This window comes from Streptomyces sp. DF42 (assembly GCF_058267695.1).
This window is the reverse complement of sequence record NZ_CM177859.1, coordinates 1,538,825-1,654,167: the sequence shown is the minus strand read 5'-3', so window position 1 is coordinate 1,654,167 and position 115,343 is coordinate 1,538,825. Positions and strand designations below refer to the sequence as shown.

The 115,343-nt window shown below is 69.6% G+C and carries 89 protein-coding genes, 3 rRNA genes, 6 pseudogenes and 1 riboswitch (2 of these 99 running past the window's edge); of the genes and pseudogenes, 62 read left to right on the top strand and 36 right to left on the bottom strand.

Annotated features, from left to right (window positions below):
• Positions 1 to 1,801, bottom strand: the 5' portion of a protein-coding gene (locus ACYUED_RS07450; protein WP_491291497.1) for an AAA family ATPase. 65 nt of this gene lie to the left of the window's left edge; only the first 1,801 of its 1,866 coding nucleotides appear in the window; its start codon is at positions 1,799 to 1,801; its stop codon lies off the left edge, out of view.
• 426 nt (positions 1,802 to 2,227) lie between these two features.
• Entirely contained in the window at positions 2,228 to 2,878 is a 651-nt protein-coding gene (locus ACYUED_RS07445) for a uridine kinase family protein (protein WP_491291496.1), read from the bottom strand.
• Positions 2,879 to 3,134: 256 nt separating this feature from the next.
• Between ACYUED_RS07445 and ACYUED_RS07440 the strand changes: the two genes are divergently transcribed.
• The 5 genes from ACYUED_RS07440 to ACYUED_RS07420 all read left to right on the top strand — a co-directional run bounded on the left by ACYUED_RS07440 (position 3,135) and on the right by ACYUED_RS07420 (position 8,237).
• On the top strand, positions 3,135 to 4,085 hold the full coding sequence (locus ACYUED_RS07440) for a hypothetical protein (protein ID WP_491291495.1): 951 nt from the start codon (positions 3,135 to 3,137) through the stop codon (positions 4,083 to 4,085).
• A gap of 17 nt (positions 4,086 to 4,102) precedes the next feature.
• Entirely contained in the window at positions 4,103 to 5,614 is a 1,512-nt protein-coding gene (locus tag ACYUED_RS07435) for an amino acid permease (protein ID WP_491291494.1), read from the top strand.
• 213 nt (positions 5,615 to 5,827) lie between these two features.
• Entirely contained in the window at positions 5,828 to 7,171 is a 1,344-nt protein-coding gene (locus ACYUED_RS07430; protein WP_491291493.1) for a C39 family peptidase, read from the top strand.
• A gap of 143 nt (positions 7,172 to 7,314) precedes the next feature.
• Positions 7,315 to 7,455, top strand: a complete 141-nt coding sequence (locus tag ACYUED_RS07425) for an SCO1431 family membrane protein (RefSeq protein ID WP_491291492.1) — start codon at positions 7,315 to 7,317, stop codon at positions 7,453 to 7,455.
• Positions 7,456 to 7,577: 122 nt separating this feature from the next.
• Positions 7,578 to 8,237 carry a TetR/AcrR family transcriptional regulator gene (locus ACYUED_RS07420; protein WP_491291491.1) on the top strand — a complete coding sequence of 220 codons (660 nt, stop codon included), beginning with the start codon at positions 7,578 to 7,580 and terminating at the stop codon, positions 8,235 to 8,237.
• A 51-nt stretch (positions 8,238 to 8,288) separates the two neighbouring features.
• On the opposite strand, the pseudogene ACYUED_RS07415 reads toward ACYUED_RS07420, so the two are convergent.
• Positions 8,289 to 9,520, bottom strand: a pseudogene (locus tag ACYUED_RS07415) (glycoside hydrolase family 18 protein).
• Positions 9,521 to 9,867: 347 nt separating this feature from the next.
• On the opposite strand from ACYUED_RS07415, the gene ACYUED_RS07410 reads away from it, so the two are divergent.
• Positions 9,868 to 11,040: an acyl-CoA dehydrogenase gene (locus ACYUED_RS07410; protein WP_491291490.1), complete on the top strand. Its 1,173-nt coding sequence runs from the start codon at positions 9,868 to 9,870 to the stop codon at positions 11,038 to 11,040.
• Here ACYUED_RS07410 and ACYUED_RS07405 read toward each other — a convergent pair.
• Positions 11,003 to 11,248 carry a hypothetical protein gene (locus ACYUED_RS07405; protein WP_491291489.1) on the bottom strand — a complete coding sequence of 82 codons (246 nt, stop codon included), beginning with the start codon at positions 11,246 to 11,248 and terminating at the stop codon, positions 11,003 to 11,005. The two genes, ACYUED_RS07410 and ACYUED_RS07405, sit on opposite strands and share 38 nt — an antisense overlap.
• 139 nt (positions 11,249 to 11,387) lie before the next feature.
• Between ACYUED_RS07405 and ACYUED_RS07400 the strand changes: the two are divergent.
• Both ACYUED_RS07400 and ACYUED_RS07395 read left to right on the top strand, forming a co-directional pair.
• Positions 11,388 to 11,679 (top strand): annotated as a pseudogene (locus tag ACYUED_RS07400) (Rv3169 family protein); the annotation flags it as partial.
• A 4-nt stretch (positions 11,680 to 11,683) separates the two neighbouring features.
• Positions 11,684 to 12,199: pseudogene (locus ACYUED_RS07395) on the top strand (protein kinase family protein); the annotation flags it as partial.
• Positions 12,200 to 12,220: 21 nt separating this feature from the next.
• Here the strand turns inward: ACYUED_RS07395 and ACYUED_RS07390 are convergent.
• Positions 12,221 to 12,655, bottom strand: coding sequence for a hypothetical protein (locus ACYUED_RS07390; RefSeq protein WP_491291488.1), 435 nt, complete (start codon positions 12,653 to 12,655; stop codon positions 12,221 to 12,223).
• A gap of 268 nt (positions 12,656 to 12,923) precedes the next feature.
• Here ACYUED_RS07390 and ACYUED_RS07385 point away from each other — a divergent pair, with 268 nt between their 5' ends.
• From ACYUED_RS07385 to fxsA, 4 genes are all read left to right on the top strand, one after another.
• A complete protein-coding gene (locus tag ACYUED_RS07385) occupies positions 12,924 to 13,364 on the top strand; it encodes an Lrp/AsnC family transcriptional regulator (RefSeq protein WP_030677853.1) in 441 nt (146 codons plus the stop codon).
• Between the two features lie 47 nt (positions 13,365 to 13,411).
• The gene (locus ACYUED_RS07380) at positions 13,412 to 15,025 is read left to right on the top strand and encodes an amidohydrolase (RefSeq protein WP_491291487.1); all 1,614 of its coding nucleotides are present in this window, start codon (positions 13,412 to 13,414) and stop codon (positions 15,023 to 15,025) included.
• A gap of 536 nt (positions 15,026 to 15,561) precedes the next feature.
• Positions 15,562 to 16,356, top strand: a complete 795-nt coding sequence (locus ACYUED_RS07375; protein WP_491291486.1) for a polyprenol monophosphomannose synthase — start codon at positions 15,562 to 15,564, stop codon at positions 16,354 to 16,356.
• 101 nt (positions 16,357 to 16,457) lie between these two features.
• Complete coding sequence (fxsA, locus tag ACYUED_RS07370) at positions 16,458 to 17,015, top strand: FxsA family membrane protein (RefSeq protein ID WP_491291485.1); 558 nt, start codon at positions 16,458 to 16,460, stop codon at positions 17,013 to 17,015.
• Positions 17,016 to 17,212: 197 nt separating this feature from the next.
• Here fxsA and ACYUED_RS07365 read toward each other — a convergent pair whose 3' ends face one another.
• From ACYUED_RS07365 to yczE, 4 genes are all read right to left on the bottom strand, one after another.
• The gene (locus ACYUED_RS07365) at positions 17,213 to 17,587 is read right to left on the bottom strand and encodes an RNA polymerase-binding protein RbpA (protein ID WP_003977404.1); all 375 of its coding nucleotides are present in this window, start codon (positions 17,585 to 17,587) and stop codon (positions 17,213 to 17,215) included.
• A 267-nt stretch (positions 17,588 to 17,854) separates the two neighbouring features.
• Positions 17,855 to 19,189, bottom strand: coding sequence for an MFS transporter (locus ACYUED_RS07360; RefSeq protein WP_491291484.1), 1,335 nt, complete (start codon positions 19,187 to 19,189; stop codon positions 17,855 to 17,857).
• Positions 19,190 to 19,254: 65 nt separating this feature from the next.
• The gene (locus tag ACYUED_RS07355) at positions 19,255 to 20,022 is read right to left on the bottom strand and encodes a glycerophosphodiester phosphodiesterase family protein (protein WP_491291483.1); all 768 of its coding nucleotides are present in this window, start codon (positions 20,020 to 20,022) and stop codon (positions 19,255 to 19,257) included.
• Complete coding sequence (yczE, locus tag ACYUED_RS07350) at positions 20,019 to 20,672, bottom strand: membrane protein YczE (RefSeq protein ID WP_491291482.1); 654 nt, start codon at positions 20,670 to 20,672, stop codon at positions 20,019 to 20,021. Before yczE ends, ACYUED_RS07355 begins: the two co-directional genes overlap by 4 nt.
• Positions 20,673 to 20,771: 99 nt before the next feature.
• On the opposite strand from yczE, the gene ACYUED_RS07345 reads away from it, so the two are divergent.
• Positions 20,772 to 22,280, top strand: coding sequence for an SCO1417 family PLP biosynthesis transcription factor (locus ACYUED_RS07345; RefSeq protein ID WP_491291481.1), 1,509 nt, complete (start codon positions 20,772 to 20,774; stop codon positions 22,278 to 22,280).
• A gap of 117 nt (positions 22,281 to 22,397) precedes the next feature.
• Here the strand turns inward: ACYUED_RS07345 and ACYUED_RS07340 are convergent, their stop codons facing one another.
• Positions 22,398 to 24,050, bottom strand: coding sequence for an ATP-binding protein (locus ACYUED_RS07340; RefSeq protein ID WP_491291480.1), 1,653 nt, complete (start codon positions 24,048 to 24,050; stop codon positions 22,398 to 22,400).
• A gap of 40 nt (positions 24,051 to 24,090) precedes the next feature.
• Positions 24,091 to 24,285 (bottom strand): hypothetical protein, encoded by a 195-nt coding sequence (locus ACYUED_RS07335; protein WP_266677874.1) that lies wholly within the window; start codon positions 24,283 to 24,285, stop codon positions 24,091 to 24,093.
• Between the two features lie 259 nt (positions 24,286 to 24,544).
• Here ACYUED_RS07335 and ACYUED_RS07330 point away from each other — a divergent pair, with 259 nt between their 5' ends.
• The 5 genes from ACYUED_RS07330 (at position 24,545) to ACYUED_RS07310 (ending at position 29,996) form a co-directional block, all read left to right on the top strand.
• Positions 24,545 to 24,937: an ankyrin repeat domain-containing protein gene (locus ACYUED_RS07330; RefSeq protein ID WP_491291479.1), complete on the top strand. Its 393-nt coding sequence runs from the start codon at positions 24,545 to 24,547 to the stop codon at positions 24,935 to 24,937.
• 309 nt (positions 24,938 to 25,246) lie between these two features.
• Positions 25,247 to 26,665: a HEAT repeat domain-containing protein gene (locus tag ACYUED_RS07325; protein ID WP_491291478.1), complete on the top strand. Its 1,419-nt coding sequence runs from the start codon at positions 25,247 to 25,249 to the stop codon at positions 26,663 to 26,665.
• 186 nt (positions 26,666 to 26,851) lie between these two features.
• Positions 26,852 to 27,997 (top strand): glycosyltransferase family 4 protein, encoded by a 1,146-nt coding sequence (locus ACYUED_RS07320; RefSeq protein ID WP_491291477.1) that lies wholly within the window; start codon positions 26,852 to 26,854, stop codon positions 27,995 to 27,997.
• Positions 27,994 to 29,151 (top strand): glycosyltransferase, encoded by a 1,158-nt coding sequence (locus tag ACYUED_RS07315; RefSeq protein ID WP_491291476.1) that lies wholly within the window; start codon positions 27,994 to 27,996, stop codon positions 29,149 to 29,151. Before ACYUED_RS07320 ends, ACYUED_RS07315 begins: the two co-directional genes overlap by 4 nt.
• A complete protein-coding gene (locus ACYUED_RS07310; protein WP_491291475.1) occupies positions 29,148 to 29,996 on the top strand; it encodes an SGNH/GDSL hydrolase family protein in 849 nt (282 codons plus the stop codon). The genes ACYUED_RS07315 and ACYUED_RS07310 overlap by 4 nt, the downstream gene beginning before the upstream one ends.
• 156 nt (positions 29,997 to 30,152) lie before the next feature.
• Here the strand turns inward: ACYUED_RS07310 and ACYUED_RS07305 are convergent.
• The 3 genes and pseudogenes from ACYUED_RS07305 to ACYUED_RS07295 all read right to left on the bottom strand — a co-directional run.
• A pseudogene (locus ACYUED_RS07305) lies at positions 30,153 to 30,563 on the bottom strand (LamB/YcsF family protein); the annotation flags it as partial.
• An 18-nt stretch (positions 30,564 to 30,581) separates the two neighbouring features.
• Positions 30,582 to 31,403, bottom strand: coding sequence for a putative hydro-lyase (locus ACYUED_RS07300; protein WP_491291474.1), 822 nt, complete (start codon positions 31,401 to 31,403; stop codon positions 30,582 to 30,584).
• On the bottom strand, positions 31,400 to 32,695 hold the full coding sequence (locus ACYUED_RS07295) for an MFS transporter (RefSeq protein WP_491291473.1): 1,296 nt from the start codon (positions 32,693 to 32,695) through the stop codon (positions 31,400 to 31,402). The genes ACYUED_RS07300 and ACYUED_RS07295 overlap by 4 nt, the downstream gene beginning before the upstream one ends.
• A gap of 173 nt (positions 32,696 to 32,868) precedes the next feature.
• Between ACYUED_RS07295 and ACYUED_RS07290 the strand changes: the two genes are divergently transcribed.
• The 4 genes from ACYUED_RS07290 to ACYUED_RS07275 all read left to right on the top strand — a co-directional run bounded on the left by ACYUED_RS07290 (position 32,869) and on the right by ACYUED_RS07275 (position 40,908).
• A complete protein-coding gene (locus ACYUED_RS07290) occupies positions 32,869 to 33,570 on the top strand; it encodes a GntR family transcriptional regulator (RefSeq protein ID WP_491291472.1) in 702 nt (233 codons plus the stop codon).
• A 157-nt stretch (positions 33,571 to 33,727) separates the two neighbouring features.
• Positions 33,728 to 35,254, top strand: coding sequence for a hypothetical protein (locus ACYUED_RS07285; RefSeq protein ID WP_491291471.1), 1,527 nt, complete (start codon positions 33,728 to 33,730; stop codon positions 35,252 to 35,254).
• Between the two features lie 106 nt (positions 35,255 to 35,360).
• The gene (locus ACYUED_RS07280; protein WP_491291470.1) at positions 35,361 to 36,248 is read left to right on the top strand and encodes a hypothetical protein; all 888 of its coding nucleotides are present in this window, start codon (positions 35,361 to 35,363) and stop codon (positions 36,246 to 36,248) included.
• A gap of 37 nt (positions 36,249 to 36,285) precedes the next feature.
• Positions 36,286 to 40,908, top strand: coding sequence for a hypothetical protein (locus ACYUED_RS07275; RefSeq protein ID WP_491291469.1), 4,623 nt, complete (start codon positions 36,286 to 36,288; stop codon positions 40,906 to 40,908).
• 33 nt (positions 40,909 to 40,941) lie between these two features.
• Here ACYUED_RS07275 and ACYUED_RS07270 read toward each other — a convergent pair whose 3' ends face one another.
• On the bottom strand, positions 40,942 to 41,544 hold the full coding sequence (locus ACYUED_RS07270; protein WP_491291468.1) for a hypothetical protein: 603 nt from the start codon (positions 41,542 to 41,544) through the stop codon (positions 40,942 to 40,944).
• A 419-nt stretch (positions 41,545 to 41,963) separates the two neighbouring features.
• Between ACYUED_RS07270 and ACYUED_RS07265 the strand changes: the two genes are divergently transcribed.
• From ACYUED_RS07265 to ACYUED_RS07245, 5 genes are read left to right on the top strand one after another with little or no spacing between them, the layout of a single operon-like run.
• Positions 41,964 to 44,891, top strand: a complete 2,928-nt coding sequence (locus ACYUED_RS07265; RefSeq protein WP_491291467.1) for a nitrate- and nitrite sensing domain-containing protein — start codon at positions 41,964 to 41,966, stop codon at positions 44,889 to 44,891.
• Positions 44,888 to 45,325, top strand: coding sequence for a roadblock/LC7 domain-containing protein (locus ACYUED_RS07260; protein ID WP_491291466.1), 438 nt, complete (start codon positions 44,888 to 44,890; stop codon positions 45,323 to 45,325). Before ACYUED_RS07265 ends, ACYUED_RS07260 begins: the two co-directional genes overlap by 4 nt.
• A 9-nt stretch (positions 45,326 to 45,334) precedes the next feature.
• On the top strand, positions 45,335 to 45,730 hold the full coding sequence (locus ACYUED_RS07255) for a DUF742 domain-containing protein (protein ID WP_266530668.1): 396 nt from the start codon (positions 45,335 to 45,337) through the stop codon (positions 45,728 to 45,730).
• A 24-nt stretch (positions 45,731 to 45,754) separates the two neighbouring features.
• On the top strand, positions 45,755 to 49,378 hold the full coding sequence (locus tag ACYUED_RS07250; protein WP_491291465.1) for a hydantoinase B/oxoprolinase family protein: 3,624 nt from the start codon (positions 45,755 to 45,757) through the stop codon (positions 49,376 to 49,378).
• Positions 49,359 to 49,964 (top strand): GTP-binding protein, encoded by a 606-nt coding sequence (locus ACYUED_RS07245; protein WP_491291464.1) that lies wholly within the window; start codon positions 49,359 to 49,361, stop codon positions 49,962 to 49,964. The genes ACYUED_RS07250 and ACYUED_RS07245 overlap by 20 nt, the downstream gene beginning before the upstream one ends.
• Positions 49,965 to 50,041: 77 nt before the next feature.
• Here the strand turns inward: ACYUED_RS07245 and glpK are convergent, their stop codons facing one another.
• The 4 genes from glpK to ACYUED_RS07225 form a co-directional block, all read right to left on the bottom strand.
• Positions 50,042 to 51,553, bottom strand: a complete 1,512-nt coding sequence (gene glpK / locus ACYUED_RS07240) for a glycerol kinase GlpK (protein WP_491291463.1) — start codon at positions 51,551 to 51,553, stop codon at positions 50,042 to 50,044.
• Positions 51,554 to 52,124: 571 nt separating this feature from the next.
• Positions 52,125 to 53,777 carry an EAL domain-containing protein gene (locus ACYUED_RS07235; protein ID WP_491291462.1) on the bottom strand — a complete coding sequence of 551 codons (1,653 nt, stop codon included), beginning with the start codon at positions 53,775 to 53,777 and terminating at the stop codon, positions 52,125 to 52,127.
• Positions 53,778 to 53,921: 144 nt separating this feature from the next.
• A complete protein-coding gene (locus tag ACYUED_RS07230) occupies positions 53,922 to 55,112 on the bottom strand; it encodes a lipid-transfer protein (RefSeq protein WP_491291461.1) in 1,191 nt (396 codons plus the stop codon).
• Positions 55,109 to 55,534, bottom strand: a complete 426-nt coding sequence (locus tag ACYUED_RS07225; protein WP_491294176.1) for a Zn-ribbon domain-containing OB-fold protein — start codon at positions 55,532 to 55,534, stop codon at positions 55,109 to 55,111. The genes ACYUED_RS07230 and ACYUED_RS07225 overlap by 4 nt, the downstream gene beginning before the upstream one ends.
• Before the next feature lie 246 nt (positions 55,535 to 55,780).
• Between ACYUED_RS07225 and ACYUED_RS07220 the strand changes: the two genes are divergently transcribed.
• Both ACYUED_RS07220 and ACYUED_RS07215 read left to right on the top strand, forming a co-directional pair.
• On the top strand, positions 55,781 to 56,596 hold the full coding sequence (locus ACYUED_RS07220; protein WP_491291460.1) for a M15 family metallopeptidase: 816 nt from the start codon (positions 55,781 to 55,783) through the stop codon (positions 56,594 to 56,596).
• Positions 56,597 to 56,643: 47 nt separating this feature from the next.
• Positions 56,644 to 57,180, top strand: a complete 537-nt coding sequence (locus tag ACYUED_RS07215) for an NUDIX domain-containing protein (protein ID WP_491291459.1) — start codon at positions 56,644 to 56,646, stop codon at positions 57,178 to 57,180.
• Between the two features lie 10 nt (positions 57,181 to 57,190).
• On the opposite strand, the gene ACYUED_RS07210 is transcribed toward ACYUED_RS07215, so the two are convergent.
• Positions 57,191 to 59,548, bottom strand: a complete 2,358-nt coding sequence (locus ACYUED_RS07210) for a glycoside hydrolase family 31 protein (protein WP_491291458.1) — start codon at positions 59,546 to 59,548, stop codon at positions 57,191 to 57,193.
• Positions 59,549 to 59,761: 213 nt separating this feature from the next.
• On the opposite strand from ACYUED_RS07210, the gene ACYUED_RS07205 reads away from it, so the two are divergent.
• A complete protein-coding gene (locus tag ACYUED_RS07205) occupies positions 59,762 to 61,738 on the top strand; it encodes an acetoacetate--CoA ligase (protein WP_491291457.1) in 1,977 nt (658 codons plus the stop codon).
• A gap of 8 nt (positions 61,739 to 61,746) precedes the next feature.
• On the opposite strand, the gene ACYUED_RS07200 is transcribed toward ACYUED_RS07205, so the two are convergent.
• Positions 61,747 to 63,066 (bottom strand): aminotransferase class I/II-fold pyridoxal phosphate-dependent enzyme, encoded by a 1,320-nt coding sequence (locus tag ACYUED_RS07200; protein WP_491291456.1) that lies wholly within the window; start codon positions 63,064 to 63,066, stop codon positions 61,747 to 61,749.
• A gap of 112 nt (positions 63,067 to 63,178) precedes the next feature.
• Here ACYUED_RS07200 and ACYUED_RS07195 point away from each other — a divergent pair, with 112 nt between their 5' ends.
• Positions 63,179 to 64,393: an MFS transporter gene (locus ACYUED_RS07195; protein WP_491291455.1), complete on the top strand. Its 1,215-nt coding sequence runs from the start codon at positions 63,179 to 63,181 to the stop codon at positions 64,391 to 64,393.
• A 22-nt stretch (positions 64,394 to 64,415) separates the two neighbouring features.
• Positions 64,416 to 65,309, top strand: a complete 894-nt coding sequence (locus tag ACYUED_RS07190) for a DUF8829 domain-containing protein (protein ID WP_491291454.1) — start codon at positions 64,416 to 64,418, stop codon at positions 65,307 to 65,309.
• 81 nt (positions 65,310 to 65,390) lie between these two features.
• Here ACYUED_RS07190 and ptsP read toward each other — a convergent pair whose 3' ends face one another.
• Together ptsP and ACYUED_RS07180 are read right to left on the bottom strand one after the other, a co-directional pair.
• Positions 65,391 to 67,061 (bottom strand): phosphoenolpyruvate--protein phosphotransferase, encoded by a 1,671-nt coding sequence (gene ptsP, locus ACYUED_RS07185; protein WP_491291453.1) that lies wholly within the window; start codon positions 67,059 to 67,061, stop codon positions 65,391 to 65,393.
• A 78-nt stretch (positions 67,062 to 67,139) separates the two neighbouring features.
• Positions 67,140 to 67,589 (bottom strand): PTS sugar transporter subunit IIA, encoded by a 450-nt coding sequence (locus ACYUED_RS07180; protein ID WP_491291452.1) that lies wholly within the window; start codon positions 67,587 to 67,589, stop codon positions 67,140 to 67,142.
• Positions 67,590 to 68,148: 559 nt separating this feature from the next.
• Here ACYUED_RS07180 and ACYUED_RS07175 point away from each other — a divergent pair.
• The 13 genes from ACYUED_RS07175 (at position 68,149) to ACYUED_RS07115 (ending at position 83,449) form a co-directional block, all read left to right on the top strand.
• A 16S ribosomal RNA gene (locus ACYUED_RS07175) occupies positions 68,149 to 69,674 on the top strand.
• Between the two features lie 316 nt (positions 69,675 to 69,990).
• A 23S ribosomal RNA gene (locus ACYUED_RS07170) occupies positions 69,991 to 73,108 on the top strand.
• A 95-nt stretch (positions 73,109 to 73,203) separates the two neighbouring features.
• Positions 73,204 to 73,320, top strand: a 5S ribosomal RNA gene (gene rrf / locus ACYUED_RS07165).
• Together the 16S, 23S and 5S rRNA genes form the textbook arrangement of a ribosomal RNA operon.
• Positions 73,321 to 73,431: 111 nt before the next feature.
• Positions 73,432 to 74,040, top strand: coding sequence for a cardiolipin synthase ClsA (gene clsA / locus ACYUED_RS07160; protein ID WP_266586126.1), 609 nt, complete (start codon positions 73,432 to 73,434; stop codon positions 74,038 to 74,040).
• Between the two features lie 115 nt (positions 74,041 to 74,155).
• Complete coding sequence (locus ACYUED_RS07155; protein WP_491291451.1) at positions 74,156 to 76,651, top strand: sugar phosphate nucleotidyltransferase; 2,496 nt, start codon at positions 74,156 to 74,158, stop codon at positions 76,649 to 76,651.
• A gap of 107 nt (positions 76,652 to 76,758) precedes the next feature.
• Positions 76,759 to 77,664, top strand: a complete 906-nt coding sequence (locus ACYUED_RS07150) for a DUF881 domain-containing protein (RefSeq protein WP_491291450.1) — start codon at positions 76,759 to 76,761, stop codon at positions 77,662 to 77,664.
• The gene (locus tag ACYUED_RS07145; RefSeq protein ID WP_003988855.1) at positions 77,661 to 77,993 is read left to right on the top strand and encodes a small basic family protein; all 333 of its coding nucleotides are present in this window, start codon (positions 77,661 to 77,663) and stop codon (positions 77,991 to 77,993) included. The genes ACYUED_RS07150 and ACYUED_RS07145 overlap by 4 nt, the downstream gene beginning before the upstream one ends.
• Before the next feature lie 5 nt (positions 77,994 to 77,998).
• The gene (locus tag ACYUED_RS07140) at positions 77,999 to 78,865 is read left to right on the top strand and encodes a DUF881 domain-containing protein (RefSeq protein ID WP_491291449.1); all 867 of its coding nucleotides are present in this window, start codon (positions 77,999 to 78,001) and stop codon (positions 78,863 to 78,865) included.
• Between the two features lie 64 nt (positions 78,866 to 78,929).
• Entirely contained in the window at positions 78,930 to 79,835 is a 906-nt protein-coding gene (locus ACYUED_RS07135; protein WP_491291448.1) for a zinc-ribbon and FHA domain-containing protein, read from the top strand.
• A 21-nt stretch (positions 79,836 to 79,856) separates the two neighbouring features.
• Complete coding sequence (gene ftsR / locus ACYUED_RS07130) at positions 79,857 to 80,594, top strand: transcriptional regulator FtsR (protein WP_491291447.1); 738 nt, start codon at positions 79,857 to 79,859, stop codon at positions 80,592 to 80,594.
• Positions 80,595 to 80,679: 85 nt separating this feature from the next.
• On the top strand, positions 80,680 to 81,153 hold the full coding sequence (locus ACYUED_RS07125; RefSeq protein WP_026281837.1) for a bifunctional nuclease family protein: 474 nt from the start codon (positions 80,680 to 80,682) through the stop codon (positions 81,151 to 81,153).
• A 208-nt stretch (positions 81,154 to 81,361) separates the two neighbouring features.
• Positions 81,362 to 82,006, top strand: a complete 645-nt coding sequence (locus tag ACYUED_RS07120) for a MerR family transcriptional regulator (protein WP_491291446.1) — start codon at positions 81,362 to 81,364, stop codon at positions 82,004 to 82,006.
• Between the two features lie 78 nt (positions 82,007 to 82,084).
• Complete coding sequence (locus ACYUED_RS07115; protein WP_491291445.1) at positions 82,085 to 83,449, top strand: DNA polymerase IV; 1,365 nt, start codon at positions 82,085 to 82,087, stop codon at positions 83,447 to 83,449.
• An 8-nt stretch (positions 83,450 to 83,457) separates the two neighbouring features.
• Here the strand turns inward: ACYUED_RS07115 and ACYUED_RS07110 are convergent, their stop codons facing one another.
• Positions 83,458 to 83,844: a PRC-barrel domain-containing protein gene (locus ACYUED_RS07110; RefSeq protein ID WP_491291444.1), complete on the bottom strand. Its 387-nt coding sequence runs from the start codon at positions 83,842 to 83,844 to the stop codon at positions 83,458 to 83,460.
• Positions 83,845 to 83,957: 113 nt separating this feature from the next.
• Positions 83,958 to 84,053: riboswitch (glycine riboswitch) on the top strand.
• Between the two features lie 177 nt (positions 84,054 to 84,230).
• On the opposite strand from ACYUED_RS07110, the gene gcvP reads away from it, so the two are divergent.
• Positions 84,231 to 87,116: an aminomethyl-transferring glycine dehydrogenase gene (gcvP, locus tag ACYUED_RS07105; protein WP_491291443.1), complete on the top strand. Its 2,886-nt coding sequence runs from the start codon at positions 84,231 to 84,233 to the stop codon at positions 87,114 to 87,116.
• A 40-nt stretch (positions 87,117 to 87,156) separates the two neighbouring features.
• On the opposite strand, the gene ACYUED_RS07100 is transcribed toward gcvP, so the two are convergent.
• The 5 genes from ACYUED_RS07100 to ACYUED_RS07080 all read right to left on the bottom strand — a co-directional run bounded on the left by ACYUED_RS07100 (position 87,157) and on the right by ACYUED_RS07080 (position 91,081).
• Complete coding sequence (locus ACYUED_RS07100; RefSeq protein ID WP_491291442.1) at positions 87,157 to 87,576, bottom strand: TOBE domain-containing protein; 420 nt, start codon at positions 87,574 to 87,576, stop codon at positions 87,157 to 87,159.
• Positions 87,577 to 87,602: 26 nt separating this feature from the next.
• On the bottom strand, positions 87,603 to 88,793 hold the full coding sequence (locus ACYUED_RS07095; RefSeq protein WP_491291441.1) for an ABC transporter ATP-binding protein: 1,191 nt from the start codon (positions 88,791 to 88,793) through the stop codon (positions 87,603 to 87,605).
• Between the two features lie 25 nt (positions 88,794 to 88,818).
• Positions 88,819 to 89,676, bottom strand: coding sequence for a molybdate ABC transporter permease subunit (gene modB, locus ACYUED_RS07090; RefSeq protein ID WP_491291440.1), 858 nt, complete (start codon positions 89,674 to 89,676; stop codon positions 88,819 to 88,821).
• Positions 89,673 to 90,509, bottom strand: coding sequence for a molybdate ABC transporter substrate-binding protein (modA, locus tag ACYUED_RS07085; protein WP_491291439.1), 837 nt, complete (start codon positions 90,507 to 90,509; stop codon positions 89,673 to 89,675). The genes modB and modA overlap by 4 nt, the downstream gene beginning before the upstream one ends.
• A gap of 176 nt (positions 90,510 to 90,685) precedes the next feature.
• Positions 90,686 to 91,081: a TOBE domain-containing protein gene (locus ACYUED_RS07080; RefSeq protein WP_491291438.1), complete on the bottom strand. Its 396-nt coding sequence runs from the start codon at positions 91,079 to 91,081 to the stop codon at positions 90,686 to 90,688.
• Between the two features lie 103 nt (positions 91,082 to 91,184).
• Here ACYUED_RS07080 and ACYUED_RS07075 point away from each other — a divergent pair, with 103 nt between their 5' ends.
• A complete protein-coding gene (locus tag ACYUED_RS07075; protein ID WP_491294175.1) occupies positions 91,185 to 91,790 on the top strand; it encodes a DUF1707 SHOCT-like domain-containing protein in 606 nt (201 codons plus the stop codon).
• A gap of 710 nt (positions 91,791 to 92,500) precedes the next feature.
• Here ACYUED_RS07075 and ACYUED_RS07070 read toward each other — a convergent pair.
• Positions 92,501 to 94,471 carry an APC family permease gene (locus tag ACYUED_RS07070; RefSeq protein ID WP_491291437.1) on the bottom strand — a complete coding sequence of 657 codons (1,971 nt, stop codon included), beginning with the start codon at positions 94,469 to 94,471 and terminating at the stop codon, positions 92,501 to 92,503.
• Positions 94,472 to 94,917: 446 nt separating this feature from the next.
• Between ACYUED_RS07070 and ACYUED_RS07065 the strand changes: the two genes are divergently transcribed.
• From ACYUED_RS07065 to ACYUED_RS07040, 6 genes and pseudogenes are all read left to right on the top strand, one after another.
• Positions 94,918 to 95,124: a hypothetical protein gene (locus ACYUED_RS07065; RefSeq protein WP_491291436.1), complete on the top strand. Its 207-nt coding sequence runs from the start codon at positions 94,918 to 94,920 to the stop codon at positions 95,122 to 95,124.
• Positions 95,121 to 95,210, top strand: a complete 90-nt coding sequence (kdpF, locus tag ACYUED_RS07060) for a K(+)-transporting ATPase subunit F (RefSeq protein ID WP_016434100.1) — start codon at positions 95,121 to 95,123, stop codon at positions 95,208 to 95,210. The genes ACYUED_RS07065 and kdpF overlap by 4 nt, the downstream gene beginning before the upstream one ends.
• An 8-nt stretch (positions 95,211 to 95,218) precedes the next feature.
• Positions 95,219 to 96,898 (top strand): potassium-transporting ATPase subunit KdpA, encoded by a 1,680-nt coding sequence (gene kdpA, locus ACYUED_RS07055; protein ID WP_491291435.1) that lies wholly within the window; start codon positions 95,219 to 95,221, stop codon positions 96,896 to 96,898.
• 29 nt (positions 96,899 to 96,927) lie between these two features.
• Positions 96,928 to 99,027 carry a potassium-transporting ATPase subunit KdpB gene (gene kdpB / locus ACYUED_RS07050; RefSeq protein WP_491291434.1) on the top strand — a complete coding sequence of 700 codons (2,100 nt, stop codon included), beginning with the start codon at positions 96,928 to 96,930 and terminating at the stop codon, positions 99,025 to 99,027.
• A 5-nt stretch (positions 99,028 to 99,032) separates the two neighbouring features.
• Positions 99,033 to 99,665 (top strand): potassium-transporting ATPase subunit C, encoded by a 633-nt coding sequence (locus ACYUED_RS07045; protein WP_491291433.1) that lies wholly within the window; start codon positions 99,033 to 99,035, stop codon positions 99,663 to 99,665.
• A gap of 139 nt (positions 99,666 to 99,804) precedes the next feature.
• A pseudogene (locus tag ACYUED_RS07040) lies at positions 99,805 to 99,942 on the top strand (DNA-binding response regulator); the annotation flags it as partial.
• Between the two features lie 82 nt (positions 99,943 to 100,024).
• Here the strand turns inward: ACYUED_RS07040 and ACYUED_RS07035 are convergent.
• Positions 100,025 to 100,480, bottom strand: a pseudogene (locus ACYUED_RS07035) (AMP-binding enzyme); the annotation flags it as partial.
• A gap of 453 nt (positions 100,481 to 100,933) precedes the next feature.
• Between ACYUED_RS07035 and ACYUED_RS07030 the strand changes: the two are divergent.
• Genes ACYUED_RS07030 through ACYUED_RS07015 form a run of 4 tightly spaced genes read left to right on the top strand, consistent with a single transcriptional unit; the run spans position 100,934 to position 105,158 of the window.
• Positions 100,934 to 102,229, top strand: a complete 1,296-nt coding sequence (locus ACYUED_RS07030) for an extracellular solute-binding protein (protein ID WP_491294173.1) — start codon at positions 100,934 to 100,936, stop codon at positions 102,227 to 102,229.
• A 6-nt stretch (positions 102,230 to 102,235) separates the two neighbouring features.
• Positions 102,236 to 103,234: a carbohydrate ABC transporter permease gene (locus tag ACYUED_RS07025; RefSeq protein ID WP_491291432.1), complete on the top strand. Its 999-nt coding sequence runs from the start codon at positions 102,236 to 102,238 to the stop codon at positions 103,232 to 103,234.
• Positions 103,235 to 103,293: 59 nt separating this feature from the next.
• A complete protein-coding gene (locus tag ACYUED_RS07020) occupies positions 103,294 to 104,058 on the top strand; it encodes a carbohydrate ABC transporter permease (RefSeq protein ID WP_491294172.1) in 765 nt (254 codons plus the stop codon).
• A 53-nt stretch (positions 104,059 to 104,111) separates the two neighbouring features.
• Positions 104,112 to 105,158, top strand: coding sequence for an endo-1,4-beta-xylanase (locus ACYUED_RS07015; protein ID WP_491291431.1), 1,047 nt, complete (start codon positions 104,112 to 104,114; stop codon positions 105,156 to 105,158).
• A gap of 1 nt (position 105,159) precedes the next feature.
• On the opposite strand, the gene ACYUED_RS07010 is transcribed toward ACYUED_RS07015, so the two are convergent.
• The 3 genes from ACYUED_RS07010 to ACYUED_RS07000 form a co-directional block, all read right to left on the bottom strand.
• Positions 105,160 to 106,209, bottom strand: a complete 1,050-nt coding sequence (locus ACYUED_RS07010) for a LacI family DNA-binding transcriptional regulator (RefSeq protein WP_491294170.1) — start codon at positions 106,207 to 106,209, stop codon at positions 105,160 to 105,162.
• 171 nt (positions 106,210 to 106,380) lie between these two features.
• Positions 106,381 to 106,572 (bottom strand): DUF5999 family protein, encoded by a 192-nt coding sequence (locus ACYUED_RS07005; protein ID WP_323178073.1) that lies wholly within the window; start codon positions 106,570 to 106,572, stop codon positions 106,381 to 106,383.
• Positions 106,573 to 107,000: 428 nt separating this feature from the next.
• A complete protein-coding gene (locus tag ACYUED_RS07000) occupies positions 107,001 to 107,585 on the bottom strand; it encodes a hypothetical protein (protein WP_491291430.1) in 585 nt (194 codons plus the stop codon).
• A 563-nt stretch (positions 107,586 to 108,148) separates the two neighbouring features.
• Between ACYUED_RS07000 and ACYUED_RS06995 the strand changes: the two genes are divergently transcribed.
• The 3 genes from ACYUED_RS06995 to ACYUED_RS06985 all read left to right on the top strand — a co-directional run bounded on the left by ACYUED_RS06995 (position 108,149) and on the right by ACYUED_RS06985 (position 111,072).
• Entirely contained in the window at positions 108,149 to 109,666 is a 1,518-nt protein-coding gene (locus ACYUED_RS06995; RefSeq protein ID WP_491291429.1) for a glutamate-cysteine ligase family protein, read from the top strand.
• 138 nt (positions 109,667 to 109,804) lie between these two features.
• On the top strand, positions 109,805 to 110,077 hold the full coding sequence (locus ACYUED_RS06990) for a hypothetical protein (protein ID WP_491291428.1): 273 nt from the start codon (positions 109,805 to 109,807) through the stop codon (positions 110,075 to 110,077).
• A gap of 194 nt (positions 110,078 to 110,271) precedes the next feature.
• Entirely contained in the window at positions 110,272 to 111,072 is an 801-nt protein-coding gene (locus ACYUED_RS06985; protein ID WP_491291427.1) for a CPBP family intramembrane glutamic endopeptidase, read from the top strand.
• A 7-nt stretch (positions 111,073 to 111,079) separates the two neighbouring features.
• On the opposite strand, the gene ACYUED_RS06980 is transcribed toward ACYUED_RS06985, so the two are convergent.
• Positions 111,080 to 111,889, bottom strand: a complete 810-nt coding sequence (locus ACYUED_RS06980; protein ID WP_491291426.1) for a PhzF family phenazine biosynthesis protein — start codon at positions 111,887 to 111,889, stop codon at positions 111,080 to 111,082.
• A gap of 263 nt (positions 111,890 to 112,152) precedes the next feature.
• On the opposite strand from ACYUED_RS06980, the gene ACYUED_RS06975 reads away from it, so the two are divergent.
• Entirely contained in the window at positions 112,153 to 112,938 is a 786-nt protein-coding gene (locus tag ACYUED_RS06975) for a cyclase family protein (RefSeq protein WP_491291425.1), read from the top strand.
• A complete protein-coding gene (locus ACYUED_RS06970) occupies positions 112,935 to 114,575 on the top strand; it encodes a thiamine pyrophosphate-binding protein (RefSeq protein ID WP_491291424.1) in 1,641 nt (546 codons plus the stop codon). The genes ACYUED_RS06975 and ACYUED_RS06970 overlap by 4 nt, the downstream gene beginning before the upstream one ends.
• Positions 114,576 to 114,723: 148 nt before the next feature.
• Here the strand turns inward: ACYUED_RS06970 and ACYUED_RS06965 are convergent, their stop codons facing one another.
• Positions 114,724 to 115,343, bottom strand: partial view of an aminoglycoside phosphotransferase family protein gene (locus ACYUED_RS06965; protein WP_491291423.1) — the 3' portion only. 277 nt of this gene lie beyond the right edge of the window; only the last 620 of its 897 coding nucleotides appear in the window; its start codon lies beyond the right edge, outside the window; its stop codon occupies positions 114,724 to 114,726.

The window sequence follows — 115,343 nt, the reverse complement described above, 5'->3', positions numbered from 1 at the left end:
CGGGCAGCCGCAGTGTCGACAGGTCGTCCCGGGACAGCGACCCCGGATACATCGACAACCGCAGATCCCGGTAAGCGCAGCTCTTCTCGTACAGCGTGCGCAAGAACCGGCCGTTGCCGAGTTCGTCGATCCACGCCTGGTCCACCACGTGTCCGGCGATCGAGCGCAGCTCGTCCAGGGCCTCCTCGTCCCACACGTCGCCGTTCTCGGCGGCCAGGACCTCGCCGATCGAGGTGAGTTCGAGGGGCCGGTACGACGGGAAGTCGACGCGGGTCGTGAAGCGGGAGGAGAGGCCGGGATTGGCGGCCAGCAGACGATCCATGCCCTCCGGGTAGCCGGCCAGGATGACGACCAGGTGGTCGCGGTTGTCCTCGGCCCGCTTCAGCAGCACCTGCAAGGCCTCGTCGCCGTACGCGTCGCCCTTGCCGTAGCCGGAGTTGGAGAGCGAGTAGGCCTCGTCGACGAAGAGCACACCGCCGATCGCGGAGTCGATCAGTTCGTTGGCCTTCACGGCTGTCTGGCCCAGGTACTCGCCGACCAGGTCGGCCCGCTGGGCCTCCACGAGGTGGTCGCCGCCGAGCAGTCCGAGGGCGTAGAAGACACGGCCCAGGATGCGGGCCACCGTGGTCTTGCCGGTGCCCGAGGGGCCGGAGAAGACGAAGTGCCGCTTGGGCGGCTGCACCGGCAGTCCCTGACCCGTGCGCAGCCGCGCCATGTTCAACTGCGCGGACAGCGCCTTGACTTGGCGCTTCACCGGCTCCAGGCCCACCATGCGCTCCAGCTCGGCGAGCGCCTCTTCGAGGAGGGCGGGGTCGGTGGGGCCGGCGGGCAGCGCAGACCCGGCGGGGCCGACGGTCTTGTGGCGCACCGTAGGGTCGATCGCCGACGGCAGTGAGCCCACCGGCGGCAGGTCGGACTCGGAGAACCTCAGGTCCCGGCCCTCGGCGCCGAACAGCGGGTCCAGGGTGTCGGGGCCCTCCAGCGTGTCCTGGCCGCCGGAGAGAGTGATCGCCGCGAGGTCGGTGGACTCGTCGTACCCGTCGCCCTCGGCGATCGCCGCGAGTCGGGCCGAGGTGTCCATGAAGGCGGGGTCGACGCGGTGCACGGCGCGGTAGAGGGGGAGGGCGGCGGCCGAGCGGCCGGTGCCCTCGTGGGCCCGCGCGAGCCAGTAGCGCAGCTCCTTGCGTTGCGGCTGCTCGCTGCGGCAGCGCATCAGGGCTGTGGACAGAAGGGGCTCGGCCTGTCCGTACATCTCCAGGCGGACCCGGGCCATGCCGCCGAACAGGCCCGCCTCGATGCCGAGCAGGGCGTCGTCGATCAGTGGTTCGGTGTGGCGGACGAGCTGGTCCCAGTCCTTGACGAGATAGGAGCGGCAGGCGTGCAGAAAGCGGACCTGCGGGTCGGTGTCCACGGGCGGCAGGCCCGCGAGCGCCCGGTCCAGCTCGGGAACATGGCGGCCGTCCAGCCAGTGCGAGGCGTGCGCGAGCAGCAGATCGCGCGGGCTCTCCAGCACGGGTTGCACCCACCAGCCCAGCCAGTACCAGGAGTTGAGGGCCCTGCGGTGCCGGGCGCGCTGTTCCCCGAAGCGGTCCCGGTGCCGGAACATCCGTAACAGCGCGGTCGTCGTGTCGACGCGCAGCGCGTGCAGGCCGAGCCAGCCGTCGGCCATCCCGGGATCCATCCGGACCGCGGCCCGGAACTCCTCCTCCGCCTGTGGATAGGCGCCCATCGTGTAGGCATCCACACCTCGCAGCCAGGCGAGGTCGGCCGGGGCCTCGGGGCCCTGCATGCCGAAATCCATCACGTCCCCCACAAACCGTGCCCCCGTCGGTTGACCGCCGGACCGTCGCCGTCGGCCTCCTAGATCGAACCGCCGTACCGCGGACCGGAGTTGCGGTGCGCGCAGCCGTCCGAAGGTCGCACCGAGGGCATCGTACCTGCGCAGGTGTCACCCGCCGAAGGGTGCCGCACAGGCCGTTTGGTGAGGTGGGAGCAGACGGGGCGCACTTCGGACGGTGACCGTGGGTGAGCAAAACCCGCCGCGCGGCGTCCGGAAAAGTGGAGTGAGGGCAGAACGAAGCCCCCGATCACGGGGGAACAACCGGGGGCTTCGCGACTGCGGGCGGCTTCGAACGACCGCACATTCAGAACGTAAGTCCTGTACGGCCCGTCGGTCAAGCCGAGTTGAGGCACTCCGGGAAGTTCTCCGGAGGCGGTCTTCACAAGTTCAGCACACTGCCGTTGGTCCGTCACCGTGCGTGATTTTCTGGTTCGGCCCAACCGTCGTCGCAGGCCCCGGCAGCACCTCGTACCCCTTCTTCGACTGTCGCACCAGAAGGTCGGCGAACGGTCGCGAGGGATCCTCGGCGAAGTGCCGTCGTTCCGCCCTGACCCACCCGGCCCAGAACTCCCTCTGCTCTTCCCCGTCCCGCTGCTGTCCGCGCGCCCAGGACTCCTCGTGCGGCAACTCCATCCACAGGAGGGCCGCAAGATGCGGGCGCAGTGCGCGGCGGCCGGCGCCGACGCCCTCGACGAGGATCACCGGTGCGGGCGGCAGCGCGCGGGGCGGTCCGAAGCGGCGGGTGTGCCAGTCGTAGACGGAGTAGCGGGCACTCTCGCCGCGGCCCAGCGGTTCGATCACCTCGGTCAGCAGCCGCCCGCTCCACTCGAACAACTCGTCGTGGCTGGCGATGTCGTCGAGGTGCAGCACGGGTGCCCCGTCCAGCGCCCGGGCCAACTGCCCGGCGAACGTGGACTTTCCGGAGCCGGCGTGTCCGTCGACGCCGATCAGGCGGACCGGGCCGCAGGACGGCGGCAGGCGACGGAGCCGGGAGGCGAGGTTTCGAATGGTCGTTTCCTTGTGTGGCGCGGGTGGCATATTCGGCGGGAACATTCTAGCGGTGGGTGAAATCGGGGCGTATGGGGGTCGTGTTTCGGGGCCGTGTACGGGTTTCGCTCATGAGGCCCGGAAATTAGTGCCGCATTGAACTAGTCGTTGACTGGCCGCGAGCCAGTGTTATTCTCGCGCCGAAACCTCGACACGCCTTCTCGAAAACAGCGTTCCGGTAGCGCTCTTCGCTGAGTAGGGTGCCAGGTGCACAAGTGTGCGACGTCGTACGGGGAGACAGGAGCAGATGGCCGCGGGGTTATTCGAAGGGCAGTATGTTTGGCATCCGGCGGCCGACGACCGCTTGCTCGCGAGCGTATGCGTCGACATCCGTGCGGGCCGCTATCGGAGCGCACGCGAATCTCTCACCGAAACCCGCGACGACTTCGGGCTGCGCGCCCACCGCTCCCTGGTCCTCGCCTCGGAGGCCGCCGACTCCGATCTCGCCGAGCACTGGCTGGCCGAGGAGCCGACGCCCGAGGCCGCGCTGCTGTGGGCGCGGGTGGCGGTGCTGCGGGCGCTGGGCGCGGCCGACGCGCGCGACGGGCGGGCCGAGGCCCTGGAGCGGATCGCGCTCGCGGCCTGCGACCGGGCGGCCGCCGCGAACCCGGCCGATCCCACGCCCTGGGCGGCACGGCTGGCCATGGCCAGGCTGCACCGGCTCAGCGACCCTGCCCCACGGGGGCTGCTCACCGCGCCGCCCGGGCCATGGCGGCTGTTCGCGCACGTGCTGTCCCTCGACCCGTGGCACCGCGAGGCCCATCACCGCTTCCTGGCCTGTTTCTTCACCCGCTACGGCGGCTCCGTGAACGCCGCCTGGGACGTCGCCGCCTTCCTCGGCCAGCGTGCCCCCGCCGACTCCCCGCTGCGACTGCTGCCGCTCGTCTCCCTCGTCGAGAGCTACAACCCGACCCAACTGCTCGCCGACCGCGTCTGGGAGCAGCCGCAGTGGCGCTCCACCGCCCTCGCGATCTACCAGAACTGGCTGCCCACGGTGGCGGGCTACCGCTTCACGCCGGTGCTCGACCTGGCCTATCTCGCACACGCCCTGGTCATGGGTAAGCGCGAGTTCGAGGCGCGGGCGGTCTTCGCGGCGATGGGACCGTACGCCTCGCGCATGCCCTGGTCGGCCTTCGGGGAGCCGGCCGACCAGCTGTCCCGGGCCCGTCGCGCCTGCGGTCTCCCTGTCCCCCCATAGAGAGAAAGGCCCGGCAGATGTCAGAACGAACAGCAGAACCGAAGACGCTCGACGACGACGCCACCCTGCACGCGATGGGTTACCCGAGAAAACTCACGCGGCGCTTCAAAGCCTTCGACAATTTCGCCATCTCCTTCACCATCATCAACATCATCTCGGGTATTTTCTCCGGCTTCGGATTCGGCATGAATGCCGGCGGCCCCCGCATTCTGGTGTTCGGCTGGATAGGCGTTTCCGTCATGGTGCTCTTCGTCGGTCTCGCCATGGCGGAAGTCGCCTCCGCCTATCCCACGAGCGGCGCGCTCTATTTCTCCGCCGCCAAACTCGCCAAACGACACAAGGGAGCCTGGTCCTGGTACACGGGCTGGCTGAACTTCGTGGGCCAGATCGGCGGCACGGCCGCCACCGGCTACGCGGCGGCCACCTTCATCCAGGCCTTCATCGCCCTGCAGTGGTCCTCGTATGTGCCGACCGCCCACCAGACGGTGCTGATCACGGCGCTGCTGATCGTGCTGCAGGGGTTCGCCAACACCTACACCGTCCAGTTGGTCGCGCTCCTCAACCGGATCTCCGTGTGGTGGCTGCTGGTCGGGCTCGTGGTGATCGTGGGCGCCCTGACCGTCGGACCCGACCAGCATCAGTCGGCGTCCTTCGTCACGCATTTCGCGAACAACACCGGTTTCACCAACGGGCTTTACGGCGGGATGCTCGGCCTGCTCGTCACCAGCTGGACCTTCACCGGCTTCGACGGCAGCTTCCACATGTCCGAGGAAACGGTGCGGGCCACGGTGAACGCCCCGAAGGGGATCACACGCGCAATCGGCTGGTCGGCGATCACCGGACTGATCCTGATGCTCGCACTGGTCTACAGCATTCACGACTACGACCATGTGGCGAGCGCATCCGCTCCGCCCGTCCAGATTCTCATCGACGGACTCGGCCTGGGCACCGCCAAGGTGCTCCTGCTGATCGTGATCGGCGCGATGCTCTTCTGCGGTCTCGCCAATCTCACCAGCAACACCCGGCAGATCTTCGCCTTCTCCCGCGACGGTGCCATGCCCGGTTCCCGCCTGTGGCACTCGGTCTCGCCGCGCACCCGCACCCCCGTCAAGGCCGTCTGGCTGGCGGTCGGCTGCTCGCTGGCCCTCGTCCTGCCCGGCTGGTGGTCGCACACGGCGTTCACCGCCATCGTCAGCGTCAACGTCGTCGGACTCTTCCTCGCCTACGGCGTGCCGATCCTGCTCCGGCTGAGCCTGGGCGCGGAGTTCCAGCCGGGACCGTGGCACCTGGGCCGCTGGAGCCGGCCCGTCGGCGTGGTCGCGGTGGCCTGGATCCTGCTCAGCAGCGTCCTGTTCATGCTCCCGCAGGCCTCACCGATCACCGTCGACTCCTTCAACTACGCACCGATCGCCCTCGCCCTCGTGCTGGCCGTCGCCACGGTCTGGTGGTTCGCCACCGCCCGCCGCCGCTTCCAGGGGCCGGTCAGCTACGGCCGCCCCGACGAGGTCGCGGCGATGGACCTGATCTGAGTCCCGGGCCCGGCGCACCCCACCCTGCGCCGGGCCGGACGGCGCAGCAGGTCATGCCACTGGTGGAGACCAATATTCGTGGGCGTGGCATGGGCCGAAGTGCTGGCAGGACGTACCGCCTGCGGCCATAGTTGGCGCACGTGCGGCACCACCCGCAGCGCAGGAGTGCCGTTGCATCCGTCCCGACTCGGACACTTGGGGGTCGTTCCGCCCATGGGCAGAGCCGAACAGCCGTCCCGCAGAAACGTCCTGGCCGCCGCGGTCGCCGCGGCAGTGGTGGCCCCGATGGTCACGGCCGGCGTGGCCCATGCCGCGAGGCCTCCGGCAGGCCACGTCGACCACCACGCCTGGACCAGGGCCCCCGACTGGCGCGCCGGCACCGCGAGGGGCACCCGCACCGTCGTGGGCGCCCGGCCCGGCGTGGTGATCGCCACCCCCGCCGGCACGACCGACTACACCGACCCGCACACCGGCACGACGGCTGCCTGGGAGTACGCGACCTGGACGTCCCCCGTCCACCGGCTCCGCGTCCCCGCCACCGAGGTCATCGCCTCGTGGAACGCGCACACCCCGGCCGGCACCTGGCTCCAGATCGAGCTGCACGGCACCTACTCCGACGGCACGGAGACCCCCTGGTACGTGATGGGCCGCTGGGCGGCCGGCGACCAGGACATCAAGCGGACCTCGGTCGACGGACAGACCGACGGCAAGAGCACCATCTGGACCGACACCTTCGCCATCGACGACGCGACGACCGGCCTGCGCCTGGTCTCGTACCGTCTGCGCCTCACCCTCCACCGCAAGCCCGGCACCAAGCTCACCCCCACCGTGTGGCGCGTGGGCGCGATGGGTTCGGACGTCCCGGACCGCTTCACGGTCCCGGCCTCCACGCCCGGTCTCGCCAAGGAGCTGGCCGTCCCGCGCTACTCGCAGGAGATCCACAAGGGCCAGTACCCCGAGTACGACAACGGCGGCGAGGCCTGGTGCAGCCCCACCTCCTCGCAGATGATCATCGAGTACTGGGGCGGCCGGCTCAGTCCCGACCAACTGGCCTGGGTGGACCCGGCGTTCGCCGACCCGCAGGTGTGCCAGGCCGCCCGCTTCACCTTCGACTACCAGTACGAGGGCTGCGGCAACTGGCCGTTCAACGCCGCCTACGCGGCCACGTACAAGGGTCTGCAGGGCGTGGTCACCCGGCTCGGCTCGCTCACCGATCTGGAGATGCTGATCGCGGCCGGTATCCCGGCCATAACGTCCCAGTCGTTCCTCAAGGAGGAGCTGACGGGGGCGGGTTACGGGACTTCGGGGCATCTGATGACCGTCATAGGGTTCACCGCCGAGGGCGATGTGATCGCCAACGACCCGGCCTCGCAGGACGACTCCGCCGTGCGGCGCGTCTACAAGCGGCGCGAGTGGGAGAACATCTGGCTGCGCACCAAGCGCTACAACGCCACCGGCAAGGTCGTCTCCGGCACCGGAGGCGTCTGCTACCTGTACTTCCCGGCGCGTCCCACGGCGCACCAGCGCAGGGCGCTGGCGGCGGTCGGCGTGCGCTGACCCGTCCCGAAGCGTACGAAAGGCCCCGGGAAACCGGGGCCTTTCGCCTGTGAGCAACGTCTCTGCGGCAAAAGCCGTTCCAGGTGGCAAGGTGGACAAAGCCGTAGGGGAGTCCACCGCACGTCCGACCTCAGCGAGATGCCATGACCGCACACTCAGCGACCGCCGCCCGCACCCGCACCGGCGGCCCCAAGGGCGAGGGCCCGAAGATCCTCGAGCACGTCATGGGCTGGACCCTCGTCGTGCTCGTCGCGATGCTCGTCGTCCAGCTCGGCCTGCTGTGAGCTGACCCGTACCGGCCCGGCTCCCGCTGCACCCACCGCAGTCGATCAGAGTCGAACGAGTGGGCATGGTTGTTCTGACATACTGCGGATGTCCCGCCGCCCGCTGGAGACCAGGGTCGAAATTGAAGATCAGCCAACAGAGCGACACCAACCGCCCCCGGGCGCGCGGCACCGAGCGCTCGCTGGCGCGCCGCGCCGAACTCATCACCATCGGGCGGAAGTTGTTTGCCGACACCTCGTACGACGCGCTCTCGATGGATGACATCGCACGGCAGGCACGGGTCGCCAAGGGGCTGATCTACTACTACTTCCAGTCCAAGCGCGGCTACTACCTGGCGATCATCCACGACTCCGTCGCCGACCTGATCACCTACGCGGCCAGCGGTCTGGAACTGGGGCAGGTGGACCGGGTCCACCGCACCATGGACGGCTATCTGCGCTACGCCGAGCACAACCAGGCCGCCTTCCGTGCGATCGTCAGCGGTGGCGTCGGCTTCGACGCCGAGGTGCACGCCATCCGGGACGGGGTGCGCGAGGCGATCGTAGCGACCGTCGCCGAAGGGGCCTACGGCCGCACGGACATCGCCCCGCTCGCCCGCATGGGCCTGCTCTCCTGGGTGTGCAGCGTCGAGGGCGCCACCCTCGACTGGATCGACCGCCCCCAGCTCTCCCGCGACCAGCTGCGCGAGCTCCTGGTCAAGACGCTCGGCGGCACCATGCGGGCCATCGAGGAGATGGACCCGGCCTACCCCACTCCCGTCCCCGCCCGCCGGGGTGCATGAGCGAGGGGCGGAGGCTCCCGCGCCCCCGCCCCGACCACCGTACTCCCGAGGTCAGTTGATCGACTTGATCAGCTCACCGTTCGCGGTGTCCCCGCTCAGCTCCCAGAAGAACGTGCCGCCCAGACCCTGCTGGTTCTTGTACGTCATCTTCGTGCCGATGGTCGACGGCGTGTCGTAACTCCACCAGTTGCTCCCGCACTTGGCGTACGCGGTGCCGCCCACCGTGCCGGTCGCCGGGCACTTGGACCTGAGCACCTTGTAGTCGTCGATGCCCTGCTCGTACGTCCCCGCGGCCGGACCGGTCGCGGTGCCGCCGGGTGCGCCTGCGTGACACCGGTCCACCCGCGGCCGTAGAAGCCGATTCCGAGCAACAGCTTCGAGGCCGGGATGCCGAGGCCCTTGAGCCTGGCGATGGTCGCCGAGGTGTAGAAGTCGGCCTTCGGTAGGCCGGAGTAGGAGTTCAGCGGCGAGTGCGGGGCCGTCGGGCCGGTCGAGTCCCAGGCGCCGAAGTAGTCGTACGTCATCGGGTTGTACCAGTCGACGTACTGCGCCGCACCCGCGTAGTCCGCGGCGTCGATCCTGCCGCCGCTGGTGGCGTCCGCGGTGATCGCCGCGGTGACCTGGGCGCTGCTGCCGAACTTCGAACGCAGCGCCCCCATCAGGTTCTTGAAGGCCTCCTTGCCGCTGGTGTCGCAGGTGTTGCCGCAGGCGTTCGGGTACTCCCAGTCGATGTCGATGCCGTCGAAGACGCCGGCCCACTGGGAGTTCTTCACCAGGTCGTAGCAGGACTGGGCGAAGGCGGCCGGGTTCTTCGCGGCCTCGCCGAAGCCGCCCGACCAGGTCCAACCGCCGAAGGACCACAGGACCTTGAGTCCCGGGTGCTTCTTCTTGAGCTTCAGCAGCTGGTTGAAGTTGCCGCGCAGCGGCTGGTCCCAGCTGTCGGCGACCCCGTCCACCGACTCCGCCGCGCTGTAGGCGCGGTCGGTCGCGGCATAGGCGTCGCCCATCGCGCACTTGCCGCCGGTGACGTTGCCGAAGGCGTAGTTGATGTGCGTGAGCCTGGCCGCCGAGCCGGACGTCTCGACGTTCTTGACGTAGTACTTGCGGTCGTAGGTGCCCCATTCGGTGAAGTAGCCGACGACCTTGGACCCGGCGGCTTGCCGGGAGGACTGTTCGGCGGCGGCGGTGCCGGCGCCGGCCGGCAGCCCGGCGCCGAGGACCGCGCAGCACGCGGTGGAGACGAGCGCCCGGAACGAGGCGCGGGGGCGGTGCGGAATGTGCATCGGGTGTCTCCTCGTGGGGGAGAGGGGAACGCGCGCCGATTGGCATGAACGCGGTAAAGCGTTGGTCGGGAACAGTAGGAGGACTAGACCAGTGCGGTCAATGGTGCGTACCAATTTCGCGAGGATTCGCGGGGGCTTTCCGGCGGGGCGGGATATTCTTGAAGTGAGCGGTCGTTAACTGGTGACGTGATGCCTCCGATCGGGCATACTCACAGCGCACAGCCGCTGGTCAGCAGCTTCCGAGACCCGGGAGAGCGGGCATCGGCCAGGCCTCAGTACGACCCGGCGGAGCCGCCCCCACCCAGGGCGCATCGCCGATGTGCCCTAACAGGGAGGAGAGCGTCGCCATGCCCGACCGCGCCGCGCAGCCGGTGGACCGTCAACTGCCCACAGACGAGGCCCGGGATCTGATCTCGCTCGTCCGTGACATCGCCCAGCGGGAGATCGCGCCGAAGGCGGCCGAGGAGGAGGACGCAGGACGCTTCCCGCGCGAGGTCTTCACGCTGCTCTCGGAGGCCGGCCTGCTCGGCCTGCCGTACGACTGCGAGTACGGCGGTGGTGACCAGCCCTACGAGGTCTACCTCCAGGTCCTCGAAGAGCTCGCGGCAGCCCGCCTCACGGTGGGCCTCGGCGTCAGCGTGCATACCCTCGCCTCGTACGCGCTCGCCGCCTACGGATCCAAGCAGCAGCAGGTCGAGCACCTGCCCGCGATGCTCGGCGGCGGCCTGCTGGGCGCCTACTGCCTGTCCGAGCCGTCCTCCGGATCCGACGCCGCGTCCCTGCGGACGAAGGCTGTGCGCGAGGGTGAGGAGTGGGTGATCACCGGCACCAAGGCCTGGATCACGCACGGCGGCATCGCCGACTTCTACACGGTCATGGCCCGCACCGGCGAGGAGGGGCCCCGTGGCATCACCGCCTTCCTGGTCCCCGGCGACGCCGAGGGGCTGAGCGGGGCCGTGCCCGAGAAGAAGATGGGCATGAAGGGCTCACCGACCGCGCAGGTCCACTTCGACGGTGTGCGGGTGCCGGACGAGCGGCGCATCGGCGAGGAGGGGCAGGGCTTCGCGATCGCCCTGTCCGCGCTCGACTCCGGCCGGCTCGGCATCGCGGCCTGCGCGATCGGCCTCGCCCAGGCGGCACTCGACGAGGCGGTCGCGTACGCCACCGGGCGGCAGCAGTTCGGGCGGCCCATCGCCGACTTCCAGGGGCTGCGCTTCATGCTCGCCGACATGGCGACCCAGATCGAGGCGGGCCGGGCGCTGTATCTGGCGGCGGCGCGGCTGCGTGACGCGGGGCGGCCGTTCGCCAAGCAGGCGGCCATGGCCAAGCTGCACTGCACGGACACCGCGATGAAGGTGACCACTGACGCCGTCCAGGTCCTCGGCGGATACGGCTACACCGCGGACTTCCCGGTCGAGCGCCATATGCGCGAGGCCAAGGTCCTGCAGATCGTCGAGGGCACCAACCAGATTCAGCGGATGGTCATCGCCCGTCACCTCGCGGGTCCTGAAACACGCTGAACTGTCCCGGTGCGACCTGCGGGGCTGCCAGCCTGACCCACTCCGGGTCGTGGCGGCCCGGCAGGGTGCGGCCCCGGTCGGCCCAGATGCGCAGCAGATCGCGGTAGATCGGCGGGTCCTGGAGCTGCGGCGCAGGCGGAACCGTTGCTGCGGGCGGCGGGACGAACGCGAGGCGCTGACGCCCAAGCGCGGTGTAGGTGGGGGTCATACCAGGGCAACGCGGAGCCAGGCGGACAGGTCACCCACCCGTGAAATCGACCGTGAGTTCGCGGACGTCCGACTCCCTCCCCGGCTACCGCCAGCTGTCTGACGTACCGTCAGCCCAGCCGTCTCCAGGGAGGTTCGGCGTGGCCGACGACCGCCCCGTACCGCTCGACGAATACCCCGTGCACCAGGTCCCCCCTGTCCATGAAGCACCTGGCGACGGGGGACCGGAACGCCTACGACCGTTGCATCTTCCACGTCCTCGACCACGAGGGGCGCGCGCTGCTCATCTTTGGCCTCGGCGTCTATCCCGACGTCGGTGTGATCGACGCGTACGCGACCCTGCGGACCGGGGACACGCTGTACGCCGTACGAGCCTCCGACGCCCTCGGCGACGACCGCATGAGGCTCGCTGTCGGCCCGCTCAGGATCGAGCGACTGGGTCGTCGACGGACGCGCCCGCTCACCCTCATGGAGGCCGCCTTCGACCGGCTGGAGGAGCTCCGGCCGAACGACCCGGGCGCACCGGTCCTCGCCTGGGGCGACGCGCGCATCGGGGACGTCGTCCACGACGGCTTCGAACCCGCGGCCGTCCTCGACCGGGAGATGGCGGCCCAGGTCCCGCGCGAGGTCGACCTCGGCTGGACCGTGTATCTGCACCGCTTCTTCCACGACCTGACGGTCGCCTTCGGACAGCCCGGCCTCCCGGCCTTCCTGCGCCGGGACCGGGTCGAGGCCACGCTATGCCGAACTCACCGGCCACACACCGCGCGACATGGACTTCCACACCCTGTACGCCGCCCTGCGGCACGCGATCGTCATGCTGCGTATCGCCTACCGGCAGGTGCACTTCGGCGAGGCCGCCGTCCCGCCGGATCCGGACACACTGATCCTGCACCACGGCAGCCTGCGGGCCATGGTGCAGGGCAGGTACTGGGATCGGGCGATGCCTTGAAGCGAACCGAGTGAAGGCTGCTCAGGCGGCCTGGCGCCGTATGACGGGGACCCTGATCGGGCGCGAGGCCGGGCCGCCGACGTGCGAGAACGGCTGCGTCCGCCAGTCGAGCCCCTGAGGGAGCGTCAACAGCAGCGCGGCGTCCTGCTCCTGGGGCCCCGCCGACTCGTCCGCGGACCGGGCCTCGGCTGCCCTGCGGCCGGTACCGTCGCAGACCGTGAGGCCGAACGGGTTCCACGGCGAGGCACACAGCCCATGCTCCGGGAGGACCTCCTCGTCCGCGAGCAGGGCGATGGGCTGCACGCAGTCCGGGCAGATCACCCGGTACATCTCGAAGGTGTCGTACGCGTCGAATTCGTCCTCGAAGGCGTCGGGTTCGACGCCCTCCGGCTCGGGCTCGACAACTGCCTGGAGCCGCTTGGGCGCGGTACGACCAGGGCGCTTAAGACTCTGCATGGATTAACTCCCCCTCGGGCTGGGCCGTAAGGCACTGCGGCCTCGACCACAGCAAGCACTTCCCGCCCGATCACGGCGGTAATCACGAGACCATCACGGAGGCGTCTCGGCTGGTGTGGTGTTCGTCACATGCCGCCCGCAGATGCCGATGGTGGACGTTTTGTCCCCCGGACGGCGCACGGGCCGCTCCCGGCCACATCACAAACCGGGCATGACCTGGGCTGCTCAGGTATCCGAGGAGATCAGGAGCACTGTAGGTTCTTGCGCCATGGAGGAGCTGGACCGTCAAATCGTGCAGCTGCTCGTCAAGGACGGGCGGATGAGCTACACAGACCTGGGCAAGGCCACGGGCCTGTCCACGTCGGCCGTGCACCAGCGGGTGCGCCGGCTGGAACAGCGTGGCGTCATCCGCGGCTATGCCGCGGTGGTCGACCCCGAGGCCGTCGGTCTGCCCATGACCGCGTTCATCTCGGTCAAACCGTTCGACCCCAGCGCGCCCGACGACATCGCGGAGCGCCTGGCCGGGGTACCGGAGATCGAGGCCTGCCACAGCGTCGCGGGCGACGAGAACTACATCCTCAAGGTGCGGGTGGCGACCCCGCACGAACTGGAGGAGCTGCTGGCGAGGCTGCGCAGCCTGGCCGGCGTCTCCACCCGGACGACGGTGGTCCTGTCGACACCGTACGAGGCCCGGCCGCCACGGATCTGACACACCTGCGTGCAGGGCGGCCGCGGTGAGGCGCGAGACTGTTCCCCATGAGTGAGCGCACCCCCGGCCCGAAGACCGTCCTGCTCCGCCGCGGAGAGGTCCACAGCCCCGCCGACCCCTTCGCGACCGCGATGGTCGTGGAGCGCGGCCAGGTCGCCTGGGTCGGCTCCGAGGGCGCCGCCGACGCCTTCGCGGACGGCGTCGACGAGGTGGTCGACCTGGACGGCGCCCTCGTCACCCCCGCGTTCACCGACGCCCATGTACACGCCACCTCCACCGGCCTCGCGCTCACCGGACTCGACCTGTCCGACGCGCCCTCCCTGGAGGCGGCCCTCGCCCTGGTCCGGGACTTCGCCACGGCCCGCCCGCAGGACAAGGTGCTGCTCGGGCACGGCTGGGACGCCGCCCGCTGGCCCGGCGGCCACCCCCCGACGCGCGCGGAACTGGACGAGGCCGCCGGAGGCCGCCCGCTCTACCTCTCCCGCATCGACGTCCACTCGGCCGTCGTCACCACGGCCCTGCTCGACATGGCCCCCGCAATCGGCACGGGACCCGGCGCACCGGATGCCCCGCTGACCACCGGTGCCCATCACGCCGTACGCGCCGCCGCGTTCGCAGCAGTGACGCCGGCCCAGCGGGCCGAGGCCCAGCGCACCGCCCTCGCACACGCCGCCTCCCTCGGCGTCGGCTCGGTCCACGAGTGCGCCGGGCCGGACATCTCCTCGGAGGGCGACTTCACGGATCTCCTGCGCCTGGCCGCGGCGGGGCCGGGCCCTCGGGTCATCGGGTACTGGGCCGAGCAGGACGTGGACAAGGTGCGCGAACTGGGCGCGGCCGGCGCCGCCGGGGACCTCTTCGTCGACGGCGCGCTCGGCTCGCACACCGCGTGCCTGCACACGCCGTACAGCGACGCCGGTCACTCCGGCACCGCCTACCTCGATGCCGACGCCGTCGCCGCGCACGTCACGGCCTGCACCGAGGCGGGCCTCCAGGCGGGCTTCCACGCGATCGGCGACGCCGCCGTGACCGCGGTGGTCGAGGGCGTGCGCGCCGCCGCCGAGAAGGTCGGCCCGGCCCGTGTCCGCGCCGCCCGCCACCGTGTCGAACACGCCGAGATGCTCACCCCGGAGACGATCGCGGCCTTCGCGGAGCTGGGCCTGACGGCCTCCGTCCAGCCCGCCTTCGACGCGCTGTGGGGCGGCGAGGACGGGATGTACGCCCAGCGCCTGGGCGCCGACCGGGCCCGCACCCTGAACCCCTTCGCGGCCCTGCTCAGGGCCGGCGTCCCGCTCGCCTTCGGTTCCGACAGTCCGGTCACGCCCCTCGACCCGTGGGGCACGGTCCGCGCCGCAGCCTTTCACCGCACGCCCGAGCACCGTGTCTCCGTGCGTGCCGCGTTCACGGCCCATACGCGCGGGGGCTGGCGGGCGATCGGCCGCGACGACGCGGGTGTCCTCGTGCCGGGCGCACCCGCCGACTACGCGGTGTGGCGCACCGACGAACTCGTGGTCCAGGCTCCGGACGACCGGGTCGCCCGCTGGTCCACCGACCCCCGCTCCGGCACCCCCGGCCTGCCCGACCTCACCCCGGGCCGCGACCTCCCCGTATGCCTGCGCACCGTGGTGGGCGGGCGGACGGTGTACGTAGGGCCGGGCGAGTGATCTCCCGGGGTGGCGCGGCGCCGATCGCCGCCCGCCACTGCGTCGCGCGACCTGCGTATCCTCCGCCCTGACCAGGGCATTGTCGAAATAGTCGCAGCTCAAACGGCTGTTGACAGCCGATGGCAGGGGGCCGGTAGGTTCGGCCGAGTCCACCACCGGACGCCCGACCGGGGAACTTCCGCGCACTCGTCGCGGCGCCGCTGCGTCAGGACGGTGTGCCGCACCGGGGCACCGCCACTGGGAGCCAGGCTCAGCGCCCGCGCCACGACGAGGGAACGTTCCGGCCGGCCGGGGAGGTGTGACCCGGGTGGGGCCCGGGCGCTCAGTAGACAACGGCTTTCGGTCGATCCGCAGCCAGCGGATCCCAGGTCGGCCCGAAGGGTGCCGGGCCCCCATCCGTAGTTCGCCAAAGCGCCCGAAAACGCGCTCTTACCCCGCTCTTGTGGAATCGACACCACGATACGAACGTGCTGTCGCGTCATTGCAGGCCGTGGCCACTATGGTGGACGTCTGCGGACGGACATGAAGGGGCAGTAGTGAACGACGGCGACGGGACCCTCTCGGCAAAGGCCCAGGGGAGGCAGTTCGGCCCGCTCGGCACGGCCTTGGTGATCATTCCGACCTACAACGAGGCGGAGAACATCAAGTCCATCGTCGGCCGGGTACGCAAGGCCGTCCCCGAGGCGCACGTCCTCGTGGCCGACGACAACAGCCCCGACGGGACCGGCAAGCTCGCCGACGAACTCGCCGTCGAGGACGACCACGTCCAGGTCCTGCACCGCAAGGGCAAGGAGGGCCTCGGCGCCGCCTACCTCGCGGGCTTCCGCTGGGGCCTGGAAAAGGGCTACGGCGTGCTCGTCGAGATGGACGCGGACGGCTCCCACCAGCCCGAGGAACTGCCCCGGCTGCTCACCGCGCTCAAGGGCGCCGACCTGGTCCTGGGCTCCCGCTGGGTACCCGGCGGGCGGGTCGTGAACTGGCCCAGGAGCCGCGAGGTCATCTCCCGCGGCGGCAGCCTCTACTCCCGTCTCGCCCTCGACCTGCCCCTGAAGGACATCACCGGCGGCTACCGCGCCTTCCGGGCCGAGACCCTCGAAGGGCTCGGCCTGGACGAGGTCGCCTCCCAGGGCTACTGCTTCCAGGTCGACCTCGCCCGCCGCGCGGTCAAGGCCGGCTATCACGTCGTCGAGGTGCCCATCACCTTCGTCGAGCGCGAACTCGGCGACTCCAAGATGAGCCGCGACATCCTCGTGGAGGCCCTGTGGCGGGTCACGGCGTGGGGTGTGAGGGAGCGGCTCGGCAAGGTCACGGGCCGCGGCAAGAAGCCCTGACGGCCGTCTCGTCCGCCCGCACAGGCCTTGCGTACGGTTTCACAGGCGCCGTTGATCATTCACTTATCCCGCGCTGAGCCGGGCCCAGGCACACTGGACGCATGACGACTGGTGCTCCGACCCCCACCTACCCCGCCCGGCCCCGCCGCTCCCGGCTGCGGACGTTCCTGCCGCTCGGCGTCGCGGCCTGGGTGGTGCTGGAGATCTGGCTGCTGACCGTGGTCGCGGGTGCGTCGAGCGGGTTCATCGTGTTCCTGCTGCTGCTCGCGGGCTTCGTGCTCGGCGCGGCGGTGATCAAGAAGGCGGGCCGACGCGCCTTCCAGAACCTCAACGAGGCTCTGCAGCGCGGCGGCACCCCGCAGCAGAGCGGCGGAAACGGCCTGCTGATGCTCGGCGGCCTGCTCCTGATGATCCCGGGACTGATCTCGGACGCGGTGGGGCTGCTCCTGCTGATCCCGCCGGTCCAGAAGGCTCTGAGTCGCCTCACCGAGCGCACCCTGGACCGCAAGCTGCGTGAGGCCGGTGCGGGCAGCGTCGGAGACGCCTTCCAGCAGGCCCGTATCCACCGCCCCGACGGCAAGGTCGTCCAGGGCGAGGTCATCCAGCACGAGCCGGGTGACGACACCCCGCAGGAGCCGCGGCCGCCGCTGGCCCGGTGAGCACACCGTAGAGCGGTCGGCTGTGGAGCACGATCGAGCACCGGACGCACGACGTGCTGGACACACGACGTACCGGGCTCGGACGCACCGGGCCCACGACGCATGGACGCACGGCTGCGGGCGCCTACGCGAATTCACGTAGGCGCCCGCAGCCACTTGCTTGTGTGCGTTGTATGTCCGTTCGACCCCGGCGGGAACTAAGCCGACTTGCGGCTGTCCCGCGGGTGGACCGCGATGTTCATCGCGCCCGAACGGAGAACGGCCAGGCGCTCCTCGAGGACCTCTTCGAGTTCCTCGCGGGTGCGCCGTTCCATCAGCATGTCCCAATGTGTACGCGCGGGCTTGGCCTTCTTTTCCTCAGGGCCGTCGCCGTCAACGAGGAGTGCCTGGGCCCCGCAGACCTTGCACTCCCACTCCGGCGGGATCTCCGCCTCGACCGAGAAGGGCATCTCGAAGCGATGGCCCTTCTCGCATGCGTACTCCACGGCCTGGCGCGGGGCCAGGTCGATACCGCGGTCCGTCTCGTAGCTGGTCACCACGAGGCGCGTGCCGCGAAGAGCTCGCTCACTCATGAATCGTGCCTCCCGGGCTTGTCGCCCACAGGACAGGTGTCGCTGTCGTCGTCATCCGGTCAACGTCCGGTCGGCGGTAAAGATTCCCGTTCCGTGTCCCGTTCCGGGTCATGCGTCGCCGTCGTAGCCGCCCCTTGTTGTACCCACCGTCGCCCGGTTTGTCACATCTGCTAGCAGATGTCACCCAGCGTTTCGTCATCTTTGACGCGCAGTAACGGTACGCCTGGCAGGCCAAACGCGTACACTACAGCCCTTTCGCCGCGGATGCTAAATCCTCTCAGGAATCGGATTGCCCGCCTCCAAGATCGCCTGCCGTACCGGAACCCTTGCGAGCAGGGCGAATCCGATGACGAAGAAGGCCACGAGCGAGATGATCGCGTCGCGATAACTTCCCGTCAGCTGGTAGGTGATCCCGAACAGAAGCGGGCCGAGCCAGCTCATACCCCGGTCGCTCATCTCGTACGCCGAGAAGTACTCGGCCTCTTGGCCGGGTGGGACGAGATGGGAGAAGAGCGATCGGGACAGGGCCTGGCTGCCGCCCAGGACGAGACCGATGCCGGAAGTCAGGACGAAGAACCACACCGGTGCCCCGGCCGGCAGGAAGTATCCCGCGGCCAGAGTCAGCGTCCAGGCCACCAGTGAGCCGAGGATCGTCCGCTTGGCTCCGTACGTCCGGGCGAGCCGCCCCATCCCCAGTGCGCCCGCCACCGCCAGCACCTGGACCATCAGGACGGCCGTGATGAGCGTGGACTGGCTCAGGCCCAGCTCCTCCGAGCCGTACACCGACGCCTGCGAGATCACCGTCTGGATGCCGTCGTTGTAGATGAGGTAGGCCAGGAGGAAGGCCAGCGTGAGCGGCTTGCCCCGCATGTCCCGGAGGGTGGCTGCCAGCTGCCGCCATCCGTGGACCGTGGGCGCCGTGGACGTCCTACGGCGGTCGCGCAGCCGCTTCAGCGGTACGAGGGTGAAGGCGCCCCACCACAGTCCCGCGGAGGCCAGGCAGATGCGGACGGCCGTCGACTCGGAGACCCCGAAGGAGTCATGCGCCGTGAACAGGACGAGGTTCACGATCAGCATCGACGAGCCGGCCGCGTAGCCGAAGGCCCAGCCCCGGGACGAGACCCGGTCGCGGTCCTCGGGCGGTGCGATCTGGGGGAGGTAGGAGTTGTAGACGACCATCGAGACCGCCACGGCCGAGTTGGCGACGATCAGCAGAAGGCCGCCCAGCAGGTAGCGGTCCCCGGACAGGAAGAACAGGCCGGTCGTGGCCGCCGCCCCGACATAGGCGCAGGCGGCGAGCATCGGCTTCTTCCGCCCGGTGCGGTCCGCTGCCGCACCCACCAGCGGCATGACGAAGATCGACACGATCACGGACGCGGAGACGCAGTACGCGAAGAACGAACCGGCCCGCACCGGGATCCCCAGGGGGTGCACGAACCCGTCCGCGTCCGCCGCCGACTTGGCCACCGACGTCAGATAGGGACCCAGGAACACGGTGAGCACGCTCGTCGAGTAGACGGAGCAGGCCCAGTCGTAGAAGTACCAGCCGCGTTGCTCGCGTTGCCGCTCGATGACTTCCGTCCGCACGGTGTCGGCGCTCACCCCGTGCCCTCGCTTCCCCGCTGAAGTGCCGTGCCAAGGATCGGGGGGCGGGGGCCGCCGGGTGCTCAGACCCAGACGCCGCGTTCTTCCATGACCTTGCGCAACGTGTCGATGTGATCGGTCATGATGCCATCCACACCGAGGTCCAGGAGCCGGTGCATGCGAGCGGGCTCGTTGATCGTCCACACGTGCACCTGCAGCCCGCGCGCGTGGGCGGCGCGGACGAAGCGCCGGTCGACGACCTGGATACCGGACTGGAACTCGGGCACCTGCGCCGCGACCGCGGATGCGCGCAGCGCCGCCGGGACGCCCCAGGAGCGCAGCCGTAGGTTGAGGACGCCCCGGGTGCCGTAGGACGTGGCCAGGCGCGGCCCGGCCAGCCGCTGGGCGCGCAGCACGCGGGCCTCGGAGAAGGAGCCGACGCAGATCCTGTCCCACGCGTTCGTGCGCTCGATCAGGTCCAGGAAGGGGTGCAGCGAGGCCTCCGCCTTGAGGTCCACGTTCCAGCGCACCTCGGGAAAGGTCTCCAGCAGCTCTTCGAACAGCGGCACCGGCTCCTTGCCCGCCACGCGCGCGTGGCTGACGTCCCGCCACGGCAGATCGCCTATCCGCCCCGCCCCGTCCGTCACCCGGTCCAGGGTCGCGTCGTGGAAGGCGACCAGTTTGCCGTCCGCCGTCGTGTGGACGTCGGTCTCGATGTAGCGGTAGCCCGTCGCCACCGCCCGCCGGAACTGCAGCACCGTGTTCTCCAGGCCGTCCGCGGCCCCGCCCCGGTGGGCGAAGGCGATCGGGCCGGGATGGTCCAGATAGGGGTGGCGTATCCGCGTGGTCACGGACGCAGTATCGCTCCCCGCGGTTGCCCTTCGGCAACGACCGTGCTGCCGTCGGATGCCGGCGGGACGTCGAACATCCGCAGGAAGAACTGGGCGAGCGGGCCGATCGACACCGCGTACAGGACGGTGCCGATGCCGACGGTGCCGCCGAGCGCGAAGCCGATCGCGACGACCGCCACCTCGATCGCCGTACGCATCAGCCGGATCGAGCGGCCGGTGTGCTGGTGCAGGCCGGTCATCAGCCCGTCCCGCGGGCCGGGTCCGAAGCGGGCGGAGATGTAGAGGCCGGTCGCCACGCCGTTGAGCAGGATTCCGGCCAGCAGGAGCGGGATGCGGACGGCCAGGGAGTGCACGTCCGGCACCAGGGCCAGGGTGCCGTCCATGGCGAGGCCGACGACGAAGACGTTGGAGACCGTGCCGAGCCCCGGGCGCTGGCGCAGAGGGATCCACAGGAGCAGCACCGCCGCGCCCACGATGATCGACACGACGCCGATCGTCAGGCCGGTGAGCTCGGCCAGGCCTTGGTGCAGCACGTTCCAGGGCTCGAGGCCCAGGCCCGCCTCGACGAGGAGCGCGGAGCTCGCGCCGTACAGCGCGAGGCCCATGTACAGCTGGATCAACCGTCGCCCGAGACGGCTCTGCGTGGACAAGAGGTGCCCCCAGTGGTGGTAGTGGCCTGACCCATGACACCCTGTGGCTTGGATAGAAGCATCATCCATGGCCAATTCGGGGAAGGTGGACTGATTTCCATGGCGCAGTGGACCTCGGCGATGGGTGCGGCGCAGCTCGCCCGGCTGCTCAATTCCCAGCAGAACCGACCGGCGGGCCCCGGCACGCGCCGTCCGCCCGCCTACCGCGCGCTGGCCGACGGCATCCGGCTGCTGGTGCTGGAAGGCCGCGTCCCGGTGGCCGCCAGGCTGCCCGCCGAGCGTGAACTGGCCCTGGCCCTGGCCGTCAGCCGTACGACGGTCGCGGCGGCCTACGAGGCGCTGCGTGCCGAGGGATTCCTGGAGTCCCGGCGCGGCGCCGGCAGCTGGACGGCCGTACCGGCCGGTAACCCGCTCCCCGCGCGCGGCCTGGAGCCCCTTCCGCCGGAAGCCCTGGGGTCGATGATCGACCTGGGCTGCGCGGCGCTCCCCGCGCCCGAGCCATGGCTGACCCGCGCCGTCCAGGGCGCCCTGGAGGAACTGCCCCCGTACGCCCACACTCACGGGGACTATCCGGCCGGGCTGCCCGCGTTGCGCTCGATGATCGCCGACCGGTACACCGCGCGCGGGATCCCCACGATGCCCGAGCAGATCATGGTGACCACGGGGGCCATGGGCGCGATCGACGCGATCTGTCACCTGTTCGCGGGGCGCGGCGAACGCATCGCCGTCGAGTCGCCGTCGTACGCCAACATCCTCCAGTTGATGCGGGAGGCGGGCGCGCGGCTGGTGCCCGTGGCGATGGCCGAGGGACTGACCGGCTGGGACCTGGACCGGTGGCGGCAGGTGCTGCGGGATGCCGCGCCCCGGATCGCGTACATCGTCGCCGACTTCCACAACCCGACCGGCGCGCTCGTCGGCGACGACCAGCGGCGGCAGCTCGTGGAGGCGTCCCGCTCGGCGGGGACGGTGCTGATCGCCGACGAGACGATGAGCGCGCTGTGGCTGGACGACGACCTCGACGAGGCGACGATGCCGCGGCCCGTGTGCGGCTTCGACCCCGCCGGATCCACGGTGATCACCGTGGGATCGGCCAGCAAGGCCTTCTGGGCGGGCATGCGCATCGGCTGGGTCCGCGCGGCACCGGATGTGATCCGCAGCCTGGTCGCCGCGCGCGCGTACGCCGATCTGGGCACCCCGGTGCTGGAGCAGCTCGCCGTGAACTGGCTGTTCAGCACGGGCGGTTGGGAGCAGGCCGTGGAGATCCGGCGCGAGCAGGCCCGGGAGAACCGGGACGCGCTGGTCGCCGCGGTACGGCGGGAGCTGCCCGACTGGGAGTTCGAGGTGCCCAGGGGCGGGCTCACGCTGTGGGTGCGCACCGGAGGGCTGTCGGGCTCGCGTCTCGCCGAGGTGGGGGAGCGGGTCGGACTGCGCGTGCCGTCGGGGCCACGCTTCGGGGTCGACGGCGCCTTCGAGGGCTATGTGCGGCTGCCGTTCACCGTGGGGGGCGCGGTGGCGGACGAGGCCGCGGTACGGCTGGCCGCGGCGGCGCGGCTGGTGGAGAGCGGCGCGTCGGGAGGCGGCGAGCCGCCGCGGACGTTCGTGGCGTAGCCGCTGGGGCGGCGGGCCGCCAAGGCGCCGGGCCGCAGGGGCGTCGGGGCGCCGGACGGTCGGACGATCGGGCCTTCGGGTGGCTGTCCGGGCGTGGCAGGGTCGGAGCGGCGCTGCCTACGGTGCCTCCGCCACCACGGCTTCCGCGGGCACCGGCTCTGCCTCGACCTGCTCCTCCTCGACGGGCTCCGCTTCGAGTGCCTTCGCAGCGGCGGTCTTCGTCTCGGCAGGAGTCGCCTCGACCGGCTTCGCGTCCGCCGGGGCGGTGCGGGGCGGCAGCAGCGCCAGCACGGCCTGCCGGTCCGTGTCGCTGGTCGCGTCGTCGTACGGGTCGGGGGTTGACGGCACCTGGAGCCGGTGCACCGGTCCCGCGCCCAGGCGGGCGTACCCGCGGCCGGGAGGGACGTCGGCGGCCGGTGTCGTGGCCGGGAGCGCGCCCAGGGCCCCTGCCAGCTGGTCGGCCGTGGCGGGACCCAGAACGACACGCGCGCGTGTGTGCTGTCGTACGGCATCGCTCAGCGCGTCGGCGGTGTCCAGCTGGTCGGCCACCACCACCGTCACGTTCGCCGCGCGGCCGTGCCGGAGGGGGACCTGGAGCAGGGACTGCGGGTCCTTGCGGCCGTCCGCGGCGGCCAGGTGGGCGAAGGCGCTCGGGCGGTCGAGGAGGAGCCACAGGGGGCGCTTGGTGTCCTCCGGCGGCGGGTGGCCGGCCTGGCGGGCGCGGTTGGCGGCGATCAGGCGCCGCTCCGTCTCGTGGGCAGCCCACTCCAGGGCCGCCAGCGCCCCGGCCAGCCCGCACTCGATGGCCAGGACGCCGTCCCGGCCGGTCAGGCACGCGTACTCGCCGGTGCCGCCCTCGACGATCACCACGTCGCCGTGCTGGAGCGCCTGGAGGGCGATGGAGCGCATCAGGGTCGAGGTGCCGCTGCCGGGCTGGCCCATGATCAGAAGGTGCGGCTCGGTGGAGCGGATGCCGGTGCGCCAGACGACCGGCGGGACGTCGCGCTGTTCCTCGCCGTAGCTCAGCGGAAGGGTGCGCTGGACCTGGGTGGGGTCGGTGAAGCCGAGGACCGTCTCGCCCGGCGTCGTGACGAATCGCTGGGCGGCGATGTCGGTGGGCAGCGGGGACAGCACCGTGACGGTGAGCCGGTTGCCCTCCTCGTCCCAGGTGAAGTGGTATTCGCGGCCGCGGCCCGACTTGGCGTGCAACAGCTGCTCGATCCGGGTGCGGGAGTCGACCTCGCCGTCCGTGAAGTACGCCGGGTAGCGGATCACTAGGTGGGTGACTCGGCCCGACCCGTCGAACTCGTAGGCGGGGAACGCCTTCTCCCACTCGCCGCCGTGGGCGTAGAGGGGGGAGGGGTCCCCCGCGAGCGAGAAGTACGGGACCAGGGCCTCGTACAGCGATTTCAGGCGCTCGGTCTGGGACTCGTCGGGCCCTTCGGGCTTCGACGACTTGCGATCCACCCGGCCCTGCCAGGCTGCCGCCGCCATCAGGGTGATGGCGGCGAGCAGCGGTCCGTACGGCACCAGCGCCACGACCAGGACCACCGAGGCCACCAGGAACAGCAGCGGCCCGCGTCTGTCCTTGGGAGTGTCGGCCCACCTGCGCCGCCCGGCCACAGCCAGCCGGCGCAGACCGCGGGTGATCGTGATCAGCGGATGGAGGACGTCGGTGGCGCTGTCGGCCGCCGTCCGGGCCAGATCCCGGCTTCTGGCGATCTGTGCGCTGCCTGTGCTCAGGATGCGGGGGAGGGGGCGCCGAGCCACTGCTGTCTCCTGTTGGTGCGTACGGACGGGAGAAACGGCGTCAGAACTTGATGCCGCCGAGGAGGCTCGCGAGGCTTTCGCCGCCGGCCTTGATGCTCGGGGCGATGGCCGTGCTCGCGAGGTAGAAGCCGAACAGGGCCGAGACCATGGCGTGTGACGCCTTGAGTCCGTCCTTGCGGAAGAAGAGGAAGACGATGACGCCGAGCAGGACGACACCTGAGATGGACAGAATCATTTGAGTTCTCCTGGTTTCACGGGGACAGTCACCATGAGTACTTCCAGGATCACAGCATGTATCCATACTATAAAAGGTGCAACTGGGTGAAATTCGGTGGATTTCCCTCGGATGGTGGTGTGTCTCGGGCGCGTCGCGCGGTTCTTGCGTCCGATCGGGGCTGTGGTGATCTTTACCTCCGGCGGATCGGGTCATGTAAGGCGCGAGCCAGTACCCTTGCGATTCACCTGAACGGTTGCATGGAGAGGCGGTCCGGCCGATGACTGAAGCCCCCGACCCCGAGGTCGTGGAGCTGGCGACCAAGATCTTCGATCTGGCCCGGCAGGGGCAGACCGAGGCGCTTGTGGCGTACGTCGATGCGGGTGTTCCGGCCGGCCTCACCAACGACCGGGGCGACTCGCTCGTGATGCTCGCCGCCTACCACGGGCACGCCGAGGCGGTGCGCGCCCTGCTCGCCCGTGGCGCGGAGGCCGGCCGGGTCAACGACCGGGGCCAGACCCCGCTCGCCGGAGCCGTCTTCAAGGGTGAGGCGGAAGTGATCAGAGTGCTTCTGGAGGGGGGTGCCGACCCCTCCGAGGGCACACCGTCGGCCGTCGACACCGCACGGATGTTCGGCAAGACGGAACTGCTCGAGTTGTTCGGCGCACGCTGATCCGAATGTTCGGACCAGCGGAACAGTGAAAACACGGAAAACGGGGGAGGCGGTACAGGGCCGCCGAAATTTCGGTCGCGGCAGGTCGAAGTGCCGAGTCATCATGACGTCGTGATTCACGGACGTGATGGCCGGGCAGGCGTTGCCGCACCGCGCGGGCCGTGATGCGGTCCGCATGGGCCACCGACGAGAGGCAGAGGAAGATGGTCTACAGCAAGCAAGAGACGGCGGGCGCTCCGACGTTGTGTCACGCGGCCTGGTAGTGCGCGGTCCCCGGTTGCGTCGACGCTTGATGTGAGGCTGTTTCCCATGTTCGATCCGGTCATAGCGCCCAGCGGTACCCTGCTCGGCCTCCTCCAGAGGGGCCGTGGCGACGGCACGCTGCACGCGCTCACCGCGCCGCGCCCCGAGGCGCTCGCGGCACTGAACCACTGCGTGCTGCGTGATCCCCGCCACGACTGGCAGGTGGAGAACCGCTCCCTCTACTACGCCCGTCTCTACCTCGACCTGAACGGCGAGCTGGACGAGATCGAGGCGCACCTCTTCGAGGTCGAGGACGTCTTCGACACCGAGGAGTCCCGCACAGGGCTTGCGCTGGCCGTGCTCGGCCACCTCGCCTCGTACGGCAGGCGGGACGCGCTCGAACTGCTGCGCCGTTACGCCGCCTCCGGCTCCAACTGGGCCTGGGCCCTGGACGAGCTGGCGCTGCGCGACGACGACGCCGGCCTGCGGGCGCTCGCGGCACCCGTGCTGGCCCGCTTCGCCACCGATGCCGAGGGCGAGGCCGAACTGGCCGCCGTCGTCCGCGACTCCTTCGAGCCCCGGCCGTGGCGGCTGTGGGCCGAGGATCCGCGCGAATCGATCTCCACGCGGGTGCGTGCCGCCCAGGAGACCGGTTGTTTCGACCGCTGGCAGCGGCAGATGCGACCATCCGGGCCCCGTCCGGGGTGGAGCGTGCAGGCCGTGTTCGAGTGGGCCCAGCAGGGCATCGAACGTGGCGCTGCGCTGCACGTCCCAGCCGCCCGCTGCCTCACCGCCGTCGCCGGCCCCGAGGACCGGCCCGAGATCGTGCAGGCCGCCAAGGACGGCACCGACGGAGCCCGCTGCACAGCGCTTCGCTATCTGGCCGACAGCAATGATCCGGACGCCCTCGACCTGATCGAGGTCGCCGTGGTCACCGGCTCGGCGGCCGTCGTGGAGGCCGCCGTCGACGCCTTCGAACGGATGCGCAGCGTCGCCGCCGTCGACCGGGCCCGCGGCTGGGCCCACCGGCCCGACCCCCTGGGAGCCGCCGCCGGCCGCATGCTCGCCTGCCGGGGCGGCATGGAGGACAAGGACCTGGTCCTCGGTGCCCTGCGAGAAGCCGTACGGGGCGAGGGGCCGGACGCCCCGACCCTGTGGACCCTCGTGGACGGCACCGGCCGGCTGGGCATCGCCTGCGCCGCCCCCGTGCTCCGCCACATCTACCGCGAGACCGCCTCCTCCCATCTCCGGGGCCGGGCCGCCCGCGCCCTCGCGGCCACCGATCCCTCCTTCCCGGCGGGCTTCGCCGTCGAGTGCCTCTGGGACTGCGAGGAGACCACCCGCGAAATCGCCGCCCGGCACGCCGAGACCGGTGACGCCCGGGTCGTCGAACAGCTCCGCCGGCTCGCCGCCGATCCGGCCGAGGAAGCCGAAGTGCAGACGGCCGTACGAAGCCGTATCGCACCTGAGGGACCCGCTGTCTGAACCGGTCACGCAGATGTACACAAGGTGGCGGCACGGCTGCCGGATGAACAGCGGATGACCCGCGGGTCAGGCGGTGATGGACACGGCCTGACCTGCTCGGGTGTGCAGGGGAACGCTCACGGGACGTTCATCGTTCGCAAAGATCCACTTTGACGCGACCACGTCCAGCACGGCGAGAACACGGGTATGCGTGTCGTCATCGTGACCGAATCCTTTCCCCCCGACGTGAACGGCGTGGCCCACTGCGCGCTCCAGACCGCCCGGCACCTCGTAGATCGCGGTCACTCTCCGCTCGTTGTCGCCCCGGCCAGCACCGCCCTCATCGGGCGGGCCGGTACCGGGCCCGATGCTCAGGCGCCGTGCCCCGTCGTCCGAGTCCCCTCCCTGCCGCTCCCGGGCTACCCCCAGGTCCGTGTCGCCCTGCCCAGCCGCCGCCTCGCCGCGGCCGTCGTCGAGCACCGGGCCGACGTCGTCCACCTGGCCAGCCCCTTCGTACTCGGCGTCCGCGGCATGGCGGTCGCCGCCCGGTTCGGAGTCCCGGCCGTGGCCGTCTACCAGACGGATCTGGCCGGATACGCCCGTACCTACATGGGCGCCGGCGAGGCCGCGGCCTGGCGGCGCATCCGTTCCGTCCACTCCGCCGCCGACCTCACCCTCGCCCCCTCCAGTGCCTCGATGCACGACCTGGAGACCCACGACGTGCCGCGGGTCAAGCTGTGGCAACGCGGCGTGGACACCGTCCGTTTCCGCCCCGAGCTGCGCGACAAGGCACTGCGCCGCGAACTCGCCCCGAACGGCGAGGTGATCGTCGGCTACGTCGGCCGTCTCGCCCCCGAGAAGCACATAGAGCTCCTGGCCGGCGTGTGCGGCCTCGAAGGAGTGAAGGTCGTCGTCGTGGGCGACGGCCCGAGTGAGCCGACCCTGGCCGAGGCCCTGCCGGGGGCGGTCTTCCTCGGCCGCCGTACCGGCGACGACCTCGCCCGGATCTACGCCTCGCTGGACGTCTTCGCGCACACCGGTCCCTTCGAGACCTTCTGCCAGACCGTGCAGGAGGCCATGGCGAGCGGTGTCTCCGTCGTCGCACCCGCCGCCGGCGGGCCCCTCGACCTGGTCGCCCACGGGCGCACCGGGCTGCTGGTGCCGCCTCACGACGCCGACGCCGTACGGGACGCCGTGCGGTCCCTTGCCGCCGACCCGGCACGGCGGGCCGCCTTCGGTGCCACCGCACGCGCCACGGTAGAGGGCCGCACCTGGGCGGCCGTGGGTGACCAGCTGATCGGCCACTACGCGGATGTGCTCGCCGCGCGGAAGAAGACGGCGGTGGCGGCATGAACTCACTGCGGATCGTGCGCCTCGCGAACTTCGTCGCCCCCTCCTCCGGCGGTCTGCGCACCGCCCTGCGGGAGCTGGGCAAGGGCTTCAGGGCGGCCGGGCACGAGCCGGTGCTCATCGTCCCCGGTGAGCGTGCCGACGACCGCGACACCGAGCAGGGGCGTGTCATCACCCTGCCCGGGCCGCTGCTGCCCGGCACCGGCGGATATCGGGTGCTCACCGACAAGCGGCGCGTGGCCCGGCTCCTGGAGGAGCTGGCGCCCGACCGCCTGGAGGTCTCCGACCGTACGACCCTCAGGTGGACCGGAAAGTGGGCGCGGCGCGCCCGTGTGCCCGCCGTGATGGTCTCCCACGAGACCGCCGACGGCGTCCTGCGCACCTGGGGCCTGCCGGAGGGGGCGGCCCGGCGCGCCGCCGACGCCCTCAACGTTCGTACGGCACACACGTACGCGCGCGTGGTGTGTACCACCGAGTTCGCCGAGCGCGAGTTCGTGCGGATCGGCGCCCGCAACGTCGTACGCGCCCCGCTGGGCGTCGACCTGGTCGAGCGGCATCCCGCGCTGCACGACCCGGGGCTTCGCGCACGGTACGCACGCGTGGACGAGTCGCTGCTCGTCACCTGCACGCGGTTGTCCGTGGAGAAGCGGCCCGGCACGGCGCTGGACGCCTTGGAGGCGCTGCTGAGGCGCGGCAGGCGGGCGGTGCTGGTGGTGGCCGGGGACGGGCCGCTGCGCCCGCGGCTCGAACAGCGGGCGCGTGAGCGTGGGTTGCCCGTCACCTTCCTCGGACATGTCTCCGACCGCGGCGAGCTGGGCTCGCTCCAGGCCTCCGCCGACGTGTGCCTGGCGCCCGGGCCCGCCGAGACGTTCGGGCTGGCCGCGCTGGAGGCGATGGCCTGCGGTACGCCCGTGGTGGTGAGCACGTCGTCCGCGCTGCCCGAGGTGATCGGATCCGCGGGCGCCGTCGCGGCGGACCACGGGGACGCGTTCGCGGACGCCGTCGACATGCTGCTCGGACTCCCCGAGCGGGAGCGGCGTGAGACGGCACGCGCGCGTGCGGAGTGCTTCGGCTGGAACACGGCCGTGGACGCCTTCCTCGCCGCGCACGACGCGACGGTACCGGTGCGCCGTTTCGCGCCCGGGAGCGTGGCATGAGATCGGTACGTTTCGTGGCCCTCGGGGACTCGCTGACCGAGGGCGTGGGCGACCCCGTCCCGGACGGGTGGCGCGGCTGGGCCGCGCTGCTCGCCGACGGGCTGGCCGTGGAGTCCGTCGAGTTCACCAACCTGGCGGTGAGCGGGGCGCAGACCCGTGAAGTGCTGGAACTGCAGACGCCGGCCGGCCTCGCCCTGAAGCCGGACGTCGCGTCCGTGGTGATCGGCGTCAACGACACCCTGCGGTGCACGTTCGACATCCACGCCGTCGCCGAACGGCTCGACAAGGTGTACGCCGCCTTCACCGGGCAGGGCGCGACCCTGCTCACGGCCTGTCTGCCCGACCCGGGCTCGATGCTCGGCCTGCCGGGTTCGCTGGCCCGTCCGCTGGCCCGGCGGCAGCGGGCGGTCAACCGGGTGGTCCATGCGCTGTCCGAACGCCACGGGGCCGTCCATCTGCACGCGGCCGAGGAGGACTGGATCACGGACCGTGCGATGTGGAGCGCGGACCGGCTGCACCCGGGCGAGCGGGGGCACCGGCAGCTGGCCGCGCGCTTCCACTCGCTGCTGGCGGAAGAGGACCGTGCCACGGGCACCGCGCCGTCGTCCGAGCCGGAGTTCCCCGTGCCCACCAGGTCGGCGAGCATGGTGTGGCTGGCCACGGCGGGCACCGCATGGGTCGCCCGGCGGTGCACCGACCTGCTGCCGCAGCTCCTGCGTCTCGCCGCCGACGAGATGCGGCACCGGGTGCGGGGGACCAGTGCGCGGCTGGACCTGCGAGCCGCTGCCGCGGTATCCGCGGCGTTGGCCGCGGTGTCGGTCGTGGACCAGCCGGACGTGGCGTGAGCGGTGCGCCGGGGGTCGTTACGGACGGCGGGTCGGCGTCGGTCCGTTGTGGCTGGTCGCGCATCTCCCCGCCCCCTTCGGGGCGCCGTCAACGCGTGTCCTGATGAAGCGGGCCGGGGTGCCCGGTGCCGCTTGGGCCACTGCCGCGAGGTCCTGGGCGCGGATGACGCCGATCACCGGATAACCCCCGGTGGTCGGGTGGTCGGACAGGAAGGCGACCGGTCTGCCGTCCGGAGGCACCTGGACCGACACGCGCGTGCCCGCGGCGCGTGCGAAGACCTCCAGCGCACCGATCTGGTATGCCACTTCGGCCGCGAGTTCCGCGGGCGGCACGTCCATCGCGCGCCGCCCGAACCCGGCCAGGTCCCGGTAGGAGACCTGGGCGCCGATCCGGACGCCGCGCTCGGCCGCGAGCTCGCACACCCGCCGCATGGTGGCCGCGTCCCCGGCGTGGAAGCCACAGGCCACGTTGGCGCTGGTGACGACGGACAGCAACTGCTCGTCGTCGGTCAGCCGCCAGCGGCCGAAGCCCTCGCCGAGATCGGCGTTCAGGTCGATCGAGGTCATGGATCCTTCGTTCATGTCTCAGGCCACGCGGTACTGCTCGTCGCGGGCGTCGGTCAGGAACATCTGTCCCGGTGCGTGCGTGATGGCGAAGGGCGGGAGCGAGGCCATCACCGCGGCCTGCGGGGTCACTCCGCAGGCCCAGAACACCGGGATGTCGTCCGCCTCCGCGTGCACCGGGTCGCCGAAGTCGGGGCTGCCGAGGTCGACGATGCCGAGGCCCGAGGGATCGCCGCAGTGCACGGGGCTGCCGTGCACCGCCGGGAGCAGGCTGCTCTCCCGGATCGCCGCCGCCAGGTGCACCGGCGGCACCGGCCGCATGGACACCACCAGCGGGCCGTGCAGCCGCCCGGCCGGACGGCACTGACGGTCGGTCACGTACATCGGGACGTTGCGGCCCTGCTCGACGTGGCGGATCGGGACGCCCGCCCCGGCCAGCGCCCACTCGAAGGTGAAGCTGCAGCCGATCAGGAACGACACCAGATCGTCGCGCCAGTGCTCACGTACGTCCGTCGGCTCGTCGACCAACTCGCCCTCCCGCCACACCCGGTAGCGCGGCAGATCGGTGCGCAGGTCCGCGCCGTCCGCCAGGACCGTCGTGACGGAGCCTGCGTCCGTCACGTCGAGCACCGGACAGGGCTTGGGGTTGCGCTGGCAGAACAGCAGCATGTCGTACGCCCAGTCGGCCGGCACCGAGATCAGGTTGACCTGGGTGTGGCCGGCCGCGACCCCGGCGGTGGGGCCGGTGAGCCCGTCACGGAAGCGGGCCCGGGCGGTTTTCGGGCTCCACGCGTGCGCGTGCTCGTCGACGACGGTCACAGGGCGGTCTTCTGTCTGGTTCACGCGAGTTCCCTTCCACGGGTCTCCGGCAGCCCGAGCAGCGCCAGCGCCGCTATGCCGTAGCCGATCGCGCCGAACACCAGCGCGCCGCCCACGCCCCAGCTGTCGGCCAGGAAACCGACCGTCGTGGGGAAGACGGCGCCCACGGCGCGCCCGGTGTTGTACGTGAAGCCCTGTCCCGTACCGCGTACCGCCGTCGGGTACAGCTCGCTCAGGTAGGACCCGAAGCCGCTGAAGATCGCCGACATGCAGAACCCGAGCGGGAAACCCAGTACCAGGAGCAGGGTGTTGGCGCCGCTGGGGATGTTCGCGTACGCCAGGATGCAGACGGCCGACAGCAGAGCGAACAGCCAGATGTTGCGCCTGCGGCCCAGCCGGTCGGTGAGGTAACCGCCGGTCAGATAGCCGAGGAACGCGCCGGAGATCAGGAACGTCAGATAGCCGCCGGTGCCGACGACCGACAGACCGCGCTCGCTCTTCAGGTAGGTCGGCACCCAGGTGGCGAGCGTGTAGTAGCCGCCCTGTACGCCGGTGGAGAGCAGCCCGGCGAAGATCGTGGTGCGCAGCAGGCCGGGCTTGAAGATCGCTGTGAACGAGCCCTTCTCGGCGCTCTGTTCGCGTACGGCGGTCGCCTCCGGGGCGTCGTGCACCCGGCGCCGCATCCAGATCACCAGCAGCGCCGGCAGCGCGCCGGTCCAGAACATGATGCGCCAGGCCAGGTCGGCGCCGGCGAAGGAGAAGACCAGGGTGTAGACGATCGCGGCCAGCGCCCAGCCCACGGCCCACGAACTCTGGACCGTGCCGAGGGTACGGCCCCGGTGCCTGGCACTCGCGTACTCGGCGACGAGGATCGCGCCGACCGCCCACTCACCGCCGAAACCGAGGCCCTGGAGCGCCCGGAAGACCAGCAGCGTCTCGTAGTTGGGCGCGAAGCCGCAGGCCACGGTGAAGATTGCGTAGGTGATCACCGTGATCATCAATGCCCTGACCCGGCCGACCCGGTCCGCCACCACCCCCGCGACGGCGCCACCGACCGCGGAGACCACGAGCGTGACCGTCGTGAAGAGGCCGGTCTGGCCGCTGTCCAGGCCGAAGTACGCAGCCAGCGCGACCATGCTCAGGGGCAGGGTGAAGTAGTCGTACGAGTCCAGGGCATAGCCGCCGAACGCGCCGGCGAACGCGCGGCGGCCACGCGGCCCCAGAGCGCGCAGCCAGCCCAACGCGCCGTCGTCGGGTGCGCGTTGATCCGCTTCGGAGTGCTCGGTCAGGGCCTGCGGTGAAGGGGTCGTGCTCATGGGCACCTCACAGAGGGAGGACGGAGGGTGCTTCAGGGATGAGCCGTGCCGTGCGGGGGCGGTCGGCGCCTCGGTGCGGAAGACGGCGCCGTAGGTAGCAAGGTAGAGTATCGTTGAACGATCCTTCAATACCCCTGTTGATGCGTTCTTGGAATTGCGATTGAATTCCGGGCATGGCAGAGCAGCTGACAGGACTGGCCGACGACCGGGCTCTCCTGGGGCGCACCAGCACCGCCGAGCGCGTCTCGGACATCCTCAGGGGCCGTATCGCCCAGGGCTTCTTCCCACCCGGGACCCGGCTCTCGGAGGACAGCATCGGCGGCGCGCTCGGGGTCTCCCGCAACACGCTGCGCGAGGCGTTCCGGCTGCTCACGCACGAACGTCTGCTCGTCCACGAGCTGAACCGGGGCGTCTTCGTCCGGGTCCTGACCGTCGAGGACGTCGAGGACATCTACCGCACCCGCGGCCTCGTCGAGTGCGCCGTCGTCCGCGGGCTCGGCGAGCCGCCGTACGGCCTGGACGCGCTCGCCGGGGTGGTCGAGGAGGGGCAGCAGGCAGCGCGCGAAGGTGACTGGAAAGGCGTGGGTACCGCCAACATCCACTTCCACCGGGACCTGGTGGCCCTCGCCGGCAGCGCCCGCACCGACGAGCTGATGCGCAGCGTCTTCGCCGAACTGCGCCTCGCCTTCCACCTCGTGGACGACCCGAAGACCCTGCACCAGCCGTACCTGGCGCGTAACCGGCAGATCCTGCAAGCGCTCCAGGACGGAGACAAGGCCGGGGCGGAACAGCTGCTCGGCGTCTACCTCGACGACTCGCTGAAACGCGTGGTCGAGGTGTACAGGCGAAGGGTCGGCGAGGAAAGCGGCCTTTAGCGGCGCGGGGCCGTATCGACATGCGGCTCCGCCGCGTGGGCGCGATCGACCGCCACCGGCCCGCACACGAAGCACAACCGGTGGTGGTCCGCCCGGCCGCCGGAGGCGATCCGCGTCGTTTGGGTCGTTGTCAGACCGAGGACCTAGTCTGTGCACCGTGACTTCGCCTGCACCAACGGACCGTGTTCCGCCCCAGCTCAGCGCGGGGCCGCGCCCCGCACCGGGCCCGGCCGCCGACGAGGGTCTGGCGCGGCGCCTGCGCGCGCTCGCGTGCACCGCGCCGCTGCACGACCTCGACGCGCGCAAGGCGAACCTCGCGGGTGAGTACTCGGTGTACGGCATGGCGGAGGTGGCCCTCGCCGCCATCGACCTGGTCACCCTGAACATGGACTTCGACACGGGTGCCGATCACGACCAGATAGTCGCGCGCCTGATCCCGCGCATCGCCGCCCAGGCCCCGCAGCGACCGGTCGCCGAGCACGAGCGCGTGGCCCGCTGGGTCCTGGAGAACCTGATCAACGTCGGCAGCGTCGACCGCGGCTTCAGGGCCGTCTACGGCACGTTCACGACCGACGGCAGCTACGTCCGCCGTGACTACGACTTCAAGCTGATCGAGGAGGTGCCCGGCCCCGGCGGCACCGTGTACCTCCGCACGACGGACGAGGCTGTCAACGTCCTGGTCGGCGCCCTCGACACGGATGTCACCAGCGCGCAGATCGCCGCCGAGGTCAAGCTGGAGGTCCTGATCAACCGGGGCCGCCTCGCCGACGCCCAACTCGCGGCCGAGCAGGCCCGCTACCGGACCGTGCAGTACTCGGAGACACTCCGCAGAGCCCTCGACGCGACCCGGCGCAACGTCCGGGCGGTGGACTGGCTCAACTCCGTGCCCGACATGATCGCCGAAGCGCTGGACCACGTGGCCGACCGGTACCGCCACGAGAACGCGATCCTCACCAACATCCGCAAGGCGCGGGACGAGACGGAGGACGCCGAGCACAAGCGGCGCGCCGCCGAGCTCGTCGACATCGTCAAGGACTGCATTCGGCGGCACACGCAGCTGCAGTCCCGGCTGCTTGAGGCGGGGCCCCTGTTCCGCGCCGAGCAGGACCGGCAGGCCTTCGCCACGCCGATGACATCGTCGGGCATCGACCTGTACGGGCAGCTGGTCTCACCGATCCTGCCCCTGCCCCTGGAGCAGGCCGTGCGCGTCACGGACGCCTTCTTCGCGCGCGGCACCGGGTTGCGTACGCCGGTGTCGGTGCGGGTGACCGACCTGGTCGACATCCTGCTGACACCGCCGGTGGAGCGGGAGCACCTGGGTGCCGAGATGCCCGAGCCGGACCTCATCGCCACGCCGGACGACAGCCGCTTCACCGAGGAACAGCTGGCAGCCGCGACGGAACTCCTGGATCTGCCGGCCGATGCACCCCGTCGGCTCTCAGGACTGCTTGCCGAGGCCCGGCGCCAGGATCCGGATCTGCCGTATCTCGTGGCCCTGCTGGCCGTTCACGCGGCGAGTCCGGCGGTGGGGACCGCCTACCGGCAGGGTGAGGGCAAGCTGCTGTTCGCCGTGGACGACGGGACGGAGTTGGACGACCTGGAGTTCGGCGGGGCCGATCTCATCGTGGGGACAGCGTTGCTGGACGCGGTGGGGATGGCGGCGGACAGGACGGAGGCGGCGTGATGCGGTCTCACGGCCCCGAATCCGTAGTGGCTGGTCGCGCAGTTCCCGCGCACCTGCCGGGGCGCATCCCGGCACCCCCGATCAATCAGACCAAGGAGTTGCAGTCGTGAGTGAGCACGTCGAGTGGAGTGACACGGAGGCCCCGGCCCCGTCGGCGACCGCCGCCGTCACGCCCGCCGACGCCGCCGACGCGGCGCGGCTCGTCGCGTTCGGGCTGCAGCCGAAGCTGCAGCCCGCGCGGGACCAGGAGTACGCGGACCTGCTGCGCCGGTATCGCGAGGACCCGCCGTTCGCGCGCCTCTCGGACGCCGTGGCCGCAGGGCTCGGGCTCGTCGTGCTGGAGGTGTCCCCGCGCGCGGGGATGGCCGTGACGGCGGCCGAGGACTCGGTGTTCGCCGTCCGCATGGGCGACTACGCGCGTCGTACCTCCGCCGACGGCGGGGACCGGTTCCTGCACGGGCTGGCCCACCTCGCCGTCGCCGCCATGGGGTTCCCGCGCCCAGAGGACCTGGCCGACGACGGATACATCGGGCGCGTGACCGTCAACGGCGTCGACGCCTTCGTACGGCAGGCCTGCCGCCGCCTGGAGGAGCGGGCCGAGGAGCACGGCGACAACACGGACCCGGCCACCGACGCGCCCGGGCTGGAGGCCGCGTGGCGGATCTGGGCCAGACGCAGCGCCGCCGGTGCCACCAAGGACGCGCGCAGGCTCGCCGGTTCGACGACCGGCATCGTGGGCAAGGCGGCCGCCTTCCTCACCGACTCCGGGTTCCTGCAGCGCACTGGTGACGACAACGGCGGCACCTACCGCACGACCGCCCGCTACCAGCTCCAGGTACGGGACATGGCGGGCAGTGCCGCGATGGCCGAGCTGCTGGAGCTGGGCGTGGTCCCGGTGACCGACGGCACGCCCACGCTGCTGCCCGCCGAGGACACCGACGACCTGGAGCCGGTGGCCGACGCCGGGCTGCCGTTCCACGCGTCCAGCTCCTGAACCTTTCCGACCTGCCGAAGACTTACGAGAGTCCGCCATGTACGAGCTGTCCCGGGTCCGCCTCTACTCCATCGGTCCCGCCGGTGCGCGCTACGCCGACACCGTGCTTGACCTGCGGGGCGTGGGCGAGCCCGTGCCCGACCCCGCGCCCGCCCAGGCGGAGTTCTTCGAGGAGGAGCCCGTCGGCCCCCCGCGCCGCCCCGCACCCGCCGGCGTGCTCTTCCTGGAGAACGGCGGCGGCAAGTCCGTACTGCTGAAGCTGATCTTCTCCGTGATGCTGCCCGGTCACCGCAACACCCTGGGCGGCGCCAGCTCCGGCGTGCTGCGCAAGTTCCTGCTCGCCGACGACTGCGGGCACGTCGCCCTGGAGTGGCAGCACACGCTGACCGGCGAGTGCGTCGTCGTCGGCAAGGTCAGCGAGTGGCGAGGCCGCCAAGTCTCCAACGACCCGCGGAAGTTCGCCGAGGCCTGGTACTCCTTCCGGCCCGGCCCCGGGCTGTCCCTGGACAACCTGCCTGTCGCCGAGGCCACGTCCGTGCGGCCGGCCGTAGAGGGCCAGTCCGGCGCGCAGGGCCGCCGGCGCACCATGAAAGGCTTCAGGGACGCCCTCACCGAGGCCGGCAAGGCGTATCCGCATCTGGAGGTGCACTGGGAGGAGATCCACGACCGGTGGATCGAGCACCTCGGCGACCTCGGTCTCGACCCCGAACTCTTCCGCTACCAGCGGGAGATGAACGCCGACGAGGGCGAGGCCGCCGGTCTCTTCGCGGTCAAGAAGGACTCCGACTTCACCGACCTGCTGCTGCGCGCCGTCACCGACACACGTGACACAGACGGGCTCGCCGACCTGGTCAGCGGCTTCGGCAACAAGCTGGGCCGCCGGGCCGAACTGATCGCCGAACGGGACTTCACCGCCGGATCGGCGGACCTCCTGGGACGGATCGTCGAGGCCGCCGACGCCCGCTCACGCGCGCGTGACATCCACACCGCTGCCGAGCGCCGTACCCGCGCACTGGCACGGCGCCTGTCGGCGCGGGGCGGGCAGGAGCGCGTCCGGGCCGCCGACCTCGCCCAGCGCGTCACCGCGGCCGCCTACGCGGTCACCCACTCCGAGGCGGGCCGGGAGCGCAGCGCGCTGATCGCTGCCGAACTCGCCTACCGCAACGCCTCGCTGGCGCTCGCCGCGTCCGAGAAGTCCGCCGCCGGACACAAGCGCGAGCTCGCCGACGCGCGCACGCTGCACTCCGCGTGGCAGGCCGCCGAGGCCGTGCTGCGCCATCGCGTCGCCGCCGACCGGGTCGCGCGGGTGGCCGCCGCGATCCAGGAGGCCGAGCGGGACGCGGCCCCCGCGCTCGCGGCCCGCACCAAGGCCGCCGTGGATCTCGTACGGGCCCTGCACGCGGCCGCTGGAAGCGCCGAGAGCCTTGCCAACGAGGAGGAGGAGCGGTCCGCCGCGCTGCAGGAGGTGAGCGAGGCCGCCTACCGGGACTCGACCGCCGCCGCCACCGAGGCACAGCGGGCCCGCAGCGAGGTCGGGCATCTGCGGCAGCGCCTCACCGAGGTCGAGCAGGAGACCGCCGAAGCGGTGCGCGCGGGATGGCTCGACGACAGCGCGCCCGACGCCGACCCGGCCCGCGCCGCCCTCGCGGCCAGCGACGCCGAGAAGACGGCGGTCGCCGCCTGGGACACGGCGCGCGAGGCATCGCGCAAGGCCACGGAACACGCGCGCGAGGCGGCCTCGGCGGAATCCCGTGCGGAGCTGACGGCGGCACGCGCGGCGGACGCGGCGACGGCGACCCGGCGGTCGTACGAGGCCGAGCGCGGCATCGCCGAGGCTCTGGCCGCGGAAGAACGGCTGGCGGAGCTGCTGAGTGTCTCCGGCAGCGACACACGGCCGTTGGTCCCGCAGCCCCGGCACGAGACCGAGGGCAGCCGGCCGGCCCTCAGCCCCGAAGAGCTCGACCGGTTCGCCGACGAACTGCGCGAGCTGCTCGACGTCACCGTCTCGTCCGCCGAGCGGCAGCTCTTCGAGCTGCGTACCGCTGCGGCCGACGACTCCCGGATCCTCGGCGCGCTCGGAGACGGGGGACTGCTGCCGCCCGGGCCGGACGTGCTGGCCACCGTGGAGTTCCTGGGGGAGCACGGCATTCCGGCGCTGCCCGGCTGGCGCTATCTCGCCCAGGCCGTGGACCCCGCCGACCACGCGCGCGTGCTCGCGGCGCGGCCGGAACTGGTCGACGGCGTGATCATCACCGATCCCGACACGCACGCACGGGCCCGCGAGACCCTCAACGAGGCCGCGCTGCTGCCGCGCTCCGCCGTGGCCGTCGGCACGGCAGCCGCCCTGCTGGCACCGACCCCGGCCGCGGACTCGGGCGACAGCAGCGTCTTCCTCGTACCGCCGAACCCGGCCATGCACGACGAGCACGCCGCCGACGAGGAGCGGCAGGCGCTGCGCGCGCGGGCGGGCGAACGGGACGAGGAGATCAGGACGCTCGCCGCGCGCCTCGGCAAGGACCGGGAGCTGGCGGCGCGGCTCGCCTCCTGGCGCACCGGCTGCCCGGCCGGGCGGCTCGTCGAGCTGGCCCGGGCCGCGCACGACGCGGGGGCGTTCGCCGAGGAGGCCGAGGCCGAGCTGGCCGAGGCGCGCACGGTGCGGGCCGAGGCCGACGAGGTCGCCGCCGAGGCAGCGCAGGTGCGGGACGAGCGGCAGGAGGCCGCGCAGAAGTCCCGGCGCGCGGCCGACGCCCTCGCCGGACTCGCCTTCCGACTGCGTGAACGGGCCGGATGGCAGGTCAAACTGCGCGAACTGGCCGACGAGGGCGCCGAGTCGGAGGCTCGTGCCCAGGCCTGTCTGGAGCGTGCCCGCGCCGCCGACGAGGACCGCCGCGGCGCCCAGCGCGCCGCCGACGACGCCCGCCGTACGGCCCGGGCACTGCGTGCCGAGCGCGCGGAGACCGCGGGCGCCCCCGACGTCGTACCGGAGGACGACGAGGCAGCCGCCAAGCCGTCGCTGCCCGCCCTCCGTGAGGCCTACCGCGCCGCATCCCAGCTCTACGAGAAGGTCGGCGTCGGCGCCGACCTGCGCGCCGAGCAGGCACGCGCGGAGAGCGACGAGAGCGCGGCCCGCACAGAGTTGGACCGGCTCAGCAACAAAGTCCGTACGCGCGCGGAGCAGTTGCTCCAGTCGCCGGACGGCTCCGACGGACCCTCCCGACAGGCCGCCGCCGCGCGCGCCGAGGAGCTGGTGCAGCTCCTGGAGACCCGGATGTCGACCGCGAGCGAGCAGCTCGGACGGCTGCGTGGCGAGACCGAGCGGCACGCGCCCGAGGACGGCGAGGCGCACACCGAGCTGCCCGAGGAGCTCCAACCGCGCGACGCCGAGCACGCACAGGCACTGCTGCGTACGGCGACGGCCGAACTAGCCTCCCGCACCGATGCGTTGACCCAGTCCCGGGAAGCCCACGCCGAACTCCTCGACGCGCACCGTGCGGCCGAGGACGCGGCCGGCGGATTCGACGAGATCACCGCGATGCTCCGCGACCTGCTGCGCGAGCACGTCTTCGACGAGGAGCAGGACGAGCCGGAGTCGTACACCGGCAGCCTGGAGGAGGCCCGGCACGCTGCCGCCGAGGCCCGCCGCTCCCTGCGCGGCTGCGCCGCCGACCTGTCGGCCGCCGAGGCAACCGTGCGCGAGGCGAGCGACATTCTCGTCCGGCACGCCAACTCCACACGCTACGAGCAGGTCCGCACCCCGGCGCGGCAGCAGATCCGCGAGCTGCCCGCCTCCGCACTGCCCGAGCACGCCCAGAAGTGGGCCGACGCGTTCGCGCCCCGACTTCGTGTCCTCACTGACGAGTTGGTGCAGCTGGAGCGGAACAGGGACTCGATCGTGGACCGGCTGCGCGGGCTCGTGGAGTCGGCACTGGCTACGCTGCGGTCCGCTCAGCGGCTCTCCCGGCTGCCCGAGGGGCTGGGGGAGTGGTCCGGGCAGGAGTTCTTGCGCATCCGCTTCGAGGAGCCCGACCAGGCCACTCTGACCGAACGGCTCGGCGAGGTCATCGACGAGGCGACCCGGGCGGCCGTCAAGAAGAACTCCGACCTGCGTCGTGACGGAATGTCCCTGCTGCTGCGGGGCGTGGGCGCCGCCCTTCAGCCCAAGGGCGTCGCTGTGGAGATCCTCAAGCCGGACGCCGTGCTGCGCGCCGAGCGGGTGCCCGTCGGGCAGATGGGTGACGTGTTCTCCGGCGGCCAGCTGCTCACCGCGGCCATCGCCCTGTACTGCACGATGGCCGCGCTGCGGTCGAACGACCGGGGCCGCGAAAAGCACCGGCACGCCGGCACGCTGTTCCTCGACAACCCGATCGGGCGCGCCAACGCCACGTACCTCCTGGAACTCCAGCGGGCCGTGTCCGACGCGCTCGGCGTCCAACTCCTTTACACCACCGGCCTGTTCGACACGACCGCGCTGGCGGAGTTCCCGCTGGTCATCCGGCTGCGCAACGATGCCGACCTGCGGGCCGGGCTGAAGTACATCAGCGTGGAGGAACACCTCCGTCCGGGTCTGCCGCAGCAGACCCCGGCCGGAGAGGGCGAAGCGGTGCACGGTGAGATCACGGCGACACGGATGTTCAAACGCCCAGCCCCCAGCGTCCCGTAGGACCGGCACCCGGCGCCGTGCAGACGCCGCGGGTCAGGGGTGTGACAACCTCCCGGACCCGCCGCGCCGGCGTATCCGCTCCTGGGTCCGCTCGGTGGCCTTCAGCTGCCGTCGGGCCCGGCGACGCTCGCGGCGCAGGGTCCGGGCGCTGCTGCTGGGTGTCGATACCACTCCGTCGCGCTGGTTCCAGACCTGACGGGTCACCCAGACGTCGAGGGCGCCCCAGGTGGCCACCACCGTGCTGACGACGCTGCTGATGACCATCGGGAAGGCGAGCCAGGATCCGGCGATGGTGCACAGGAAGGCCACCATCGCCTGTATCAGCGTCACAGCGATGATGATCACCGCTCGCACCGCCGCCGTACGCACCGGATCGGGCATCCGACGCCGCCGCGCCGGCTCCTCGACCCACAACGGCGCGTAAGGCGACCGCGGTTCGTTCTTCCCCAGCGCAGCAGCCGCCTTGCCCGCGGACTCTGCCGCTCCATCACCCGCCCCCGCCGGTACACCGCGGCTGTCTCTCACCGCGTGCGTGTCCGCTGGAATGTCGCGATCCCGTGCCTCTTGGCCCGGCTGCCCTGTCAGCTGTGCCGCCAAGCCGTCCCCGGGCGCCTCGCGCCGCTCCGCCGTGCCCATCAACGTGTCACTCCCCACCGCCAGCAGACCGCTCGCCCCGTGCCCGATGGCACGGCTCCCCAGTGGCTGCCCGGCTTGCGCTGTTTTACGCCGCCAGGGTGCGGGATACGGCTCCTGTGGCTCATTCCGCATCCATTCCCCGTAGAGAAGGACGAACGAGGCGCCCCGAAGATTCCCACGGAGCGTAAATTTCAGGCCAACTGGCCGGGTAGGTCGGCCGGATACGTTTCTGCGGTCCTCCAGGGAATCGGGGAGGCAATCTCCCGCAATGACCGGACAACTCCCCATGTCTCGTCGCCCGCGCGGAAGTTCAGCTTCCGGGCTGCTCTTCGAGATATCTGTGCGTCGGTAGTAGGCTCGCGCCGTTTGTTGACGTACATGTGTACCCCCGGCTGCCGGGGGTCGAGCAGGGGGAGGCCATGCGCTTTCGCGGGAAGTCGATCCGCCGGAAGATCGTGGCGCTGCTTCTCGTGCCGCTGGTGTCCCTGACCGCGATCTGGGGCTTCGCCACGGTGCTCACGGGACGCGAGGCAGAAGATCTGTTCAACGTGTCGGACGTGGTGGAGAAGATCGGGTATCCGATGGAGGACACCGTCCGTGTCCTGCAGCAGGAGCGCCGACAGACCCTCGTCTACCTGGCCGACCCCCGGGCCGCAGATGGCCTCGCCGATCTCAGGCGCAGCCGGACCGCCACGGACAAGGCCGCCGCCGAGATCCGGAAGAACGCCAAGAACCCCGATGTGCGCGACGCGATGGGCGACGGCACGGGCGAGCGTCTGAGTGCCGTGCTGGACGCGTTCGACGGCATCGAGGCCCTGCGCCGCAGCGTCGAGGACGGCACCGTCGACCGCGCCCAGACCCTCGACCTCTACAACCGCCTGGTCGACCCCTGCTATGTCCTGCTCGCCAATCTTCACGTCGTCGACAACGTCGAGATGGACAAGCAGTACCGCGCACTCGTCAACCTCGCCCGGGCCCGCGAACTGCTCTCCCGCGAGGACGCCCTTCTCGGCTCCTCGCTGATCGTCGGCAAGCTCACACGCGACGAGAGCCGCGACATCTCCGACCTCGGCGCCCAGCGCAGCCTGATGTACGACGTCAACCTGCCGCTGCTGCCCTCGTCGGACCGCGAACGCTACGAGCGGTTCTGGAAGAACGCCGCTACCGCCCCGCTGCGCGTGGCCGAGCAGGACGCCGTCTCCTCCGCCGACGGCAAGCCCGGCGAGGTCACGGCGCAGAGCTGGGACACATCCGCCGGCAACGTGCTCGACAAGCTCGGCACCCTCAACGACCAGGCGAGCGACCGCTATCAGGACCGCGTCCGCCCGGTCGCCGTGGGAGTCATCGCCAAGGCGGCCGTCGCCGGCGTATTCGGCCTGGTCGCCCTACTGCTCTCGCTCTTCCTGTCCGTGCGCGTCGGCCGCGCCCTCATCCGCGACCTGAGGCAACTGCGACTGGAGGCCCACGAGGCGTCCGGCCTGCGGCTGCCCAGCGTCATGCGGCGCCTGTCCGCGGGCGAACAGGTCGACGTGGAGACCGAGGTCCCGCGCCTCGAGTACGACAAGAACGAGATCGGCGAGGTCGGCCAGGCCCTCAACACCCTGCAGCGCGCCGCCGTCGAGGCCGCCGTCAAACAGGCCGAACTGCGCGCCGGGGTCTCCGAGGTGTTCGTCAACCTCGCCCGGCGCAGCCAGGTCCTCCTGCACAAGCAGCTCACCCTCCTCGACACCATGGAGCGCCGGACCGAGGACACCGACGAGCTCGCCGACCTTTTCCGCCTCGACCACCTGACCACCCGTATGCGACGGCACGCCGAGGGCCTCGTGATCCTCTCCGGCGCCGCCCCTTCCCGGCAGTGGCGCAAGCCCGTCCAGCTCATGGATGTCGTCCGGGCCGCGGTCGCCGAGGTCGAGGACTACGAACGCATCGAGGTCCGCCGCCTGCCGCGGATCGCCGTCACCGGTCCAGCCGTCGCCGACCTGACCCACCTCGTGGCCGAACTCCTGGAGAACGCCACGGTGTTCTCCCCACCGCACACGGCCGTCCAGGTCCTGGGCGAGCGGGTCGCCAACGGCTTCACCCTGGAGATCCACGACCGCGGCCTCGGCATGGCCGCCGACGCTCTTCTGGATGCCAACCTCCGGCTCGCCGAGACACCGGAGTTCGAACTGTCCGACACGGACCGGCTCGGCCTGTTCGTGGTCAGCCGGCTCGCCCAGCGGCAGAACGTCCGAGTCTCCTTGCAGCCGTCCCCGTACGGCGGCACCACCGCGGTCCTCTTCGTCCCCGACGCGCTGCTGACGGACGACGTCCCCGACACCAACGGCATCGGCTTCCGCCTCGACCGGCCCCACCCGACGAAGGAGGCCGAACTGGAGGAGAGCCGCCGCACCGCGCTCTCCCCGATGCCCGTACCCCTTCCCGGTCGGCCCGCCGCACTTGTGGACGGCCCGGTCGAACTGGAGGCGCCGGTCGACCTCGACGCCGTCGAGGACTTCCCGGGCGCGCTCGACGACGAGGACAGCGAGCGTGGCGGCATCTTCCGCCCTCGCCGCTCCATCGCCCTCGCGCGCGACGAGACGACCGGCCGCAGCGACCGTCCCCTCCACGACGACTCCGGCATCCATGAACCGGCCCGCATCGATGCTGCCGACGACATCGGCGAGCCGGTCCGGCTGTCCCGTCGCCGTACACCCAAGCTGGTCAGCTCACACGGACGCCCGGTCACCGAGCAGCGCTCGCGCCGCGAGGACGCCGCCGAGGAACCGCCGACGAGCCCGGGCGTCCGACCCGAGCCGGAAGCCGCAGCCCCGGCGCCCCCGCGTCCCCGGGACGAGGAGTCCGCGGGCGGCCGCGGTACGAGCCGGCCGGACCAGAAAGCCGCGCCACCGCTGCCGACCCGGCGGCGCGGAGCCTCGCCGCTGCGCCCGGGTGCGGGTGGACCCGACCGGCCCGGTGAGGGCGTTGTGTCCCCGGCATCCGAGCGACCGGGTCCCGGTGAAAGCCCGCAGGCTCCCGCCCTCCCCATGCGCAACCGTCCCGCCGCGATCACCATGGGCGAGGGCACGGTGGCCAGGCGCCCCGGCACCGCCCCGCAGGAGGCCGGCTCCGGCTCGGGCCCGCTGCCCCGGCGCGTACGGCAGGCCAACCTGGCCCCGCAGCTGAAGCAGAACCGGCGGGACACGGAGGGCGCCCCGGAGCCCGTGGAGCGGGACGCCGACGAGGTCCGCAGCCGGATGGCCTCGCTCCAGCGCGGCTGGCAGCGCGGCCGCGACGAGAATGCCGCGGGTGACGACGCCCGGAGCGGCACAGCACCACAACGAACGACAAGGGGGGACGGTCGATGACCGCACCGAAGACGACCGGCCACACCGCGACCAACAAGTCCGGGGAGCTCAACTGGCTCCTGGACGATCTGGTGGACCGCGTCGCGAGCATCCGCAAGGCCATCGTGCTGTCGGGCGACGGCCTGCCGACGGGTGTGTCCAAGGGCCTGACCCGGGAGGACAGTGAGCACCTCGCCGCCGTCGCCTCCGGATTCCACAGCCTCGCCAAGGGCGTGGGCCGCCACTTCGAGGCCGGCAACGTCCGGCAGACGGTCGTCGAGCTGGACGAGGCCTTTCTCTTCGTGACGGCCGCCGGCGACGGCAGCTGCCTGGCCGTCCTCTCGGACGCCGACTCGGACGTCGGCCAGGTCGCTTACGAGATGACGCTCCTGGTGAAGCGGGTCGGGGTGCATCTGGGCGCTGCCCCGCGCACCGATCTGTCCGCAGGCGGGTAGTGAGATGTCATGAACGCTGACGGGCAGGGAAGAAGCCACTGGTTCGACGACGAGGCCGGACCGGTCGTCCGTCCGTATGCCATGACGCGCGGCCGTACCACCAGTGAGGGCCAGCATCGCCTCGACCTGATCGCGGTGGTCGTCACGGAGCCGCAGGCGGACGACCCCGACGCCGACGCGATGCTGTCCCCGGAGCATGTGGACATCGTCGATCTGTGCCGTGCCGCTCCCCAGTCGGTCGCCGAACTCGCCGCCGAACTCGATCTGCCCATCGGAGTGGTGCGCGTCCTCATCGGCGACCTCGTGGCCGGCGAATTCGTCCATGTGACCCGGCCCGTACCCCCTGCCGAACTGCCGGACGAGAGTATTCTGCGCGACGTGATCAACGGCCTCCGGGCACTGTGAGCGGCGCGGAATCGAGGTACTGAGGTGGCTGGCTGGCAGTTCTGGGTCGATCGGGGCGGCACGTTCACCGATATCGTCGCGCGGCGCCCCGACGGCCGCCTGCTGACGCACAAGCTGCTGTCGGAGAACCCGGCACGCTACTCCGACGCGGCGGTCGCGGGCGTCCGCGAACTGCTGGCCGACTCCCAGGACCCCGTCGAGGCCGTCCGCATGGGAACGACGGTCGCCACCAACGCGCTCCTGGAACGCAAGGGCGAACGCACCCTGCTGGTCGTCACCCGCGGCTTCCGGGATGCCCTGCGCATCGCCTACCAGAACCGCCCGCACATCTTCGCCCGCCGCATCGACCTCCCCGAGCTGCTCCACGAGCGCGTCGTGGAGGTCGACGAGCGCATCGCCGCAGACGGCACCGTCCTGCGCGCCCCCGACCTGGACGCCCTTGTCGGCCCCCTTCGGGAGGCCTACGGCGACGGCATCCGCGCCGTCGCCGTCGTCTGCATGCACAGCCACCTGCACCCCGCCCATGAGCAGGCCGTCGGCGCCCTGGCCGCCCGCATCGGCTTTCCGCAGATCTCGCTGTCCAGTGAGGTCAGCCCGCTGATGAAGCTCGTGCCGCGCGGGGACACCGCGGTCGTCGACGCCTACCTGTCGCCCGTCCTGCGCCGCTACGTCCAGCAAGTCGCCGACGAACTCCGAGGCGTACGGCTGATGTTCATGCAGTCCAACGGAGGGCTCGCCGAAGCCGGTCAGTTCCGTGGCAAGGACGCCATCCTCTCCGGGCCGGCCGGAGGCATCGTCGGCATGGCCCGTATGTCGCAGCTGGCCGGCTTCGACCACGTCATCGGATTCGACATGGGCGGCACCTCCACCGATGTCTCGCACTTCGCGGGCGAGTACGAGCGCGTCTTCACCACACAGATCGCCGGTGTCCGACTCCGCGCCCCCATGCTCGACATCCACACCGTCGCGGCCGGCGGCGGCTCGATCCTCCACTTCGACGGATCCCGCTACCGCGTAGGACCGGACTCGGCGGGCGCGGACCCGGGGCCCGCCTGCTACCGCGGCGGTGGCCCGCTCGCCGTCACCGACGCCAACGTCATGCTCGGCCGGATCCAACCCGCGCACTTTCCCAAGGTGTTCGGCCCGGGCGGAGACCAGCCTCTCGACGCGCCGCTCGTCCGCGACCGCTTCGCCGCCCTCGCGCGCGAGATCCGCACCAGGACCGGAGACGACCGCACGCCCGAGCAGGTCGCCGAGGGCTACCTGCAGATCGCCGTCGCCAACATCGCCAACGCCGTCAAGAGGATCTCCGTCCAGAAGGGCCATGACGTCACCCGCTACACCCTCACCACCTTCGGTGGTGCGGGTGGCCAGCACGCGTGCATGGTCGCCGACTCGCTCGGCATCCGCACGGTCCTCGTACCGCCCATGGCAGGCGTCCTGTCCGCGCTGGGCATCGGCCTCGCCGACACGACCGCCATGCGCGAACAGTCCGTAGAGGCACCCCTGGAGCCGGCTTCCATGCCGGCCGTCCTCAAGACGGCCGACGACCTTGAGGGAGCCGCCCGCGCGGAACTTCTGGCCGAGGACGTCCCCGAGGAGCGCATCCGGATCACCCGCCGCGCGCAGGTGCGCTACGACGGCACCGACACCCCTCTCACCGTCGAGCTGACCGAGCCCGACACGATGCGCCACACCTTCGAAGAACGTCATCGCGCCACGTACTCCTTCACGCTGGAGCGCCCGATCGTCGTCGAAGCCCTCTCCGTCGAAGCCACCGGCATCACACAACCCCCCGATCTCTCTGTGCTCGCCCCCTACGAAGCCGCCCGCGCCGGCGGCTCGGCCGCGCCTGTCCGCCTCCACACCGGCGGCGCCTGGCGCGACGTACCCCTCCGCCGCCGCGAGGACCTCCCTCCCGGCGACACCGTCACCGGCCCCGCGATCATCGCCGAGGCCGGCGCGACGACCGTCGTCGACGACGGCTGGCAGGCCGTGGCACGGGACGACGGGCATCTGGTCATGGAACGCGTGACGATTACGCAGAGTTCCGATCTCGACACAGAAGCTGATCCGGTTCTCCTCGAGGTTTTCAACAACCTCTTCATGTCGATCGCCGAACAGATGGGCGCCCGGCTGGAGTCCACCGCCCAGTCCGTCAACATCAAAGAGCGCCTCGACTTCTCCTGCGCCCTCTTCGACCCGGACGGAAACCTGGTGGCCAACGCCCCTCACATCCCCGTCCACCTGGGCTCGATGGGCACGAGCGTCAAGGAGGTCATCAGGCGCCGGGGCACCTCGATGCGGCCCGGAGACACGTACGCCGTCAACGACCCGTACCACGGCGGCACCCACCTGCCCGACGTCACCGTGATCACCCCCGTCTTCGACACGCAGGGTGACCGACTCCTCTTCTACGTCGCCTCCCGCGGCCACCACGCCGAGATCGGCGGCATCGCGCCCGGCTCCATGCCCGCGAACAGCCGGACCATCGAGGAGGAAGGCATCCTCTTCGACAACTGGCTGCTCGCCGAGAACGGCCGCTTCCGCGAGGCGGAGACTCTCCGGCTCCTCACCGAGGCGCCCTACCCCTCCCGCAATCCCAGGACCAACCTCGCCGACCTGCGTGCCCAGATCGCCGCCAACAGGAAGGGCGTCGACGAAGTCGGCCGCATGATCGAGAACTTCGGCCTCGACGTCGTCCAGGCGTACATGAAGCACGTCCAGGACAACGCCGAGGAGGCCGTACGCCGGGTCGTCGACACCCTCGAGGACGGCGAGTGCGCCTACGAGACCGACTCGGGCGCAGTCATCCGGGTACGCGTGCGCGTGGACCACGAAAACCGCTCCGCGACCGTGGACTTCACCGGTACGTCCCCGCAGCTGACGAGCAACTTCAACGCGCCCTTCGCCGTGGTCAACGCGGCCGTCCTGTACGTGTTCCGCACGCTCGTCGCCGACGACATCCCGCTCAACGACGGCTGTCTGCGCCCCCTGGACATCGTCGTGCCGCCCGGCTCCATGCTGGCGCCCGAGCCGCCGGCCGCCGTCGTCGCGGGCAACGTCGAGACCTCCCAGGCCATCACCGGCGCCCTCTATGCAGCGCTAGGCGTCCAGGCCGAGGGCTCCGGAACCATGAACAACGTCACCTTCGGGAACGAGCGCCACCAGTACTACGAGACCGTGGCCTCCGGTTCCGGCGCGGGCGAGGGCTTCCCCGGCGCTCCTGTCGTGCAGACCCACATGACCAATTCGAGGCTCACCGACCCCGAGGTCCTGGAGTGGCGGCTGCCCGTCCGGGTCGACGAGTTCGCCGTCCGGTACGGCAGCGGCGGCGCCGGACGGTGGCACGGCGGGGACGGTGCGGTGCGCCGCATCCGCTTCCACGAGCCCATGACGGTCTCCACCCTGTCCCAGCACCGCAGGGTCCCGCCGTACGGCATGGCGGGCGGCGAGCCCGGCGCGCTCGGCGCCAACCGTGTGGAGCACGCGGACGGCACGGTCACCGCGCTCCGCGGCAGCGACTCCGCCGAGGTCGGACCCGGCGACGTACTCGTCATCGAAACCCCAGGCGGCGGAGGCTATGGTCTGCCGTCGTCCCACCCCCATGAAGCAGGAGAAGAGATCGATGATCTTCGGGCGTTCTGAGCGCGGGAAGCCACCGGTCGAGCCCGTCACGCTCAAGATCCTGGTGGCCGGCGGCTTCGGCGTGGGCAAGACCACCCTCGTCGGCGCGGTCAGTGAGATCAGGCCGCTGCGCACCGAGGAACTGCTCACCGAGGCCGGCCGCCCGATCGACGACACGAGCGGCGTGGAGGGCAAGCACACCACCACGGTGGCCATGGACTTCGGCCGCATCACCCTTCGCGAGGACCTCGTGCTGTACCTGTTCGGCACGCCCGGTCAGGAGCGGTTCTGGTTCATGTGGGACGAGCTCTCCGAGGGCGCCCTCGGTGCCGTCGTGCTCGCCGACACCCGCCGCCTGGAGGACTGCTTCGCCGCCGTCGACTACTTCGAGCGGCGCTCCATACCCTTCGTCGTCGGCGTCAACTGCTTCGAGGGATCGGCCCGTTACCCCGCCAAGGACGTCCGCCGGGCCCTCGACCTGGACGACGACGTACCGGTCGTGCTGACGGACGCCCGTGACCGGGAGTCCGTCAAGGAGGTCCTCATCGGCGTGGTCGGGCACGCGATGGCGCACGCGGCCGGCCGACGGGAGCCCGTCGCGACCTGAACCGCGCGGAGGCGGCCCGTACCCCCGCCGACCGGGGTACGGGCCGCTGCCTACGGCTCACGCACGCGCGCGTGTGCCTAGTTCTCGCCGTCCTCCTCCCAGCCGAAGCTCTTCTCAACGGCCTTGCGCCAGTTGTGGTACTCGCGGTCGCGTACGGACGCCTCCATGGAAGGTGTCCATTCGACGTCCTTCTGCCAGTGGGACTTCAGCTCGTCGAGGTCGTTCCAGACGCCGGTGGCGAGTCCGGCGGCGTAGGCGGCGCCGAGACACGTGGTTTCGGAGACCTTCGGCCGTACCACCGGAACGTCGAGCACATCCGCCTGGTGCTGCATCAGCAGGTTGTTCTTGGTCATGCCGCCGTCCACCTTCAGGGTGGTGATGTGCACCCCGGAGTCCTGGTACATGGCGTCCACGACCTCGCGCGTCTGCCAGCTCGTCGCCTCCAGCACGGCCCGTGCGAGATGCGCCTTGGTGACGTAGCGGGTCAGCCCAGTGATGACACCGCGCGCGTCGGAGCGCCAGTACGGTGCGAAGAGGCCGGAGAAGGCGGGCACGATGTACGCGCCGCCGTTGTCGTCGACGCTCTCCGCCAGGGGCTCGATCTCGTCGGCGGTACGGATGATGCCCAGCTGGTCGCGGAACCATTGCACGAGGGCGCCCGTTATGGCTATCGACCCCTCCAGGCAGTAGACCGGTGCCTCACTCCCGATCTTGTAGCCCATCGTCGTCAGCAGCCCGCTCTTCGACGCCACCGGCCGGTTGCCCGTGTTGAGCAGCAGGAAGGAACCCGTGCCGTACGTGTTCTTCGCGGTGCCCACGTCGTAGCAGGCCTGCCCGAACACGGCCGCCTGCTGGTCGCCGAGGGCCGACGCGACCGGCACTCCGGCCAGCTGGCCGACGGCACTGCCGTACACCTCGGCCGAGGACCTGATCTCGGGCAGGACGGCCTCGGGGATGTTCATCGCGGAGAGGATGGACGGGTCCCACTGCAGGGTTTCCAGGTCCATCAGCATGGTGCGCCCGGCATTGGTCACGTCGGTGACGTGCTGTCCGCCGTCGGTGCCGCCCGTCAGGTTCCAGATGAGCCAGGAGTCCATGGTGCCGAAGGCGATCTCGCCGTTCTCGGCCCGTGCCCGGAGGCCGGGCACGTTGTCGAGCAGCCAGGCCGCCTTCGGGCCGGAGAAGTAGGTGGCCAGCGGCAGTCCGGTCTGCTCGCGGAAACGGTCCTGCCCGTCCGCGCCGCCGAGCTGGTTGACGAGACCCGCGGTGCGCGTGTCCTGCCACACGATCGCGTTGTGCACGGGCTTGCCCGTCGCGCGGTCCCACAGGAGCGTGGTTTCGCGCTGGTTGGTGATGCCGAGCGCGCTGAGCTGGTCGGAGCGCAGTCCGGCCTTGGCGATCGCTCCGGCGACCACCGCCTGCACCTTGGACCAGATCTCCGTGGCGTCGTGCTCGACCCAGCCCGGTTTCGGGAAGATCTGGCGGTGCTCGCGCTGGTCGACGGCGACGATCGCGCCGTCCTGGTTGAAGACGATGCAGCGGCTGGAGGTGGTGCCCTGGTCGATAGCGGCGACGAACTTGTCCGTCATGACGTCCCCTTCGTCGTTCCTTCGGGAGGCTGCTTTGGATCAGAAGGCTGCTTTGAGGATGAGCCCGGGAAGCGCCCCGCCGATCAGCGGTCCGACAACCGGGATCCACAGGTGACTCCGGTCCGGGCGTGGTCACGGGCCACGGGTCGCGGTGACGGCATGGCCCGTGCGCCCGCCGTGCGACGGTCCTCCGACGCCGCAGCCGCGGCCTTCGCCGTGGATGTCTCCGTTGCTCATGGCGGCTCCTAGGCCCTGTCCCGGGGTGATCGGCCCGGTCCTCCGTGCAGGGTGCGTTTCCCGTGGCGACTTCAGCCGAAGGCAGGGAAGCTCCCGCGCCCCGCACGGCGTCCGTGACGAGCGTGCCGTCGCAGCCGAATCGCCAGTGGGGAACGGGCCTGGTCTTCAGGCGGGGCCCGCGCGGCGCGTGCCTGGATACACCGTTTATGTACGGCGATGTCGACTGACACCGGAAGTGTTCACCGGCGCCCACAGAGCGTCAAGGTCGCCGACGGCAACGGTGACAGCCGCCGCGGTGTCCGTGCGAAGGAGGAACGTCCGTCGGTTATGACGATCAGCCTAGGCCTGGTTCCGCCACCGCGCACCCGGCCTGGGCGGGCGCCGCCCCCGAGCCCCGCCGGATCTCGTGGCCCGCCAGCCCCGCTCGGCCCAGTACCCAACTCGCTCCCTGCAGCGATTTCGCGGCTTTCTTCAGCGGTGCCAGACATGCGGCCGCCTGACGGTGGTCCATCACACTGCCCGGTGGACACAAGACGGTGGCCAGGGACAACGTGACGGGCCGCCCGCCGGCCGACCAGGGCGTGTCCAGCACCGAGGCGGCCAGCGGATCCAGCCACTCCGGCTCGGCGAGCACCAAAAAGTCGTCCCCACCGATGTGGCCGACCCGGGTGCTTCCGGACGCCGCGTGCTGCAGCGCCCTACCCACCGACCGGATCAGCTCGTCGCCCGCCGCGAATCCGGCTCCATCGTTGACCTGCTTGAAGTGATCAACGTCCAGCCAGCTCAGCGCGAACGTCCGGCCGTCCGCGATGCGTCGGTCCACTTCGCCGGTGATGGCGTCCGAACCCGGAAGCCGTGTCAGTGGATTGAGCCCGGCCGCCTCCTCGACCCGGCTCTCGGCCAGCGCGCGCACCAGGTCCGCGAGCCGTACGACACCGACACACCTCCCGTGCCGGTCCACGACCGCCACATCGTCCGATGTACGGCTGCGGTCACCGACGGCAACCACGTCCAGGACCTCCCAGGCAGTGGCATCGACCCCTACCGTCCGAGGGTGGTCGCCGAGCTTGGCGGCGGGCCGGTCGGCGTACAGCGCATGGCCATAGCGCCCCGACATCGACAGCAGAAAGCGCGAGCGATGCACGGAACGGACCGGGAGCCCGTGCTGGTCCACGAGCAGCACCCCGGACACCTCCGGCGACCCGGTCAGCAGTGCCCGCACCTGACCGGCCGACGCGGTGGCCGGCAGCAGCGCCGCGGGCCGCACGAACTCCAGCACCGAAGGTCCAGACCTCGGAACCGTCACGGCACCCGGGGAGCGGGGCGGAACGTATACGTCCGCCGCGGGAAGCCGGGCCGGCGGCGCGAACAACTCACCCTGTGCCAGCTGGGCTCCGGCCGAGATCGCGGCCCCGCACTGCAGTTCCGTCTCCACACCCTCGACGGACAGGAGCGCTCCCATCTGCTCGCACAGTGTCCGCATGGCCTTCACCGCCGCAGGCCGAGCCAGCAGCGACGCGTCCAGTTTCACCAGGTCGGGCCCCATGTCGGTGAGCAATCGCAGGGGTAGGTCACCGTCCCCGACGCCGTCCGCACTGATCCGGAAGCCCTGGGCCCGCAGCGCGCCCACCGCCTCCAGCAGCGCCTGGTGCGGTACGTGCGTGTACGGCGGCCCGATGTCGATCGTCACCTCCCACGGCAGCCGGCCCGCCGTGCGGACGGCGTCGTGCAGTGGAGTGAGGCCACCGAGGTCGGCGAGGGTACCGGCGAACACGTTGACGTGCAGCGGCAGCAGCGTCTCCTTGCGCGCCGCCGCACGGACCGCCAACACCGCAAGCCGGCCGTCGAGTTCAGGGTCCCGGCGAGCCTCGGCCAGGACGTCGCCGGCCTCAGGGCGGGCGAGTATCTCCAGCCCCGCGACTCCGCCGGTGGTCAGGTTGACCACCGGTTGGAAGGCGAAGCGGAGAGTATCCGTCCAGGAGCGCACGGGAGCATGATGGCTCCACCGAAGCACGCTCAGGGCCAGTTCATGAGACGTTCACACAGGATTCCGGGGCGGTCACGCAGCGTACGAGAAAGGGCTTACGTCGCACGACGGCCATGTTCTTCCGGCCCGTCCCCGAACGGCTGCTCACCGCACTGCGATCACCGCCGATCCGTGCCCGAACAATCCCTGGTTCGCCGTGATCCCCACGCGCGCCCCCGCCACCTGCCGCTCACCCGCCTCCCCTCTCAACTGCCAGGTCAGCTCGCAAACTTGAGCGATCGCCTGAGCCGGAACCGCCTCGCCGAAGGAGGCCAGCCCACCGCTGACGTTCACCGGTATGCGGCCGCCCAGGGCTGTCGCGCCCTCCCGCAACAGCTTCGCGCCCTCTCCCTGCCCGCACAGCCCCAGATCCTCGTACCACTGCAACTCCAGGGCGGTGGACAGGTCGTACACCTCCGCGAGGGAGAGGTCCTCGGGTCCGACGCCCGCCTCCTCGTAGGCCGCTCGCGCGATCGACGCCCGGAACGGGTCGGCGGCCGGTTCCTGGGACGCCGCCGAGTCCGTCGCGATGTCGGGCAGATCCAGCACCGTGTTGGGGTAGCGGGGTGTCACCGTGGACACGGCCCGGATCCGCACCGGCGGATTCGTCGCGTGCCGACGCGCGAACTCCATGCTGGACAGCACCAGCGCGGCACCTCCGTCCGACGTCGCGCAGATGTCGAGCAGCCGCAGCGGATCGGCGACCACGGCGGACGCGGCGACCTCATCGGCGGTGACCCGCGTCCGGTAGCGCGCGTTCGGATTGAGCGCCCCCAGCGCCGAGTTCTTCACCTTGACCTGTGCGAAGTCCTCCAGCGTGTCACCGTGTACGGCCATGCGACGGCGGGCGTACAGCCCGAAGTACGTGGGATTGGTCGCCCCCAGAACCCGGAAGCGAAGCCAGTCCGGATCGTCGGGCCGGTCTCCGCCCGCCGGCCGGAAGAATCCCTTGGGTGCCGCGTCGGCCCCCACCACGAGGACCACGTCCGCGAGCCCCGAAAGGATCTGCGCCCGCGCGGTGTTGACGGCCTGCGCCCCGGACGCGCAGGCGGCGTACACGCTGGCTACCCGGGCCCCCTGCCAGCCCAGTGCCTTCGCGAAGGTCGCCCCGGCCACATACCCCGGATAGCCGCCACGCACGGTGCCGGCCCCGACGACCGAGCCGACGTCCCGCCACCCGAGCCCGGCGTCGGCGAGCGCGGCACGGGCCGCCGCAGCCCCGTACTCGACGAAACTGTGCCCCCACTTGCCCCACGGGTGCATGCCCGCGCCGAGCACCGCCACCTCACCCGTCATGCCTCCACCCCCGTCGGCCGCCAGTGCCAGGTCGTCCAGATCGTCTCTGTGTCCTCATGGAGCACTCCGGGCACGACCTCCACCTCCATGCCCACGGCCAGGTCGGCGACGGTGATCCCCGGAGCCGCCTGCCCCAGCACAACGATTCGCTCGGGCTCCAGCTCCACAGCGATCAACGTGTACGGCTCCCACGGAAGTTCCGGGTCGGTCACATAGGGTGACGGAGGTCGATACCGGCTGTCCGTGTACGACCAGACGCGCCCCTGTCGTGAAAGGGGCACCTCCTCCAGATCTCCGCCCGGGCACCCGGGATTACGGCAGTGCGCGTCCTCGCGGGGGAAGAAGAGCGAGGTGCACGCCGCACAACGCGTCCCGAGGAGCCTGAAGCCGTCCCCGTCGCCGGTGAACCACCCATCGACCACAGGCGTGCGTGTACGCGACAAAGTTCCTCCTCGCCAAGGGATCTGACGGAACGTCAGAAGTCTGCCACGGGCATCCGGAAATCGGCAGTGCGCTCGATCGAACCGAACCGGTCCTTGGTGCGTCGTCGTTACGGAAGGGACGGCCGGGATCCACGGGGGTGGTTCCGGCCGTCCTTTCGCGCATCCGGGGTGAACCGCATCCGATCGCTTCCCGGACGCAACGTCTTCCTGATAGATGCAGGAGACATGACACATCTCTCCCGTGCAGTACGCGGTGTGATCACCGCACTCGCCGCCCTGCTGACCGTGACCGCCGCATCCGCCACCGCACAGGCCAGGACGACGGCGGAATCCAAGGCACCGAAAGACTTCGTGGCCCTGAGAACGGTGGACCCGACGATCATCCAGGAGATGCGCTACTTCACTCCGCACAACTTCGTCGGCGAGCGCATCGACGGCTACCAGCAGCCGATCTGCATCCTCACCCGGCCGGCCGCCGAAGCCCTCCACAGGGCCCAGACGAGGCTGCTGCGCAAGGGCTACACCCTCAAGGTGTACGACTGCTACCGGCCACAGCGCGCCGTCAACCACTTCGTCCGCTGGGCCGAGGACCTCGACGACCAGGCGATGAAGGGCGAGTTCTATCCGAAGGTCGACAAGACCCGCCTGTTCGAGGACGGTTACATCGCGGAGAAATCCGGCCACAGCCGCGGCTCGACCATGGACCTCACCATCGTGAGGCTCCCCGAGAAGCCGACCCGGCCGTACCACCCCGGAGAAGCACTCGTCCCCTGCTACGGGCCCAAGGGTGAGCGCTTCCCCGACAACTCCGTCGACATGGGCACCGGCTTCGACTGCTTCGACACCCTCGCCCACACGCTCGACCCGCGCATCCAGGGCGATCAGCGCGCCAACAGGCTGCTCCTCAAGGGCACCCTCGAGGGGCTCGGATTCGTGAACCTCGCCGAGGAGTGGTGGCACTACACGTACAAGCCCGAGCCCTACCCGGACACCTATTTCGACTTCCCCGTGTCCTGGAAGTCGCTCGCCAGCGGCTACTGAGTGGCCTGCCGGAGACGCCCTTCCCGTGATCGGATACATTCCGCTTCGTGTCCGAAACTCAAGCCTCAACCCCCAACTCCGCGCCCGACTCCCACTGTTCGAGCTGCGGAGCGCCCTACGGGGAGGGCGCCTCCGGTTGGCCCCGCACCTGTCCGGCCTGCCACGCGGTGGCCTACCGCAACCCACTGCCTGTGGCGATCGCGCTCCAACCCGTGTACGACACGAAGGGCACCGCCCTCGTCGTCATCACCCGAACCATCGCCCCCGCGCGCGGGGGCATAGCCCTGCCCGGCGGTTACATCGACGACCGCGAGGACTGGCGGCAGGCCGTCGTCCGCGAACTCAAGGAAGAGACCGGTATCGACGCGGCCGGCCGCGACGTACGGCTCATCGACGCCATGAGCTCCCCGGACGGGCATCTGCTGCTGTTCGGGCTCCTCCCGGAGCGATCGGCCGAGGGCCTTCCCCAGTCTGCGGCGACGGACGAGACGGAGGGCTGGCACCTTCTGCGCAGGGCGGAGGAACTCGCCTTCCCATTGCACACGCTGGCTGTGCGGGCCTGGTTCGAGGGCCGGTACGTCTGAATCAGCTCTCCTAGAGCCCGCGCACGCGCACCGGGTAGGGCGGCTCGCTCGCGCCGCCCTCGTCCTCCCGCTCGACCACCAGCCGTCCCCCCGTCCAACGGGCAACGTAGCGCTCGAGTTCCGGCTCGTCCCACCCGTCGCCCGCGTCCTGCACCACCAGTCCGCTCCCGGTCTGCCCCTGGGCGGGCGCCCACACCTCCAGTTCCAACCCGCCGTCGTCCCCGCGCACGGGGACGACGGCACCCGCGCGTGCGAGCACCGGAATCCGCGACAAGGGGGCATCGAGGAGCACCTGTCCCGGCCCCTCGTACACCTGCTCGGTCACTGTGTCGTACCAGCGCCCACGGGGCAGCTGCACCGCACGCCGGTCCGCGCCCGGATCGAGTACCGGCGCCACCAACAGGCAGTCGCCCAGCAGGAAGGCGTCCTCACAGTCGCGCAGCGCACGGTCCTCCGGCGCCGACCACCACAGCGGCCGCACGTAGGGCGCGCCCGTGCGACGGGCCAGGTGCGCGAGCGTCATGAAGTACGGCAGCAGCCGCCGCCGTTCGACGAGCGCCACGCGCGCGTGCTCCAGCACCTCGGCACCGAACTCCCAAGGCTCCCTGCGCCCCGCACGCATACTCGCATGCGTCCGGAACAGCGGCAGATACGCGCCCAGTTGGAACCATCGCAGATACAGCTCGGGCGACGGACTCCCGTCGAAACCGCCCACGTCCGGTCCCGAATACGGCACCCCGCACAGCCCTAGCCCCATGACCAGTGACAACGAGGCCCGCAGCCCCGGCCAGCCCGTGGCCACGTCACCGGACCACGCGCCCCCGTAGCGCTGCATGCCGGCCCAACCGGAGCGCGAGAAGATGAACGGCCGCTCCTGGGGAGCCAGTTCGCGCAGCCCTTCGTAGCCTGCCCTTGCCATGCACAGCGCATAGACGTTGTGCGCCTCCCGGTGGTCCCCGCCTCGGCCTTCGAGCGAGTGCCTGGCCGACCGAGGCAGCGTCGTCTCCCCGAAGGCCGTGAACGATGTGGGTTCGTTCATGTCGTGCCAGAACCCTGAGAACCCCTGGCCGAGCCGCTCCTCGTACAGACGACCCCACCATGCGCGCACGCGCGCGTGGGTGAAGTCCGGGAACGCCGCCTCCCCGGGCCACACCACCCCTCGTACGACCCGCCCCGAGGCGTCCCGCACGAACGCGTCCTCGGCCGTCCCGCTGTCGTACACCGCGTTGCCCTCGGCGGCGCCGACCGCAGGGTCGACGATCGACACCAGCCGGATCCCGTCCCGCCGCAGCTCCTCGGCCAGCACCGGCAGCTGGGGAAAGTGCTCGTGGTCGACGGTGAACACCTGGTGTTCGTCGTAGTGGTCGATGTCCAGATGGACTGCGTCGAGCGGCAGCCCGCGCTCCTGGTAGCCGGAGACGATCCGCCGCACTTCCTGCTCACTGCCGAAGCCCCAGCGCGCGTGGTGATGACCCAGCGCCCACGCGGGCGGGAGCGCCGGTGCACCCGTCAGCGAGGCCCAGACGAGCAGCACGCGCGCGGGGGTGCCCACGATCACCCAGCAGCGCAACGGGCCGCCGTCCATGCGCAGCTCGGAGGTCCCTGCCCGGTCGTGCCCGGAACCGGCGCCCTCCTCGCCCTCCCGCAGTGTCACCGTGCCGTCCCAGGAGGTGTCGTGGAACACGAGATGCGTCGCCGCGTCCGCCGCCACCAGCTGCACGGGCATCGTGAGGTACAGGGGATCGTCTCCGGGACCGAACGCGTGGCCCGGATCCGTGTTCCACAAGCGGTACGTTCCCTCGCGCAGCCGAGGTCCCGACGACCGCCCCCCGAGCCCGAAGAACCGCGCGTCCGCGGCCACCTCCGACCGCTGCATCCAGCGTGCCGTGCCACCGTCGACCGGCTCCCACCACCGGGGCGGCAGATCGCGGCGCAGGGTCACACCACCGGGCGTACGAACCTCGACGGCTCCGTGCCGCGAGACGACGACCGTCACCCGCTCGGCCACGACCCGCCAGCCACCGTCCTTGTCCGGCTCCAGGACCGCCCGGGGATCCGGCTCCGGGCAGCGGCCCGCCAACGCGTACGACGGCTCGGGAGAGGCCCCGTCCCAGCCCCAGAAGACCGCTCCGTTCACCGCAACGACGATGCGCAGCTCGGAACGGCTGAACCGGACGATGCCACCACCCGGGCCGGGCTCCACCTCCTGCACGGGCCCGGGCACCCGCGCGCGCTCGGCGCCTCGCGACGGCAGGGCGGAGGCGTCCGCACGCCTCCTGCGCCATGCGGCTCGCACGATACGCAACCTCTGGGCCGCCTCCGAAGAACCGACCGCTTTTATCGAACGCACCAGGTCACGACCGTCCATGCTGCTCACCCTGCCATTGAACGCCCCACGCGTGTGTGCCGTTCAACTGCCGTTCACCCGTGCCGGGACCACATCTTCACGGGACGGACTATGTGGGTCGCGCCCTAGTGTAGAAGTCGATCACATGGCATCGTCCGTGTCAGCCGCGTCACGCGCACACCCCAGCACGTGCGCGCCAGACGCACACGACGCGCACAGTCCGGGAGCCGCCCCATGTCGACCGTGAACCCCCAGCCACTCTGGCAGCCAGATCCGGAACGTCGCGCCCGGGCGCAGGTCACAGAATTCCAGGCCTGGGCGGCCGAGCACCACGGCGCCCCTGCCGAGGGCGGCTATGCGGCACTGCACCGCTGGTCCGTCGACGAACTGGAGACGTTCTGGAAAGCCGTCACCCAGTGGTTCGACGTACGGTTTTCGACTCCTTACGCGCGCGTGCTCGGCGACCGCTCGATGCCGGGTGCGCAGTGGTTCCCCGGAGCGACGCTGAACTACGCGGAGCACGCCCTGCGCGCGGCCGCGACCCGCGCGGACGAACCCGCCCTCCTGTACGTCGACGAGACACACGAACCGCGCCCGGTGACGTGGTCCGAGCTGCACCGCCAGGTCGGCTCCCTGGCAGCCGAGCTGCGCGCCCTCGGCGTACGCCCCGGTGACCGCGTCAGCGGCTACCTCCCGAACATCCCGCAGGCCGTCGTCGCCTTCCTCGCCACAGCGGCCGTGGGCGGTGTCTGGACGTCCTGCGCCCCCGACTTCGGCGCCCGCAGCGTCCTCGACCGCTTCCAGCAGGTCGAACCGGTCGTCCTGTTCACCGTCGACGGCTACCGCTACGGAGGCAAGGAGCACGATCGCCGCGACATCGTCGCCGAGCTGCGCCGAGAACTGCCCACGCTGCGTGCCCTCGTCCACATCCCGCTCCTCGGCACCGAACCCCCCGAGGACGCCCTTGAATGGTCGGCCCTGACCGGCGCCGACGTGGAGCCCGTCTTCGAACAGATCCCCTTCGACCACCCTCTATGGGTGCTCTACTCCTCGGGCACGACCGGCCTCCCCAAGGCCATCGTCCAGTCCCAGGGCGGCATTCTGATCGAACACCTCAAACAGCTCGGCCTGCACTGCGACCTGGGCCCCGAGGACCGTTTCTTCTGGTACACGTCGACCGGCTGGATGATGTGGAACTTCCTCGTCTCCGGCCTCCTCACCGGGACGACGATCGTGCTCTACGACGGCAGCCCCGGCTTCCCGGACACGGGCGCCCAGTGGCGCATCGCCGAACGGACCGGAGCCACCCTCTACGGCACCTCGGCGGCGTACGTCATGGCCTGCCGCAAGGCCGGCGTGCACCCAGCGCGTGACTTCGACCTGTCCAGGGTGAAGTGCGTCGCCACCACCGGATCCCCGCTGCCACCCGACGGCTTCCGCTGGCTGCACGACGAGTTCGCGGAGAGCGGGGCCGATCTGTGGATCGCGTCCGTGAGCGGAGGCACCGACGTGTGCTCCTGCTTCGCAGGAGCCGTACCGACCCTCCCGGTGTACGTCGGCGAGCTCCAGGCCCCCGGCCTCGGCACCGATCTGCAGTCCTGGGACCCGAGCGGCAAACCGGTGATCGACGAGGTCGGCGAGCTCGTGGTCACCAACCCCATGCCCTCGATGCCGATCCGCTTCTGGAACGACCCCGACGGCAGCCGCTACCAGGACAGCTACTTCGACACGTATCCCGGCGTGTGGCGCCACGGCGACTGGATCACCGTCACCTCCCGCGGCTCCGTCGTCATCCACGGCCGCTCCGACTCCACGCTCAACCGCCAGGGCGTGCGCATGGGCTCCGCGGACATCTACGAGGCCGTCGAGCGCATCCCCGAGATCAGGGAATCCCTCGTCATCGGGGTCGAACAGCCCGACGGCGGCTACTGGATGCCCCTTTTCGTGCACCTGGCCCCCGGCACACCCCTGGACGCCGCCCTGCTGGGCCGCATCAAGCAGACCATCAGGGAACAGCTCTCACCGCGCCACGTCCCCGACGAGATCATCGAAGTTCCCGGCATTCCGCACACCCTCACCGGCAAGCGCATCGAGGTGCCGGTCAAGCGCCTCCTCCAGGGCACTCCACTGGAGAAGGCAGTCAACCCCGGCTCGATCGACAACCTGGATCTGCTGCACTTCTACGAGGATCTCGCCCGTAAGCGCTCCTGAGACGCCGCTCAACCACCGTAGGTGGCCTCGGACTCGCCGAGCACGGCAGCGAAGTCCGAGGCCAGCCGCGCCGCGTCGGTCGGCGCGAGCGCCGCCACGGAAATCCGCACCCCTGGTGGCGACGACGAACGGAACCTGGCCCCGGCCGCGACCCACCAGCCGTACGAGCGCAGCCCGTTCACCACGGCCGACTCGTCCTGCACGGGCACCCACAGATTCATTCCGCTCGCCCCATGGGCATCGATTCCGCGCCCGCTCAGCTCGTCGAGCAGAGCGCCGCGGCGCAGCGCGTACGTCTCCTGAGCTGATGTCACCAACGCGCGCGTGGCGGCATCCGTCAGCAGCCCGTGCACGATTTCCTGGAGCAGGTGACTGACCCAGCCCGACGTCAGCAGCAGCCGGCCGTCGTGGCGGGCCAGCGTGGTCGCATCGCAGGCCGCCGCCGCCCACCGCAGGTCGGTGCCCAGGAACTTGCTCACCGTCCGCACATGCACCCAGCGCGTCAATCCACCGCCGGTCAGCGAGCGGAGGGGAGCGCCGGAGACCTCCGACGCGTGGTCGTTCTCGACGACCAGCACATCGGGTTCCTCACGGAGCACTTCCAGAAGTGCGTCCCGGCGTACAGCCGAGAAGCAGCCGCCGTACGGGTTCTGCGCCCGTGGACTGCACACCAGGGCCCGGACACCCGCCCGCAGCGCCCTGCGCACGGCGTCGGGACGTAGACCCTCGTCGTCCACGGCAACCGGGACGATCCGCAGCCCCAGAGCAGTGACCAGATCCAGCAGATGGTGGTATCCGGGGTCCTCCATGGCCACGGCATCGCCGGGCCGCAACTCCACGGACAGAAGCCGGCCGATCAGGTCCAGCGCTCCGTGCGCGAAGGTCACGTGGGCCACCGGCACACCCTCGGGCCCGATCCAGTCGCGCACGACCTCCTCCAGTCGTGCCAGTCGGGGCATCGAGCGGTGCGCTCTGACCCCGGGTGACAGACGAGACGGGGGGGCGAGAGCGGGAAGGAGCGAGGGATCGGGGTGCCCACCGGACAGGTCCCGCAGCCCCTCGGGCACTTTGGGCGGCCGACGTGACGCCACCGCGGGAGCGGACGCCACCACGGTCCCGCCCCGCCCGCGCGTGACGACGATTCCACGTCGGCGCAGCTCCTTGTAAGCCGTGGCGACCGTACCGGGACTGACCCCGAGGTCGTCCGCGAGCCGTCGCACGGGAGGCAGCGCGGCCTCGGGCCCCAAGGATCCCTCCGCCACGGCCCGTTCGACGGACGCGGCAATTCCCTTGGCTGTCGTACCAGTGATCCCATATTGTGTTGCCACGTTGGAAATTATGTATCAGTACATAATCGAAGGCAAGGGGGGAGCAGTGCAACGGACGTACCGCGCAGCCGCATGGTCGAGCCGGATACCCGGAGGCCGCGACGGACGCAGAATGCTCGTCATCGCGCTCGTCGACCGGACCGGAAGCGGACTCTGGGCCTCCGTGTCAGTCCTGTACTTCACCTACGTCTCGGGCCTCTCGGTCGCTCAGGTCGGCACGCTCGCCGCGACCGCCGGAGCCATCGGTATCGCCGGCGCACCTCTTGGCGGTCGCATCGCCGACCGGTTCCCGCTCACCCGCGTGCTGCTCGTCGTCCAACTCCTGCGCGCGCTGGCCTCCTTGGCGCTCCTCACCACGAACGACTTCGGACTGCTCCTCACCTTCTCCGCAGTCGGCAGCCTCGGCGACCGCGCGGCGAGCGTCCTCACCAGGCTGTACGCCACCCGGGTGGCAGGACCGGACCGCGTCCGCTACCAGGCCGTCCAGCGCACCGTCGCCAACGCCGGATGGGCCCTGGGAGGCCTCGCCGCCGCAGCGGCCCTGGCGTTCGGCACCTCAGCGGCCTACCAGTGGCTCCTGGCCGGCGACGCCGTGTCGTTCCTCGCCTCCGCATTGCTCACCCTGCGCTGCGACGAACCCCCGTCCCCGTCCCGCACGGTGACCACCTCGAAGTCCCCGGCACCGAAAACCAAGCCGACAAGCGCAAGCCCCTGGCGCGACCGCACCTACCTCGCCTACGTGTCCACCGAAACCGTTCTCTTCCTCGACGACGCGGTCTTCAAAGTCGGCCTGCCTCTTTGGATCGCGCACACGGACACCGCACCACACGGCCTCGCGCCCCTGCTGATGGTCCTCAACAACGTGATGGTGGTGGCCCTCCAGGTCCCCCTGGCCCGCTTCGGGATCACCACTGCGGCCGCTCGCAGGCTCCTGGTCCCGCTGTCGGCCGCCTTCGCCCTCGGTGGCCTTGCCATGGCGTTCTCGGCCACGAGCGGCGCCGTCACCGCGACCCTGTTCCTGACCGCCGCGGCAGCCGCCTTCACGGTGGCCGAGATGCTCCACGCAACCATTTCCTGGGAACTGTCCGTCGCCCTCGCCCCCGGCACGGCGCAGGGCGCTTACCTCGGTGTGCACGGCCTGGCCCAGTCCGCCCAACGCAGCATCGGACCACTCGCAGTCACCGCGGCCATAGCCGCCGGCCCGGCCGGCTGGGCCTGCTTCGGCACCGTAATCGCCTTGACCTGCGTAGTTCAGCACCGCCTGGTCCGCGATGCCCTCACCCACACGTCATTGTCAGTGCCGCCGATTACTGTGAGTGAGCATTGATCGACCGTGCACAGGGGGAAAGATGGCGCACACCGACCACCAGACCATGCGACGCGTCCTGCGGCGCGAAATCGCGGGCACCATCGGCCTGCTCACCGACGAACACGACTTCCGCGCCATGCGGCGCTACCGCAGCTTCGCCTTCGACAACCACACCAGCTATCTCCAGCAAGTGGAGGCTCTCCTCAAGACGCGCGCCGCCCAAGGCAACCACACCACCGTTGCCCTCTTCGACCCGCAGGAGTACGCCGCATTCTGCGAGGACACGGGCCTCGACCCTGACGTCCAGTCCAGCCGCACACGCTTCACCGCCGAACTGGCCACAACAGGACCGCTGCTTCCCTACGAAGGCCAGCCCCTGGCCGACCTCGTCCCGGCCCTTGTCGACGAAGCCGTTCGCCAGGCCACCCGGGAGTACGCGTCCACCCTCCTCGCCCGCCTCGGCGCCTGCGCCTCCTGCGGCGAGGACATCGGCCGCGCGGCCTTCACCCGCGCCTCCCACCTCCTCGTACGCATCCTGGACACAGCAGGACCGGGCAACCGCCACCTCGTGTGCAGCGTCTTCGCAACGCCGGAAACCCTCTTCTCCGTGCTGCACGCCGATCAGGACGACCACAGTGCCCTACGACTCGACGAGGCCGAAGCCCTCGAATTCACCACGGTCCTGGCCCTCGGCATCGCCACCCAGAGCCCGGGCGGACTCGTGATGCGCACCAGCGCCCCCGGGGCCACCGACCGTGTCTACGGATGGCGCCTGCGCGGAGAGGGCCTCGAAGCCCTCACGGCAGGGGAGGTGTTCGACGCCTACTGCACCGACATCGATTCCGGAGACCTGATCTCCCCGGAATCGGACGTGGACTACTGCGTACCGCCCGACCTCGGGCAGGAGGGACCGGAGCCGGGACACCGCCACTGAAGCAAAAGGGGGCGCTTCATCCATGGATGAAGCGCCCCTCACTGACAGCCACCGGCGAAACAACAGCCGATCTCTGCCCGACTACTCGCCGGACAGCACCGCCTGAGCCGCGTTGCGCGCCTCCTCGGCGCTCTCCGTGGCCCGGGCTGCCTCAGCCGCACGCTCGCACTGGGCCAGCGTGTACTTGCCCAGCGTGGCCCGGACGTAAGGAATTGACGCCGCACCCATGGAAAGGGAGGTGACACCCAGACCAGTCAGCACACACGCGAGCAGCGGGTCGGACGCGGCCTCACCGCAGACTCCGCAGCTCTTGCCCTCGGCCTTCGCCGCCTCGGCTGACAACGCGACCAGGTCGAGCAGCGCGGGCTGCCACGGATCCTGCAGCCTGGACACCGCGCCGACCTGACGGTCGGCGGCGAATGTGTACTGCGCGAGGTCGTTGGTCCCCAGAGACAGGAACTCGACCTCCTGCAGAATCGACCGAGCCCTCAGCGCGGCCGAAGGGATCTCCACCATCGCGCCGAACTTCGCCTGCAGCCTCGCCGCACGGCACGCGTCCGCGAACGCCTTGGCGTCGGCACGGTCCGCCACCATCGGAGCCATCACCTCGAGGTAGACCGGCAGACCCTCGGCAGCCTTCGCGAGCGCTGTCAGCTGGGTGCGCAGTACCTCCGGGTGGTCGAGCAGCGTCCGCAGACCCCGCACACCGAGCGCCGGGTTCGGCTCGTCGGCAGGCGTCAGGAAGTCAAGCGGCTTGTCCGCACCGGCGTCCAGCACCCGTACTACGACACGGCCCTCTGGGAACGCCTCGAGCACCTGCCGGTAGGCCTCGACCTGCTTCTCTTCAGAGGGGGCGTTCTTGCTGTCGTCCAGGAAGAGGAACTCGGTGCGAAACAGACCGACGCCCTCGGCCCCGGCCTCGACAGCGGCCGGCACGTCGGCGGGACCGCCGACGTTGGCCAGCAACGGCACCTTGTGACCGTCGGAGGTGGCGCCGGGCCCCGTCGTGGCAGCGAGCGCGGCCTTGCGCTCAGCGGCCGCGGCCTCCAGCTGCGCCTTCTTCTCGGCGCTCGGGTTCACGAAGATCTCGCCGGTGCTGCCGTCCACCGCGATCACGGTGCCCTCGGCGAGCTCACCGGCGCCCGGCAGCGCCACCACAGCCGGCACACCGAGCGCCCGCGCCAGAATCGCGCTGTGGCTGGTCGGCCCGCCCTCCTCGGTGACGAAACCCAGGACCAGGGTCGGGTCGAGCAGAGCCGTGTCGGCAGGCGCAAGGTCGCGTGCAATAAGAACGTACGGCTCGTCGCTGTCCGGGACGCCCGGCATCGGCACCCCGAGCAACCGGGCGACGATACGATTCCGCACGTCGTCCAGGTCGGCCACACGACCGGCGAGGTACTCACCGGCACCGGCCAGCAGGGCGCGGTACGCGGCGAAGGCGTCGTAAACAGCGCGCTCGGCCGTACTCCCCACGGCGATACGCCGCTCGACATCCGCCATCAACTCGGGGTCCTGGGCCATCATGGCCTGCGCTTCGAGCACCGCCTGGGCTTCGCCCCCGGCCAGATTACCGCGGGCCATCAGGTCGGCCGCCACAGCTTCCACGGCCTGGCGAGCGCGCCCCTGTTCACGCTCCGCGTCCTCCGCCGGAATCTGCTTGGCAGGCGGCTCGAGTACCGCCGTTCCCATGTGCCGAACCTCGCCGATCGCCACACCATGGCTCACACCGACGCCTCGCAGCGTTGTCTCCATCTCACCCGTCTCCGATAGTGCGGCGGGTCCCGCCGCCGCGGTTGTTGTCCTACCTGCCGTCATGCGACGGCACTGAGGTCACTTCCAGACGAAAAGGCTGTCGCCGGCCTTCACGTCGCCGTCGTCACGAAGTTCGGTGAGAGCCTCGGCAGCGGCCTCGAGCGCCACGATCGGGCAGACCGCCGACTTGCCGGCGGCCTCCACGGCGGCCGGGTTCCAGCGCACCACGCCCTGTCCCCGTGTCACGGTGTCGCCCTTGTTGACGAGCAACTCGAAACCCTCGCCGTTCAGCTGCACCGTGTCGATGCCGAGGTGGGTAAGTACTCCGTGACCCTGCTCGTCGACCACGACGAAAGCGTGGGGATGGAGGGAGACGATGACTCCGTCCACGGGGGCAACGGCCTCGGAAGGCTCGCGCACGGGATCGATCGCGGTACCCGGGCCGACCATGGCCCCGGAGAAGACCGGATCCGGCACTGCTGCCAGTCCGATGGCGCGTCCTGCGATCGGGGACGTCACGGTGGTCATGGGAAGCCTCCCAGAGGTGGAGATCCACTTGGGCCGTCACTACCTGTATGGGACGGCGCACTGTGGAGCAGGTTAGGTCATACGAAGTAACCGGTTCCGCATGAAAGATACCGGATAGTGGTCTAGACCACCAGCTCAATCGATTTGCCCCTGCTTCCCGGCCCCGTGTACAGTCGTACTCCTGCTTGAGACCGAGCGGCGCGACCAAGTGTCCTTGCTCAGCAGCACCCATACTTGTCAGATCCTATCCCGGGGTCACCTTCTGCATGCCCGCAGGAGCGTGGTCAGGGGGCCGGAAAAACACTGATAGAGTTTGGAACACCGAAGGGAAGCGCCCGGAGGAAAGCCCGAGAGGGTGAGTACAAAGGAAGCGTCCGTTCCTTGAGAACTCAACAGCGTGCCAAAAATCAACGCCAGATATGTTGATACCCCGTCCGCCGGAATCTTCCGGTGGTCGAGGTTCCTTTGAAGCAAAACACAGCGAGGACGCTGTGAACGGCTGGGCTTATTCCGCCCGGCTGTTCCGCTCTCGTGGTGTCATCCCGATTACGGGACAACATTCACGGAGAGTTTGATCCTGGCTCAGGACGAACGCTGGCGGCGTGCTTAACACATGCAAGTCGAACGATGAAGCCCTTCGGGGTGGATTAGTGGCGAACGGGTGAGTAACACGTGGGCAATCTGCCCTTCACTCTGGGACAAGCCCTGGAAACGGGGTCTAATACCGGATATCACTGTCACTCGCATGGGTGGTGGTTGAAAGCTCCGGCGGTGAAGGATGAGCCCGCGGCCTATCAGCTTGTTGGTGAGGTAATGGCTCACCAAGGCGACGACGGGTAGCCGGCCTGAGAGGGCGACCGGCCACACTGGGACTGAGACACGGCCCAGACTCCTACGGGAGGCAGCAGTGGGGAATATTGCACAATGGGCGAAAGCCTGATGCAGCGACGCCGCGTGAGGGATGACGGCCTTCGGGTTGTAAACCTCTTTCAGCAGGGAAGAAGCGAAAGTGACGGTACCTGCAGAAGAAGCGCCGGCTAACTACGTGCCAGCAGCCGCGGTAATACGTAGGGCGCAAGCGTTGTCCGGAATTATTGGGCGTAAAGAGCTCGTAGGCGGCTTGTCACGTCGGGTGTGAAAGCCCGGGGCTTAACCCCGGGTCTGCATTCGATACGGGCTAGCTAGAGTGTGGTAGGGGAGATCGGAATTCCTGGTGTAGCGGTGAAATGCGCAGATATCAGGAGGAACACCGGTGGCGAAGGCGGATCTCTGGGCCATTACTGACGCTGAGGAGCGAAAGCGTGGGGAGCGAACAGGATTAGATACCCTGGTAGTCCACGCCGTAAACGGTGGGAACTAGGTGTTGGCGACATTCCACGTCGTCGGTGCCGCAGCTAACGCATTAAGTTCCCCGCCTGGGGAGTACGGCCGCAAGGCTAAAACTCAAAGGAATTGACGGGGGCCCGCACAAGCAGCGGAGCATGTGGCTTAATTCGACGCAACGCGAAGAACCTTACCAAGGCTTGACATACGCCGGAAAGCATCAGAGATGGTGCCCCCCTTGTGGTCGGTGTACAGGTGGTGCATGGCTGTCGTCAGCTCGTGTCGTGAGATGTTGGGTTAAGTCCCGCAACGAGCGCAACCCTTGTCCTGTGTTGCCAGCATGCCCTTCGGGGTGATGGGGACTCACAGGAGACCGCCGGGGTCAACTCGGAGGAAGGTGGGGACGACGTCAAGTCATCATGCCCCTTATGTCTTGGGCTGCACACGTGCTACAATGGCCGGTACAATGAGCTGCGATACCGTGAGGTGGAGCGAATCTCAAAAAGCCGGTCTCAGTTCGGATTGGGGTCTGCAACTCGACCCCATGAAGTCGGAGTTGCTAGTAATCGCAGATCAGCATTGCTGCGGTGAATACGTTCCCGGGCCTTGTACACACCGCCCGTCACGTCACGAAAGTCGGTAACACCCGAAGCCGGTGGCCCAACCCCTTGTGGGAGGGAGCTGTCGAAGGTGGGACTGGCGATTGGGACGAAGTCGTAACAAGGTAGCCGTACCGGAAGGTGCGGCTGGATCACCTCCTTTCTAAGGAGCATCTAGACCGCCAGGCGTGCCTGGTGGTCCAGGGCCATTACGTCGGCACACGTTCGACGGTGGTTGCTCATGGGTGGAACGTTGATTATTCGGCATCTTCGGTCATCTCAGGCTGTGAGTACTGCTCTTCGGGGCGTGGAAAGCTGATCATGAGTGGTGGGGGGTGCCGGGCACGCTGTTGGGTGTCTGAGGGTACGGCTGATTGTTAGCTGCCTTCAGTGCCGGCCCCAGTGAACTCGCCGAGTGTGGCGGGGTGATGGGTGGCTGGTCGTTGTTTGAGAACTGCACAGTGGACGCGAGCATCTGTGGCCAAGTTTTTAAGGGCGCACGGTGGATGCCTTGGCACCAGGAACCGATGAAGGACGTGGGAGGCCACGATAGGCCCCGGGGAGTCGTCAACCAGGCTTTGATCCGGGGGTGTCCGAATGGGGAAACCCGGCAGTCGTCATGGGCTGTCACCCTTGCCTGAACACATAGGGCAAGTGGAGGGAACGCGGGGAAGTGAAACATCTCAGTACCCGCAGGAAGAGAAAACAACCGTGATTCCGGGAGTAGTGGCGAGCGAAACCGGATGAGGCCAAACCGTATGCGTGTGAGACCCGGCAGGGGTTGCGTATACGGGGTTGTGGGATCTCTCTTTTACGGTCTGCCGGCCGTGAGACGAGTCAGAAACCGTTGATGTAGGCGAAGGACATGCGAAAGGTCCGGCGTAGAGGGTAAGACCCCCGTAGTCGAAACATCAGCGGCTCGTTTGAGAGACACCCAAGTAGCACGGGGCCCGAGAAATCCCGTGTGAATCTGGCGGGACCACCCGCTAAGCCTAAATATTCCCTGGTGACCGATAGCGGATAGTACCGTGAGGGAATGGTGAAAAGTACCGCGGGAGCGGAGTGAAATAGTACCTGAAACCGTGTGCCTACAAGCCGTGGGAGCGTCGGAATGTGCTTGCACATTCTCGTGACTGCGTGCCTTTTGAAGAATGAGCCTGCGAGTTTGCGGTGTGTTGCGAGGTTAACCCGAGTGGGGAAGCCGTAGCGAAAGCGAGTCCGAATAGGGCGTTTTAGTAGCGCGCTCAAGACCCGAAGCGGAGTGATCTAGCCATGGGCAGGTTGAAGCGGAGGTAAGACTTCGTGGAGGACCGAACCCACCAGGGTTGAAAACCTGGGGGATGACCTGTGGTTAGGGGTGAAAGGCCAATCAAACTCCGTGATAGCTGGTTCTCCCCGAAATGCATTTAGGTGCAGCGTCGTGTGTTTCTTGCCGGAGGTAGAGCACTGGATAGGCGATGGGCCCTACCGGGTTACTGACCTTAGCCAAACTCCGAATGCCGGTAAGTGAGAGCGCGGCAGTGAGACTGTGGGGGATAAGCTCCATGGTCGAGAGGGAAACAGCCCAGAGCATCGACTAAGGCCCCTAAGCGTACGCTAAGTGGGAAAGGATGTGGAGTCGCACAGACAACCAGGAGGTTGGCTTAGAAGCAGCCACCCTTGAAAGAGTGCGTAATAGCTCACTGGTCTAGTGATTCCGCGCCGACAATGTAGCGGGGCTCAAGCGTACCGCCGAAGTCGTGTCATTGCAGCATGAGGGCCAACGCCCGCTGTGATGGGTAGGGGAGCGTCGTGTGCCGGGTGAAGCCGCGCCGGAAGGCAGTGGTGGACGGTTCACGAGTGAGAATGCAGGCATGAGTAGCGATACACACGTGAGAAACGTGTGCGCCGATTGACTAAGGGTTCCTGGGTCAAGCTGATCTGCCCAGGGTAAGTCGGGACCTAAGGCGAGGCCGACAGGCGTAGTCGATGGATAACCGGTTGATATTCCGGTACCCGCTGTGAAGCGTCAAACATTGAATCAGGCGATGCTAAGTCCGTGAAGCCGTTCCGGACCCTTCGGGGAATGGAAAGTGGTGGAGCCGACGGACCAGACTTGTAGTAGGTGAGTGATGGGGTGACGCAGGAAGGTAGTCCAGCCCGGGCGGTGGTTGTCCCGGGGTAAGGGTGTAGCCCGTCATCCAGGTAAATCCGGATGGCATGTGGGTGAGACCTGATGCCGAGCCGATTGTGGTGAAGTGGATGATCCTATGCTGTCGAGAAAAGCCTCTAGCGAGTTTCATGGCGGCCCGTACCCTAAACCGACTCAGGTGGTCAGGTAGAGAATACCGAGGCGTTCGGGTGAACTATGGTTAAGGAACTCGGCAAAATGCCCCCGTAACTTCGGGAGAAGGGGGGCCATCACTGGTGATGACATTTTCTGTCTGAGCTGGGGGTGGCCGCAGAGACCAGCGAGAAGCGACTGTTTACTAAAAACACAGGTCCGTGCGAAGCCGTAAGGCGATGTATACGGACTGACGCCTGCCCGGTGCTGGAACGTTAAGGGGACCGGTTAGTGCGCTTTCGGGCGTGCGAAGCTGAGAACTTAAGCGCCAGTAAACGGCGGTGGTAACTATAACCATCCTAAGGTAGCGAAATTCCTTGTCGGGTAAGTTCCGACCTGCACGAATGGCGTAACGACTTCTCGACTGTCTCAACCATAGGCCCGGTGAAATTGCACTACGAGTAAAGATGCTCGTTTCGCGCAGCAGGACGGAAAGACCCCGGGACCTTTACTACAGTTTGATATTGGTGTTCGGTTCGGCTTGTGTAGGATAGCTGGGAGACTGTGAACTCTGGACGCCAGTTCAGGGGGAGTCGTCGTTGAAATACCAGTCTGGTCGTGCTGGATGTCTAACCTGGGTCCGTGATCCGGATCAGGGACAGTGTCTGATGGGTAGTTTAACTGGGGCGGTTGCCTCCTAAAGAGTAACGGAGGCGCCCAAAGGTTCCCTCAGCCTGGTTGGCAATCAGGTGTTGAGTGTAAGTGCACAAGGGAGCTTGACTGTGAGACCGACGGGTCGAGCAGGGACGAAAGTCGGGACTAGTGATCCGGCGGTGGCTTGTGGAAGCGCCGTCGCTCAACGGATAAAAGGTACCCCGGGGATAACAGGCTGATCTTCCCCAAGAGTCCATATCGACGGGATGGTTTGGCACCTCGATGTCGGCTCGTCGCATCCTGGGGCTGGAGTCGGTCCCAAGGGTTGGGCTGTTCGCCCATTAAAGCGGTACGCGAGCTGGGTTTAGAACGTCGTGAGACAGTTCGGTCCCTATCCGCTGCGCGCGCAGGAATATTGAGAAGGGCTGTCCCTAGTACGAGAGGACCGGGACGGACGAACCTCTGGTGTGCCAGTTGTTCTGCCAAGGGCATGGCTGGTTGGCTACGTTCGGGAGGGATAACCGCTGAAAGCATCTAAGCGGGAAGCCTGCTTCGAGATGAGTATTCCCACCCACTTGATGGGGTAAGGCTCCCAGTAGACGACTGGGTTGATAGGCCGGATCTGGAAGCCCAGTAATGGGTGGAGGTGACCGGTACTAATAGGCCGAGGGCTTGTCCTCAGTTGCTCGCGTCCACTGTGTTGGTTCTGAAACCACGAACAGCCCCGTTGTCGGGCCACGACAACGGTGCGGCAGGTTCAACAGTTTCATAGTGTTTCGGTGGTTATAGCGTGAGGGAAACGCCCGGTTACATTCCGAACCCGGAAGCTAAGCCTTACAGCGCCGATGGTACTGCAGGGGGGACCCTGTGGGAGAGTAGGACGCCGCCGAACTCCTTTTAGAGCTCTGGCTCTTGGGCACACAAGCCCAAGAGCCAGAGCTTTTTTGCGTTGGGGTAAGGTCAGGGAGCATCGTTGGCACGTTTTCCCACAGGAGGCTCCCGGGTGGAGGTCCAGGAGACCCGCGTACAGACAGACCGGGTCCTCACCATCCCCAACATCCTTAGCATGGCTCGTCTCGCCGGCGTGCCCGTCTTCCTGTGGCTGGTTCTCAGGCCTGAGTTCGGAGGCCCCAAGAGTGACGGGTGGGCGCTGCTGGTGCTGGCTCTGAGTGGAGTCAGCGACTACCTCGACGGCAAGCTCGCGCGGCGTTGGAACCAGATCAGCAGCCTCGGTCGGCTCCTCGACCCGGCAGCCGACCGGCTCTACATTCTCTCCACCTTGGTAGGTCTCACCTGGCGCGAGATTCTGCCGATCTGGTTGACCGCTCTACTTCTGGCGCGGGAGCTGGTTCTCTTGGTCATGGTGGGCATCCTCAGGCGGCACGGCTATCCGCCGCCGCAGGTGAACTTCCTGGGGAAGGCAGCCACGTTCAACCTGATGTACGCCTTCCCGTTGCTCCTCCTCAGTGACGGGACCGGATGGATCTCGTCACTCGCTGCTATTTTCGGATGGGCGTTCGCAGGATGGGGTACAACGCTCTACTGGTGGGCAGGAGTCCTCTACGTGGTACAAGTCCGCCGCCTGGTCCGTGCGGACGCCATGGCCGATTGAACTCGCCGAATCCTGCGGCCGTAGCGGCTCGATGGCCCTCGGCGGAAAAGTGCGGGACAATCTGGATGGGTGAAGTCGGCTAGACCGTCGTCTCTTTGAGGAGGACGCTTCCGACATGAAGGCCGTCGTGATGGCCGGAGGCGAAGGCACACGCCTTCGCCCCATGACCTCAAGCATGCCCAAGCCGCTCCTGCCCGTGGCCAACCGCCCGATCATGGAGCATGTGCTACGGCTGCTCAAAAGGCATGGGCTGAACGAGACCGTCGTAACTGTCCAGTTCCTGGCCTCATTGGTCAAGAACTATTTCGGTGACGGCGAAGAGCTCGGAATGGAGCTCTCCTATGCCAACGAGGAGAAGCCACTCGGTACCGCAGGGAGCGTCAAGAACGCGGAAGAGGCGTTGAAGGACGATGCTTTCCTCGTCATCTCCGGTGATGCCCTGACCGACTTCGACCTCACCGAGCTGATCAACTTCCACAAGGAAAAGGGTGCGCTTGTCACTGTGTGTCTGACGCGTGTGCCCAATCCGCTGGAATTCGGTATCACCATCGTCGATGAAGAAGGCAAGGTCGAGCGCTTCCTTGAGAAGCCGACCTGGGGCCAGGTCTTCTCCGACACCGTGAACACGGGCATCTATGTCATGGAGCCCGAGGTCTTCGACTATGTCGAGCCTGATGTGCCGGTCGACTGGTCCGGGGATGTCTTCCCGCAGTTGATGAAGGAGGGCAAGCCGATCTATGGCTACGTCGCCGAGGGCTACTGGGAGGACGTCGGCACGCACGAAAGCTATGTGAAGGCGCAGGCCGACGTTCTGGAGGGCAAGGTCGACGTCGACATCGACGGGTTCGAGATCTCTCCGGGTGTGTGGGTGGCGGAAGGCGCCGAAGTACATCCCGATGCCGTTCTCCGCGGACCCCTCTACATCGGTGATTACGCGAAGGTCGAGGCCGGCGCCGAAATTCGCGAGCACTCGGTTGTGGGCTCGAACGTCGTCGTGAAGAGCGGCGCTTTCCTGCACAAGTCCGTGGTGCACGACAACGTCTACGTGGGACAGCACAGCAATCTGCGCGGCTGTGTCGTGGGAAAGAACACCGACATCATGCGTGCCGCACGGATCGAGGACGGCGCGGTCATCGGCGACGAGTGCCTCATCGGTGAAGAATCGATCGTTCAGGGCAATGTGCGGGTCTACCCGTTCAAGACCATCGAGGCCGGCGCCTTCGTCAACACCTCGGTGATCTGGGAGTCCAGGGGGCAGGCGCATCTCTTCGGCGCTCGTGGCGTCTCCGGCATCCTGAACGTCGAGATCACGCCAGAACTCGCGGTGCGGCTCGCCGGCGCCTATGCGACGACCCTGAAGAAGGGCTCCACCGTCACCACGGCCCGCGACCACTCCCGTGGCGCGCGTGCCCTGAAGCGGGCGGTCATCTCCGCTCTGCAGGCCAGCGCGATCGACGTACGCGACTTGGAGAACGTACCGCTGCCCGTCGCCCGGCAGCAGACCGCGCGGGGCAGTGCCGGCGGGATCATGATCCGGACCACGCCCGGGGTGCCGGACTCCGTGGACATCATGTTCTTCGACGGGAACGGCGCCGATCTGTCCCAGGGCAGCCAGCGCAAGCTGGACCGGGTGTTCGCACGGCAGGAGTACCGCAGGGCATTCCCCGGTGAGATCGGGGATCTGCACTTCCCCGCCAGCGTCTTCGACTCGTACACGGGGTCGCTGCTGCGTAATGTCGACACGACCGGGATCAAGGAGTCCGGACTGAAGGTCGTCGTCGACGCGTCGAACGGCAGTGCCGGTCTCGTCCTGCCCAGCCTGCTCGGCAAGCTCGGCGTGGACTCGTTGACAATCAACCCGGGGCTCGATGAGTCGCGGCCTACTGAGACCGCCGATGTCCGGCGGTCCGGGCTGGTGCGGCTCGGTGAGATCGTGGCGTCCTCGCGGGCCGCCTTCGGGGTGCGGTTCGACCCGGTCGGCGAGCGGCTGTCGCTGGTCGACGAGAAGGGGCGGATCGTCGAGGACGACCGTGCGTTGCTCGTCATGCTCGATCTGGTGGCCGCCGAGCGGCGCAGCGGGCGGGTGGCACTGCCGGTGACCACGACGAGGATCGCCGAGCAGGTGGCGGCCTACCACGGGACACAGGTGGAGTGGACGACGACCTCGCCCGACGATCTGACACGGGTCGGCGGCGACGACTCGACCATCTTCGGCGGCGACGGCAAGGCCGGCTTCATCGTCCCGGAGTTCAGCAGTGTCTTCGACGGTACGGCTGCCTTCGTACGGCTGATCGGGCTGGTGGCGAGGACGCAGCTCACCCTCAGCCAGATCGACGCGCGGATTCCGCGTGCGCACGTCCTGAAGCGTGATCTGGCGACCCCCTGGGCCGTCAAGGGGCTCGTGATGCGGCGGGTGGTGGAAGCGGCCGGAGACCGCTTCGTGGACACCACCGACGGCGTGCGGGTCGTGGAGACCGACGGGCGCTGGGTGATGGTCCTGCCCGACCCGGCTGAGGCGGTCACCCACCTGTGGGCGGAAGGGCCGGACGACGCCTCCGCACAGGCTCTGCTCGACGAGTGGTCGGCGGTCGTGGACAGCGCAGGGCGCTGAAAAGCTCAGCACACGCGCGTGCCGGACAGATGTCCCCAACGGGGCCTGTCCGGCATGCGAGTGGGGCCATTCGGAGGTAGTGGTCGCGACGTGCGACGATGTGCTGCATGCCGCAGCCGCCCCCCGTTCGGAGCACACCCACGCGATCATCGCGCCCGGACGCCTCCATGTCGCTGCTCACCAACGTCATGGACCACAGCCTCGACGACGGCTACGCCGAGGCGGCCGCCCGGAAGAAGGCCGAGGGCGCGGGCGGCATGCCGAAGACCCTCCAGGCCAGGCTCGGCCTGGCCGCCGGGCTGGTGCTCGCGGCTCTCGTTGTGACTGTCGGAGCGGCGCAGGCGCGCGTGGCGGCTCCCGTCGTCGCCAAGGAGCGCGGGGAGCTGATCGACCGCATCGACCGCGAGACCGCGGCGGCGGACAAGCTGGAAGGCTCCGTGGACACACTGCGCGACGACGTGAGCGCGCGGCAGCGGGAGGCCCTGAAGCACAGCGGCGGCGGAGACAAGAGCGAGCTGGTGGGCCTTCTGTCGGGTGCGGTGCAAGTGCACGGTCCCGGCGTGAAACTCGTCGTGAACGACGCCAAGGAAGCCACCAGCGGCGGAAACGGCGACCCGCGCGAGACCTCGGACTTCTCAGACACCGGGCGGGTGCGCGACCGCGACATGCAGCGCGTGGCCAACGGGCTGTGGGAGTCGGGGGCCGAGGCCGTCTCCATCAACGGTCAGCGGCTGACCGCGCTGTCGGCGATCAGGGCCGCGGGAGACGCGATACTGGTCGACAACAAGCCACTGGTTCCGCCTTATACGGTGCTCGCCGTGGGGAACGGCAAACAGCTGAGCACCAGGTTCCAGAACGGTGCCGACGGGCTGTATCTGCACGCCCTGCAGGAGAACTACGGCATCCGGACCAGCATCTCCGTGGAGAGCGACCTCCGGTTGCCCGCAGCACCGAGTGTGATCGTCCGTACTGCACAGCCGAGCACCGTGAAAACTGAGAAAGGCACATCGTGATCGCCGTACTGGGCCTCGTCGTGGGAGTCGTGGCCGGACTGTTGGTCCGGCCTGAGGTTCCGGCGGTCGTCGAGCCTTATCTGCCGATCGCCGTCGTCGCGGCGCTCGACGCCGTCTTCGGTGGTCTGCGGGCCATGCTCGACGGGATCTTCGACGACAAGGTCTTCGTGGTGTCGTTCCTGTCCAACGTGGTCGTGGCCGCGCTGATCGTGTTCCTGGGGGACAAGTTGGGCGTGGGCGCCCAGTTGTCCACCGGTGTCGTCGTGGTGCTCGGTATCCGTATCTTCTCGAACGCCGCGGCGATCCGGCGTCATGTGTTCCGGGCGTGAGGCCGATGAGCGACCAGGAAGAGACGCCGGAGAACAGGCTGCGCAAGGAACTCCCGAAGGAGGTCCCCGCGACGGCTCCCGAGGCCGCGGCAGCCCCCGAGGAGATCCTCACGGAAAGCCCCGAGGAGAACCCCGAGAAGGGGCAGCCGGCTCAGACCGGGCGGCAGCGGCTGGTGAAGGGGCTGTGGCCGCCGCGCCTCACCCGTGCCCAACTCATCGTCGCCGTCCTGCTGTTCGGCCTGGGCTTCGGTCTGGCCGTCCAGGTGGCCTCGAACAGCAACAGTGACAGCGCCCTGCGCGGCGCGCGTCAGGAAGATCTCGTTCGCATCTTGGATGAACTCGACGACCGTACTCAGCGTCTTGAGGACGAGAAGCAGGGACTGGAGAAGCAGCGCGACGAGCTGGAGAACAGCTCCGACCAGGCCGAGGAGGCCCGCAAGCAGACCGTCGAGAAGGAGAAGCAACTCGGCATTCTGGCGGGCACGGTGGCCGCGCAGGGTCCCGGCATCACGATGACGATCGAGGACAAGAAGGGGACGGTCAAGGCGGACATGCTGCTCGACGCGATCCAGGAGCTGCGCGCGGCCGGTGCCGAGGCGATCCAGGTGAACGGCGTACGCGTCGTGGCCGGCACGTATCTCACCGACTCCGGCAAGAGCGTGAGCGTCGACGGGAACAAGATCAACGCGCCCTATCGTTTCAAGGTCATCGGCAAGCCGGAGGACCTGGAGCCGGCGCTCAACATTCCTGGAGGCGTGGTGCAGACTCTGGAGAAGGAGCAGGCCACCGTGACCGTCGAGCGGTCGACCAAGATCGTCGTGGACGCCTTGCGAGCGGCGAAGCGGCCTGACTACGCTCGGTCGTCCTCCTAGTGAACCGGCGGTGCATGGGCGACGTCCGGCAGGGGCATGAGGTTGCGGGGGGTCGGCGCACCGAATGGGTGGTGCGTGGTGGAAACTGTCTGGTGGATACGGACGTTGTGAGGATGTCCGGGTCGGCCGGTGTATGCAATCAGGGTTCGTCCTGCCCCACGGGCGGGTCTGTTTCGGTCAAGGGGAATCGCCCGTGAAGTTGTTTGCGAAGTTGTTCGGCAGGAACGCGCGAGAGGACAGCGCCAATGCGACCGCTCGTCATCGCGCGCAGCCCGACGCGGAGGGCCAGCGCCCGCTGTTCCGAGACCAGATTCCTGGTCCGGGCGGCGACATTTCCGGAGGTCAGGGCGCGCCGTCTGTTGACCCTGCGCAGTCCGGCGGCATAGGTTTCGGGCAACCGTCAACCTCAAGTACGGGTGGAGGGTTTTCCCCTATGTCGGCCCTGGTGTGTACGAGGTGCGGTAACCGCAACGCGGAGAACAGCCGCTTCTGTTCCAACTGCGGTGCGCCGCTGCGGGCAGGGGCGACTCCCGAGCGGCCGTCCGAGACGACGTCCACGATCTCCATCTCCGGTATCGAGGCCTACGACGCCGAGGTGACCGGACAGACGCAGATGCCGGCGCTCTCTCCCGAGGCGCAGGCGGCCGTCGACGCGCTGCCCCTGGGCTCCGCGCTTCTCGTCGTGCGCCGCGGACCGAACTCGGGCAGCCGCTTCCTGCTGGACGGCGACCTGACCACGGCCGGGCGTCATCCACAGAGTGACATCTTCCTGGACGACGTGACGGTCTCGCGCCGTCACGTGGAGTTCCGCCGCGGTGCGGACGGCGCGTTCACGGTGGCCGACGTGGGCAGCCTGAACGGCACGTACGTCAACCGCGAGCGGATCGACCAGGTCGGTCTGAACAACGGCGACGAGGTCCAGATCGGCAAGTACCGACTGGTCTTCTATGCGAGCCAGCGGGGCTACTGACCCCTCCCTCAGGGAATGCCCATGCTTAGAACACCGAGCGGCGGTGCCGGGCACGGTACCGCCGCCACGGACAGTGGTCTGATGAGCATCGGCACGGTGCTGAACGTGCTTCGTGAAGAGTTTCCCGAAGTCACCATCTCCAAGATCCGTTTCCTGGAGTCGGAGGGGCTCATCGAGCCGCAGCGCACCCCTTCGGGGTATCGCAAGTTCTGCGCGGCCGACGTCGAGCGTCTCGGCCACGTCCTGAGGATGCAGCGGGACCACTATCTGCCCCTCAAGGTGATCCGTGAGCACCTGGACGCCGTGGAGCGCGGTGAAGCCGTACCCCTGCCCGCCGTGGGGCGTCAGCGGGACGGAGAGGCCCTGCTGGAGCCGTCCGAGGGGCCCACGGCGGCCCGGATCGGGCGGGCCGAGCTGCTCGCGGCCGCCGGGATCGGTGAGCAGGAGCTCGAGGAGTGGGAGTCGTACGGACTCGTCGCTCCGCTGCCGGACGGGGCGTACGACGCGGAGACGGTGACCGTGGCGTCGCTCGTCGTGGAACTGGGGCGGTTCGGGATCGAACCGCGGCACCTGAGGGCCATGAAGGCGGCCGCCGACCGTGAGGCAGGTCTCGTGGACCAGGTGGTGGCTCCGTTGAAGCGCCACCGCAATCCACAGACGAGGGCGCATGCCCAGGCCCGTACGAAGGAGCTGGCGGCGCTCACGGTGAAGCTGCACGCTGCGCTCGTACAGACCGCGCTGGGCGTGCGGCTGCCGTGACTCCGGCGGGTGCGCGAAGGCCGGATCGTCCCCCCGTTCTCTGCCCGACTACCCAAACATCCCGGGCACGTCCTAGGGTTGCTGTGTGAACGAGCTCGATGTCGTAGGTGTCCGGGTCGAAATGCCCTCCAACCAACCGATCGTGCTCCTGCGTGAAGTGGGAGGCGACCGCTACCTCCCCATCTGGATCGGACCGGGGGAGGCGACGGCGATCGCCTTCGCCCAGCAGGGCATGGCCCCCGCCCGACCGCTGACCCACGACCTGTTCAAGGACGTGCTGGAGGCCGTCGGCCAGGAACTCACCGAAGTACGCATCACGGATCTGCGTGAGGGCGTCTTCTACGCGGAGCTGGTCTTCGCCAGCGGGGTCGAGGTCAGTGCCCGTCCGTCCGACGCCATAGCGCTGGCCCTGCGCACCGGAACGCCGATCTACGGCAGCGACGGCGTGCTCGACGACGCGGGCATCGCGATCCCGGACGAGCAGGAGGACGAGGTGGAGAAGTTCCGCGAGTTCCTCGACCAGATCTCGCCGGAGGACTTCGGGTCCAGCAGCCAGTGAGGGCGCGCCTCACATGCCGGCAAGTGCCGGTGGCGAGTGGGTGCGTCCTGCGGCCCCTGCGAGGGCATTCGGCTAGCCTTTCCCCGCGGTTGGGTGCGGGAAACCACTCTTAGGGTGATTATCACTCGGCGTGCCGAGTGTGGCGGTCGTTGACGCACCACTGGTGGCTGCCTACCGTCGAGGGGGCAGGTCAAGGACGGAGGTCGGCGTGAGAAGCAGCGGCGACGGTACGGCTGGGGGTGCCTCGGGACGCAGTCTCGGGGACAGTGGCCCGTACCCGCTTCACGGCAGCGCGGCCGATCACGCTCCGCAGCGACCGGCGGGTGTGCCGAGCAGCGGAGGGGCGACGTCCATGGCGTTGGAGCAGATCGGCTACCGCGGCCCGACGGCCTGCGCGGCCGCCGGCATCACCTACCGCCAACTGGACTACTGGGCCCGCACCGGCCTCGTCGAACCCAGTGTGCGGCCCGCGAGCGGGTCGGGGACGCAGCGGCTGTACAGCTTCCGGGACGTCGTCGTCCTGAAGATCGTCAAGCGGTTCCTGGACACCGGTGTGTCGCTGCAGAACATCCGCACGGCGGTACAGCACCTGCGTGAGCGCGGCTTCCGGGACCTGGAGCGCATGACGCTGATGAGCGACGGTGCCACGGTCCACGAGTGCACCTCGCCCGACGAGGTGCACGCGCTGCTCCAGGGCGGCCAGGGCATCTTCGGGATCGCCGTCGGTGTGGTGTGGCGGGACGTCGAGAGTGCCCTCTCGCAACTGCACGGCGAGCGGATCGACACCGGCGAGACCCTGATCGGGCACAACCCGGCGGACGAGCTGGCGCGGCGGCGAAACCGGGCGGTCTGAGCGACTGTCCCGAGGGCCGCGGGGCGCTCGGACGGTCGTACGACGGCATTGTCAGTGGCGTAGGGCAGCATCGGACATGTGAGAAACGCGCCCACGATCCTGCATCTCGACATGGATGCCTTCTACGCCTCGGCGGAGCAGGCATCCAAGCCGAGCCTGCGTGGGAAGGCCGTGATCGTGGGCGGGCTCGGGCCGCGCGGGGTGGTCGCGACGGCTTCGTACGAGGCGAGGGTGTTCGGGGTGCGGTCGGCGATGCCGATGGCCCAGGCACGGCGCCTGGCGCCGAACGCCGCGTATCTGGTGCCGCGCTTCGGGTTCTACCGGTCGATCAGCGAGCAGGTCATGGCGTTGCTGCACTCGCTGTCGCCGCTCGTGGAGCCGCTGAGCCTGGACGAGGCCTTCGTGGACCTGGAGGCCGGGGAGGTGGCCTGGGACGCGGCGTCGGCGCGGCTGGTGGGTGAGAAGCTGCGGGCCGACATACGGGCCGGCACGGCGCTCACCGGGTCCGTGGGCCTCGCCGCATCCAAGATGCTCGCGAAGATCGCCTCCGAGGAGGCGAAGCCGGACGGGCTGGTGCTGATCGAGCCGGGGACCGAGCGGGCGCTGCTCGGGCCGATGTCGGTGCGGACGCTGCCGGGGGTGGGGCCTGCGACCGGGGATCATCTTCGGCGGGCCGGAATCACCACGGTCGACGAGATCGCCGAGGCGGGCGAGGACGAGCTGGTCCGGCTGCTGGGCAAGGCCCACGGGCACGCGCTGCACGCCATGGCGCTGGCGCAGGACGACCGGCCCGTGGTCGCGGAGCGTGAGACCAAGTCGGTGTCGGTCGAGGACACCTACGACGTGGACATCCACGACCGGCTGAGGGTGGGCCTCGAGGTGCAGCGGCTGGCCGAGCGGTGCGTGCGGCGGCTGCGCGGGGCGGGGCTTTCGGGGCGGACCATCGTGCTCAAGGTGCGCCGCTACGACTTCTCGACACTGACGCGTTCCGAGACGCTGCGGGGGCCCACCGACGATCCGGGGGTGGTGCGGGAGGCGGCCGCCCGGCTGCTGGACATGGTGGACACCACCGGTGGCGTACGACTGCTCGGTGTCGGGGTCAGCGGGCTCGCCGACTACACGCAGGAGGATCTGTTCGCGCAGGCCGCGGGGGAGCGGACGGAGGCGACGGTGGAGGAGACGGCGGACGAACCCGTACCGGAGCAGGAGGCACCCGCCGAGCGGCGCTGGCCCGCGGGGCACGATGTGCGGCATGCCGAGTTCGGGCACGGGTGGGTGCAGGGAAGCGGCCTCGGGCGGGTCACCGTTCGGTTCGAGACGCCCGAGTCGGAGCCGGGGCGGGTGCGGACCTTCCGGACCGACGACCCCGAGCTGGAACAGGCGGAGCCGCTGCCGTTGGTGGCGGCTGGATCCGCGGCTTCCGTGGACGGGGTTCAGTGTTGACGTGCACGTCAGGCGTCGGCGTCCTCCGCGCCGGCGATCCTGCCGAAGGACCGGTCCGGGACCGAGGGAGGAGAGGGAGGAGAGGCGATGTCGAGACCGTAGTGGTGGTAGAGCTGAAGTTCCTGTTCGGGGGAGAGGTGGCGGCCGACCCCGAAGTCGGGGGCATCCTTGATGAGGGAGCGGTCGAAGGGGACGTGGAGGGTGCCCTCGACCAGTTCGCTGGGCTCCAGGGGAACGAAGGCGTCTCGGGAGAACAGGCCGGTGCGTATGGCCGCCCACTCCGGCACGCCCGTCGCGTCGTCGAGATAGACCTCGTCGATGGTGCCGAGCTTGGTGCCGCTGCGGTCGAACGCCTTGCGGCCGATCAGGTTGCGCGGATCGATGTCGGTCTGCACGGGCCCTCCACTTGGTCGCAACTCATTCGTAAGCACTACAAAAGAGCACATCGGGGCAGGTGGCCACTCGAAGGACCTCGTGGTGCGCTCGCTGGTAGGCTGACAGCGGCTGCTGACCCCGTGCGGGAGAGTCCTCCGGACACCACCGGAGGCGCCGAAGGAGCAAATCCTCCCCGGAATCTCTCAGGCTCACGTACCGCGCGGACGAGGTCACTCTGGAAAGCAGGGCGGGTGTCGACGGCTTCCGCTCTCACCGACGGTGAAAGCCGGACATCCTCGGATGGTCCGGTGAAGCTCTCAGGTCGAGATGACAGAGGGGGAGGCCGATCGGGTACCCGCGCCGTGGTACCCCTCGAAGGTCGTGGCAGACCAGGAGGCCTCCGCAAATGACCGCCCATCGCATTCCGCTCTCCGAGCTCGAGAAGGGGATCCCCTTCGAGCAGCGTCACATCGGCCCCGATCATGAGGCTCGGGCCAAGATGCTCGCGCATGTCGGCTACGGCTCCCTGGACGAGCTCACGGCTGCCGCGGTGCCGGATGTGATCAAGAACGCCGACGCCCTGGATCTGCCGGGCGCGCGTACCGAGGCCGAGGTGCTGGCCGAGCTGCGTTCGCTGGCCGATCGCAACCAGGTTCTCGATTCCATGATCGGGCTCGGGTACTACGGGACCTTCACCCCGCCCGTCATCCTGCGCAATGTGATGGAGAATCCCGCCTGGTACACGGCCTACACGCCCTACCAGCCGGAGATCTCGCAGGGGCGCCTCGAAGCCCTGCTGAACTTCCAGACGATGGTCGCCGACCTCACCGGGCTGCCGACCTCCGGTGCCTCGCTGCTCGACGAGGGCACAGCCGCCGCCGAGGCGATGGCGCTGTCCCGGCGCATGGGCAGGAACAAGAAGGGCCTGTTCCTCATCGACGCGGACGTGCTTCCGCAGACCGTCGCCGTGATCGAGACCCGCGCCGAGCCGACGGGCGTGGAGGTCGTGGTCGCCGACCTCAGCGAGGGCGTTCCGGCGGAGATCGCCGGGCGTGAGATCAACGGCGTGCTCGTCCAGTACCCGGGTGCCTCCGGTGCCGTACGCGACATCAAGGCGTTGATCGACCAGGCGCACGAGCTCGGCGCGCTCGTCACCGTTGCCGCCGACCTGCTCGCGCTGACGCTGCTGAAGTCGCCTGGTGAGCTCGGTGCGGACATCGCGGTCGGTACGACGCAGCGGTTCGGTGTGCCGATGGGCTTCGGCGGTCCGCACGCCGGCTACATGGCCGTACACGAGAAGTTCGCGCGCAGCCTGCCCGGCCGGCTCGTGGGTGTGTCCGTGGACGCCGACGGGCACAAGGCCTACCGGCTGGCCCTGCAGACCCGCGAGCAGCACATCCGGCGCGAGAAGGCGACCAGCAACATCTGCACCGCCCAGGTGCTGCTCGCCGTCATGGCCGGTATGTACGCCGTGTACCACGGGCCCGACGGGCTGAGGGGCATCGCGCAGCGCACCCACCGGTACGCCACGATCCTCGCCGCGGGGCTCACCGCCGGCGGTGTCGAGGTCGTGCACGGCTCGTACTTCGACACGCTCACCGCGCTCGTGCCGGGCCGCGCCGCCGAGGTGGTGGCCACCGCACGGGAGAACGGCGTCAATCTCCACCTCGTCGATGCCGACCAGGTGTCGATCGCCTGTGACGAGACCACCGCGCGGGCCCAACTGGGCGCCGTGTGGGCCGCGTTCGGGGTCGAGGGTGACATCGAGGCGCTGGACGCGGCCGCCGGGGAGGCGATTCCGCAGGCTCTGCTGCGCAGTGACGCCTTCCTCACCCACCCCGTCTTCCACCAGCACCGCTCCGAGACCGCGATGCTGCGCTACCTGCGCCGGCTCGCCGACCGCGACTACGCGCTCGACCGCGGCATGATCCCGCTGGGCTCCTGCACCATGAAGCTCAACGCGACCACGGAGATGGAGCCGGTCACCTGGCCCGAGTTCGGGCAGCTGCACCCGTTCGCGCCCGCCGAGCAGGCGCAGGGGTACCTCACGCTCATCCGTGAGCTGGAGGAGCGGCTCGCCGAGGTCACCGGATACGACAAGGTGTCGCTGCAGCCCAACGCCGGTTCGCAGGGCGAGCTGGCCGGGCTGCTCGCCGTCCGCGGATATCACCGGGCCAACGGGGACGAGCAGCGGACCGTGTGTCTGATCCCGTCCTCCGCGCACGGTACGAATGCCGCCAGCGCCGTCATGGCCGGCATGAAGGTCGTCGTCGTGAAGACCGCCGAGGACGGCGAGATCGACGTCGAGGACCTGCGGGCGAAGATCGAGCAGTACCGCGACGAGCTGTCCGTGCTGATGATCACGTACCCCTCCACGCACGGTGTGTTCGAGGAGCATGTCGCCGACATCTGCGCGCAGGTGCACGAGGCCGGCGGGCAGGTGTACGTCGACGGGGCCAACCTCAACGCCCTGGTGGGGCTTGCCAAGCCGGGGCACTTCGGCGGTGACGTCTCGCACCTCAACCTGCACAAGACCTTCTGCATCCCGCACGGCGGCGGCGGTCCCGGGGTCGGTCCGGTCGGTGTGCGTGCGCACCTGGCGCCGTATCTGCCGAACCACCCGATGCAGCCGGCGGCCGGTCCCGAGACGGGTGTCGGGCCGATATCGGCGGCTCCGTGGGGTTCCGCGGGGATCCTGCCGATCTCGTGGGCGTACGTCCGGCTGATGGGCGGCGAGGGCCTGAAGCGTGCCACGCAGGTGGCGGTCCTCAGCGCCAACTACATCGCCAAGCGGCTCGAACCGCACTACCCCGTGCTCTACAACGGCCCCGGCGGCCTGGTCGCGCACGAGTGCATCATCGACCTGCGGCCGCTGACCAGGGCGACCGGTGTGAGCGTCGACGACGTCGCTAAGCGGCTGATCGACTACGGGTTCCACGCGCCGACGATGTCGTTCCCGGTGGCCGGCACGTTGATGATCGAGCCGACCGAGTCCGAGGACCTGATCGAGCTGGACCGGTTCTGCGAAACGATGATCGCCATCCGTGCGGAGATCGAGAAGGTCGGCGCGGGCGAGTGGCCGGCCGAGGACAACCCGCTCCGAGGTGCGCCGCACACGGCCGCCGCGCTCCGTGGGGAGTGGGAGCACGCGTACACGCGTGAGGAGGCTGTCTTCCCGGCCGGGGTGTCGGCCGCCGACAAGTACTGGCCGCCGGTGCGTCGGATCGACCAGGCCTTCGGTGACCGCAACCTGGTCTGCTCGTGCCCGCCGCTGGACGCGTACGAGGACTGAGCCCGGACGAGGGGCCCCGCTTCGGCGGGGCCCCATCGCGTTATGCCGTCGCGAGCGAGATCTCGGTCGACTTGATCAGGGCGACGACCGTTGTGCCGGATGCCAGCGCGAGGTCCTGGGCGGCGTCCCTGGTGATCGCGGAGGTGAGTTCGCCGCCCTCGACGGCCACCTTGACGGAGGCCATCGCTTCGCCGGAGGTGACCGCGGTGACCGTGCCGGGCAGCTGGTTGCGGATGGACAGGCCCTTGACCGGGCCGGTGGCGAGGGAGACCTCTGTCGACTTCACCAGGGCGCGGACCGTGGAGCCCGGGGTGAGCGCCAGGTCGTTCACGGCTTCAAGGGTGATCGCCGCGGTGAGGTCCTGGCCTCCGGTGAGGCGGATGCCGACGGTGGCCATCGCCTCGCCGGGGGTGATGGCGGTGACGGTGCCGGGGAGTTGGTTTCGGATGCTCAGGGTCATGGCATCACGGTAGGGCTTTGAGGGCCTTATGCCGGGTATGCGTGGGTCTGTGTGGCCTTGACCGTCGCCCAGACCGTTGCGCCCGGGCGCAGGTCGAGTTCCGCCGCGGCGACCGTGGTGAGGTCGGCGGCCAGGGGGAGTTCGCCGGTGAGGTCCGCGCGGATCTGGTCGCCGTGTGTCTCCAGGCCGGCCACCTCGCAGCGCCAGTGGTTGCGGGCGCTGGAGCCGGTGGGCGGGTCCCGGAACAGGGTGACGGCGCTCGGCGGGAACGCCACGAAGACCGGGCCGGACTGGACCTCGGTGGTGGTGATGGCCGGGCCGGTGCCGAGACGCACCGTGTGGCCGTCGGCCTGCCCGCGGTAGAGGTTGAGGCCGACCAGTCGGGCGATGTAGTCCGTACGGGGATGGCGGGCGATGTCGGACGGCGTGCCCTCCTGGACGACGCGGCCGTGCTCGACGACCACCAACCGGTCGGCCAGCACCATGGCGTCCAGCGGGTCGTGTGTGACCAGGACCGCCACCGCCTCGAACTCGGCCAGGTGGCGGCGGAGTTGGGACCGTACGTCGAGGCGGGTACGGGCGTCCAGGGCGGCCAGCGGTTCGTCGAGAAGCAGCAGTCGGGGGCGGGTGGCCAGGGCGCGGGCGACGGCGACGCGCTGGGCCTGGCCGCCGGAGAGACGGCGGGGCTTGGTGCCGGCGTGCTCGGCGAGGCCCATGCGGGTGAGCCACTCGGCGGCCAGGGCGCGGGACTCGGCCTTGGTGGCGCCCTGGCAGCGCGGGCCGAAGGCCACGTTGTCGAGGGCGGTCAGGTGTGGGAAGAGCAGGTAGTCCTGGAAGACCACGCCGACCGGGCGGGACTCGGGTGGCGTACCGTCCAACTCGGCGCCGTCCAGCCGCAGATGACCGCCGCTGAGCGGGACGAGGCCCGCGAGGGCGCGTAGGGCGGTGGTCTTGCCGGCCCCGTTGGGGCCGAGCACGGCGACCACGTCTTTGGGGGCGGCGGTGAGCGTTACGTCGAGGCGGAAGGTTTTCCGGTCGACCACCAGGTGGGCGTCGAGGCCGCCGGAGGGGTGCGGGTTCGGGTGCGTGGGGGGTCGTCGGCCTGCGGCCGGGTATGTGTTCTCACCCGCATCACCCGTGGTGCTTTCGCTGTCGGGTGCGGGGGGCCCCTGTGGGGGCTGAGCGCCGTCGCCGGCAGCGGGGTGGGTGTTCGTCATCGGATCGGCCTCCGGCGCGGGCTCGTCATGATGGCGTCATCCAGCGGTCCCGTAGGCCCGCCAGTACTGCGATCGAGACCGCCAGCAGGACCAGGCTGAGGGCGATGGCCGCCGCGGGGTTGTTCTGCAGGGCCAGGTAGACCGCGAGCGGCATGGTCTGGGTGCGGCCCGGGAAGTTGCCCGCGAAGGTGATCGTCGCGCCGAACTCGCCCAGGGCCCGCGCCCAGGCCAGCACGGCGCCGGCCGCGATGCCCGGCGCGATCAGCGGCAGGGTGACCCGGCGGAACGCGGTGAAGCGGGACGCGCCCAGGGTGGCGGCCGCCTCCTCGTAGCGAGGATCCGCGGCACGCAGGGTGCCCTCCACGCTGATGACGAGGAACGGCATGGCGACGAAGGACTCCGCGACGACCACCCCCGCGGTGGTGAAGGGGAGCGTGATGCCGAACCAGGAGTCCAGCCACTGGCCGACCACGCCGTTGCGGCCGAGGGCGAACAGCAGGGCCACGCCGCCGACCACGGGGGGCAGCACGAGCGGGAGGGTCACCAGGGCGCGTACGAAACCGCGTCCGGGGAAGTCCGTGCGGGCCAGCAGCCAGGCCAGCGGGACGCCGATGACCAGGCTCACCGCGGTCGCCGCCGTGGCGCACACCAGCGACAGCTTCAGCGCCTGCCACACCTCGGTGCTGGTCAGCTGCTCGGGGAGGGTGCTCCACGGGGCCCGTACGAGAAGGGCGACCAGGGGCAGCAGGAGGAACGCCAGGCCGATCAGCGCGGGCACCAGCAGGGGCAGCGGTACCCCGCGGCGGCCCGACCGGACAGGTCCGCGCCGCGGGCCGCCCTGGAGGGTGTCGGCCGCGGCGTCGGACTTGTCGGTCGAGGTCACGGCTTGAGGAACCCGGCCTCGGACAGGACCTTCTGGCCCTCGGCGGACTGCACGAGCGCGATGAACGCCTTGGCGGTCCCGGGGTTCTTCGAGTCCTTGAGCAGGGTGATCGGGTAGTCGTTGATCGCGCCGGCGGACTCGGGGAACTCCACGCCCTCCACCTTGCTGCCAGCCGTCTTCACGTCCGTCTTGTAGACGACGGCGGCGTCGGCCTCCTTCAGCACCACCTTGTTCAGGGCCGACTTGACGTCCTGCTCGTAGGAGACCGGGGTGAGCTTCAACTTGCTCGCGTCCAGCGCCTTCTGGGCGGCGGCGCCGCACGGCACCGTCCTGTCGCACAGCACGACCTTGAGGCCCGCGTCGGTGAGGTCCTTGAGGGAGGACACCTTGTCGGGGTTGCCCGGCAGGGTGGCGATCTCAAGCTGGTTGCGGACGAAGGTGGCCGGCTCGGTGGCGTTGTCCTTCTTGTCCGTCACGATGGCCATCGTCATCGGGCTGGCGGAGGCGAAGACGTCGGCCGGGGCGCCGCCGGTGATGCCGGCGGCCAGGCTGTCACTGCCGCCGAAGCTGAAGGTGACCTTCGTGCCGGGGTGGGCCTTCTCGAACTCCTTGCCCAGGGTCGTGAAGCTCTCCTGGAGGGAGGCGGCGGCGAAGACGGTCACATTGCCGGACAGCTTCGGCGACGAGGACGAGGACGACGTCGCCGAGGAGCCGGACGTCGTGGAGCCGGAGTCCGAGTCGGACGAGGAGCAGGCGCTCAGGGCCAGCAGCGCGGCGGCCCCTGCACCGGCCACCTGCAGGGTCCGGCGGGTCCGGCGCGCGGAACGGGTCATCACGGGTCCACTCCCTCTGACTTCTACGGGAACGAGGCCGTCGGCCTCCTCCGTTGCGCAGATCATGCAGATCATACTGGCGCATATGCGAGGCGTAAGTCTCCTGTCGCATCGCATGAGCTGGGCCCAGGAGCGACAGGGGTCGCATGTGCGTTCGTACGGAAGTGGCGTGTGAGTCAGGTGCGGTCGATGTGGACGTTGGTCGATTTCACCCGGGCGGTGGCCTCCATGCCGACCTCCAGGCCCAGTTCCTCGACGGCCTCGCGGGTCAACAGGGAGACCAGGCGGTGGGGGCCGGCCTGGATCTCGACCTGGGCCGCCACGTCGCCGAGTTTGATCGCGGTGACGATTCCGGGGAAGGCGTTGCGGACCGAGGTGTACGAGGTCTCCTCCTCGGTGCTGCCCGCCTTGGCGAGTTCGACGGAGAAGGCGGCCAGGTCCCGGCCCTCGATGAGTCGGCGGCCGCTCTCGTCTCGATGGGTCGCCACCCGGCCGGCGTCCGCCCAGCGGCGTGCGGTGTCCGGGCTCACGCCGAGCAGTCGTGCTGCCTGGCCGATCGTGTAGCTCTGCATGCGGTCACGATAGGGCCGCGAACCGGCCCTGGCGGACGTGGGGTTGAGTGGTGGGTATAACGCGATATAGCGTTAGTCCGTGACTGGGATTCGGAGTGTGTCCATGTCGGGTGAGGTGTCACGGAGCGGCGAGGCGTCGCTCGGCCTGCGAGCTTCGCACGCGGACCGGGACGGGGTCGTGGACGTGCTGCGGATCGCGGCCGGGGACGGTCGGCTGACCGTCGAGGAGCTCGACGAGCGCGTGGAGGCCGCCCTGTCCGCCCGCACGATGGGGGAGCTCGCCGCCCTGACGACGGACCTGCCGGTGGTCGACGCAGAGGCCGCGGCCGAGGTGAAGGACGTCGTCCGCATCGAGCAGCGGGGCGGTTCGGCCCGGCGCGGCGAGGAGTGGGTGGTGCCGCGGCGGCTGGTGATCGAGTCGGAGTGGGGGGACGTGACGCTCGACTTCACCGGCGCGGTGATCACACACGACACCCTGCACATCGACCTCGACATGCGTGGCGGAACACTGCGGCTGATGACACGGCCGGGTGTCGTGGTGGACACCGACTCCCTGGTGATCGACTACGCCAAGATCAAGGAACGTTCGTCCGGCGGCCAGGACATGCCCGTGGTGCTGCGGGTCGTGGTCGGTGGACGTATGAGCTTCGGCCGGGTGGTCGTACGACCGCAGCGACGCGGGCTGGTCAGGAAAGCCCCGACACCCTGAGCACCGCCTGGGCGGTCTCGTCGTCGATCCGGTGACCGATACGGCGCAGGACGTCCGTGCCCCTGTTGCAGCGTGCCCCGCTCCAGGGAGCGGCGCACTCCTGTGTCCAACTCGTGCCACAGCAGCGGGTTGGCCGCGAGGACGCGCGGGTCGAGATGCAGGCAGTTGCCCCGAGCGTCGCGCAGGACCAGGTGGGAGGAGACGCCGGCGTACTGCCGTACGGCCACGAGCGCGTCCGTACGGACCATGCCGCGGCGTACCGGGCCGCGTACCGCGATCCAGCCGGGGCCCGCGGTGACGCGGGGCGGGAGCAGAACCGCGAAGACCGCGGCGGAGAGCGTGAGCCAGAGCAGGGTGCGCGCGGGGCTCAAGGTGCCCGCGTCCCAGTCGACGAGCATCGTCATGGCACCGAAGACGAGAGCGCAGCCCAGGGCGAGCCGAGCGCTGCCACCCCAGTGGCGGTCGCCGGCCGGATTCGACGGTCCGCTGCCTTGCATGAGGCGAAGGTAGGCGGAGGCGGGGGCGGGCGCGCCTTGCGCTGACGAGGCCCTGACGGCGCACGGGCCAATCTTGACGCACCCAATACGCCGTTGCGTTTCGCCGTTGGGTTCATGGCGTTGGGTTTGCGCCGTCGGGTTGTGAGGGCGGGCGCGGGGAGAGGGCTGCCGACGCGTCGCTCGCGCCGGTGGGTCGCTCGCGCCGGAGGGTGCTCAGCCGGTGTGGACGCGGGGGCGGCGGGTGCGGTCGGGTTCTGCCTCGCGGAGGACCTCGCGGGTGACCGGGGCGACCTCGCCCTGGCCGAAGAGGAAGAAGCGCAGGAAGTTGGCGAAGGGGCCGCCCTCGGTCCACTCGAAGTAGATGTGCGGCGTGCAGTTGGTGGTGTCGCGGACGTACAGGAGCAGGGCGGCCAGCGCGTTCGGGATGGAGGAGGACTCCAGGGTCAGCACCCGGTAGCGGTTGTGCAGGACCTCGCCGCGCACCCTCAGCCCCGCCTCGAACTCGGACGGGTCGAGGACCGTGACCTCGACGAAGACGAAGTCCTCGCCGGGGATGTCGTTGTCGTTGCGGATCTGCTCGATCTTGTCGCGGTACTCGGCCTTGTCGCGCTGGTCGGGCTCGTTGGCGATGAACCGGATCTTGCGGCTGGACATGTCTCGGATGAAACGTTCCGCCATGTCGTCCAGCTCGACGTCGGTGACGCGGAGCTCGAAGGCACGGGCCAGTCGGGAGAGCAGCGAGACCAGGATGATGCCGGCGATGAAGCAGGCGCCGATCTTGACGCCGTCGGGGCGCTCGATGACGTTCACGACCGTCGTGTACAGGAACACCGCGGAGATCACCGCGAAACCGATGGTCCAGTTCCGCTGCTCGGCCTTGTGGGCGGCGATGGTCACCGCGACCGCGGCCGAGCTGATCAGCACCAGCACGCCGGTGGCGTAGGCGCCGCCCTGCGCGTCGACGCTCGCGTCGAAGATCCAGGTGACCAGGAAGGCGATGAGCGTGAAGACGATGACCATGGGGCGCACCGCCCGCGCCCAGTGCGGGGCCATGCCGTAGCGCGGCAGGTAACGCGGCATGAGGTTGAGCAGACCGGCCATGGCGGAGGCGCCGGCGAACCACAGGATGGCGATCGTCGAGACGTCGTAGACCGTGCCGAAGGCGCCGCCCAGGTAGTGGTGCGCCAGATAGGCCAGCGCACGCCCGTTGGCCTGGCCGCCCGTCTTGAACTCCCTCTCCGGGATCAGCAGCGTGGTGATGAAGCTGGTCGCGATCAGGAAGACGCTCATGATCAGGGCGGCTATGGTGAGCAGTTTCTTCGTGTCCCGGATGCGGCCCGTGGGCTGCTCCTCGGTGTCGTCCGGGTGGCCCTTGACGTGAGGCATGACCGCGACGCCGGTCTCGAAGCCGGAGAGGCCGAGCGCGAGCTTGGGGAAGACGAGCAGGGCCACGCCGACCATCGCGAAGATGTTTCCGTGCTCGGTCGTCAGAGCGCTCGACCAGTCCGTGATGACGTGCCCCGCGGTGACGACGTGCCACAGGCCGACGAGCACGACGACGACGTTCAGCGCCAGGTAGATGCCGACCAGGGCGAACGCGACGCCGATGGCCTCCAGGAAGCCCTTGAGGAACACCGCGCCGAGCAGAGCCACCAGGATCAGGGTGATCAGCAGCTGCTTGTCGTGCAGGGCGCTGGTCAGATGCGGGTTCTCGACGAGGTGGGTCGAGGCGTCCGCGGCCGAGAGGGTGATGGTGATCAGGAAGTCGGTGGCGGCGAAGCCGAGCAGGGTCAGGACGAACAGCTTGCCCTGCCAGAACGAGAGAAGCCGCTCCAGCATCGCGATCGAGCCCTCGCCGTGGGGGCTCTCCTCGGCGACCCGCCGGTACACGGGGAGGGCACCGGCCAGGGTGACGATCACCAGCACGATCGTCGCGATCGGTGAGAGCAGGCCGGCGGCGAGGGCGGCGATGCCCGGCTGGTAGCCGAGGGTCGAGAAGTAGTCGACGCCGGTGAGGCACATGACCCGGTACCAGGGCTGGCCCTGGTGTTCGAGCTTGGGCTTGGGCTTGGGCTCGGTCTCGGGGGCCGGTGCCTGCTGGGGGTGGCCCTTGCCCATCTCGGACAGACCCTCCAGCATCCAGGCGCGCAGCCGACTGGGAGGTGGCTGTTCGGTCGTGGCCATCTGCGTGCTCCTGATGTGCGGCTCAGCGTGTGGGTTCCGGCCATCACGCGGACGGCGGCACCAGCGTAAGCGGAGAGTGACGCATGGGCCCACGGATCATGGGGGCGTAGGCGTCAAGCTTCCGTTAAGACCGGCAGGCGGGGCGTCCGCCGGGCATCAGGACAGGTCTTCTGTGCCGCGATATGCGCATATTGAGCCACATGGGAGGATCGGTGGTCCCGCGGCAAGGAGTGGACACCCTGCGTCATGACCCCGCGCCCCGGTGAGCGACCGGCTCCCCAGCCAGCGACTGCCCCCGACAAGCGGCCGGCCGGCAGGGTCACCGGGTAGCCGCACGGTCGCCGGGTTGCCGGTGCCGGAGGCGGACGCCGTCATCTGCCGGCCGGCGCTCGCTCCGTATGTTGGGACTCCGACCGGCTTTTGACCTGCGGCGATCGTCCTGGCGTATGAGTTCCGTCAAAGGCGCGCAGTACGACGTATGGGACCCGTCAACGGCGGCCGAATCCGGCCGCGAAGGTTGTTTCCTCGAAGCGTCCCTGTCCGGTCGAACCTCACTCCAGGAGTTCACGATGGCCGATCTGGCCTTCGTCGTCACCACGATCGCCTGCTTCGCTCTGGTGGCTCTCGTCGCCAAGGGGGTGACGAAGCTGTGACCGCCGAGAACATCGTCGGCCTGGTCGTGGCCGTCGCCCTGCTGGGCTATCTCGTCCTCGCCCTGATCTTCCCGGAGAGGTTCTGAGCCACGACATGGGTCCCGTACTCGCAGGCGCCCTCCAACTGCTCGCCCTCATAGGCGCGTTGGCCCTCGCCTACACACCCCTCGGCAACTACATGGCCAAGGTCTACTCCTCCGACCGGCACTGGCGGGTGGAGAAGTGGATCTACAAGGGCATCGGTGCCGACCCCGACACCCAGATGCGCTGGACCGCGTATCTGCGCGGTGTCCTCGCCTTCTCCGCGGCCGGCGTCCTCTTCCTCTACCTGCTGCAGCGAATACAGGGCGTGCTGCCCGGTTCGCTCGGCTTCAGGTCCATCGACCCGGACCAGGCGTTCAACACCGCTGTGTCGTTCGTGACGAACACCAACTGGCAGTCCTACTACGGCGAGCAGGCCATGGGCCACGTCGTGCAGACCGCCGGACTGGCCGTGCAGAACTTCGTCTCGGCGGCCGTCGGCATCGCCGTGGCGGTGGCTCTCGTACGGGGCTTCGCGCGCTCGCGCACCGGTGAGCTCGGCAACTTCTGGTCCGACCTGGTCCGTGGCGTCGTCCGCATCCTGGTGCCCGGCGCGGTGATCGCCGCCATCGTGCTGGTCGCCTGTGGTGCCATCCAGAACTTCTCCGGCATCCACGAGGTCGGCCAGTTCCTCCATGGGCACAGCATGCGCGGCTCGCAGCAGTTCAACGGCGGGGCGGTCGCCTCGCAGGAGGCCATCAAGGAGCTGGGTACCAACGGCGCCGGCTACTTCAACGCCAACAGCGCCCACCCCTTCGAGAACCCCACCCCGTTCTCCAACCTGTTCGAGATCTTCCTGCTCCTCGTCATCCCGTTCGCGCTGACCCGCACGTTCGGCATCATGGTCGGCTCGGTCAAGCAGGGGTACGCGATCCTCGCGACCATGGTCACCATCTGGCTCGGCTTCACAGCCCTGATGATGTGGACCGAGTTCGCCCACCACGGCCCGGCGCTCCAGATCGCCGGCGGTGCCATGGAGGGCAAGGAGACACGGTTCGGCGTCGGCGCCTCCTCGATCTTCGCGACGGCGACCACACTCACCTCGACCGGTGCGGTGAACTCCTTCCACTCCTCGTTCACGGGCCTCGGCGGCGGCATCACCATGCTCGGCATGATGCTGGGCGAGATCGCGCCCGGCGGTACCGGCTCCGGCCTCTACGGCATGCTGATCATGGCGATCATCGCGGTGTTCATCGCGGGTCTGATGGTCGGCCGTACGCCCGAGTACCTGGGCAAGAAGATCGGTACCCGTGAGATCAAGCTGGCGGCCTGCTACATCCTCATCACCCCGGCCCTTGTGCTGATCTTCACCGCGTTCGCCATGGCCCTGCCGACCCCGGCCCACTCGATGACCAACAGCGGGGCGCACGGATTCTCCGAGATCCTCTACGCCTACACGTCCGCCGCCAACAACAACGGCTCGGCCTTCGCCGGACTGAACGCGGACACCCAGTGGTTCAACAGCACCCTGGGTCTGGCCATGGTCTTCGGCCGCTTCCTGCCGATGGTGTTCGTGCTGGCACTGGCCGGATCGCTCGCCGAGCAGAGGCCGGTCCCGGAGACCGCCGGCACTCTGCGGACCGAGAAGCCGCTGTTCACCGGCCTGTTGGTGGGCGCGATCCTGATCATCACCGGGCTGACGTACTTCCCGGCCCTCGCGCTGGGTCCGCTGGCCGAGGGGCTGGCGTCATGACAACCGACGTAACGAACCAAGAGGACTCGATGTCCACTGCCACTCCGACCCGGGCGCCGCACAGCGACGTCCCCACGGGACACAAGGCCCCCGAAGGCCGCGTCGGTGCCGGCCTGTTCGACCCCAGGCAGCTGCTCAAGTCGCTGCCGGACGCGTTCCGCAAGCTCGACCCGCGGGTGATGGTCAAGTCTCCCGTGATGTTCGTGGTGTGGATCGGGTCGGTGCTGACCACCGTCTTCTCCTTCAAGGACCCGGGCGACTGGTTCGGCTGGGCGATCAGCGCCTGGCTGTGGCTGACCGTCGTCTTCGCCAACCTGGCGGAGGCCGTGGCCGAGGGGCGTGGCAAGGCGCAGGCCGACACGCTGCGCAAGGCCAAGACCGACACCGTGGCACGCCGGCTCATCGGTGACTCCGAAGAGCAGGTGCCCGGCACGGAGTTGAGGATCGGCGACCTGGTGGTCTGCGAGGCGGGCGACATCATTCCCGGCGACGGTGATGTCGTCGAGGGCGTGGCCTCGGTCGACGAGTCGGCGATCACCGGTGAGTCGGCCCCGGTCATCCGTGAGTCCGGCGGCGACCGGTCGGCCGTCACCGGCGGCACCAAGGTGTTGTCCGACCGCATCGTCATCAAGATCACGACGAAGCCGGGCGAGACCTTCATCGACCGGATGATCAACCTGGTCGAGGGCGCGGCCCGGCAGAAGACACCGAACGAGATCGCGCTCAACATCCTGCTGGCCTCGCTGACGATCGTCTTCCTGCTGGCCTGCGCCACGCTGCCGCCCTTCGCCGACTACGCCGGCACCCACCTGACGATGGTCGTGCTGATCGCGCTGCTGGTCTGCCTCATCCCGACCACGATCGGCGCCCTGCTCTCCGCGATCGGCATCGCGGGCATGGACCGGCTGGTCCAGCGCAACGTACTGGCCATGTCCGGAAGGGCGGTTGAGGCCGCAGGTGATGTGTCGACGCTGCTGCTCGACAAGACCGGCACCATCACCCTGGGCAACCGGCAGGCCGCCGAGTTCGTCCCGGTGAGCGGCACCACCGAGGCAGAGGTCGCCGATGCCGCGCAGCTGTCGTCGCTGGCCGACGAGACGCCCGAGGGCCGTTCCATCGTCGTACTGGCGAAGGAGAAGTACGGCCTGCGCGAGCGGCATCAGGGTGAGTTGGCCGGGGCCGAGTGGATCGCCTTCACCGCCCAGACCCGGATGTCGGGTGTGGATGTCGACGGGCGCAGGATCCGCAAGGGCGCGGCCGGCTCGGTCATCGCCTGGGTCAAGGAGCAGGGCGGCACGGTCGCCGAGGACGCGGACACGCTGTCCAACCGGATCTCCGAGGCCGGCGGCACCCCGCTGCTCGTCGCCGTCGAAGATGCCGACGGCGCACGGGTGTTGGGCGTCATCCACCTGAAGGACGTCGTCAAGCAGGGCATGCGGGAGCGGTTCGACCAGCTGCGCCGCATGGGCATCAGGACCGTCATGATCACGGGTGACAACCCGCGGACGGCGAAGGCGATCGCCGAGGAGGCGGGTGTCGACGACTTCCTGGCGGAGGCCACTCCCGAGGACAAGATGGCGCTCATCAAGCGGGAGCAGGCGGGCGGCAAGCTCGTCGCGATGACCGGCGACGGCACCAACGACGCGCCTGCGCTCGCGCAGGCGGACGTCGGTGTCGCGATGAACACCGGTACGTCGGCCGCGAAGGAGGCCGGCAACATGGTCGACCTCGACTCCAACCCGACCAAGCTCATCGAGATCGTCGAGATCGGCAAGCAACTCCTCATCACCCGGGGCGCGTTGACCACGTTCTCCATCGCCAACGACGTCGCGAAGTACTTCGCGATCATCCCGGCGCTGTTCGCGGCCGTCTACCCGGGCCTGGACAAGCTCAACATCATGGGCCTGTCCTCGCCGGACTCCGCGATCCTGTCCGCCGTCATCTTCAACGCGCTGATCATCATCGCGCTGGTGCCGCTGTCCCTGAAGGGCGTGCAGTACCGGCCGGTCAGCGCCGACAAGCTGCTGCGCCGCAACCTCACGATCTACGGCATCGGCGGGCTGATCGCGCCCTTCGTCGGCATCAAGCTCATCGACCTGCTCATCTCCCTCATCCCCGGGATCGGCTGACCGCCATGAACAACTCCGTTACGAACACAGCCCGGTTGCTCGGGGCGGGACTGCGCGCCCTGCTCGTACTGACCCTGGTGACCGGCGTCATCTACCCGCTGGCCGTCACCGGCATCGCCCAGGCGCTGTTCAACAACAAGGCGAACGGCTCCGAGATCAAGGCGGACGGCAAGGTCGTCGGTTCCTCGCTGATCGGTCAACAGGGCTACGGCCTGGACTACTTCCAGTCCCGTCCGGCCAACGGGCTGGGTGAGAACTCGGTCAACACCCAGTACAAGCTGATCCTTTCCGGCGCCACGAACCGGTCGGCCGACAACCCCGAACTGATCAAGTGGGTGAAGGAGGCCAAGGCCAAGGTCGTCAAGGACAACTCCACCGCCGCCTACAAGGTCAAGCCCTCCCAGGTCCCCGCCGACGCGGTCACCTCCTCCGGCTCCGGCCTCGACCCGGACATCTCCCCGCAGTACGCGGACATCCAGGTCCACCGCGTCGCCGAGCGCAACGGTCTGTCCGTCGCGCAGGTGCAGAGGCTGGTGGACGACCACACCGAGGGGCGCACGCTCGGCTTCATGGGCGAGCCGCGAGTGAACGTCCTCGAACTCAACATCGCGCTCAAGGGCCTTGCGGCCAAGGGCTGATGGGAACGGGCGATCCGAACGGGAGTTGGCGGCCGCCGGACGGGCGTCGGCGGCCGGTGCCGTCCGGGCCCGCCGACTCCCTTCGCCGTGACGCCGGTCGGGCAACGGCCGGCAGGTACGACGGGAAGGGCACACGCCCATGACCAGGGTGCTGGTGGTGGAGGACGACCCACAGCTCGTACGGGCCCTCGTGATCAACATGCAGGTGCGCCGGTACGCAGTGGACGCGGCACCCGACGGCGCCACGGCCCTCCGCCTCGCGGCAGCACGCCGCCCGTCGCGTCCTGTCGGCGTCCCGTCAGGGTCTGCCCGATCGACGTCTGCGCAGCCGGCAGGCCGGCCGGTCGCGCCGTACGGATCTAGGCCTCCTCGTCTCCCGAGCCCCCGGCCGAGGGCAGTCGTTCGCGGATCTCGTCCATGACCGACGAGTCGGTGAGCGTGGTGACGTCGCTGAGCTGACCGTTCTCGGCGATGTCCCGCAGCAGCCGCCGCATGACCTTCCCCGAGCGGGTCTTGGGGAGTTCCGCGACGACCAGGATCTGCCAGGGCCGGGCGATCGGGCCGATCTCCTTGGCGACGTGTGCGCGCAGTTCGGTCGCGGTCTCCTCCGCACTGCCCTCCTGCCCGGCGTCGCCGCGCAGGATCACGAAGGCGACGACGCCCTGCCCGGTCGTCGGGTCGGTCGCGCCGACCACGGCGGCCTCGGCGACCATCGGGTGCGAGACGAGGGCGGACTCGACCTCCGTGGTCGAGATGCGGTGGCCGGAGACGTTCATGACGTCGTCGACCCGGCCCAGCAGCCAGATGTCGCCGTGCCCGTAGACGACGTACGAGTGGCCGGTCACCCAGCCGATGTCCGCCGCCGTCCAGAACACGTCCCGCTCCGGCTTGACGTCGAACACCGCCCAGTGCGTCCACGCCACCTGGGTGTATGCCCGCAGGAGGCCCGTCCGGGCCAAGCGGAGGTAGGGATCCCGGCCGGGCCAGGCCCGGCCTGGCCCCGCGTGCGCTCGTGAACGCAGTCCGTCCGACTGTCTCCGTAATGTTCGCTGATGAGACCGAATGTTTCGAGTTCTCGGGCGGTGCGGCATGCGGGGATGGTGGGGTCCGACTGTACAAGTTCGAGCGGTTCACCGTGCACAAGGGGTTGCCACCGTTTGGGAGCTGTCTCTAGGGTGCGGCAACAACGCATCTTTCTGGATCAACTCCGAAACATTCGGTCCCAGCGGGCGGTCGTGGACACGCCGTCCCTACCCAAGGAGCGCATGATGGGCGACCGGGCACTGTCCCGCCGCGGCTTCCTGGCGGCCTCCGCCGCGGCCGGTCTGAGCATGACGGCACTGAGCGCGTGCGGCGGCGACTCGGACGGAGGGTCGTCGGACGGGACGACCACCGTCGAGTGGTGGAACATCTCCACCACCGAGCCGACGAAAACCGTCTGGGCCGGTCTGGCCAAGAAGTTCGAGGCTCAGAACCCCAAGGTGAAGATAAAGATCGTCCAGCTGGAGAACGACGCCTACAAGTCGAAGATGACGGCGCTGACCGCCTCCGGCAAGCTCCCGGACATCTTCCACACCTGGGGTGGCGGCGTCCTCAAGCAGCAGGTGGACGCAGGGCTTGTCGAGGACCTCACCGACAGCACCAAGCCGTGGGCCGACACCCTGCTGCCGGTCTCGAAAAAGGCGTACATCCTCGACGACAAGACGTACGCGATCCCGTTCGACATCGGAATGATCGGCTTCTGGTACAACAAGGCGCTCTTCAAGCAGGCCGGCATCGCCGCGGCCCCGACCACCTGGAGCGACTTCCTCGACGCCGTGAAGAAGCTCAAGGCCAAGGGAATCACCCCCCTCGCCCTCGCCGGCAAGGAGAAGTGGCCCGGCATGTACTTCTGGGCCTACCTCGCGATGCGCACGGCCGGCATCGACGCTCTGCAGAAGGCCAATGACGACAAGGACTTCACCGGCCCCGCACTCGTCCAGGCCGGACAGCACCTGAAGGAACTGGTCCAACTCCAGCCGTTCCAGAAGGGGTTCCTCGGCGCCGCCTACTCCACCCCGACCGGACAGGCCGCCGCCGTCGGCAACGGCAAGGCGGCCATGGAACTCATGGGCCAGTGGGCGCCGGTGGTGGAGGCCGACGCGGGCAAGGGGCTGGGCGCGAACCTCGGCTTCTTCCCCTTCCCGGCGGTCGAGGGCGGAAAGGGCGCGATCACCGAGGTGTTCGGCGGTGGCGGGGGGCACGCCCTGCGCAAGGGTGCCCCGCAGGCCGCCGTCGACTTCCTGAAGTTCTTCGCCTCCGAGTCCACCGACGTGGAACTCGTCAAGAAGACCAACACGCTGCCCATCGTCCCGGGCGCGGAGAAGGCGCTCACCGACCCCAACACCAAGGCCGTACAGGCACAGTTGAAGGCCGCCACCGGCTTCCAGCTCTACCTCGACCAGGCCTACGCGCCTGCCCTCGGCCAGGAGATCAACGACAGCGTCGCCGCGCTGATCGCCGGCTCCAAGTCGCCCGAGCAGGTCACTCAGTCGATCACCAAGACCGCGAAGGAAGAGCAGTAGCCGCCGATGACCTCCACGTTCCTTACGGACAAGCGGAGCGGCCCCGACGTCGGACTCCCGCCCCCGGCCGCGGAATTCGCGCGGGGGCGGGCCCGGCGGCGCCTGGTGAACTGGCTGACCGCGGTCGGCTTCCAGGTGCCGGCGCTGGTCCTGTTCATCGGGCTGGTCCTGCTGCCGATGCTGTTCGCCCTGTACGTCGCCTTCTTCCGCTGGGGCGGCTTCGGCATGCCCTCCGACTACATCGGCGGCGACAACTTCACCCGGCTCTTCCAGGACGACGTCTTTTTGGGCGACCTGTGGCGCTGCATGGTCCTGGTCGTCCTGTCGCTCGTGCTGCAGCTGCCGTTCGCGCTCGCCATGGCGGTGGCGCTCAACCAGCGGCTGCGCGGCCGGGCCGTGTACCGGCTGCTGTTCTTCGCGCCGTACGTCCTGTCCGAGGCCATCACCGGCGTCCTGTTCAGCATGGTCTTCGCCCCGGACGACGGGCTCGCCGACCATGTGCTCGGCAGCATCGGCCTGGACGGTCTGGGCGGGGAGTGGTTCGCCGATCCCTCCTACGTCATGGCGACGCTCTTCCTGGTCATGATGTGGAAGTACTTCGGCTTCCACATGATGCTCTACCTGGCCGGGCTCCAGGCCATCCCGGCCGAGTTGACGGAAGCCGCGCTGATCGACGGCGCGAACGCCTGGCAGCGGTTCCGCAACGTCACCCTGCCGCTGCTCGCGCCCACCCTGCGCGTCAGCGTCTTCCTGTCGGTCATCGGGTCCATCCAGCTCTTCGACCTGGTGTGGGTGGTCACCCAGGGCGGCCCCGACCACCACTCCGAGACGATGGCCGTGACCATGTTCCAGTACGGCTTCAAGCGCTACCAGGTCGGCTACGCCAGCGCGATCAGCGTGGTCATGTTCGGCATCTGCCTCGTCTTCGCCCTCGCCTACCAGCGGTTCGTGCTCCGCCGCGACCTCGAAGGGGCCACCACGACGATGAGGGGGGCCGGCACGTGAGCCGCAAGGCCGTACGCACTCTGCCGCTGCACGTGATCCTCGTGGCCGTGGGCGTGGTGATGCTCGTACCCGTGGTGTACGCCGTCGTGTCCGGCTTCAAGTCCACCGACGAGCTCTCCCGCAACCCGTTCGGGGTGCCCGAGCACTGGCTGAGCGGCAACTACACCGACATCATCGACTCGGGCGACTTCTGGCGGCTGCTCGGCAACAGCACGCTGATCGCCGTGGCGACGGCCGTGCTCGTGGTCGCCGTGTCCGCGCTCGCCGCCTTCTCCTTCGCCCGGTTCGCCTTCCGTGGACGGGAGTTGCTGTTCACCTTCTTCACGATGGGGCTGATGTTCCCCTTCGCGGTGGCCGCACTGCCGCTGTTCCTGCTGCTGCGCCAGATGGACCTGCTGGACAACCCGCTGGGCGTGATCCTCCCGCAGGCCGCCTACGGACTGCCGATGACGATCATCATTCTTCGGGCGTTCTTCCGGCAGATCCCGGGCGAGCTGGAGGAGGCGGCCACCCTCGACGGCTGCAGCTCCTTCGGGTTCTTCTGGCGGGTGCTGCTGCCCATGGCGCGGCCCGCGCTCGGCACGGTCTCGGTGCTGGCCGTCGTCGCCAGCTGGAACAACTTCATGCTGCCGCTGCTGGTGTTCACCGACTCCAAGTGGTGGACCCTGCCCCTGGGCGTCGCCCAGTTCCAGGGCCAGTACTCGACGGAGTACGCCCGTGTCTTCGCCTATCTCGTCCTCGCGATGGTCCCGGCCCTCGCCTTCTACTCGGTCGCCGAGCGCCAGCTCGTCGGCGGCCTCACCGCCGGCGCCACGAAGGGATGAGCGCGCGCCCGCGGACGTACGGCCCCACACCACAGCACGTGAGGAGTCGCACCATGCGCAAGACCACCCGTCTCAGACTCGCCGGAGCACTCGCGGCCGCCCTGGTCGTCACCGGCCTCGCCACCGGTCCCACGGCCCAGGCGAGCCCGAAGAAGCCGACACTCGCGGAGCTGGCCCAGCGCCACGGCCGCTACTTCGGCAGCGCCACCGACAACCCCGAACTCACCGACACCGCCTACACGGGCCTGCTCGGCAGCGAGTTCGACATGATCACGCCCGGCAACGGCATGAAGTGGTACGCCACCGAGCCCCAACAGGGCGTCTTCGACTGGACGAACGGCGACGAGATCGTCGGCCTCGCCCGGAAGAACCATCAGAAGGTCCGCGCCCACACCCTGGTCTGGCACAGCCAGCTGCCCAGCTGGGTGACCGGCCGGGAGTGGACGGCGGACGAGCTGAGGGCCGTACTGAAGAAGCACATCCAGACGGAGGTACGGCACTACCGCGGCAAGGTCTACTCCTGGGACGTCGTCAACGAGGCTTTCAACGAGGACGGCACCTACCGCGAGACCATCTGGTACAAGACGCTCGGCCCCGGCTACATCGCGGACGCCCTGCGTTGGGCCCACCAGGCAGACCCGCACGCCAGGCTGTACCTCAACGACTACAACATCGAGGCGGTCGGCCCGAAGAGCGACGCCTACTACCAGCTGGCCAAGGACCTCAAGGCACGGCACGTTCCGCTCGACGGCGTAGGTTTCCAGGCCCATCTGGCTCTCCAGTACGGCTATCCGACCACTCTGGAGGACAACCTCCGCCGATTCTCCCGGCTCGGCCTCGACACCGCGCTCACCGAGGTCGACGTACGGATGATCCTGCCCGCGGACGACGCCAAGCCGGCCACGCAGGCCGCGTGGTACCGGGACCTGACCAAGGCGTGCCTCGCGGTACGCCGGTGCGTGGGCATCACGGTGTGGGACTACACCGACAAGTACTCGTGGATCCCGGCGGTCTTCCCCGGGGAGGGGGCCGCGCTCCCCTGGGACGAGCAGCTCCGGCCGAAGGCGGCGTACTTCGCGATCAGGGAGGCTCTCCGGTAGCTCAACGGTGTGCCGGTGGTGCGGTGCTGGACCGCACGACCAGCTCGGTGCCCAGTTCCACGCGCGGGGAGTCCGGCTGTTCGCCGCGCGCCAGGCGGAGCACCGTACGGACGGCCAACTTGCCCATGTCGGCGAGTGGTTGGCGGACCGTGGTCAGCGGCGGGGACGACCAGCGGACCTCCGGAAGGTCGTCGAAACCGACCACGCTCATGTCCTCCGGCACCCTGAGGCCCCGGCGGCGCAGTGCCTCGATCGCACCCAGTGCCATCTGGTCGCCGGCCGCGAACACGGCGGTCGGCGGCCGGGGCAGGTCCAGGAGCGTGTCGCAGCCGGCGAAGCCGGACTCGGGGTGGAAGTCGCCCGTCACGACGAGGGACTCGTCGACCGTGAGGCCCGCGCCCTCCAGCGCGGCACGGTGGCCGTCGGACCGGGCACGTGAGCACAGCAGCCCGGGCGGGCCCGTGATCATGCCGGTCCTGCGGTGCCCCAGCGACAGCAGATGCCCGGTGGCCGCCATGCCGCCCGACCAGTTGGCGGCGCCGATCGTGGGGACGTCGAGGGCGGGGGAACCCGCCGGGTCGACGACCACCAGCGGGACGCCCAGGGCGCGCAACTCCTCGTGCATTACCGGCTCCAGTGCCGAGGTGACGAGGATGACGCCGTCGGAGGCGCGGGCCCGGAGATTGCGCGTCCACGCGCGGGCGTCCCCCGAGCGGCCGTGCACCGCCGACACCACGACGCCGGCCCCGGTCGTGTGCGCGACGTCCTCGACACCCCGGATGATCTCCATCGCCCAGGGGCTGCGGAGGTCGTTGAAGACCAGGTCGAGCAGGGCCGCACGGGAGCCGGAGGCGGCGGCGCGCCTGCGGTGGCCGTACCGGAGCAGCAGGTCCTCGACCCGGGCGCGGGTCTGCGGCGAGACGTCGGCCCGGCCGTTGACGACCCGGGACACCGTCGGCACCGAGACCCCGGCCTGCCTGGCGATCTCCCTGATGGTGACCTTGCCGCGGGTCTCGGACGCTCCCTCCGCGACGGCCTCGTCCGCTGCCAGTTCCCCCACCTCCGTCGAGACGTGCCTCGAAACGTCCAGGACCATGACCGCAGTGGCACACGGCACTACACGGAGTGATCGCCTCCGGACATACGTCGGGGCCGGTTCGCAGCGTGTCACGCGACCGGCCCCTCAAGTCTCCGGGCGGTGACTCACCCCGCCCGGTGCCGCTCAGGCGGCCGTCATCACCTGGCGGTGCGGGGCGATGATCTGGCCGTCGGGCAGGAGCTCACCGGTGTCCTCGAAGAGCAGAACGCCGTTGCACAGCAGGCTCCATCCCTGCTCCGGGTGGTGCGCCACGAGTCGGGCGGATTCCCGGTCGGCGGAGTGGGCTGTCGGACACGGTGGCTGGTGCTGGCACATTGATGGGATCTTTCGCTCTGTCGTGATGAGTGGGATGGCTGTCGTGTCTGTCCCGCGGCTTGAAGCTCCGTTCATGGCCGCCCCCCGTAGTGATAAGTCGGTCCAGTCCCAGTGTTGCCCCACGGGCGCCGATCCGCAGGGATTTCGCGGCACCGCTTCTCATAGGTTGAGGACGCATCACCCGCGCGGACGGTTCAGTCCAACTGCACTGCCAATTCGGGTGGTTCCCCGTGGCCGGATAGGGCTAGTCCTTACAGGTCGGCGGCATTTTTCGGCTCGTACGAGCAGTCAATGGCTCGTACGAGCGCGCTGCTGAAGGGAAGTGGAAGGGGGCGGGATGGAAACGGGAGAGAAAAGGGGAGGGAAAAGTGTCGTACCCCGCTGTCCGGAATTCCGGGGCGGGGTACGAAGGGCCTTGCGAAGGTGGTTCAGGCGGGCGAGATCAGCAGCGGGGCGGGAGTCGCCCGATGGGTGAGGACCGGGAGCAGTTCGGCGACGCGATGCGGGCGGTGAGCCGCGATGCCGGGAGGTGCGGGCGCCAGCGGGACGAGCAGGTCCGTGGCGGCGGGGTGGCCGGCGGCACCGTCCGCCGTGCAGTCGCCGTGCAGCCACAGTGTCAGCATGTACAGGCTGGGTACCGAGAGCAGACGGGGCTGGTAGGGCTGGTTCATCGCCTCGGCCTGACGCAGGGCGCGCTCGGTGGAGTCGATGTAGGGCCCCTCGAAGAAGTGCGAGAACGCCCAGCCGTCGGGGGTCAGCATGGTGTCGGCCGCGGCCACCGCGCGCTCGCCGCAGCGGATCAGGAAGCGCCACCCGGCCAGCCGGGTGGCGGATGCGCCCGCGGGGGTGAGCCGGTCCAGTACGTGTACGGGCAGCGGGAGTTCGGGTGTGCAGGGCCCCTGGGAGCGCAGCAGCGAGGGAGTTCGGGCCTCGCGTACCGCAGTCGGTGAACCGAGAGCGGTGAGGACGGTGCGAAGGGCGGGCGCGGGAGCCGGGGGTACATGCAGCGGCATGGTGGGTCGCCTCTCATTCGACAGGCACAGTGGCGCGAGGGCGGGGGCGGACGGCGCTGTCTGCTCACGGGGCCAGAGGGGAGGGGGCCGGGTCTGGGAACGAGGAGTGTGGGTGAGGCCTGCCGCACGTCACCTCGACGGCAGGTTCCATGACCTCGGGCGCCAACCCTCTGTCTTGTTCGCGGAGTTTATACGACATGTGTTCAGACCGTGTTTCGTCTAACCGTTTCCGGTGCACTCGGCAAGGGTGTATACAGTCAGCGATACGTGGGAATCGTCCCGATTCTGGTCCGAGCTTACGTCGGCGACCTCGGGAAATGCCCCGGAAGCGGTCGGCCAATTCTCGTCGGCGTTTTTCACTAGTGCGTCGACGGCCGGAAACTGCGGCGTGTCCATGCCCGGCGAATGTGCCTCAGGTCACTTTCGTCAGAGTAGCGGGCGGCGGGCCCGCGTGGGGACGTTATTGATCGCCGAGGCTGGGCATCATCCCACGTGACCCGAGACCGGCGGACGATGCGTCGGGCAGGCCCGGTGGGGCCGCTGATCCTAGGAGGGACACGCCGATGGGGGAGAAGGTCGTGGCAGGGCGGTTCGACCTGTCCGATCGGCAGCACTATCGCGACAAGCTCCGGCGGTGCCTGTCGGGACTGGAGCGACTCCTGGACCAGAAGCGGTTCGATCGCCCGAAGGCCCTCATGGGGCTGGAGATCGAACTGAATCTGGCCGGTCGCGACGGCATGCCGAAAATGCTCAATGCGCAGGTCCTCGAACGGATCGCGAGCCGCGATTTCCAAACAGAACTCGCCATGTTCAATCTGGAAGTCAACATAGCCCCACACCCTTTGGGTGGGCGCGTATTCGACCGTCTCGCGGAGGAACTTCGGACGTCGCTGGCATATGCCCATAGAAAAGCGGGCGAGGTGGATGCGGGAATCGTGATGATCGGCATTCTGCCGACTCTCGACCGGGACGACCTGGTCTCCTCCAACCTCTCCGACGTCGACCGCTACGCGCTGCTCAACGAACAGATCGTGGCCGCCCGCGGCGAGGACTTCGCCCTCGACATCGACGGCGTGGAGCACCTCACGTGCACCTCGAAGTCCATCGCGCCCGAAGCCGCCTGCACCTCCGTGCAGCTGCACCTCCAGGTCACCCCGGGCCGCTTCGCCGACGTGTGGAACGCCGCTCAGGCCGTCGCCGCCGCCCAGATCGCCGTCGGCGCCAACTCGCCCTTCCTGTTCGGACGTGAGCTGTGGCGCGAGTCCAGGCCCCCGCTCTTCCAGCAGTCCACCGACACCCGCCCGCCGGAGCTCCAGGCCCAAGGGGTGCGCCCGCGTACCTGGTTCGGGGAGCGATGGATCTCCTCGGCGTACGACCTCTTCGAGGAGAACCTGCGCTACTACCCGGCGCTGCTGCCGATCTGCGACGAGGAGGACCCCCTTGAGGTCCTCGACGCGGGCGGCATCCCGAAGCTCGCCGAACTCGTCCTGCACAACGGCACGGTGTACCGCTGGAACCGCCCGGTCTACGGCATCGCCGACGGCGTCCCGCACCTGCGGGTCGAGAACCGCGTCCTGCCCGCCGGGCCCACCGTCACCGATGTCGTCGCCAACGCGGCGTTCTACTACGGCCTCGTCCGCGCCCTCGCCGAGGAGCCGCGGCCCGTGTGGACCCGGCTGCCCTTCGAGGCGGCCGCCGCCAACTTCGACGCCGCGTGCAAACACGGCATCGACGCCCGCCTTCAGTGGCCGCGGCGCGGACGCTACGGCGGCATCACACAGGTCGACGCGGTGAGCCTCGTACGCGACGAACTCCTGCCGCTCGCCGAGGCGGGCCTGGACGCGTGGGGGGTCGAACCCGCCGACCGGGATCTGTACCTCGGTGTCATCGACGAGCGCTGTCGGCGCCGGGTCAACGGCGCGTCCTGGCAGGCGGCGACCTTCCACCGGGCCCTGGAGGCGGGCCACTCGCGCGATGCCGCACTGGCGGCCACCACCCGGCGGTACGCCGAGCTGATGCGCATCGGGGAGCCGGTGCACACCTGGCCGGTGGGCCTGCCGGAACCCGTGCCGCTGGGCTGAGCGGCGCACGGCAGAACACGTTGCCCGCCGTGATCCGGTCGATCCGCATGTCCGGGTCCGGCACCCATAACTGGGCGAAGGTCTTCCTGTACGCGGCCGGCGTGTCCGCGACACTTGTACGCGGCGCGTGCGGTCACCGTGAGCGCGACGCAGCGGCCGTCCGAGGTGACGTTGTCGTCCTGGGCCCGCTTCGTCGCGGCCGTGTGCGCGGGGGCGATGTCCGGCGAGGCGGCGAGGCCGAGACCCACCGGGTCGTCCTGGCGCGAGGAACCGAACGAGAGCAGGCCGCCCTCGACCGCGCCCGCCGTGGAGCCGGCGACGGTGAGGACCGTCGCGATGGCCACGGTGCGGCGGCGCGCGCGTGGACGGGGGTCGCTGCTGCCCGCCCCATACTGGTCGGGCAAGCTGTGACGTCCCATGCCGGTGGTGCCCCTCCCTGTTGAACCTCGTGCTGCGATGCGGCCGTATGGCATGCAGAAAGGGGAGGTGCGCCCCGTACGGCGTCCGTCCCCCTGACGGCCCAGCGCACGAATTTCGAAACTTCTTTCGAGACGGTGATGGGGCGGCGGTGGGGATGAGGCTGGATTACTCAACTGGAGGCAGGTGTGCAGGCAGAGGCGGGCCCGGTGGCGGATTCCTTTCCGCCGGAACGTCCTTCGCGGCGGATCCTCCGTGACGAGACACTGCTCGTTCTGGGGCTTTCACTCGGTGCGAGTGGGCTGTCCGCCCTGATCAGCTTTGTCGGATCGGTCACGAAACCCGGCGGTCTCAAGGACCAGGCGGCCACTCTCAACGCCTCGGCCGCGCCGGGCCGCCCCTGGCTCGATCTCGCTTGGCAGCTCTTCGGGATCGCCTCGGCTCTGGTGCCGGTCGCGCTCGTCGCGCACTTCCTGATGCGCGAGGGCGAAGGCATGCGCACCATCGGCTTCGATCGCACCCGGCCGTGGCCGGATCTCGGTCGCGGCGCGGCGCTAGCGGCCGTGATCGGCAGCACAGGAATCGCCTTCTACCTGGCCGCACGTGGGCTGGGCTTCAACCTCACGGTCGTGCCGGAGGCGCTGCCCGACGTGTGGTGGAAGTACCCGGTGCTGATCCTTTCGGCGATGCAGAACGCGATCCTCGAAGAGGTCATCGTCGTCGGCTATCTGCTGCGCCGGCTGGGGCAGTTGGGCTGGACACCCGGCACCGCCCTGGTGGCCAGCGCCGTACTGCGCGGCTCGTATCACCTCTACCAGGGCATCGGCGGCTTCGTCGGCAACATGGTGATGGGCGTGGTGTTCGTGTACCTGTACCGCAGGTGGGGCCGGGTGGGTCCCCTGGTGGTGGCACATTCCCTGCTCGATATCGGGGCGTTCGTGGGATACGCGCTGCTGGCCGGCAAGGTGGGCTGGCTGCCGACGGCGTGAGGCGCGGCTACGCCAGCAACTCGCCCTCGATGACGGTGACCGCGCGTCCGCTCAGCAGCGTGCGGTCACCGCGCAGCTCGGTGCGGACACAGCCGGAGCGGGACGAGGCCTGCAGTCCGGTGAGGTCGGGGCGGCCCAGGCGCTCGGACCAGAACGGGGCGAGGGCGGTGTGGGCGCTGCCGGTGACCGGGTCCTCGTCGATGCCGGCGTTCGGGAAGAAGCAGCGGGAGACGAAGTCGTAGCCCCGGGACGGGTCCTCGGCGCGGGCGGTGGCGATGATGCCGCGCTCGGCGAAGGCGGCGAGCGCCCTGAAGTCGGGGGTGAGGGCGTGCACCGTCTTCTCGGCGGTGAGTTCCAGGACCAGGTCGCCGACGTTCGGGCCGGTGTCGAAGGCGGCACGCGGCTCGGCGCCCAGCGCCTCGGCCATCCCTGCCGGGACCGCGACCGGCGTGAGCGGTGCCGTCGGGAAGTCCAGGGTGATGGAGCCGTCCTCCCGGGGCGTCGCGGCGAGAACACCGCTGCGGGTGGCGAAGCGCACCGTGCCCTCGTGGGCGCCGGTGGTGTGCAGGACGTGGGCGGTGGCGAGCGTCGCGTGGCCGCACATGTTGACCTCGGTGGCCGGAGTGAACCAGCGCAGCGCCCAGTCGGCCTCCCCGCCCTCCGGCAGCCGGTGCGCGAAAGCCGTCTCCGCGTGGTTGACCTCCAGGGCGATCTTCTGCAGCCGCTCGTCGTCCGGGAAGGCGTCGAGGAGCAGGACACCGGCGGGGTTGCCGCCGAAGGGACGGTCGGTGAAGGCGTCGACGATTCGAATGCGCATGCTCTGACGCTAGGCGCTGCCGCGGCCCGTCGGCCAAGGCCAATTCCGGCAAGCTGGACCGATTTCGGCGCGCCGTTCGCCCGGACGGCTCACCACCCCTGCGCGAACAGAAAGGGGACCGTCGCGCGGGGCGCCTCCCGCGCAGGAGCCGCCGCCCGGCCCGCGTTCCGCGTCCGACCGAGCCACAGGGCTCGGAGAACCGGCCGTCGGCTGACACCCTGTACACGCAGGCGTTGACAGTCCGACTCCGCCAGGAGGCCGTCATGTCCCAGCCGTCCGTGCTCGCCGCCCTGCTGTCGGGGCTGCGGAGTGGTTCGATCGAGGTCGTCGACCTCACGTCGCCGCTGTCGTCGTCCACCCCCGTGATCCGGCTGCCGCCCCAGTTCGGCCAGACCCAGGTCTTCGAACTGGAGGAGATCAGCCGCTACGACGACCGGGGCCCGGCCTGGTACTGGAACAACTTCCGCAGCGGTGAGCACACGGGCACCCACTTCGACGCACCGGTCCACTGGGTCACCGGAAAGGACCTCTCCGACGTGGCGTCGGTGCCGGCGGGCCGGCTGATCGCGCCGGCGGCCGTGCTGGACTTCTCCGCGCAGGCCGCGAAGGATCCCGACTTCCTGGTCGAGGTGGACCACATCAGGACCTGGGAGGCCGACAACGGGCCCCTGCCCGACGGGGGCTGGCTGCTGCTGCGCACCGGCTGGGACGCCCGCTCCGCGTCACAGGAGGCGTTCCTCAACGCCGACGAGAACGGCCCGCACACACCCGGTCTGTCACCGGAGTGCGCGCGCTGGGTGGCCGAGGAGTCGCCGGTGCTCGGTTTCGGCACGGAGACGGTCGGCACGGACGCGGGCCGTGCGCACTCCTTCGAGCCCCCGTTCCCCTGCCACTCCCACCTTCTGGGCGCCGACAAGTACGGGCTGACCCAGCTGCAGAACCTCGCGGCACTGCCCCCGACCGGCGCCCTCGTCATCGCGGGACCGCTGCCCATCGTCTCGGGATCCGGTGCACCCGCGCGCGTGCTCGCTCTGGTGGAGCGGTCATGAAGGTCGCCGAAGCCGTCGGACGGGCGCTGACCGCCTCGGGGGTCGACCACGTCTTCGGCGTGGTCGGCTCGGGCAACTTCCATCTGACCAACGCGATGGTGGCGGCCGGCGCCCGGTTCGTCGCCGCACGGCACGAGGGCGGCGCGGCGACCATGGCCGACGCGTACGCCCGTACGAGCGGCTCGGTGGCCGCGCTCAGTGTCCACCAGGGGCCCGGCCTGACCAACGCCCTGACCGGCATCACCGAGGCGGCCAAGAGCCGTACGCCGCTGCTCGTGCTGGCTGCCGAGGCGACCGCGCAGCGGTCCAACTTCCGTATCGAACAAGCCGTGTTGGCGCACTCCGTCGGAGCAGTCACCGCACGCCTGACGACAGCGCACGACGCGGTCGAGCAGGCTCGGGCCGCCCTGCGCAGGGCCCGGCACGAACGGCGTACGGTCCTGCTCAACCTGCCGCTGGAGGTGCAGGCCCTCGACGTGCCGGCCGACGTGGCACCGGCCGCCGTACCGCTGTCCGCACCGGAGCAGGCCGAGCCGTCGCAGAGCGCGGTGGCGGATCTGGTACGAGCGCTGGAACGCTCCCGACGTCCGGTCTTCGTGGCCGGCCGCGGCGCCCGCACCGCTGCCGCCCGTGACGCCCTGGCCGCACTCGCCGACCGGCACGGCGCACTGCTCGCGACCTCGGCCGTCGCCCGTGGCCTGTTCCACGGCAGCCCCTGGTCGCTCGACGTCTCCGGCGGCTTCGCCTCCCCCCTGGCGACCGAACTGATCCAGGGCGCCGACCTGATCGTGGGCTGGGGCTGCGCGCTGAACATGTGGACCATGCGGCACGGCAGTCTGATCGGCGCCGGCGCGACCGTCGTACAGGTCGACGACGACCCGGAGGCGCTCGGCGCGCACAGGGAGATCACGCTCGGCCTCACCGGAGACGTGGAGCGCACCGCACGACGGGCGCTGGAGGCAGGCGGCGAGGGGGACGTGGGCTACCGGAGGCCCGGCATCGCGGAAGCCCTCGCCGCACGGGGACGGTGGCGGGACGTGCCGTACGAGGACGAGGGCACCCGGGAGCGGATCGACCCGCGCACGCTCAGCATCGCGCTCGACGACATCCTGCCCGCCGAGCGGGTCGTCGGCGTCGACTCGGGCAACTTCATGGGCTACCCGAGCGCCTACCTCTCGGTCCCCGACCACGCCGGGTTCTGCTTCACCCAGGCCTTCCAGTCGATCGGCCTCGGCCTCGCGACGACGATCGGGGCGGCCCTGGCGCAGCCGGACCGCATGCCCGTGGCCGCCCTGGGGGACGGCGGCGCGCTGATGAGCGCCGTGGAACTCGACACGGTGCGCCGGCTCGGCCTGCCGATGGTGGTCGTCGTCTACAACGACGAGGCCTACGGAGCGGAGGTGCACCACTTCGGCCCCGACGGCTTCCCGCTCGACACGGTCACCTTCCCGGAGACGGACATCGCCGCCGTCGCCCGCGGCTACGGCTTCGAGGCGGTGACCGTCCGTACGCCGGCCGACCTCAAGGCCGTAAGGGACTGGGTCGCCGGGCCACGCTCGGCACCTCTCCTCATCGACGCCAAGGTGACCCGCGACCACGGGGCCTGGTGGCTGGAAGAGGCGTTCCGCGGCCACTGACCGCCCAATGAGCGCCACTGCGCGCCCACGGGCCCGGCCCTGACCTGGGGTCGGGCCCTCCTTTGTGCCTGTCCTGTCTGATTGAAGCCAGTCGTCCGCGTTGCGCTGACCCGTGTGGACTGGATTGGGTGAGACGCGTGGAACGACATCACTCCATCGACTCCAGAATGCGGTCCAGTGTCCGGCGCCCCATTCTGCTCATCGTCGGATTGCTCTCGACGTAGTACCAGACAACACCCATCGCCTGTTCGAGCGCCCATGCCTTGCCGCGCTCCCATTCCAGATCGTCACAGGCCAGTGTCTGCCGGAGCACGTCCCGCGGGCCTGGCTGCAACAGGTGCCAGGCACTGACCAGATCCAGCGCGGGGTCGGCCGGGCCGAAGCCGCCGGTGTCGAGTACGCCGCTGAGCCGGTCTCCCGCGACCAGTACATTCCCGGGAATCAAGTCACCATGGCTCATCACGTCGGCCCCCGTGCGTGGCAACTCCCGAAAGTGGCTCCACACCTGGCGCAGCCGGGGCACGTCGAGCAGCCCATCACTCTCCTCGAAGCACTGCGCCATCCAATCGTCGTGGTGAGCGAGAACGCCGCCACGATTTTCGCCGCTGAAAAGCCGCCCCCGCGTCTCGGCGTCCCGGAGGGCTGCGATGAAGGCCGCGAGGTCATGGGCAAAAGCGTCCGATCCACTTGGGTCGGCATCAAAGGCGATCGTTCCCGGCAGCCATGTCTGGACCGACCACGGCATGGGGTAGCCCGCTCCAGGCTTTC

Bases quoted from the DNA above. Each gene is read 5' to 3' on its own strand.
- ACYUED_RS07445 (WP_491291496.1), bottom strand. From the start codon at position 2,878: ATGCCACCCGCGCCACACAAGGAAACGACCATTCGAAACCTCGCCTCC.
- ACYUED_RS07440 (WP_491291495.1), top strand. From the start codon at position 3,135: ATGGCCGCGGGGTTATTCGAAGGGCAGTATGTTTGGCATCCGGCGGCC.
- ACYUED_RS07435 (WP_491291494.1), top strand. From the start codon at position 4,103: ATGTCAGAACGAACAGCAGAACCGAAGACGCTCGACGACGACGCCACC.
- ACYUED_RS07430 (WP_491291493.1), top strand. From the start codon at position 5,828: ATGGGCAGAGCCGAACAGCCGTCCCGCAGAAACGTCCTGGCCGCCGCG.
- ACYUED_RS07425 (WP_491291492.1), top strand. From the start codon at position 7,315: ATGACCGCACACTCAGCGACCGCCGCCCGCACCCGCACCGGCGGCCCC.
- ACYUED_RS07410 (WP_491291490.1), top strand. From the start codon at position 9,868: ATGCCCGACCGCGCCGCGCAGCCGGTGGACCGTCAACTGCCCACAGAC.
- ACYUED_RS07405 (WP_491291489.1), bottom strand. From the start codon at position 11,248: ATGACCCCCACCTACACCGCGCTTGGGCGTCAGCGCCTCGCGTTCGTC.
- ACYUED_RS07390 (WP_491291488.1), bottom strand. From the start codon at position 12,655: ATGCAGAGTCTTAAGCGCCCTGGTCGTACCGCGCCCAAGCGGCTCCAG.
- ACYUED_RS07385 (WP_030677853.1), top strand. From the start codon at position 12,924: ATGGAGGAGCTGGACCGTCAAATCGTGCAGCTGCTCGTCAAGGACGGG.
- ACYUED_RS07380 (WP_491291487.1), top strand. From the start codon at position 13,412: ATGAGTGAGCGCACCCCCGGCCCGAAGACCGTCCTGCTCCGCCGCGGA.
- fxsA (WP_491291485.1), top strand. From the start codon at position 16,458: ATGACGACTGGTGCTCCGACCCCCACCTACCCCGCCCGGCCCCGCCGC.
- ACYUED_RS07365 (WP_003977404.1), bottom strand. From the start codon at position 17,587: ATGAGTGAGCGAGCTCTTCGCGGCACGCGCCTCGTGGTGACCAGCTAC.
- ACYUED_RS07345 (WP_491291481.1), top strand. From the start codon at position 20,772: ATGGCGCAGTGGACCTCGGCGATGGGTGCGGCGCAGCTCGCCCGGCTG.
- ACYUED_RS07335 (WP_266677874.1), bottom strand. From the start codon at position 24,285: ATGATTCTGTCCATCTCAGGTGTCGTCCTGCTCGGCGTCATCGTCTTC.
- ACYUED_RS07330 (WP_491291479.1), top strand. From the start codon at position 24,545: ATGACTGAAGCCCCCGACCCCGAGGTCGTGGAGCTGGCGACCAAGATC.
- ACYUED_RS07325 (WP_491291478.1), top strand. From the start codon at position 25,247: ATGTTCGATCCGGTCATAGCGCCCAGCGGTACCCTGCTCGGCCTCCTC.
- ACYUED_RS07320 (WP_491291477.1), top strand. From the start codon at position 26,852: ATGCGTGTCGTCATCGTGACCGAATCCTTTCCCCCCGACGTGAACGGC.
- ACYUED_RS07315 (WP_491291476.1), top strand. From the start codon at position 27,994: ATGAACTCACTGCGGATCGTGCGCCTCGCGAACTTCGTCGCCCCCTCC.
- ACYUED_RS07310 (WP_491291475.1), top strand. From the start codon at position 29,148: ATGAGATCGGTACGTTTCGTGGCCCTCGGGGACTCGCTGACCGAGGGC.
- ACYUED_RS07295 (WP_491291473.1), bottom strand. From the start codon at position 32,695: ATGAGCACGACCCCTTCACCGCAGGCCCTGACCGAGCACTCCGAAGCG.
- ACYUED_RS07290 (WP_491291472.1), top strand. From the start codon at position 32,869: ATGGCAGAGCAGCTGACAGGACTGGCCGACGACCGGGCTCTCCTGGGG.
- ACYUED_RS07275 (WP_491291469.1), top strand. From the start codon at position 36,286: ATGTACGAGCTGTCCCGGGTCCGCCTCTACTCCATCGGTCCCGCCGGT.
- ACYUED_RS07270 (WP_491291468.1), bottom strand. From the start codon at position 41,544: ATGGGCACGGCGGAGCGGCGCGAGGCGCCCGGGGACGGCTTGGCGGCA.
- ACYUED_RS07265 (WP_491291467.1), top strand. From the start codon at position 41,964: ATGCGCTTTCGCGGGAAGTCGATCCGCCGGAAGATCGTGGCGCTGCTT.
- ACYUED_RS07260 (WP_491291466.1), top strand. From the start codon at position 44,888: ATGACCGCACCGAAGACGACCGGCCACACCGCGACCAACAAGTCCGGG.
- ACYUED_RS07255 (WP_266530668.1), top strand. From the start codon at position 45,335: ATGAACGCTGACGGGCAGGGAAGAAGCCACTGGTTCGACGACGAGGCC.
- ACYUED_RS07245 (WP_491291464.1), top strand. From the start codon at position 49,359: ATGATCTTCGGGCGTTCTGAGCGCGGGAAGCCACCGGTCGAGCCCGTC.
- glpK (WP_491291463.1), bottom strand. From the start codon at position 51,553: ATGACGGACAAGTTCGTCGCCGCTATCGACCAGGGCACCACCTCCAGC.
- ACYUED_RS07230 (WP_491291461.1), bottom strand. From the start codon at position 55,112: ATGACGGGTGAGGTGGCGGTGCTCGGCGCGGGCATGCACCCGTGGGGC.
- ACYUED_RS07220 (WP_491291460.1), top strand. From the start codon at position 55,781: ATGACACATCTCTCCCGTGCAGTACGCGGTGTGATCACCGCACTCGCC.
- ACYUED_RS07210 (WP_491291458.1), bottom strand. From the start codon at position 59,548: ATGGACGGTCGTGACCTGGTGCGTTCGATAAAAGCGGTCGGTTCTTCG.
- ACYUED_RS07205 (WP_491291457.1), top strand. From the start codon at position 59,762: ATGTCGACCGTGAACCCCCAGCCACTCTGGCAGCCAGATCCGGAACGT.
- ACYUED_RS07195 (WP_491291455.1), top strand. From the start codon at position 63,179: ATGCTCGTCATCGCGCTCGTCGACCGGACCGGAAGCGGACTCTGGGCC.
- ACYUED_RS07190 (WP_491291454.1), top strand. From the start codon at position 64,416: ATGGCGCACACCGACCACCAGACCATGCGACGCGTCCTGCGGCGCGAA.
- ptsP (WP_491291453.1), bottom strand. From the start codon at position 67,061: ATGGAGACAACGCTGCGAGGCGTCGGTGTGAGCCATGGTGTGGCGATC.
- ACYUED_RS07180 (WP_491291452.1), bottom strand. From the start codon at position 67,589: ATGACCACCGTGACGTCCCCGATCGCAGGACGCGCCATCGGACTGGCA.
- ACYUED_RS07155 (WP_491291451.1), top strand. From the start codon at position 74,156: ATGAAGGCCGTCGTGATGGCCGGAGGCGAAGGCACACGCCTTCGCCCC.
- ACYUED_RS07150 (WP_491291450.1), top strand. From the start codon at position 76,759: ATGCCGCAGCCGCCCCCCGTTCGGAGCACACCCACGCGATCATCGCGC.
- ACYUED_RS07140 (WP_491291449.1), top strand. From the start codon at position 77,999: ATGAGCGACCAGGAAGAGACGCCGGAGAACAGGCTGCGCAAGGAACTC.
- ACYUED_RS07135 (WP_491291448.1), top strand. From the start codon at position 78,930: ATGGGTGGTGCGTGGTGGAAACTGTCTGGTGGATACGGACGTTGTGAG.
- ftsR (WP_491291447.1), top strand. From the start codon at position 79,857: ATGCTTAGAACACCGAGCGGCGGTGCCGGGCACGGTACCGCCGCCACG.
- gcvP (WP_491291443.1), top strand. From the start codon at position 84,231: ATGACCGCCCATCGCATTCCGCTCTCCGAGCTCGAGAAGGGGATCCCC.
- ACYUED_RS07100 (WP_491291442.1), bottom strand. From the start codon at position 87,576: ATGACCCTGAGCATCCGAAACCAACTCCCCGGCACCGTCACCGCCATC.
- ACYUED_RS07095 (WP_491291441.1), bottom strand. From the start codon at position 88,793: ATGACGAACACCCACCCCGCTGCCGGCGACGGCGCTCAGCCCCCACAG.
- modA (WP_491291439.1), bottom strand. From the start codon at position 90,509: ATGACCCGTTCCGCGCGCCGGACCCGCCGGACCCTGCAGGTGGCCGGT.
- ACYUED_RS07080 (WP_491291438.1), bottom strand. From the start codon at position 91,081: ATGCAGAGCTACACGATCGGCCAGGCAGCACGACTGCTCGGCGTGAGC.
- ACYUED_RS07075 (WP_491294175.1), top strand. From the start codon at position 91,185: ATGTCGGGTGAGGTGTCACGGAGCGGCGAGGCGTCGCTCGGCCTGCGA.
- ACYUED_RS07070 (WP_491291437.1), bottom strand. From the start codon at position 94,471: ATGGCCACGACCGAACAGCCACCTCCCAGTCGGCTGCGCGCCTGGATG.
- ACYUED_RS07065 (WP_491291436.1), top strand. From the start codon at position 94,918: ATGAGTTCCGTCAAAGGCGCGCAGTACGACGTATGGGACCCGTCAACG.
- kdpA (WP_491291435.1), top strand. From the start codon at position 95,219: ATGGGTCCCGTACTCGCAGGCGCCCTCCAACTGCTCGCCCTCATAGGC.
- kdpB (WP_491291434.1), top strand. From the start codon at position 96,928: ATGTCCACTGCCACTCCGACCCGGGCGCCGCACAGCGACGTCCCCACG.
- ACYUED_RS07045 (WP_491291433.1), top strand. From the start codon at position 99,033: ATGAACAACTCCGTTACGAACACAGCCCGGTTGCTCGGGGCGGGACTG.
- ACYUED_RS07030 (WP_491294173.1), top strand. From the start codon at position 100,934: ATGGGCGACCGGGCACTGTCCCGCCGCGGCTTCCTGGCGGCCTCCGCC.
- ACYUED_RS07025 (WP_491291432.1), top strand. From the start codon at position 102,236: ATGACCTCCACGTTCCTTACGGACAAGCGGAGCGGCCCCGACGTCGGA.
- ACYUED_RS07020 (WP_491294172.1), top strand. From the start codon at position 103,294: ATGCTCGTACCCGTGGTGTACGCCGTCGTGTCCGGCTTCAAGTCCACC.
- ACYUED_RS07015 (WP_491291431.1), top strand. From the start codon at position 104,112: ATGCGCAAGACCACCCGTCTCAGACTCGCCGGAGCACTCGCGGCCGCC.
- ACYUED_RS07005 (WP_323178073.1), bottom strand. From the start codon at position 106,572: ATGTGCCAGCACCAGCCACCGTGTCCGACAGCCCACTCCGCCGACCGG.
- ACYUED_RS07000 (WP_491291430.1), bottom strand. From the start codon at position 107,585: ATGCCGCTGCATGTACCCCCGGCTCCCGCGCCCGCCCTTCGCACCGTC.
- ACYUED_RS06995 (WP_491291429.1), top strand. From the start codon at position 108,149: ATGGGGGAGAAGGTCGTGGCAGGGCGGTTCGACCTGTCCGATCGGCAG.
- ACYUED_RS06980 (WP_491291426.1), bottom strand. From the start codon at position 111,889: ATGCGCATTCGAATCGTCGACGCCTTCACCGACCGTCCCTTCGGCGGC.
- ACYUED_RS06975 (WP_491291425.1), top strand. From the start codon at position 112,153: ATGTCCCAGCCGTCCGTGCTCGCCGCCCTGCTGTCGGGGCTGCGGAGT.
- ACYUED_RS06970 (WP_491291424.1), top strand. From the start codon at position 112,935: ATGAAGGTCGCCGAAGCCGTCGGACGGGCGCTGACCGCCTCGGGGGTC.